At 38.8% G+C, this 115,343-nt stretch carries 119 protein-coding genes, 1 other RNA gene and 1 riboswitch (1 of these 121 running past the window's edge); of the genes, 15 read left to right on the top strand and 105 right to left on the bottom strand.

Going from position 1 to position 115,343, the window contains the following annotated elements; genetic code table 11:
• The 8 genes from ACXYMX_RS07245 to ACXYMX_RS07210 all read right to left on the bottom strand — a co-directional run.
• Nucleotides 1–287, bottom strand: the 5' portion of a protein-coding gene (locus ACXYMX_RS07245) for a DMP19 family protein (protein ID WP_459043574.1). It extends 184 nt beyond the left edge of the window; the window shows 287 of its 471 coding nt (coding positions 1–287); the start codon lies at nt 285–287; its stop codon lies off the left edge, out of view.
• Between the two features lie 174 nt (nt 288–461).
• Nucleotides 462–1,139 (bottom strand): amino acid ABC transporter permease, encoded by a 678-nt coding sequence (locus tag ACXYMX_RS07240; protein WP_459043573.1) that lies wholly within the window; start codon nt 1,137–1,139, stop codon nt 462–464.
• 20 nt (nt 1,140–1,159) lie between these two features.
• Nucleotides 1,160–2,017: a transporter substrate-binding domain-containing protein gene (locus tag ACXYMX_RS07235; protein ID WP_459043572.1), complete on the bottom strand. Its 858-nt coding sequence runs from the start codon at nt 2,015–2,017 to the stop codon at nt 1,160–1,162.
• A gap of 207 nt (nt 2,018–2,224) precedes the next feature.
• Nucleotides 2,225–2,689: a hypothetical protein gene (locus ACXYMX_RS07230; protein ID WP_459043571.1), complete on the bottom strand. Its 465-nt coding sequence runs from the start codon at nt 2,687–2,689 to the stop codon at nt 2,225–2,227.
• Nucleotides 2,690–2,818: 129 nt separating this feature from the next.
• Nucleotides 2,819–3,511, bottom strand: a complete 693-nt coding sequence (locus ACXYMX_RS07225) for an LrgB family protein (RefSeq protein ID WP_459043570.1) — start codon at nt 3,509–3,511, stop codon at nt 2,819–2,821.
• On the bottom strand, nt 3,496–3,885 hold the full coding sequence (locus ACXYMX_RS07220; RefSeq protein ID WP_459043569.1) for a CidA/LrgA family protein: 390 nt from the start codon (nt 3,883–3,885) through the stop codon (nt 3,496–3,498). The genes ACXYMX_RS07225 and ACXYMX_RS07220 overlap by 16 nt, the downstream gene beginning before the upstream one ends.
• 154 nt (nt 3,886–4,039) lie before the next feature.
• On the bottom strand, nt 4,040–4,951 hold the full coding sequence (locus ACXYMX_RS07215) for a M23 family metallopeptidase (protein WP_459043568.1): 912 nt from the start codon (nt 4,949–4,951) through the stop codon (nt 4,040–4,042).
• A 217-nt stretch (nt 4,952–5,168) separates the two neighbouring features.
• Nucleotides 5,169–5,333, bottom strand: coding sequence for a hypothetical protein (locus ACXYMX_RS07210; RefSeq protein ID WP_459043567.1), 165 nt, complete (start codon nt 5,331–5,333; stop codon nt 5,169–5,171).
• Between the two features lie 142 nt (nt 5,334–5,475).
• Between ACXYMX_RS07210 and ACXYMX_RS07205 the strand changes: the two genes are divergently transcribed.
• Entirely contained in the window at nt 5,476–6,078 is a 603-nt protein-coding gene (locus ACXYMX_RS07205) for a dienelactone hydrolase family protein (protein WP_459043566.1), read from the top strand.
• On the opposite strand, the gene ACXYMX_RS07200 is transcribed toward ACXYMX_RS07205, so the two are convergent.
• Nucleotides 6,053–6,661, bottom strand: a complete 609-nt coding sequence (locus ACXYMX_RS07200; RefSeq protein ID WP_459043565.1) for an endonuclease V — start codon at nt 6,659–6,661, stop codon at nt 6,053–6,055. The genes ACXYMX_RS07205 and ACXYMX_RS07200 overlap by 26 nt on opposite strands.
• Nucleotides 6,662–7,059: 398 nt before the next feature.
• Between ACXYMX_RS07200 and ACXYMX_RS07195 the strand changes: the two genes are divergently transcribed.
• The gene (locus ACXYMX_RS07195; RefSeq protein WP_459043564.1) at nt 7,060–8,379 is read left to right on the top strand and encodes a sigma 54-interacting transcriptional regulator; all 1,320 of its coding nucleotides are present in this window, start codon (nt 7,060–7,062) and stop codon (nt 8,377–8,379) included.
• Nucleotides 8,380–8,451: 72 nt separating this feature from the next.
• Nucleotides 8,452–9,819 carry a YjiH family protein gene (locus ACXYMX_RS07190; protein ID WP_459043563.1) on the top strand — a complete coding sequence of 456 codons (1,368 nt, stop codon included), beginning with the start codon at nt 8,452–8,454 and terminating at the stop codon, nt 9,817–9,819.
• A gap of 69 nt (nt 9,820–9,888) precedes the next feature.
• On the opposite strand, the gene ACXYMX_RS07185 is transcribed toward ACXYMX_RS07190, so the two are convergent.
• From ACXYMX_RS07185 to ACXYMX_RS07175, 3 genes are all read right to left on the bottom strand, one after another.
• Nucleotides 9,889–11,139, bottom strand: coding sequence for a quaternary amine ABC transporter ATP-binding protein (locus tag ACXYMX_RS07185; protein WP_459043562.1), 1,251 nt, complete (start codon nt 11,137–11,139; stop codon nt 9,889–9,891).
• Nucleotides 11,136–12,023, bottom strand: a complete 888-nt coding sequence (locus ACXYMX_RS07180; RefSeq protein ID WP_459043561.1) for an ABC transporter permease — start codon at nt 12,021–12,023, stop codon at nt 11,136–11,138. The genes ACXYMX_RS07185 and ACXYMX_RS07180 overlap by 4 nt, the downstream gene beginning before the upstream one ends.
• 87 nt (nt 12,024–12,110) lie before the next feature.
• A complete protein-coding gene (locus ACXYMX_RS07175) occupies nt 12,111–13,109 on the bottom strand; it encodes an ABC transporter substrate-binding protein (protein ID WP_459043560.1) in 999 nt (332 codons plus the stop codon).
• A gap of 374 nt (nt 13,110–13,483) precedes the next feature.
• On the opposite strand from ACXYMX_RS07175, the gene ACXYMX_RS07170 reads away from it, so the two are divergent.
• Complete coding sequence (locus ACXYMX_RS07170; protein WP_459043559.1) at nt 13,484–14,857, top strand: amidase; 1,374 nt, start codon at nt 13,484–13,486, stop codon at nt 14,855–14,857.
• A gap of 59 nt (nt 14,858–14,916) precedes the next feature.
• Here the strand turns inward: ACXYMX_RS07170 and ACXYMX_RS07165 are convergent, their stop codons facing one another.
• Nucleotides 14,917–15,546: an HD domain-containing protein gene (locus ACXYMX_RS07165; RefSeq protein WP_459043558.1), complete on the bottom strand. Its 630-nt coding sequence runs from the start codon at nt 15,544–15,546 to the stop codon at nt 14,917–14,919.
• Between the two features lie 142 nt (nt 15,547–15,688).
• Between ACXYMX_RS07165 and ACXYMX_RS07160 the strand changes: the two genes are divergently transcribed.
• Nucleotides 15,689–15,898, top strand: a complete 210-nt coding sequence (locus ACXYMX_RS07160; protein ID WP_459043557.1) for a cold-shock protein — start codon at nt 15,689–15,691, stop codon at nt 15,896–15,898.
• Between the two features lie 215 nt (nt 15,899–16,113).
• Nucleotides 16,114–16,500 carry a reverse transcriptase-like protein gene (locus ACXYMX_RS07155; RefSeq protein ID WP_459043556.1) on the top strand — a complete coding sequence of 129 codons (387 nt, stop codon included), beginning with the start codon at nt 16,114–16,116 and terminating at the stop codon, nt 16,498–16,500.
• Between the two features lie 35 nt (nt 16,501–16,535).
• Here the strand turns inward: ACXYMX_RS07155 and ACXYMX_RS07150 are convergent, their stop codons facing one another.
• The 3 genes from ACXYMX_RS07150 to ACXYMX_RS07140 are packed head-to-tail and all read right to left on the bottom strand — an operon-like array spanning nt 16,536 to nt 21,587.
• Nucleotides 16,536–17,141: a metallophosphoesterase family protein gene (locus ACXYMX_RS07150; protein ID WP_459043555.1), complete on the bottom strand. Its 606-nt coding sequence runs from the start codon at nt 17,139–17,141 to the stop codon at nt 16,536–16,538.
• Nucleotides 17,142–17,159: 18 nt separating this feature from the next.
• On the bottom strand, nt 17,160–17,981 hold the full coding sequence (locus ACXYMX_RS07145; protein WP_459043554.1) for a sulfurtransferase: 822 nt from the start codon (nt 17,979–17,981) through the stop codon (nt 17,160–17,162).
• Nucleotides 17,982–21,587, bottom strand: coding sequence for a dynamin family protein (locus ACXYMX_RS07140; protein WP_459043553.1), 3,606 nt, complete (start codon nt 21,585–21,587; stop codon nt 17,982–17,984). It lies immediately after the preceding gene.
• A gap of 156 nt (nt 21,588–21,743) precedes the next feature.
• Between ACXYMX_RS07140 and ACXYMX_RS07135 the strand changes: the two genes are divergently transcribed.
• On the top strand, nt 21,744–22,199 hold the full coding sequence (locus ACXYMX_RS07135) for a chemotaxis protein CheX (protein WP_459043552.1): 456 nt from the start codon (nt 21,744–21,746) through the stop codon (nt 22,197–22,199).
• A gap of 77 nt (nt 22,200–22,276) precedes the next feature.
• Here the strand turns inward: ACXYMX_RS07135 and ACXYMX_RS07130 are convergent, their stop codons facing one another.
• The 8 genes from ACXYMX_RS07130 to ACXYMX_RS07095 all read right to left on the bottom strand — a co-directional run bounded on the left by ACXYMX_RS07130 (nt 22,277) and on the right by ACXYMX_RS07095 (nt 32,219).
• Nucleotides 22,277–23,491: an AI-2E family transporter gene (locus tag ACXYMX_RS07130; protein ID WP_459043551.1), complete on the bottom strand. Its 1,215-nt coding sequence runs from the start codon at nt 23,489–23,491 to the stop codon at nt 22,277–22,279.
• Between the two features lie 289 nt (nt 23,492–23,780).
• Nucleotides 23,781–25,691: an ATP-dependent DNA helicase gene (locus ACXYMX_RS07125; RefSeq protein ID WP_459043550.1), complete on the bottom strand. Its 1,911-nt coding sequence runs from the start codon at nt 25,689–25,691 to the stop codon at nt 23,781–23,783.
• A 547-nt stretch (nt 25,692–26,238) separates the two neighbouring features.
• Nucleotides 26,239–27,366, bottom strand: a complete 1,128-nt coding sequence (locus tag ACXYMX_RS07120; RefSeq protein WP_459043549.1) for a THUMP domain-containing class I SAM-dependent RNA methyltransferase — start codon at nt 27,364–27,366, stop codon at nt 26,239–26,241.
• Between the two features lie 136 nt (nt 27,367–27,502).
• Nucleotides 27,503–27,894, bottom strand: an RNA gene (gene rnpB, locus ACXYMX_RS07115) — RNase P RNA component class B.
• Nucleotides 27,895–27,939: 45 nt separating this feature from the next.
• On the bottom strand, nt 27,940–28,236 hold the full coding sequence (gene gpsB / locus ACXYMX_RS07110; RefSeq protein WP_459043548.1) for a cell division regulator GpsB: 297 nt from the start codon (nt 28,234–28,236) through the stop codon (nt 27,940–27,942).
• A 105-nt stretch (nt 28,237–28,341) separates the two neighbouring features.
• The gene (locus tag ACXYMX_RS07105) at nt 28,342–29,589 is read right to left on the bottom strand and encodes a ribonuclease H-like domain-containing protein (RefSeq protein ID WP_459043547.1); all 1,248 of its coding nucleotides are present in this window, start codon (nt 29,587–29,589) and stop codon (nt 28,342–28,344) included.
• On the bottom strand, nt 29,579–31,861 hold the full coding sequence (locus ACXYMX_RS07100; RefSeq protein ID WP_459043546.1) for a DEAD/DEAH box helicase: 2,283 nt from the start codon (nt 31,859–31,861) through the stop codon (nt 29,579–29,581). Before ACXYMX_RS07100 ends, ACXYMX_RS07105 begins: the two co-directional genes overlap by 11 nt.
• A complete protein-coding gene (locus ACXYMX_RS07095; protein WP_459043545.1) occupies nt 31,851–32,219 on the bottom strand; it encodes a YppE family protein in 369 nt (122 codons plus the stop codon). Before ACXYMX_RS07095 ends, ACXYMX_RS07100 begins: the two co-directional genes overlap by 11 nt.
• A 172-nt stretch (nt 32,220–32,391) precedes the next feature.
• On the opposite strand from ACXYMX_RS07095, the gene recU reads away from it, so the two are divergent.
• Nucleotides 32,392–33,015, top strand: coding sequence for a Holliday junction resolvase RecU (recU, locus tag ACXYMX_RS07090; RefSeq protein ID WP_459043544.1), 624 nt, complete (start codon nt 32,392–32,394; stop codon nt 33,013–33,015).
• Nucleotides 33,016–33,023: 8 nt separating this feature from the next.
• Complete coding sequence (locus tag ACXYMX_RS07085) at nt 33,024–35,585, top strand: transglycosylase domain-containing protein (RefSeq protein WP_459043543.1); 2,562 nt, start codon at nt 33,024–33,026, stop codon at nt 35,583–35,585.
• A gap of 47 nt (nt 35,586–35,632) precedes the next feature.
• Here the strand turns inward: ACXYMX_RS07085 and ACXYMX_RS07080 are convergent, their stop codons facing one another.
• From ACXYMX_RS07080 to ACXYMX_RS07025, 12 genes are all read right to left on the bottom strand, one after another.
• Nucleotides 35,633–35,977, bottom strand: a complete 345-nt coding sequence (locus tag ACXYMX_RS07080) for a YpoC family protein (protein ID WP_459043542.1) — start codon at nt 35,975–35,977, stop codon at nt 35,633–35,635.
• A 1-nt stretch (nt 35,978) separates the two neighbouring features.
• Nucleotides 35,979–36,632 carry an endonuclease III gene (gene nth, locus ACXYMX_RS07075; RefSeq protein WP_459043541.1) on the bottom strand — a complete coding sequence of 218 codons (654 nt, stop codon included), beginning with the start codon at nt 36,630–36,632 and terminating at the stop codon, nt 35,979–35,981.
• Between the two features lie 12 nt (nt 36,633–36,644).
• Entirely contained in the window at nt 36,645–37,358 is a 714-nt protein-coding gene (locus tag ACXYMX_RS07070; RefSeq protein ID WP_459043540.1) for a DnaD domain-containing protein, read from the bottom strand.
• Between the two features lie 20 nt (nt 37,359–37,378).
• Nucleotides 37,379–38,674 carry an asparagine--tRNA ligase gene (gene asnS, locus ACXYMX_RS07065; protein WP_459043539.1) on the bottom strand — a complete coding sequence of 432 codons (1,296 nt, stop codon included), beginning with the start codon at nt 38,672–38,674 and terminating at the stop codon, nt 37,379–37,381.
• Between the two features lie 48 nt (nt 38,675–38,722).
• Nucleotides 38,723–39,916, bottom strand: coding sequence for a pyridoxal phosphate-dependent aminotransferase (locus ACXYMX_RS07060; protein WP_459043538.1), 1,194 nt, complete (start codon nt 39,914–39,916; stop codon nt 38,723–38,725).
• Nucleotides 39,917–39,968: 52 nt separating this feature from the next.
• The gene (locus ACXYMX_RS07055; RefSeq protein ID WP_459043537.1) at nt 39,969–40,442 is read right to left on the bottom strand and encodes a DUF5590 domain-containing protein; all 474 of its coding nucleotides are present in this window, start codon (nt 40,440–40,442) and stop codon (nt 39,969–39,971) included.
• 21 nt (nt 40,443–40,463) lie between these two features.
• Nucleotides 40,464–43,247 carry an ATP-dependent DNA helicase DinG gene (gene dinG / locus ACXYMX_RS07050; RefSeq protein WP_459043536.1) on the bottom strand — a complete coding sequence of 928 codons (2,784 nt, stop codon included), beginning with the start codon at nt 43,245–43,247 and terminating at the stop codon, nt 40,464–40,466.
• 222 nt (nt 43,248–43,469) lie between these two features.
• Nucleotides 43,470–44,450: a biotin--[acetyl-CoA-carboxylase] ligase gene (locus ACXYMX_RS07045; protein ID WP_459043535.1), complete on the bottom strand. Its 981-nt coding sequence runs from the start codon at nt 44,448–44,450 to the stop codon at nt 43,470–43,472.
• Nucleotides 44,428–45,618: a CCA tRNA nucleotidyltransferase gene (locus tag ACXYMX_RS07040; protein WP_459043534.1), complete on the bottom strand. Its 1,191-nt coding sequence runs from the start codon at nt 45,616–45,618 to the stop codon at nt 44,428–44,430. Before ACXYMX_RS07040 ends, ACXYMX_RS07045 begins: the two co-directional genes overlap by 23 nt.
• Entirely contained in the window at nt 45,615–46,745 is a 1,131-nt protein-coding gene (bshA, locus tag ACXYMX_RS07035) for an N-acetyl-alpha-D-glucosaminyl L-malate synthase BshA (protein WP_459043533.1), read from the bottom strand. The genes ACXYMX_RS07040 and bshA overlap by 4 nt, the downstream gene beginning before the upstream one ends.
• A gap of 38 nt (nt 46,746–46,783) precedes the next feature.
• The gene (gene dapB, locus ACXYMX_RS07030; RefSeq protein WP_459043532.1) at nt 46,784–47,584 is read right to left on the bottom strand and encodes a 4-hydroxy-tetrahydrodipicolinate reductase; all 801 of its coding nucleotides are present in this window, start codon (nt 47,582–47,584) and stop codon (nt 46,784–46,786) included.
• Nucleotides 47,584–47,901, bottom strand: coding sequence for a nucleotide pyrophosphohydrolase (locus ACXYMX_RS07025; protein ID WP_459043585.1), 318 nt, complete (start codon nt 47,899–47,901; stop codon nt 47,584–47,586). The genes dapB and ACXYMX_RS07025 overlap by 1 nt, the downstream gene beginning before the upstream one ends.
• A 127-nt stretch (nt 47,902–48,028) precedes the next feature.
• Between ACXYMX_RS07025 and ACXYMX_RS07020 the strand changes: the two genes are divergently transcribed.
• Entirely contained in the window at nt 48,029–48,901 is an 873-nt protein-coding gene (locus ACXYMX_RS07020; protein ID WP_459043531.1) for a YitT family protein, read from the top strand.
• 126 nt (nt 48,902–49,027) lie between these two features.
• Here ACXYMX_RS07020 and ACXYMX_RS07015 read toward each other — a convergent pair whose 3' ends face one another.
• The 43 genes from ACXYMX_RS07015 to ACXYMX_RS06805 form a co-directional block, all read right to left on the bottom strand.
• A complete protein-coding gene (locus tag ACXYMX_RS07015; RefSeq protein ID WP_459043530.1) occupies nt 49,028–49,699 on the bottom strand; it encodes a zinc metallopeptidase in 672 nt (223 codons plus the stop codon).
• A gap of 132 nt (nt 49,700–49,831) precedes the next feature.
• Entirely contained in the window at nt 49,832–50,443 is a 612-nt protein-coding gene (gene lhaT, locus ACXYMX_RS07010; RefSeq protein ID WP_459043529.1) for a lipoprotein heptaprenylglyceryl N-acetyltransferase LhaT, read from the bottom strand.
• A 58-nt stretch (nt 50,444–50,501) separates the two neighbouring features.
• Nucleotides 50,502–51,272 (bottom strand): c-type cytochrome, encoded by a 771-nt coding sequence (locus tag ACXYMX_RS07005; protein ID WP_459043528.1) that lies wholly within the window; start codon nt 51,270–51,272, stop codon nt 50,502–50,504.
• 38 nt (nt 51,273–51,310) lie between these two features.
• Nucleotides 51,311–51,985, bottom strand: a complete 675-nt coding sequence (qcrB, locus tag ACXYMX_RS07000) for a menaquinol-cytochrome c reductase cytochrome b subunit (RefSeq protein ID WP_459043527.1) — start codon at nt 51,983–51,985, stop codon at nt 51,311–51,313.
• Between the two features lie 23 nt (nt 51,986–52,008).
• Entirely contained in the window at nt 52,009–52,515 is a 507-nt protein-coding gene (locus ACXYMX_RS06995) for a QcrA and Rieske domain-containing protein (RefSeq protein ID WP_459043526.1), read from the bottom strand.
• Between the two features lie 201 nt (nt 52,516–52,716).
• Complete coding sequence (locus ACXYMX_RS06990) at nt 52,717–53,166, bottom strand: DUF2487 family protein (RefSeq protein WP_459043525.1); 450 nt, start codon at nt 53,164–53,166, stop codon at nt 52,717–52,719.
• Nucleotides 53,167–53,227: 61 nt separating this feature from the next.
• The gene (locus ACXYMX_RS06985; protein WP_459043524.1) at nt 53,228–53,779 is read right to left on the bottom strand and encodes a ReoY family proteolytic degradation factor; all 552 of its coding nucleotides are present in this window, start codon (nt 53,777–53,779) and stop codon (nt 53,228–53,230) included.
• A 1-nt stretch (nt 53,780) separates the two neighbouring features.
• Entirely contained in the window at nt 53,781–55,046 is a 1,266-nt protein-coding gene (locus ACXYMX_RS06980) for a tetratricopeptide repeat protein (RefSeq protein ID WP_459043523.1), read from the bottom strand.
• A gap of 41 nt (nt 55,047–55,087) precedes the next feature.
• The gene (gene aroA / locus ACXYMX_RS06975; protein WP_459043522.1) at nt 55,088–56,386 is read right to left on the bottom strand and encodes a 3-phosphoshikimate 1-carboxyvinyltransferase; all 1,299 of its coding nucleotides are present in this window, start codon (nt 56,384–56,386) and stop codon (nt 55,088–55,090) included.
• Between the two features lie 21 nt (nt 56,387–56,407).
• Complete coding sequence (locus ACXYMX_RS06970; protein ID WP_459043521.1) at nt 56,408–57,508, bottom strand: prephenate dehydrogenase; 1,101 nt, start codon at nt 57,506–57,508, stop codon at nt 56,408–56,410.
• Nucleotides 57,505–58,608: a histidinol-phosphate transaminase gene (gene hisC / locus ACXYMX_RS06965; protein WP_459043520.1), complete on the bottom strand. Its 1,104-nt coding sequence runs from the start codon at nt 58,606–58,608 to the stop codon at nt 57,505–57,507. Before hisC ends, ACXYMX_RS06970 begins: the two co-directional genes overlap by 4 nt.
• A gap of 15 nt (nt 58,609–58,623) precedes the next feature.
• Nucleotides 58,624–58,992, bottom strand: a complete 369-nt coding sequence (gene aroH / locus ACXYMX_RS06960; RefSeq protein WP_459043519.1) for a chorismate mutase — start codon at nt 58,990–58,992, stop codon at nt 58,624–58,626.
• Nucleotides 58,989–60,089: a 3-dehydroquinate synthase gene (gene aroB / locus ACXYMX_RS06955; RefSeq protein ID WP_459043518.1), complete on the bottom strand. Its 1,101-nt coding sequence runs from the start codon at nt 60,087–60,089 to the stop codon at nt 58,989–58,991. Before aroB ends, aroH begins: the two co-directional genes overlap by 4 nt.
• 1 nt (nt 60,090) lies before the next feature.
• Nucleotides 60,091–61,272, bottom strand: coding sequence for a chorismate synthase (aroC, locus tag ACXYMX_RS06950; RefSeq protein ID WP_459043517.1), 1,182 nt, complete (start codon nt 61,270–61,272; stop codon nt 60,091–60,093).
• Between the two features lie 159 nt (nt 61,273–61,431).
• The gene (locus ACXYMX_RS06945; RefSeq protein WP_459043516.1) at nt 61,432–62,202 is read right to left on the bottom strand and encodes a CheR family methyltransferase; all 771 of its coding nucleotides are present in this window, start codon (nt 62,200–62,202) and stop codon (nt 61,432–61,434) included.
• Between the two features lie 123 nt (nt 62,203–62,325).
• Nucleotides 62,326–62,772 carry a nucleoside-diphosphate kinase gene (gene ndk / locus ACXYMX_RS06940; protein WP_459043515.1) on the bottom strand — a complete coding sequence of 149 codons (447 nt, stop codon included), beginning with the start codon at nt 62,770–62,772 and terminating at the stop codon, nt 62,326–62,328.
• Nucleotides 62,773–62,920: 148 nt separating this feature from the next.
• Entirely contained in the window at nt 62,921–63,895 is a 975-nt protein-coding gene (locus tag ACXYMX_RS06935; protein ID WP_459043514.1) for a polyprenyl synthetase family protein, read from the bottom strand.
• A 37-nt stretch (nt 63,896–63,932) separates the two neighbouring features.
• Nucleotides 63,933–64,628 (bottom strand): demethylmenaquinone methyltransferase, encoded by a 696-nt coding sequence (locus ACXYMX_RS06930; RefSeq protein WP_459043513.1) that lies wholly within the window; start codon nt 64,626–64,628, stop codon nt 63,933–63,935.
• A gap of 30 nt (nt 64,629–64,658) precedes the next feature.
• Nucleotides 64,659–65,402 carry a heptaprenyl diphosphate synthase component 1 gene (locus tag ACXYMX_RS06925; protein ID WP_459043512.1) on the bottom strand — a complete coding sequence of 248 codons (744 nt, stop codon included), beginning with the start codon at nt 65,400–65,402 and terminating at the stop codon, nt 64,659–64,661.
• Nucleotides 65,403–65,454: 52 nt separating this feature from the next.
• Nucleotides 65,455–65,679, bottom strand: coding sequence for a trp RNA-binding attenuation protein MtrB (gene mtrB, locus ACXYMX_RS06920; RefSeq protein ID WP_459043511.1), 225 nt, complete (start codon nt 65,677–65,679; stop codon nt 65,455–65,457).
• Between the two features lie 65 nt (nt 65,680–65,744).
• Nucleotides 65,745–66,314, bottom strand: a complete 570-nt coding sequence (folE, locus tag ACXYMX_RS06915; protein ID WP_459043510.1) for a GTP cyclohydrolase I FolE — start codon at nt 66,312–66,314, stop codon at nt 65,745–65,747.
• Nucleotides 66,315–66,529: 215 nt separating this feature from the next.
• Nucleotides 66,530–66,802, bottom strand: a complete 273-nt coding sequence (locus ACXYMX_RS06910) for an HU family DNA-binding protein (protein ID WP_459043509.1) — start codon at nt 66,800–66,802, stop codon at nt 66,530–66,532.
• A 158-nt stretch (nt 66,803–66,960) separates the two neighbouring features.
• The gene (gene spoIVA, locus ACXYMX_RS06905) at nt 66,961–68,439 is read right to left on the bottom strand and encodes a stage IV sporulation protein A (RefSeq protein ID WP_459043508.1); all 1,479 of its coding nucleotides are present in this window, start codon (nt 68,437–68,439) and stop codon (nt 66,961–66,963) included.
• 84 nt (nt 68,440–68,523) lie between these two features.
• The gene (locus ACXYMX_RS06900; RefSeq protein WP_459043584.1) at nt 68,524–69,234 is read right to left on the bottom strand and encodes a hypothetical protein; all 711 of its coding nucleotides are present in this window, start codon (nt 69,232–69,234) and stop codon (nt 68,524–68,526) included.
• Complete coding sequence (locus tag ACXYMX_RS06895) at nt 69,234–69,440, bottom strand: DUF2768 domain-containing protein (protein WP_459043507.1); 207 nt, start codon at nt 69,438–69,440, stop codon at nt 69,234–69,236. The genes ACXYMX_RS06900 and ACXYMX_RS06895 overlap by 1 nt, the downstream gene beginning before the upstream one ends.
• A 75-nt stretch (nt 69,441–69,515) precedes the next feature.
• Complete coding sequence (locus tag ACXYMX_RS06890) at nt 69,516–70,538, bottom strand: NAD(P)H-dependent glycerol-3-phosphate dehydrogenase (RefSeq protein ID WP_459043506.1); 1,023 nt, start codon at nt 70,536–70,538, stop codon at nt 69,516–69,518.
• A 4-nt stretch (nt 70,539–70,542) separates the two neighbouring features.
• The gene (gene der / locus ACXYMX_RS06885) at nt 70,543–71,853 is read right to left on the bottom strand and encodes a ribosome biogenesis GTPase Der (protein ID WP_459043505.1); all 1,311 of its coding nucleotides are present in this window, start codon (nt 71,851–71,853) and stop codon (nt 70,543–70,545) included.
• A 231-nt stretch (nt 71,854–72,084) separates the two neighbouring features.
• A complete protein-coding gene (locus ACXYMX_RS06880; RefSeq protein ID WP_459043504.1) occupies nt 72,085–72,414 on the bottom strand; it encodes a YolD-like family protein in 330 nt (109 codons plus the stop codon).
• A gap of 10 nt (nt 72,415–72,424) precedes the next feature.
• The gene (locus ACXYMX_RS06875) at nt 72,425–73,636 is read right to left on the bottom strand and encodes a Y-family DNA polymerase (protein ID WP_459043583.1); all 1,212 of its coding nucleotides are present in this window, start codon (nt 73,634–73,636) and stop codon (nt 72,425–72,427) included.
• 82 nt (nt 73,637–73,718) lie between these two features.
• Nucleotides 73,719–74,111, bottom strand: coding sequence for a hypothetical protein (locus ACXYMX_RS06870; protein ID WP_459043503.1), 393 nt, complete (start codon nt 74,109–74,111; stop codon nt 73,719–73,721).
• A 2-nt stretch (nt 74,112–74,113) separates the two neighbouring features.
• Nucleotides 74,114–74,335 (bottom strand): transcriptional regulator, encoded by a 222-nt coding sequence (locus ACXYMX_RS06865; protein ID WP_459043502.1) that lies wholly within the window; start codon nt 74,333–74,335, stop codon nt 74,114–74,116.
• 190 nt (nt 74,336–74,525) lie between these two features.
• Nucleotides 74,526–75,671, bottom strand: coding sequence for a 30S ribosomal protein S1 (gene rpsA / locus ACXYMX_RS06860; RefSeq protein ID WP_459043501.1), 1,146 nt, complete (start codon nt 75,669–75,671; stop codon nt 74,526–74,528).
• An 82-nt stretch (nt 75,672–75,753) separates the two neighbouring features.
• Entirely contained in the window at nt 75,754–76,335 is a 582-nt protein-coding gene (locus tag ACXYMX_RS06855; RefSeq protein WP_459043500.1) for a lysophospholipid acyltransferase family protein, read from the bottom strand.
• A complete protein-coding gene (gene cmk, locus ACXYMX_RS06850; protein WP_459043499.1) occupies nt 76,332–77,009 on the bottom strand; it encodes a (d)CMP kinase in 678 nt (225 codons plus the stop codon). The genes ACXYMX_RS06855 and cmk overlap by 4 nt, the downstream gene beginning before the upstream one ends.
• Nucleotides 77,010–77,167: 158 nt before the next feature.
• Nucleotides 77,168–77,809 (bottom strand): flagellar brake protein, encoded by a 642-nt coding sequence (locus ACXYMX_RS06845; RefSeq protein WP_459043498.1) that lies wholly within the window; start codon nt 77,807–77,809, stop codon nt 77,168–77,170.
• 80 nt (nt 77,810–77,889) lie between these two features.
• On the bottom strand, nt 77,890–79,179 hold the full coding sequence (locus ACXYMX_RS06840) for a PepSY1/2 domain-containing protein (protein WP_459043497.1): 1,290 nt from the start codon (nt 79,177–79,179) through the stop codon (nt 77,890–77,892).
• Nucleotides 79,180–79,251: 72 nt separating this feature from the next.
• Nucleotides 79,252–80,016, bottom strand: coding sequence for a spore cortex-lytic enzyme (sleB, locus tag ACXYMX_RS06835; protein WP_459043582.1), 765 nt, complete (start codon nt 80,014–80,016; stop codon nt 79,252–79,254).
• A 179-nt stretch (nt 80,017–80,195) separates the two neighbouring features.
• A complete protein-coding gene (prsW, locus tag ACXYMX_RS06830) occupies nt 80,196–80,888 on the bottom strand; it encodes a glutamic-type intramembrane protease PrsW (protein ID WP_459043496.1) in 693 nt (230 codons plus the stop codon).
• Nucleotides 80,889–80,979: 91 nt separating this feature from the next.
• Nucleotides 80,980–81,951, bottom strand: a complete 972-nt coding sequence (locus tag ACXYMX_RS06825) for a YpdA family putative bacillithiol disulfide reductase (RefSeq protein WP_459043495.1) — start codon at nt 81,949–81,951, stop codon at nt 80,980–80,982.
• A 156-nt stretch (nt 81,952–82,107) separates the two neighbouring features.
• Entirely contained in the window at nt 82,108–82,788 is a 681-nt protein-coding gene (locus tag ACXYMX_RS06820) for a metallophosphoesterase (protein WP_459043494.1), read from the bottom strand.
• Between the two features lie 121 nt (nt 82,789–82,909).
• Nucleotides 82,910–83,572, bottom strand: a complete 663-nt coding sequence (locus ACXYMX_RS06815; RefSeq protein ID WP_459043493.1) for a LysM peptidoglycan-binding domain-containing protein — start codon at nt 83,570–83,572, stop codon at nt 82,910–82,912.
• A 131-nt stretch (nt 83,573–83,703) separates the two neighbouring features.
• A complete protein-coding gene (locus tag ACXYMX_RS06810; RefSeq protein ID WP_459043492.1) occupies nt 83,704–85,140 on the bottom strand; it encodes a RecQ family ATP-dependent DNA helicase in 1,437 nt (478 codons plus the stop codon).
• Complete coding sequence (locus ACXYMX_RS06805; protein WP_459043491.1) at nt 85,137–86,180, bottom strand: YpbB family protein; 1,044 nt, start codon at nt 86,178–86,180, stop codon at nt 85,137–85,139. The genes ACXYMX_RS06810 and ACXYMX_RS06805 overlap by 4 nt, the downstream gene beginning before the upstream one ends.
• A 116-nt stretch (nt 86,181–86,296) precedes the next feature.
• On the opposite strand from ACXYMX_RS06805, the gene ACXYMX_RS06800 reads away from it, so the two are divergent.
• Entirely contained in the window at nt 86,297–86,548 is a 252-nt protein-coding gene (locus ACXYMX_RS06800; RefSeq protein ID WP_459043490.1) for a ferredoxin, read from the top strand.
• A gap of 147 nt (nt 86,549–86,695) precedes the next feature.
• On the opposite strand, the gene ACXYMX_RS06795 is transcribed toward ACXYMX_RS06800, so the two are convergent.
• From ACXYMX_RS06795 to ACXYMX_RS06740, 12 genes are all read right to left on the bottom strand, one after another.
• Nucleotides 86,696–87,274: an ECF transporter S component gene (locus tag ACXYMX_RS06795; protein ID WP_459043489.1), complete on the bottom strand. Its 579-nt coding sequence runs from the start codon at nt 87,272–87,274 to the stop codon at nt 86,696–86,698.
• Nucleotides 87,275–87,428: 154 nt separating this feature from the next.
• Nucleotides 87,429–87,560: riboswitch (FMN riboswitch) on the bottom strand.
• A gap of 81 nt (nt 87,561–87,641) precedes the next feature.
• Nucleotides 87,642–88,880 carry a hypothetical protein gene (locus tag ACXYMX_RS06790; protein WP_459043488.1) on the bottom strand — a complete coding sequence of 413 codons (1,239 nt, stop codon included), beginning with the start codon at nt 88,878–88,880 and terminating at the stop codon, nt 87,642–87,644.
• Nucleotides 88,867–89,409: an RNA polymerase sigma factor SigX gene (gene sigX / locus ACXYMX_RS06785; protein ID WP_459043487.1), complete on the bottom strand. Its 543-nt coding sequence runs from the start codon at nt 89,407–89,409 to the stop codon at nt 88,867–88,869. Before sigX ends, ACXYMX_RS06790 begins: the two co-directional genes overlap by 14 nt.
• A gap of 45 nt (nt 89,410–89,454) precedes the next feature.
• Nucleotides 89,455–91,233, bottom strand: coding sequence for an ATP-binding protein (locus ACXYMX_RS06780; protein WP_459043486.1), 1,779 nt, complete (start codon nt 91,231–91,233; stop codon nt 89,455–89,457).
• Nucleotides 91,226–91,945, bottom strand: coding sequence for a response regulator transcription factor (locus tag ACXYMX_RS06775; RefSeq protein ID WP_459043485.1), 720 nt, complete (start codon nt 91,943–91,945; stop codon nt 91,226–91,228). The genes ACXYMX_RS06780 and ACXYMX_RS06775 overlap by 8 nt, the downstream gene beginning before the upstream one ends.
• 261 nt (nt 91,946–92,206) lie before the next feature.
• Nucleotides 92,207–93,391 (bottom strand): c-type cytochrome biogenesis protein CcsB, encoded by a 1,185-nt coding sequence (gene ccsB, locus ACXYMX_RS06770; protein WP_459043484.1) that lies wholly within the window; start codon nt 93,389–93,391, stop codon nt 92,207–92,209.
• The gene (resB, locus tag ACXYMX_RS06765; protein ID WP_459043483.1) at nt 93,391–95,043 is read right to left on the bottom strand and encodes a cytochrome c biogenesis protein ResB; all 1,653 of its coding nucleotides are present in this window, start codon (nt 95,041–95,043) and stop codon (nt 93,391–93,393) included. Before resB ends, ccsB begins: the two co-directional genes overlap by 1 nt.
• 15 nt (nt 95,044–95,058) lie before the next feature.
• Nucleotides 95,059–95,583 (bottom strand): thiol-disulfide oxidoreductase ResA, encoded by a 525-nt coding sequence (gene resA, locus ACXYMX_RS06760; RefSeq protein WP_459043581.1) that lies wholly within the window; start codon nt 95,581–95,583, stop codon nt 95,059–95,061.
• 165 nt (nt 95,584–95,748) lie between these two features.
• Nucleotides 95,749–96,480: a pseudouridine synthase gene (locus tag ACXYMX_RS06755; RefSeq protein ID WP_459043482.1), complete on the bottom strand. Its 732-nt coding sequence runs from the start codon at nt 96,478–96,480 to the stop codon at nt 95,749–95,751.
• A gap of 134 nt (nt 96,481–96,614) precedes the next feature.
• Nucleotides 96,615–97,616, bottom strand: coding sequence for a D-alanyl-D-alanine carboxypeptidase family protein (locus tag ACXYMX_RS06750; protein WP_459043481.1), 1,002 nt, complete (start codon nt 97,614–97,616; stop codon nt 96,615–96,617).
• A gap of 60 nt (nt 97,617–97,676) precedes the next feature.
• Nucleotides 97,677–98,270, bottom strand: coding sequence for an SMC-Scp complex subunit ScpB (gene scpB, locus ACXYMX_RS06745; protein ID WP_459043480.1), 594 nt, complete (start codon nt 98,268–98,270; stop codon nt 97,677–97,679).
• The gene (locus ACXYMX_RS06740; protein WP_459043580.1) at nt 98,257–99,021 is read right to left on the bottom strand and encodes a segregation/condensation protein A; all 765 of its coding nucleotides are present in this window, start codon (nt 99,019–99,021) and stop codon (nt 98,257–98,259) included. Before ACXYMX_RS06740 ends, scpB begins: the two co-directional genes overlap by 14 nt.
• 47 nt (nt 99,022–99,068) lie before the next feature.
• Between ACXYMX_RS06740 and ACXYMX_RS06735 the strand changes: the two genes are divergently transcribed.
• Nucleotides 99,069–99,611 carry a DUF309 domain-containing protein gene (locus ACXYMX_RS06735; protein ID WP_459043479.1) on the top strand — a complete coding sequence of 181 codons (543 nt, stop codon included), beginning with the start codon at nt 99,069–99,071 and terminating at the stop codon, nt 99,609–99,611.
• A 54-nt stretch (nt 99,612–99,665) separates the two neighbouring features.
• Here ACXYMX_RS06735 and ACXYMX_RS06730 read toward each other — a convergent pair whose 3' ends face one another.
• The 12 genes from ACXYMX_RS06730 to ACXYMX_RS06675 all read right to left on the bottom strand — a co-directional run bounded on the left by ACXYMX_RS06730 (nt 99,666) and on the right by ACXYMX_RS06675 (nt 110,089).
• Nucleotides 99,666–100,031, bottom strand: a complete 366-nt coding sequence (locus ACXYMX_RS06730; RefSeq protein ID WP_459043478.1) for a GNAT family N-acetyltransferase — start codon at nt 100,029–100,031, stop codon at nt 99,666–99,668.
• 176 nt (nt 100,032–100,207) lie between these two features.
• Nucleotides 100,208–101,536, bottom strand: a complete 1,329-nt coding sequence (lysA, locus tag ACXYMX_RS06725) for a diaminopimelate decarboxylase (RefSeq protein WP_459043477.1) — start codon at nt 101,534–101,536, stop codon at nt 100,208–100,210.
• Between the two features lie 94 nt (nt 101,537–101,630).
• Nucleotides 101,631–103,070, bottom strand: a complete 1,440-nt coding sequence (locus tag ACXYMX_RS06720) for a spore germination protein (protein WP_459043476.1) — start codon at nt 103,068–103,070, stop codon at nt 101,631–101,633.
• A gap of 4 nt (nt 103,071–103,074) precedes the next feature.
• A complete protein-coding gene (locus tag ACXYMX_RS06715) occupies nt 103,075–103,863 on the bottom strand; it encodes a SigF/SigG family RNA polymerase sporulation sigma factor (protein ID WP_459043475.1) in 789 nt (262 codons plus the stop codon).
• A gap of 3 nt (nt 103,864–103,866) precedes the next feature.
• A complete protein-coding gene (gene spoIIAB, locus ACXYMX_RS06710) occupies nt 103,867–104,313 on the bottom strand; it encodes an anti-sigma F factor (RefSeq protein WP_459043474.1) in 447 nt (148 codons plus the stop codon).
• Nucleotides 104,303–104,656, bottom strand: a complete 354-nt coding sequence (locus tag ACXYMX_RS06705) for an anti-sigma factor antagonist (protein ID WP_459043473.1) — start codon at nt 104,654–104,656, stop codon at nt 104,303–104,305. The genes spoIIAB and ACXYMX_RS06705 overlap by 11 nt, the downstream gene beginning before the upstream one ends.
• A gap of 225 nt (nt 104,657–104,881) precedes the next feature.
• Entirely contained in the window at nt 104,882–106,186 is a 1,305-nt protein-coding gene (locus ACXYMX_RS06700; protein WP_459043472.1) for a pyrimidine-nucleoside phosphorylase, read from the bottom strand.
• Nucleotides 106,187–106,194: 8 nt separating this feature from the next.
• The gene (gene deoB / locus ACXYMX_RS06695) at nt 106,195–107,388 is read right to left on the bottom strand and encodes a phosphopentomutase (RefSeq protein WP_459043471.1); all 1,194 of its coding nucleotides are present in this window, start codon (nt 107,386–107,388) and stop codon (nt 106,195–106,197) included.
• 20 nt (nt 107,389–107,408) lie between these two features.
• A complete protein-coding gene (xerD, locus tag ACXYMX_RS06690; protein ID WP_459043470.1) occupies nt 107,409–108,308 on the bottom strand; it encodes a site-specific tyrosine recombinase XerD in 900 nt (299 codons plus the stop codon).
• Between the two features lie 131 nt (nt 108,309–108,439).
• On the bottom strand, nt 108,440–108,889 hold the full coding sequence (gene fur / locus ACXYMX_RS06685; RefSeq protein WP_459043469.1) for a ferric iron uptake transcriptional regulator: 450 nt from the start codon (nt 108,887–108,889) through the stop codon (nt 108,440–108,442).
• Nucleotides 108,890–108,973: 84 nt separating this feature from the next.
• Nucleotides 108,974–109,489, bottom strand: coding sequence for a hypothetical protein (locus ACXYMX_RS06680; RefSeq protein WP_459043468.1), 516 nt, complete (start codon nt 109,487–109,489; stop codon nt 108,974–108,976).
• 54 nt (nt 109,490–109,543) lie between these two features.
• Nucleotides 109,544–110,089 (bottom strand): NUDIX domain-containing protein, encoded by a 546-nt coding sequence (locus ACXYMX_RS06675; protein ID WP_459043467.1) that lies wholly within the window; start codon nt 110,087–110,089, stop codon nt 109,544–109,546.
• Between the two features lie 102 nt (nt 110,090–110,191).
• Between ACXYMX_RS06675 and ACXYMX_RS06670 the strand changes: the two genes are divergently transcribed.
• Complete coding sequence (locus tag ACXYMX_RS06670; protein WP_459043466.1) at nt 110,192–111,094, top strand: aldo/keto reductase; 903 nt, start codon at nt 110,192–110,194, stop codon at nt 111,092–111,094.
• A gap of 215 nt (nt 111,095–111,309) precedes the next feature.
• Complete coding sequence (locus tag ACXYMX_RS06665) at nt 111,310–112,602, top strand: M48 family metallopeptidase (protein WP_459043465.1); 1,293 nt, start codon at nt 111,310–111,312, stop codon at nt 112,600–112,602.
• A 56-nt stretch (nt 112,603–112,658) separates the two neighbouring features.
• Here the strand turns inward: ACXYMX_RS06665 and ACXYMX_RS06660 are convergent, their stop codons facing one another.
• Nucleotides 112,659–113,378: a glycerophosphodiester phosphodiesterase gene (locus ACXYMX_RS06660; protein WP_459043464.1), complete on the bottom strand. Its 720-nt coding sequence runs from the start codon at nt 113,376–113,378 to the stop codon at nt 112,659–112,661.
• Nucleotides 113,379–113,583: 205 nt separating this feature from the next.
• On the opposite strand from ACXYMX_RS06660, the gene ACXYMX_RS06655 reads away from it, so the two are divergent.
• The gene (locus ACXYMX_RS06655; protein WP_459043463.1) at nt 113,584–113,781 is read left to right on the top strand and encodes a hypothetical protein; all 198 of its coding nucleotides are present in this window, start codon (nt 113,584–113,586) and stop codon (nt 113,779–113,781) included.
• Nucleotides 113,782–113,839: 58 nt separating this feature from the next.
• On the opposite strand, the gene ACXYMX_RS06650 is transcribed toward ACXYMX_RS06655, so the two are convergent.
• Nucleotides 113,840–114,574 (bottom strand): DUF2161 domain-containing phosphodiesterase, encoded by a 735-nt coding sequence (locus ACXYMX_RS06650; protein WP_459043462.1) that lies wholly within the window; start codon nt 114,572–114,574, stop codon nt 113,840–113,842.
• Nucleotides 114,575–115,343 lie beyond the last annotated feature (769 nt).

Genomic DNA, 115,343 nt, shown 5'->3' with positions numbered 1-115,343 from the left:
TACTTCTTCACAATATATGCATACTCTTGAGCACCTATTTTCTCAAGGATAGCTATTAGTTCTGCTAAATAACTATCTATACCAACCTCGTCAATATACGATTCCATCCACGTTAGTAAACTTTCGTGACCGCCACTCTCAAGCTCCGAATAATATTGAACTACAATAAATGCTTCTTTTAAAACTTGATCTTTTGTTGATGGATCACATTCACTTGCGACTGTTAATACGGCGTTCCATATATCGTTCTTCTCTACTAATTCATTTCTAGTCATTTTGGGTTTCATCGTATTCCTCCGATTTACATTCAATTTGATTTTACTTCAAATTCCAATTAAAGCGAATTCAGGTTTTTAATATAACATTTCTCCGGAAAAAAAAGCACTGCCAAGGCAGTGCTGAACAATTTATTATCTATTTGTATACCTTTATAAAAAACAGTAACTTAGAGCAATTATATGTCATTTACCATAAGAAAAACGTTTTTCTAAATAGCTTTGCCACAACTCTACGACTATGCATATTGCCCAATAGATAACTGCAACTAGTAAATACATCGTCATATAGTCAAACTCTCGTCCACCTACAACTTTTGCCCGATGAAATAAATCTGGAACCGTAATCATAGCGGCTAGTGACGAAGCTTTTATCAAATCTAGCAAAACGTTCGATAAAGGTGGGATTGCAATTCTCGTTGCTTGGGGCAATATAACCGAAAGCATCGTTTGAGTATTTGAAAGGCCAAGTGACTTAGCTGCTTCCCATTGTCCCTCATTAACTGAACCTAGAGCCGACCGAATAATTTCTGCCATATATGCTGATGAATGCAAACTAAATCCGATTAATGCAGCAACCAAAGCAGAAAACTGTATCCCAACTACTGGTAATCCAAAATATAAAATAAATAAAAAGACAAGCATAGGTATTCCACGCATGAACGATATATAAACACGTGCCGGCCACCTAATGAAAAACCACTTAGACCGCCGACAAAGTGCTAATAGAAAACCTAGCAAAAGCCCTATTCCCATACCTGCAAATGAAATTAGTAATGTATTGCCAATTCCTTTTATAATATAAGGAAAGGATTCGACGGCAAGCGGAAAGTCAAAAAGATACTGCCATTCTATTGTCCCCACAAAACACGCCGCCTTTCAAATTACTCAAAATCAAAATCTTGTTGAATTGAAACGTCTGCTCCACCAAAAAACTGCTTGGATAGTTCAGAAATAACGCCTTCTTCATGTAATTCATCTAAAACCGTATTTACTTTCTCAAGTAATTCAGTATTGTCTTTTTTCATAATAATTGCTTGATCATTCGGATGGTACTTAATATCCGGGTGAATCATAATATTGAATTCTGGAAACGCTTCAAGTGCAAGAAGCTGTAAATAATAGTCATTTAAAATTACATCTGTACGCGCAATATCCACATCACGTAAGTACACATCGTTTGTTACGTTATCATAAATTACTTCTTCAACACCGTAGTCACGTCCCACTTGCATATAAACAGAAGTTGCAGCACCCGCCGCTTTCTTTCCTTTTAAATCTTCTAGTTTTTCAATTCCGGAATGATCCGACTTTCGAACAATTGCCGTTCCGAAAGAGTATTTATATGGCTCAGAAAATGCGAATTTCTCTTTTCGTTCTTCAGTAATTTCAATATCATTCACTGCCAAATCTACTTGTCCACTGTTTAAAGAAGTTAGCATTCCATCTAGACCCATTTCAGAAAATGTCAATTTCAAATCTAAACGTTTTGCGACTTCCTTCATAATTTCTACTTCATATCCAGTTAATTCTTCATCTTTACCGTGATAGGAGGCTGGATATAATGTTCCCGATGTAGCAACAACCAGTTCACCTTTTTCAACAATCTCATCCCAACCAGATTGAGTTGTTTTTTCATCCTTTTTATTAGCGTCATCGCTACCACATGCAACTAGTATTGTTGTCGCAAGGATTGTTAATACGAATAAAACAAAACGTCTAATTGTAAACACTTTTCCCATTCTTATTCCCCTTTTTAGTTCTCTGTATTTTATAAATAATGCATTTACGACATTTTTCATTATACATCATAAATCTACAATCTTCAATAAAATTACTATTCAAAATAAATAAATTACGAATTGGTTATGTAGGAACATTTAATGAACTATTCAATGAACTATTCATATAAAAAAGTATGCCCAGAATCGGACATACTTTTTGCGAAACTAGTTTTCAGGTTGTATTTGGCTCTTAGACTGAACTGTATTATTACGAAGTGTAGAAATCCCAAAATGATTTTCTCCTTTTTCATCTTTTGAAAATTTCACTTCCTTTACAAATTCTTCATCCTTTTCTATTTCTACTTTAAATCCCATATCCTCTAGTTCGGATATGTAATGTTCAAGTTGTGTGTCCATATCGCCTTCAAAAGAAAACTCTGCATTCCAAAGATCGATCGTATCGTTGCCTATTCTTTTCTTTTCTAATTGAATCTCCGTCCAACCACTTAATATTGGTAAATGGTATGCAACATCTTGTGGTTCTTTTGATTCTTCTAGTTCCTGTGACTCTTCCGATTCCGGAGAGATTTGTTCATTCCCAGTTTGTTTCGAATTATTATCTGATGAACCACAGGCGCCTAAAATAAGAGCAATCATTAAAGTGCTAGTAAAAATTAAATTGTTTTTCATCACAGTTTACTCCTTCACTTCTATTAGCAATCATACAAATTCAATCAGATTACATATATAGTCTAGCAATAGAACGTTAAGTTAAGGTTAAGATTCTATCCTTTACTTTTCACTATTTTTCTTATGTATTTATATTTGAAACAACCAAGCAATCAAAGGCCCCAAAATCGAACCGACTATAGCTGAGAGCGTCATCGCTACTGAGCTCATAGATGCCTCCTTTTCACCATATTCAAGTGCTTTTGATGTGCCAATTCCATGGGAACCTGCCCCCAATCCAATTCCACGTCCGATTGGTGTATTTATGCCTAATTTCTTAAACACATATGGCCCTAGAATTACACCTGTAAATCCTGCAATCATAACAAAGATAGCAGTTAAAGAAGGAATACCACCTAAAACCGAAGTTATTTGCATCGCAATTGGTGTAGTAATGGATTTCGGGAGAATTGTTAGGGTAAGTTCCGTGGAAAAACCCATCATTTTTGCGAATAAAACCCCTGTAACCATACCTACAACAACTCCAACTATGATTCCGGAAATGACTGGAATTAAGTTTTGCTTGAGCATAATTCTTTGTTTATAGAGTGGCACAGCTAACGCAACAATGGCTGGTCCTAATAATAATTCAATCCATTTGGCCCCAATCATATATGTTCCATAAGGGATACGAAACACGATTAATAGTGTAATAATAATGACTGTCGAGGTTAATAAGGGTAGTAAGAGAGTATGATTATATTTAACATAAAGTATATTCATAGCTAAATATGTACCTATCGTGCCAATGATGATAACTAATGCAACTATTTCTGTTTGCAAACCAAGCGCTCCTTTCTTTTACTAGAGCGACTAGCCATTATTTGACTGGTCCAACCCGAAATGAACATCGTTAAAAGCGTACTAATAATCGTGATAATAATTAGTAAGAACCCCTTACCTACAAAAACATGTCCGTAATCCATGACTGCAATCATGGAAGGGATAAAATATAAAGGTAAATATGCCAAAATAAAATAAGAACCTTTCTCAATCCAACGTAAAGGAAGAATTTTAATCGATAAGGCAATCCATAATAATAGTAAACCTATGATACTTCCAGGAAGTGGGATAAGGAGGATATCGCGTAACCAACTACCTACGAGAAAAAAACCATATAATATAGAAATTTGCAATACACCTTGTAAATATTTCATATCTAACAGCATTCTCCTTTTACCACCAACTTAGGAGTAATGTATCTCTTCCCTTAAAAAAATAGCCGCACCCTCTAATCGGGGTGACGGCATTTCAGGGTTTGCATTCACTCACTTCAATTCATTATACAGATAATTCAGGTTAGAACCATTATTATTTCCCTTTGTTTTTATCACGTTGTTCCCAAATCTTTAAATACGGGTAGGGATCAAACGCCCATTCTGTTCGACCGTTATATTTATACATTCCAAAATGTAAATGAGGCGGGAATCGACCTGACGTACCCGGTTTTCCATATCCCGAGCTTCCAACCCAGCCTAGTATTGTTCCCGGCTCAACTACATCTCCCTCTTTAACCTCTTTGTTGAAGCCCGATAAGTGTGCATAGTAAATATACGTGTTATGAACGTCGCGAATTCCAACTCGCCATCCCCCGTATTCATTCCACCCCATAACTTCTACAACCCCGTAAGTTACCGCTCTAACTGGCACTCCATACGAAGCAAACAAATCTGTACCTTCATGAGTTCGCCGACCTCCCCATCCTCTTCCGGCGCCCCATGTACTGCGGTAACTATAATTTTGATTAACGGGAAGCGGAAATACTCTTTCATCTAAATGTAGTGTTTGAAAATGTTTATAAATCTTTGCAATCGTCAAGATTTGCATGAGCGATTCATCCCGTTTATAATACATCTTTATAGTATCTTCGACATTCTTTTCCGAATGGCCATTTTCACTTAATAATGTAGCCATAGTATAAAGGACATCCTCATTGTCATCTAAATTAGCCACACCATCCTGGTTGCCATCCTTTCCAATCCCACCAAAAAAAGCGATTGAAAGTGGTGACTTATCTTCAGGATTAGGATTAAGTGCTCCAAACCAATCTTCCTTTTCAAAATGGATAGCAATAGCTCCCTCTTTCCTTGGGATATCGCTGCGCACCTGTTGAATATTGCGTTCAAACTGATCTACAGCTGCTAAATAATACCAAGGTAAAGTGAGACTTGAAAAACGCATATAGTACTCCATTCGCTCTTCTAATATTTGTTCTCTTGTCATTGGTACCTCGGCAGAAACTTGCGTTGATAAAATTAGGAAGAATAAAGTGACTACGAATAGATTTTTTAATTTGTTCAGAATTACCACACCACCCTTTTACCAATTCATCAATTAGCTTCCCCCATCTCTCTCTTTTCATGAATTAAATAGTAAAAACCGACAGATGCTACTTAGCATCTGTCGGCCAGTTATGATTCATCCAAATTCGAATCATATGTTATTTACGATTAGTTCGTTCATTTCTTTGATTGTTTTCCTGATTTACTTGAATTTCAGTTCCAAACTCAGTTCGCATTGTATCCTGGTTCTGATTGTTGTTGTTCTTGTCCTTTTTGTTTTTGTTCTTTTTTTGATTGGTATTTTTGTTATTGTTATTCGTCATGGGCATTCACCTCCGTCCATGTTACTATGTGCATGAAATAAGTTTTTAATCATTGGTAATTTTTACGTAACGATATGGGATCGTAAAACTTACGATATATTTCGAATTCCTTTAGAGGTCAACAATAAAAAGGAGGATTTTAATGACTTTCAAAGAAATAGGATCCAATACAGCTATTGTTGTTGTGCATGAAATATATGGTGTAAACCAGCATATAATCGATTACTCAGAATTACTTCGCGGTTATAATTTGGATGTCTATTGCCCCAATTTACTTAAACAAGACTTGGTTTTCGATTATTCCGAAGAAAAAGCAGCCTATACACATTTCAAAAATAATGTTGGTTTTAGTGAAAGTGTGAAACAGGTAACTCAATTGATAATGAACATAAAAAAGAATTATGAAAAAGTAATTCTAATCGGATTTAGTGTAGGTGCTACGATTGCATGGTTATGTAGCAAAAATAACTATGTTCATGGTGTTGTAGCATATTATGGTTCCCGTATTCGCGACTATATCGATTTAATACCTGATTGTCCTACTTTACTTTTCTTTCCGAAAGAAGAAAATAATTTTAATGTAAATAAATTAATTGACTCTTTATATCAAAAAAATATAACATCCTATCAATTCCAATCCATGCACGGTTTTAGTGATTCTTTTTCCAAACATTATAATGAATTATCTGCAAAAAAAACATACGAACTTACAATTGCATTTATTTCGGAAAATTCGTCTGGATGAAATGATTTCTAAGTCGTCTCGTTTCAATATCCGCTAATCTTACAGGTATCGGTACCCGACTCTCACCACTCAATAAACTTAAAGTGATATTGGTCATAGATTCCAAATCGATATAGTTTCCAAATGAAATATATATGGGCTTCACATTCTTCCGACTTCTTAGAACCCTTCCAACTATGGTTTCGTTGAGTAGGATATCTGTGTAAGATCCAACCTTATTTTCAGGAATTGTAAAACTTGCCTTATCCATATGAAAATACTTTTTTGCCACACCAATTGTTGGTTTATTTAAAAAGAATGCAGCATGCGTTGCAATACCCATATTACGAGGATGCAAATAGCCGTTTCCATCAAACATAAATAAATCAGGCAAGCATACTAGTTTTTTGGCTGCGTTAATGAATAGTGGCAACTCTCTAAAAGCTAAATAGCCGGGTACATAAGGTTCATACACTCTCCCCACGCTATAAACTTTTTCAGTAGCTTTTTTTGTCAAACAATCGATTACGATAATACTGCAAACTCCCCACTCACTTCCAGCATGTTGCCAATAGGCAACATCTTCTCCGGCAAAGAGCCTCATTCCATTTTAACCAATTCTAATTTATAGGCTATTTTGAGCTGATAAAAAACTTTGGAATGCATTAAAACAGTTGACTTCAAAGGGTAAAGGATGGATTTCATTAATTTTCATACCGATTCCTTCTTAATTAAGAAGTTGTACTTTTTAGCATGCTCTATATAGTAATTGCTATTAATTCATTTATGAATAATGTTAGATCAACCGTTGCATCATTATTCATGTTCGTGTATTATAATTTAAGTGGTGCTACTTTGTTCCAATATACTCGTTTCTCACCTAGTAAATTTATATGAATAGTTAAAAAACATATTGCATTGTTCAGTTTTTTGTATTATAGTTTATTCAATTCAGAATAATTATTCATTAATAACTACTTCTATTTCGAGAAAGGTGATTGTATGTCCAGCTTATATTTACACCCAAATACCGAAGAAGAAGTTATTGACACTTATGAGGAAGATATAATCGTAACCAGTCGAGACGGTATTATTCTAAAAGCTACACAAATTAGCGGCCAACATTACGGGCTCCTTGCTGAAGATCTATTAGGTAAATCTGTTTATGACTTAGAAGAACAAGGTATTTTCTCACCTGCGATTACACCTCTTGTGATTAAACAGAAAAAAAAAGTCGTAATTGTTCAAACAACTCCATCAGGCAAAAAAGTTCTGATCACCGGTATGCCTTTTTTTGATGAAGTTGGAGAAGTTAGTTTTGTAATTAGTTACTCGTATGAAGTGTCGGAACTTCTTGTGATTCAAGAATATTTAAATGAGTTAGAACAAGAAATGTTGCTTGCAAAAGAAGAACTCTTATTTTTACGTAAGGAAATACTGTTAACTGGTGGACTTGTAATAGAAAGTCGCTCGACGGTTCGAGCGTATGAAACTGCACAGACAGTTGCACCTCTTGACGTTTCAGTTGTCCTTTACGGTGAACACGGAACCGGAAGGACTACCTTAGCAAAAACAATCCATAAAAATAGTTCAAGAAAGAATCATTCTTTTATTGAAGTGGATTGTGAGGTTATTCCAGAGGCATTATTTGAAGAGCAACTTTTCGGGGAAGTTCAAAAGCCAGGCTTACTTTCACTAGCATCTGAAGGTACTTTGTATTTAAAAAACATTGATAAGCTATCAGAACTTCAACAATCAAAGCTTAGCACTATTTTAAGAGAGCAAAGATATACTCCCATTGATTCTGAATCGACCCATTCTTTTGATGTCAGAATCATTTCTTCATCCGAACACACGCTTTCAAGGGACTTGTATTACCTTCTTCACATAATCCCGATTCAATTGGAACCTTTCTCCAAAAGAAAAGAAGATGTAATTGAATTGATTTCTGCACACATGAATGAGTTCAGAAAAAAATACGTTTCCAATAAAGAACTTTCGAGTGAACTTTTCAACTATCTATTAGGCATTGATTGGAAAGGAAATCATTTTGAATTGAAACATGTGATTGAGCGACTTTATACACAAAGTTCGAATACAATTGTATCCATTGACGATTTGCCTATGGAATATAGAATTGAATCCGATGACAGTTTAACGCGTTTTGGACTAGAAGGACGCACACTGCCAAACATTTTGGAAAGTGTTGAAAGAAAAGTATTAATGAATGCACAAGAAAGATATCGGACAACGACTGAAATGGCAAAACATCTTGGAATTAGCCAACCGTCAGTTGTAAGGAAATTAAAGAAATATACTTAGATCTAATGCAGAAAGTTCATGATTCTACTCAATTGTTTAATTGTCATCAGGAAAAAAAAGGGGGATTTATTTATGACTAGTTTGTCCAAAGCAGAAACGAATAAGACAAATCATGTAGCTTGGAAATTTATTGTACCCTCTTTAATCGGGGTTTTACTTTTTCTAGTGCCGATTAAAGTTAATGATCAGATTACTATCGGTGTTGGTATACTCGCCTCTTCTCTATCCGATGTATTTGGGGAACAAATCCCAATGTTTATTTTACTAATGTTAGGCTTCACAATGATACTTACTTTAGTGACCGTTGCATTTAAACCAAACTTCATTTTACAAAGACCATTTTTAAAGTCCGTATTTTTAACAGGTCCATTCGGTGTTATTATGAGGGTCATTGGGTTTTCCGTTGGTTTCATGGCATACTTTAAAGTTGGTCCAGAATTTATTTCTTCAAGAGTTACAGGTGGAGTTGTTCTTTACGATTTAGCCCCTGTTCTTCTTACATGGTTCCTATTCGCAGGTATTTTACTTCCACTTCTTGTTGAATTTGGACTAATGGAATTTGTCGGTTCTCTTCTTCAAAAGGTAATGCGACCATTATTCACATTACCAGGTCGCTCTTCCATAGACACAATGGCGTCATGGATGGGTGCTGGGACAGTTGGAGTACTTGTTACAATGAAGCAGTATGATCAAGGTTTTTACACGAAACGTGAAGCAGCAGTAATTGCGACCACATTCTCCATAGCTTCGGTTGCCTTTTCATTGATCGTTGCACAAGTTGTAGGCATTGGGCACTTATTCATCCCTTTTTACTTAACAGTAACAGTGGCAAGTATTATTGCAGCTATCATTATGCCACGTATACCACCACTTTCCCGTAAAGCGGATACGTATTACGAACCTGTTGGTCAACAAATTTCAGAAACAGCTCCAGAAGGAATTTCTCCAATTCAATGGGGTTGGAAGCAAGCACTTGAAAAAGCGAATACATCAAAAAGTCCAAAAAGACTAATTCAGGATGGCGTTGAAACAGTTCTAGATATATGGCTTGGACTTATTCCACTTGTAATGAGTCTTGGAGCAATTGCACTTATTCTTGCCGAATTCACACCTGTTTTCAATATTATATCGGCACCACTTGTTCCTATACTTGAATTTATGAGAATTCCTGAAGCTTCTAGCGCAGCCCCTACTATGCTTGTAGGTTTTGCAGATATGTTCCTTCCAGCAGTTATTGGAAGCGGATTTGAAAGCGAGCTTACGAAGTTTGTTGTTGCCGCACTTTCTTTAACACAATTGGTTTATATGTCAGAGATTGGAATTCTAATTTTACGTTCCAATATCCCAGTAACTTTACTAGACTTATTCATAATCTTCCTACAACGTACAATTATTACATTACCGATTATCGTTCTAATCGCACATTTCATCGTATTTTAATTAAATTATTTATCCATATACAAAGAAAACCGGTTGCTTCTTGTACTTCTACAAGAGCAACCGGTTTTTTCATTCTACATTTTCGACGATAGTTTCTTCTGCATCTAAAGTGCCTTCAACTACTTCAGAATCATTATCCCCATTATCCCCAACTAAACTTGCAAGTACATGGACGCGTAAAATGATTCCTTGAACAACATTGTTATCATTTACAACAACAACTGGAAATTTAGTTTCTAGCACCATTGGAATAATGCTATCAACGTATTCATCTGGTTTTACAATGTTAACATCAGTTTGCAATACATCTTCTATTTTAAGCTTGTTCTTAATACCTTCTACTGCTTGATCTATCGTTACATAACCTTTAAACTGACGGTTTCTATCCGTAACGAATACACTTGATAAACCATTTTCACGCATAACCTTAATTGCCATATTAAGTCCGTCTTTCATTGAAACCAAACCATGTGGACGAATCATAATATGCTCAGCTTGCAACACTTTTGAACGATCGATATCTCGAATAAATTCAGATATATATTCATTCGCTGGTTGCTCTAGAATCTCCTCTGGAGTACCAACCTGCTCTACTTTTCCATCTTTCATAACTGCAACTCGGTCACCAATTTTGAATGCCTCGTTTACATCGTGTGTAATGAAGATAATTGTTTTCTGAAGTCGATTTTGAATATCAATCAATTCTAATTGCATTTCTCTTCGAATTAATGGGTCAAGTGCACTAAAAGGTTCATCCATAAGTAGAATATCAGGATCATTTGCAAGTGCGCGAGCAATACCGACACGTTGCTGCATTCCTCCCGATAGCTCATCCGGATACTTGTCTTCATAGCCTTTTAATCCTACTAGTTCAAGATTACGCTGTGCAATCTCTCTTCTCTCTTCTTTTGGAAGTTTTTTAATTTCCAAACCATATTCTATATTCCCAAGTATAGTTCGGTGACTAAACAAGCCGAAATGTTGGAATACCATTGCTATCTTCTTCTGTCTATATTCTTTTAATTGTTTAGGATTGTATTTTACAATGTCTTCTCCATCCACATAAATCGAACCTGATGATGGACGGTTAAGCATATTCAAGCAGCGAATTAGTGTTGATTTACCACTACCAGAAAGACCCATTATTACGAAGGTTTCACCTTCTAGGATTTCCATCGATGCATTATATACACCAACAGTATGACCTGTTTTCTTTAATATTTCTGATTTAGACTCTCCAGCCTCAACCATTTTCACAATTCTTTTTGGGCGTGGACCGAAGATTTTAGATATATTTTCAACTTTCATTTTTACTGTCATGATTCCGTCCTCCTTTGCTTCTGAAGACGTTCTGCAATTCCACCTGTGATACGGTCAATAATGATTGCTAAGAACACAATACTAATTCCGGCTTCAAATCCAACAGCAATATCAATTCGGTTAATTGCAAAGAGTACTCGTTCTCCGAGACCTTGTGCACCAACCATAGATCCGATAACTGCCATAGATAGAGCCATCATTGTTGTCTGGTTAACTCCCGCCATTATAGTTGGAAGCGCTTGTGGAAGCTGAACTTTTGTTAGCATTTGTCCTGTTGATGAACCGAATGATTGCGCAGATTCAACTACTTCTTTATCAACATTACGTATTGCAAGTTCAGTTAAACGCATTACTGGAGGTAATGCATAGATAACTGTTGCAATAACGGCTGGTACGTTACCTAATGGGAAAAAGAAGATAACTGGAATTAAATAAACAAAACTAGGCATTGTCTGCATTGCATCTAGTATTGGCCTTGTAATTACGGAAAATGTTTTATTAAATGCCATCAAAATCCCCAACGGAATACCTATTATTAAAGATAGAAGTACGGAGATTAAAACGATGGCAACAGTAATCATCGTTTCTGCCCATAAATCAAATGAGCCTATTAAAAATAGAAACGCTCCAAAAAGTATTCCTCCTGGTAAATTGGTAAAATACCATCCTAATAGAAAGATAAGAACAATGAATAGCCACCATGGAATTGCAAGTAAACCAGCTTCTAAACCTTTAATTGAAGCAGAAGCTATTACAAAAATAAAGTCAAAAAATGCATCGAAATTTGCTGCCAAGAACTCAACAAAACTTTGTACACTATCACCTATTGGAAATCGTATATCCGGAAATTCAAACATAAGCATCGGACTGTATAAAACAGTCACCTTCACACCCTTTATAATAAAGAGTTGGAGATATAAGTACAGTATATACTGAGCTTTTATCCCCAACAGTTTATTTAATTTATTATTTTACTTATTTAATGAAGCAAGTACTTTTTCAGCTATATCTTCTGGAACCCATGAAGTCCATAGATCTTCATGTTCTTTCATCCACCATGCAGCAGTTTCATCTGCATCTGTTTCATTTGCTTCCATATAATTTAACGCCTCTTCTGTTAACTTATTACTAGTTTCATAGTTTTCTAAAAATGCAGTTACATCTTCAGCCTGTGTTACGAAATCTTTGTGAACAGCTACAGTGACAAGGTCAGGGGCAAATTCTGTCCCACGGTTTTCATCCCAAGTTTCTTTGTCATAAGGATTATCAGCTAACATTGTTAAATCATATTTTGCAGTTACCCAAGTTGGAGACCAGTAGTAACCAACCCATGCTTCACCTTTTGTGTAAGCAGTAGCTAAAGAAGCTACAATTGCTGAATCTGATCCTGGAGCTAGATAATTGTAGTGCTCATCTAAACCATAAGTTTCAACTTTAATTCCTAAGTGTTCACTAACTGCCCAACTAGAAGGTGCTCCAACAATTCGTCCCATACTTCTTTCTTCAGGGTCTGGGAATAAATGAGCATACTTCTCTAAATCTTGAACTGTTTTCAGATCAGGAGCGATTGGTTCAATCCCTCTTTCTTTATCACCTTCAATTACATAAGTTGGTACAAAAAGTCCTTGTGCATTATCATCAAAGTTTGTCGATAAACTGATAACTGATCCATCTTCTACAGCATCGTAATATGGATCCCCTATTGTTTCCGTCCATGCTTCCATGTAGACGTTAATATCACCTTTTGCTAATCCTTGAAATGTTACCGGTGTAGAACCAGGCACTACTTCTGTTTCATAACCGTATCCTTCTTCAATAATCCGTTGTGCGATACTATTGTGTACTCGGATACTATCCCATCCAGCATCAGCAAATTTAATCACTTTAATGCTGTCTTTACTTGCCTCACTACTACATGCTGATAATACAATTAATAAAAAAGCTGCTACTACCATTGTCATCTTACGCATAAAAATCAATACCCCTTTTTTTCCATTAATAGTTATTGTCTTTAAAAAGAACAGTTTAACTACTATCCCCCTCGTGAATGAACTTTGTCAGACGAACAAAATTTTACATTCGATTGTTTTTATCATAACAAACTATAAACAGCAGAACAAATATTTTTCAGAGAACAAAAATTCGCATTATCCCGCTAAACCCAGTGATATCAGTCACTGACAGCAGATTTCCTTTTTTCAGTAAAGGGTACTTTATACCTAAAACATTTCACCTAATTACAAGAATTATCTTTACATTCCAGAATATCAGAATGAATCAAAAAATAGAAGCGCTTTCATATGTTATACTTAGTGAATAGATATTTATTTCAAGGAGGATAAACATGCAAAATTTATCGATTAAAGAGATTAAAAGCAAATTCTCAAACAAAGAATTATCACCGGTTGAATTAACTAAAGATCATCTACAGCGAATTGAAAATGCACAGGAATTGAATGCCTTTATTTCCGTAACCGCGGAGCTAGCTATTCAACAAGCAACAATTGCTGAGAAAAAGTATTTGTCAAACGATATTACGGGAATTTTAGAGGGTATCCCCATAAGCTATAAAGATAATTTATATACAAAAGGGATTCTTACAACAAGTGGGTCTAAAATCGATGAAGGATTCATTCCAACCGTAGATGCGGGTATTATACGTAGACTTCGTAAGGAAGGCGCCGTTTGCTTAGGAAAGGTTAATATGCATGAGTATGCATTTGGCATAACTTCAAATAACCCTTTTCATGGTGACGTTAAAAATCCTTGGAATACCATGTACACACCTGGTGGTTCAAGTGGTGGATCAGGCGTAGCAGTAGCGGCATCCCTTGGACTTGCATCTGTAGGTACAGATACTGCTGGCTCTATCCGTATACCAGCAGCTTCTACCGGAATCGTTGGGTTGAAGCCTACTCATGGGTTGATTGATGATTCAAATGTAAAACATATTTCTTGGACGCTTGATCATATTGGTCCACTTACTAAAAACATGGAAGATTTAGGGATGATGATGGATGCAATGACAGGAAGAAATTATTCTGGTGTACTTAGAGAGGACATTCGTGGTCTTCGTATCGGAGTTCCTAGCAATTATTTTAATGAGTTAATTAATAATGAAACTACAAAACTATATGAGCAAGCACTTCAAAACTTTGAACAAATGGGTGCTATACTCGTTCAAGTTGAAGTTCCGTTCTCTTCCGAAGACTTGGCATTGTCATTCAGTATTGGTATCGCTGAAGCGGGTTTCGTTCATGAACAATCCATTCTTTCCAACTTGGATTCATTTGGTTCTGACGTAAAAGCTTCACTTGAAGTTAGTCATTCGATTACCGCTTTGGATTATATTAAAGCTTTAAAAAGGAAAAATGAACTTTTTAATCAGTTTGAAACGTTATTTGAAACTATTGATGTGCTTGCCACACCAACTATGCCAGATACTGCCCAGCAGATCGGAAAAGAACAAATGACAATTAACGGAATTACGGATAGTACATTTAATTCAATGATTCGGATTCCAGCCGTCTTCAACTTAACGGGTCAACCTGCACTTTCTATTCCCTGCGGTATTGCTTCAAATGGATTACCCGTCGGACTTCAGCTTGCAAGTGCAGCAATGAATGAAGAAGTATTACTTCGAGCAGGATTTGCTTATGAACAAGGATTTCTTGGATCCTTTTATAAGGAACGAGAGAATAAAATGAATTTTATATAAGAACCAAAATAAAATCCTTCCCATAAACTAGGGAAGGATTTATTTTATAACATAATGAATTAAAGTCCTATTTCCTTTTCTAACTGTTTTAGAAAACCTACCATAAACACATGTCGTTCCTCTGCCAACCTTTTCCCTTCATTTGTTACCATTAATTCTTTTAATAATAATAACTTCTCGTGAAAATGAGTGACCGATGCCGTACCACGTGCACGATACTCTTCCTCACTCATTTTTGTACGTATTAATTCCTTTTCATCGTATAATTTTCTACCTTTGGCCCCACCAAACGCAAATGCTCGAGCAACTCCTATTGCTCCAATAGCATCTAACCGATCCGCGTCACGTAGGATTGCACCTTCAATAGATGTAAGTTGCTGCTCATTACCTCCACTGAATGAAACACTTTCAATGCAACGAACTACTTTATTTATTAGCATGTTAGAAGCACCAATTGACTTTAAAATCTCTACTACAGATGGAGTGTCTTTTGATTTGTATTTCGCATCTTCTACATCATGCAATAGGACAGCTAATCGAATCACATCTTCATCATACGTAAGTTCAGTTTTCATAATATCTTCTGCATTTTTCATTACTCGTTCGATATGAGCGAAATCATGACTAGCGTCGTAATTCGCATATATTTTATAGACTAAGCCTGTACACTCTTCAATAATTGACTTCACTTTATCACTTTCTTTCTTATTAGTAGTTTAGACATATCAGAAGATTCCGGCGAATCGTTGACGTTACATGTCGAATCATGTATAGTATAAAGTATCCACGTAAAGATGTGGGTGACATTGATTCTCTGAGGAGGAACAGACTATGTATCAAGGAAAAGTGAAATGGTTCAGCAACGAAAAAGGCTATGGTTTTATTGAAGCCGATGATGGTGAAGACATATTTGTTCACTTTACCGGTGTTGTAGGTGAAGGATTTAAGACACTTGATGAAGGTGAGTCCGTATCCTTTGAAATCATTGAAGGGAATCGTGGTCCTCAGGCGGCCAATGTCGTAAAAATTGAAATTGAATGATAATCAATTAATCCCGTGAGCATTATTGCCAACGGGATATTTTTTCGCTTTTTTTGACGCGCTGTTTTTTTAATAAAACAACCTTTAATCTCATAAATTACTAATGACCATTCCATAATATTCTCGCACAAAACATGAGCGTTGTATTCTTTTATAAGTAAGATTATACTCTAAGTAACAATAAAAGATATTGGTCAGATGGGGTGAACATATACATGATTGAATTATATGTAGATGGTGCAAGTGCAGGAAACCCAGGTAAAAGCGGGATTGGTATTTTTATTAAAGGTGAAGGGAATCATCTGAAAATTTCAGAACCCATTCAACCTACAAATAATCACACTGCCGAATTTATATCCTTATTACGAGGTCTTGAAGAAGTTGCTAAATTAACAACTGGTATCGTATCTGCACGTTCTGATTCACAAATTGTCGTTATGGCTGTAGAAAAGGAATATGTTAAAAGTGAAGATCAAAAAGAACTTCTTACAGAAATAATTAATATCATTCATACATTTGATTACTTTTTCATCAAATGGATTCCAACTTCGGAGAACCGTGCTGCAGATGCACTTGCAAAAGCAGCCCTCCATCAAAAGTAAACATTATTTGATAAACCATTCCCCTACCAACTTCTTCACGTGTCCGTTGCAGCTTTCATAAAAGTGACCGTGTTAGCCAAGCTATCATAGAGTACCCATTCCCTATCACTAATCACCGCACCAACATTTACGTAAGCTTGTCCGTCTTCTAGTAGATAAGGGACTCCAAATTCAATGTCCTGCTGAATAGTATTAATGCGTAACTCCGAACGATGACTATGTCCATAAAAAATTAATGGATCGTCTTCTACTCCAGTATCGATCAGAGACCAAGGGGTACCTTCCCACTTCCACTGATGTCCATGAATAACTTTCGCGTTCCCTATCTTCAATATTTCCGGTAACATTGCTATTTGGGAACGAAGAGCATCATTGCTCCTTGTAATGGAAACAATTCGTTCTTCCTGATTCCCTCTTATCGAAGAAAAATCTAACATTTCTAGAAAACCTTCAGGAATGATCATAACATCTTGAAGCTTTTCATATTTATAGTCTGTAATTTTCTTTTTACTTATCGTGCACTCGAATAAATCCCCTGTGCCAATGTGAACGGCAGTAGGAGATTTTTCATTAATGTGAGCAAGAACCTTTTCTAAGTCCTCTTTTGCAGAATGAATGTCGCCAAATAATGCATACTGCATTCTTGAAACCTCCTGGGGTTAGTCTTTTTCTACGATGGCACCTTCTTCTGAAATCCAGTCACTATAGCTCCCAACGTAAAGATGGAGATTTGAATAACCATAATGAGCAAGCATTGCATAAAGCGGTGCTGCTGTAACGCCGCTCCCACAATATACAGTTATCTCTTGAGAAGGATCTACTGTTTCTCCTAATTTCTCTTGAAAAGCTTCCCCCATTATAAATTGACCATCTTCTTTCAATTGTTCCCAATCAAAGTTTAATGCTCCTGGAATTCTACCTGCAATTGGATCAAGTGGTTCAACTTCTCCCCTATATCTTTCAGCTGCACGAGCATCAAGTAATAGACTCGATGTTTCATTTGCAACAGTCTTCTCAACAAATGATCGATCCACATAAATAGCTTCATCCCAAACTGGAGAAACAGATGTCCGTTCAGAGTTCGACACCTCAGAATCTACTGGTATGCCAGCATTCTTAATAGCTTCAAAACCTTCAAGAGCAATATAGGAATTAGTAAATCCTGCATATTGTAAAATCCACCAAGCCCTTGCAGCAAATGGGCTCCCACCATCGTCATAAACAATAATGTTGTCAGCAAGTGATAGTCCACTTTTTTGAAATAATTCAATTAAAGAATCCTTATCAGGCATAGGATGTCGTCCATTCTTTTTTTGCATATCCGATAAATCACGTTCAAGATGCCAATAGGTTGCTCCACTAACGTGGGCTTCCTCATACTTTTTTAATCCTAAATCTACATTTTGCAACGAAAATCGAGTGTCAATCCATTTATAATCATTTGGAGTAATATCATTTACTGAAACGAATACTTTATTCAATTAAATCAACCCCTCTTCTTGTAATTGAGCATAAATTGTTCGCCATTCTTCGATACTATCGTTATTACTTAGTAATGTTCTCTCGGTATCCAACTGGTTTAGACATTCATTTAAGAAATGTTGTCTAAGTCCCTCTGCTTCTTTATCAATCCAAAGATTCGCCCAATGCTCCAAACGCTCTTTTTGTTGGCCTAGATAAATTGCTGTATCTTCTTTTAGTCGTTCTTCTAGTCGATCTCTTAATAAGTCACGTTCACCTTTTTCAAAAAAGGATCGTTGATTTTTAAATAACTTATTTACGCTACTATATACTTGTGGGTTCGTAAATGGTGCATCAAAAGACAACATATCCGCATCTAAAGGTTCGTAGGGGGAAGGAGCTAATGAGCCGTCTTTTTCTTTCAAAGCAATCTGTTCTGACTTTTGACGTTCAACTAATTGTTTTTTCATGTAATTAAGCATTCGTAAATTCGTTACTTTTAATTCTTGAGTGACATCAAAACCAAGCATCCCAACTGCTTCGTCAAGTGCGTTTTTTAATGCCCGATCAGCAGATTGATTTAAAAACACGGATGGATTATATGACTCCTTGAAAAAGTCGCCAAATCGTAAAAATACTCTTTGCAGAATGTAATATACCAATTCGCTTACTTCATCGGACGCACCTTTTGTTAGCACTTCCGCAAAACTATATTCGTACTTCGTTCTAAGTTCAGCTTCAAGTTTCGTTAATTCCTCAAGTCTTTCACTTTTCCGTAATAAATTGGCTTCCGTCCTTGAAATTAATGAAGCTAAACGATCTGTCGCTTTTGTTGTTTCTTCCTCTAGGACTTGAACGGCCAATCCTTTTAAGTCATGTTCGAGGAAATGATGAAACTCTTCTTCAAATTTACTCATTAAAGGATCTTGTCGCCCCTCAACTTTTGAATGAAGTGCCTCCAAACTAGAAATTCCGTGTACTCTAGGGTACCTTATGCCAAATTTTTGTAACTCCTCGGCAACGAATGATTTGACAGCCTCTGCTTCCTCATCATTTGAAGCTAAATCAATCGCATTGACGATGAAAAACATTTTATCTAGCTCAAATGCATCCTTAACGCGTCCGAGTTGCACAAGAAACTCTCTATCTGCTCTCGCAAATGCGTGGTTATAGTACGTAACAAAAAGTATCGCATCAGCATTGCGGATGTAATCGAAGGCTACATCTGTATGACGCGCATTTATTGAATCAGCCCCTGGTGTATCTACTAACGTAATCCCTTTGCGCGTTAACTCGCAATCATAGAAAAAGTCAATGGATTCAACAAAGCAACTACGATTTTCTTCAGCTACAAATTTTATAAATTCTTCCCGTTCTACAGTAATAATAGTTCCTAGACTTTCTTTGTAAACGGGATACCCTTGTTGAAATGCACTAATGAAAGCTTTATGAATATGTAAGGATTCATCAACTAATTCTTGATTTAACGCTTCGCTGACCTTTGAATAGGCAAGTTCTAGCGAATCTAATGAAAAACCAAGTGCATTAAAAGAGCGAAGAACATCCTCCGTCATCCTTTCATGTGTTTTCAACAACACATCTGCGGTTCCACTTTGCTTTTCCTCTGAAACAGGACGGATTCTATTGATCGTCGCAGTTGTAGGATTCGGTGAAACCGGAAGTATGTTCTCACCAATTAATGCATTAGAAAATGAAGATTTACCAGCACTAAATGCTCCAAACAATGCAACAGTAAATTCTTGACCGTCCAATCTATCTCCTTTATTCTTTAAATATTCAGCAGTTTGAATAAATCCCGGAACATCTTGAATTATTTCCGCAACTCGAGCTGCCTTACCAGAAGTCTGAATCGTATCGTATACTACTGTTTCATTTTTTTCATTTTGATTTTCCAACTTTAAAATCGGAATTTCTTCAATCTCTTGCTCCGCATTATACTCCGTAATCTGAAGTGTATCTCTTTTCTTCCAGCTCGCAATTAATACGTCACGTCTTTCTAACTCTACTGAGGAAAGTGGATTGCTATTGCTTCTTAATGCATCTAAACGTTTTTCCACACTTTCTACTTGTGTAATCGCGTCAATTTTTTTATTTAGATTAGTTGTTTTACGTTCCAATAATTCATGATTTTCGGTCCCTGAATTAGTAGCAACTAGTGCCATCTCGTTTTTCCAGTCTTCAGTCAAACGGCGAAATGAAGTCTGAATAACTGTTTTTAATCGATCCGCTTGATTTAATATAGCATCTCCTGTTAATACGTCTGTTGCACTGAATTCTTTTTCTAAGGATTCGGTTGAAATGGAAAGATCCAGTGAATCGATTGCTAATGATCGTTCATCGGTTAAAATTCCAGCTTGTTTTAAAGCGTTTTTCATTAGTATTTTTAAATGCACTTCAATTTGAGCATGAACAAGTTCACTTAAATTATCAAAAAAGGCATCTTTTCTTCTACTTTTTTCTTCACTTGTTTTTTTAGCCCCAAAAATCAAACCAACTTTAAATCGAGAAGACAAGGATTCCAAATATAACTTTAATAACTCTCGTGTTTCATAAGGTGTTATTGCAGCATTTCTAAGTAGCTCATTTCTCTTTTCATCAAAATTATTAGCAAAACCATCACCATTTATAAGAGTGTGTAATTTTTTCAACTCTGAGACTTCTTTAATGAACTCGTTCTTCTTATTCCATTCATCATCTAAAACTATGTCATTTGCACTTTGTTTTCTTTCCTCTATTTCATCAGATAAGAACTTTTCGTGTTCGTCACGAAGTTTTCCGAGTGTTTGCTCAGCATTTTCTATAAAATGCTCCTGCCAATGCTCTATTGACCCGTCAACAATTGTCTTCACTTTTTCAAAGTCATTATTTGGCATGTCCAGTTCTCTTAACGACGTATAGAAAATACCTCGTGGTTCAACTCCCCACATTCGGAATGAATCTTCCACTGATTTTTTAAATGCGGTAAATGGCAGTTCGCTTTCTCTATGCTTGTCAATTTGATTAATGATTAAGTATACGTTTTGGTTATATCGCAATAATTCTTTTGTAAATCGAAAGTTCAATTCAGATTGAACATGATTGTAATCCATTGTATAGAAAACAAGATCTGCTAAGTGAAGTGCAGACTCTGTGGAAACTCGGTGGGCATCATCAGTTGAATCGACACCAGGTGTATCCATAACCGTTATTCCATCCGGAAGTGTAGATTCTTTATGTCCAATTTCTACTAATGAAACGGCAGCCCCATCCTTACTAAAGGACTTCACCGCAGCTGACAAACCCTGACCACCATACTTTACAGCAGTACCGTCAGTAGAATGAATAACACAATAATCTGTTTCACTTTTCCTAACTTTAACGATGTTTGCACTTGTTGGTATTGGACTCGAAGGCAATAAATCTCCACCTGTAAGGGCATTGATCATCGAAGATTTCCCAGCAGAGAAATGACCTGCGTAGCCTATCATATATTCTTCTGTAATTATTTTCTCTGCAAACAATTCTATTTTCTTATATCGTTCCTCATCACCATTTTCTTTGAAAACCTGTCCTAATGACGCTGTTTCTTCTAATAAATATGTAAGTTTGTTCGTAAACTCTGACATGAATAATTCTATCCCTTCATCAATTAAACTACTTCTATCATACCATTGTTCTTTAAAGTAAAGATTCACTAATTTGATTTTGTCGAAATTTGTTTCTTCGTGTCGCAATTCATGATATTATTGACCTATTATCTAAATTAAGGAGAGTTAGACTTTATGAGCACATCTAAACATATACAAATGATCTTAAATGGAACAATCACTTCACTAACGACTGTCATCCCAGTAAAACTAGATGTGCTTCCCCCTACCTTAACGTCTCAACCATATGAACAGACTGAGCTAAGTGTACTTATTGGACTCGTCGGTGGTATTAAAGGAAGACTAATTATCGATACAACAATTGACGTTATTGATACCATTGGACAAGCAATGTTTGGAATGGCCATTGAAGGCGAAATGATAGAATCTTTTACAGGTGAACTAGGTAATATGATCGCAGGTAATCTTTGTACTGTATTGGAAAAAAACAATCTTATTCTTGATATTTCTCCACCAACAGTTCTGTCTGGAAAGACCAAATTTTATGGGTTTAAGCAAGCATTTAAACTGCCAGTTCAACTAGAAGATGGTGGACAGTTAACTGTACTATTAACAATTGACGAAAACTAAGGACAGTTCCTCATCTTGGGGGCTGTCCTTAGTTTTTATATTTCCGATTTTGACTATTCGATTCAACCTTTGACTATTTATTTTTTAAACCTACTTTTTCTTTCTTTAACCCCAATCGGCTCATTTGGTTTAGGTGCTGGATTATAGCCATCCACATACAGCCCAGAATACGTTTGATACCAATTAAAAACATGCACAATAATCACTTTCAGCACTGCATAGGCTGGTATACCAAGAATTACTCCGGGTATGCCAAATAATTTTCCGCTTGTCAATAATACAACTATAATAGTTACTGGGTGTATGTTCAAATTACTTCCCAAAATTAACGGTTGAATTAATCGACCTTCAAGAAGTTGTTCAATCGCAAATACAATGATTACCTTAACGAGCATAGCAGGTGATGCAACCAATGCGATGATTAATATTGGAATAATCGCCAAAAAAGAACCTAAATATGGAACCAAATTTAGAACTCCAGCCAATACCGCTAGTAAGACAGCATATTCAAGACCAATTATTGCAAAACCAATCCAAAACATTAGCCCAACAAAAAATGCTACCAATAATTGACCACGTATATATTGACTTATTTGTGAATTGATTTCTTTTAATAAGTTATATGTACTTAAGCGCATCTTTGTCGGAATGAATTTCATGAAATGATACGGTAACTTCCGTCCATCTTTTAATAAAAAGAATAAAAGTATCGGCATCGTCACAACTGCTATGACTACATTTGTAACTGTTCCTACGACACTACCTATACCATTGAAAGTTGAATTCAGAACATTCTTCGCTTGCTCAGATATTGATTTTAAAATACTTTGATTGATATCAGTTAATTGATTTTGCAATTGAGAAAAGACATTACTTCGTAACATATTGTCAAATTGTGTAATGACCTTATCCCAATACGTTGGCCAATTTGCAATTAGTCTCAATGTTTCTTCACGTACGATTGGAATCAAAATAATTATTCCCCATACAACGAGCCCAATAATAATTAGAAAAACAATTGTTATTCCTCCAACCCGAGGAACTTTCCTTCTTTCCATCCAATCAATTAAAGGATTTACTAAATAATATAAGATACCGGCCATTACTACAGGTAAACCAATCACGCTAAAAAACTCTTTAATAGGATTAAATATAAATGTAATCTTTGAAAAAAAGTATAAATTCAATAACATTAACAATGAAATTAATAAAATGCTGACCACTTTATTATTCAAAAACCATTTCCAGAACCAAGTAGCAATATTTTTCACAGTTATTTTTTCCTGCTCCATATTCTGCGCCTCATTCCTATTTGATAAACAATCCATGGATATCCCAAACCGGAATTGAATCCAATACGTTAGTTTATCTTACATACTTATTATATATTAAGACTTAATTGTTGAACAATTTTTACTACGTTCACACTCCAACAGCATTGCATCTATGATTCTGAAATATAAACAGGTATAAGAAAAGCACTGCCGAAGCAGTGCCAAGAGATATTCATTCTAAACGATATTGCCTATATCCATATCTATCGGTAAAGATTAAACCTGTCAGAAAGAGTTCAATGATGCATCAAACTGTAATTTTCATTTTAACTGGGAAAATAGATTCGATTTCTGGCTTCATCGCTTGTTCTTCCTTATCCAACAACAGGTGAACTGATCCAGAATCAGCTGACGTTCGAATTAGTCTTCCAGCACCTTGTCTAAGACGCAATAACATGAACGGTAAATCCACTTCACGAAACGCATCAGTTGCATGCTCACGTTTCGCTTCAAATAAAGGATCTTTTGGAGGAAATGGCAAGTCGTGTATAATAACACGTGTTAATGCATCTTGCGGAATATCCAAACCTTCCCACAAATGATATGAACAAAGTACTTGAACATTTTTCTCTTGAAAATCCCGAACGATTGAAGATAATTCTCGTTCGCCTTCAAATGCAATCTTATCTCTCCAACTATCCGGAATTTGATTTTTGAATGTTTTCATAGCATATTCTGATTTAAAGAGGATAAGTGTCTGATCCCCTTCCTCTATCAGTTCTATCGCGCGTTTTGTTTTCATACTTGCGTCTAAATCATGGGCATAGACTTCCATCACTTCTTCATAATCAAAAGGAGACTCTACCGAGAATGATAGATAGTCCTGAATGCCCAATCCATCTGCTAAGTAACTAAAATCTTCTTGAACAGATAAAGTCGCTGAAGAAAAAACAATCGGCATTTTAGATGAAAATAGCTTTTCTCTCAAAATATCCGTTACCAATCGAGGCATAATAACTAACGTGGACTCGCCTTCTCTTTCTTCTAACCAGTCAACAGCATCAGTTTCGGAAACAAACAATTCCATTGAAAAAATATATTGATCCAAATATTCTTCTACCATTTTCAAATCATATTCGGGTATTGTGTAAAGTTCACCTTCAAAAACAAATTCATCGAGTAAAGCTGTTGAAATTTGTATCGCTTCTTTACCCAGGTCAAAGAGAACTTCAGATTTCTCAATCGCTTTACGCTCATTCACCGATTCTTCCGTTGATGCTTTAAGTAATTGAAAGAATGCTTCGTGAGTGTCGATAAGCAATTCCATTAGTTGTAATGTTTCTTCTCGAACATCATCTACCATTACGCGTTCAAGTAAATTTAATAATGTACTATTTTGCACTTCATAGGTTAATGCACGTTGCGCAGAGTATTCTAGCAAGTGACCTTCATCAAAAACGATCATTGAAGTTTCGGGCAGTAACGGTAATTGCCCTTGCCGAACACGTGATTCATTCGTCCAAATATGTTCCATGTAAAAATCATGTGAACATATAATTATTTCGAGTGATTCTCTATAATGATTCCGGTGAATGGTTTGACCACAACGGTTTCTTAGATCACAAGCAGCACATTGCTGGATTGGTTGATAATTAACGGTTTTCCATTGTTCATCACTTAACTCCGGATAATCTGATCGTTCTCCGTAAGGTACAATCGATTGCAGTGAACCACTCCCATAAACAAAATCAGGAATTCGGTCTTCAATCTCCTCAATATACTCTTCATTTGAACGATTTCCTGTTTCCTCTAGTTGCTTCAAACAAAGGTATTGGCTCCTAGCCTTGGCAAGCCGGACATCTATATTTAAACCTAGTGCCTCACTAATTTTCTTTATATCTCCGTCTTCTTTCACTAATTGGTCGATTAGTGTTTCATCCGCACATGAAATTAGGGCTGGTTTACCTGTATATCTTGCATAGGCAATTGCTGGGAGTAGGTAGGCGATTGTTTTCCCAGTACCAACTCCTGCTTCTGCAAACAATACCTGTTTTTCTTTAAGAGCTTTCTCAATTTGGAACGCCATATAAATTTGTTCATCTCGGCATTCAAAACCTTTTTCGGTTAAATCATCGTATAACGTATCACCGATCCAGTCGTTCAGTGAGTCGTAAAATGATTTATCTTTCGACAAAGGGAATGGCATCTTTCTATTCATATGAAACCCCTTCCTAATTTACATGGAAAAGGAAGAGGGAGTCCTCTTCCTTCCTTCTTCTAGTGTCTAGTCTTCAGCACCCAGCTCTCTGCAGAAAAGATGAAATCCCCAAAAGTCAAAAAGCGACTTCTGTGGATTCCCCTATTTCTTTCGCGAGCTACACGGGTGCTTGCGCTTTTCTTTAGTGTCTAGTCTTGAGCACCCAGCTCTCTGCAGAAAAGATGAAATCCCCAAAAGTCAAAGTGCGACTTCTGTGGATTCCCCTATTTCTTTCGCGAGCTACTCGGGTGCTCGCGCTTTTCTTTAGTGTCTAGTCTTCAGCACCCAGCTCACTGCAGAAAAGATGAAATCCCCAAAAGTCAAAAAGCGACTTCTGTGGATTCCCCTATTTCTTTCGCGAGCTACTCGGGTGCTTGCGCTTTTCTTTAGTGTCTAGTCTTCAGCACCCAGCCCACTGCAGAAAAGATGAAATCCCCAAAAGTCAAAGTGCGACTTCTGTGGATTCCCCTATTTCTTTCGCGAGCTACACGGGTGCTTGCGCTTTTCTTTAGTGTCTTTTACCCCAGTACTGATAAAGGTCAGTGCGAATAAACCCATTAAATAATTTCCTCTTTTTCGTTGCACGTTTTCCATACATCGTTTCAAAATTTTCTAAGGATGAAAGCATGTAGACTGACCAAGATGGATGATCTTTCATCACATCTCCAAGAATCCTTGTTAGATCCTCAGCTTCCTCAGTTTCGCCCAATCTCTCTCCATATGGAGGATTCCCAAGCATTACACCATTTAATCCATTAACTGTAATATCCTTAACATCTGATTGGTACCAGTTTATTATGTCATTAAAACCTGCCTCTGCGGCATTACCTTCAGCAATTCTTATTAATTTAGAATCAATATCAGAACCAGAAATATCAAGTGGCTGATCGTATTTTGCAAGATCTTCAGCTTCTTCTCTTACTTGTTCCCAAACTTCCTTATTAATCCATGGCCACTCTTCACTTAAAAAGTCGCGATTGTAACCCGGTGCAATATTTTGCCCAATCATCGCTGCTTCAATTGCAATTGTTCCTGATCCACAAAAAGGGTCGTGGAATGGACGATCTGGATTCCAGCGAGTTAATTTAACTAACGCTGCTGCCATTGTTTCTTTTAGTGGGGCATCCCCTTGTCCTAATCTATATCCGCGTTTATGAAGACCCGTTCCACTTGTATCGATTGTTAATGTTACTTTATCTTTCAGGATGGAAACTTCTAGTTTATAAAGCGGACCTGTTTCATCAAGAAATCCTACTTTATTATATGCAATTTTCAAGCGTTCTACGATTGCTTTCTTAACTATCGCTTGGCAGTCTGGAACACTATACAATGTCGATTTGACGGATTTTCCCGCTACAGGAAATGCAGCATCGACCGATAAAAATTGTTCCCATGGAATCGCCTTTGTCTGTTCAAATAAATCATCAAAAGTGGTTGCATGGAATTCTCCTGCAATTATTCGAACACGGTCTGCTACACGAAGCCACATATTCGCTTTAGCGATTGCAGCACCATCACCTTGAAAATATATTTTTCCATTTTCCGTAGTTGTCTTAAATCCTAGCGCCTTCACTTCATCTGCTACAATCGATTCAAGACCCATCGCTGTCGTTGCAACTAATTTAAAGTCAGTCAACGATTCATCACTCCTTTACGTTTCTGTATTAATTTTTATGTAAATTCAACTTCACTTTTATATATACACCAAAAGAAAAACTCTCCAACATTTCGGAGAGCATTTGCTTGTTTAATAAAGATAAAACCATAGGAAATTCGATAAGCCATGTTTTGTTCCCGTGTACTCAAACGGCCAAAGCCTCGTACTAGGGTGGTAATCATCTATCTACAGGCTAAACCTGTCCCTTCTTCAGTTCAATTCCTTCAGAAGAGTGCCCCTACCATAATTTGGGTTTCTCACTCGTGGGGTTTACCGCGTTCCATCCAACCCGTTTCCGAGTTGGCTACGTTTCTGTGGCACTTTTCAGGTAGCCTAATCCGTATCCAAAAATACATTCAGACGTAGGACTTACTACCGCCGTCAACACGCAAAGCGCGAAGCCACGGCTTATTTTTTCGCCGAGCACGAACACTACAGTCATCTCAGAACTGTGTGAGCATGGACTTTCCTCTACAACGTCTAGCGTTGCAGCGATTACCTAAATTTGCACTATGGTTTTGTTAGTATACAACAATTGAATTGCATAAGCAATTATTCTTGTTCGTACATTTTGCTACCGAACACGTGTCGTTCTAGATTGGAAATACGTTTCAATAAATCAAAGTTCGTTGTTCCTACACTCCCTGCAGCAGGGCGTTTCTGAGCAGCAGTCAACTCTTCTTGAATACGTGCATTTTCATTTTTTAATTCAATAATCGCTTTATTAAAAGTTTGGTAGTCTTGAATGATATCATCAAGAAATAAATCAACTTCTTCTTGATTATAGCCGCGAATCCCTGTCTTGAATTCTTTTTCAAGTATCGTTTTCGAGTCTAATTTAGTGTCCATGAAAATCGCCCTTCCATCTATGTTTACATATTTCATATTGTAACATAAATCTTTATAAATTGTCTTTTTATAACAGCATTAATTTTACTTTGTCGATTCATGCGCTTACCCGGGAAATAATTTACGGAATAATCTCATTTCCCGATGCAGGAAATCTTTTTCTTTACGTATTTTAAATCGACTTGTTAGTTCATCTTCATTCTCAAGTATCTTAAGCGCCATCTTAGTATGTTCAAGTGCTTTAGGTAACTCTTTTAGCTTATGTTCGTACAACATGGCCAATGCCTCCAAGGAGAGTAATTGTTCGCGCCCAGTCAAATTCCTTGCGGCTACTGAAAATGAGGATATTGCTTCTGAATTCTTCCCTTCTCGCTTCATTATATTCGCGAAGTGGAAGTGAGTGATTGGATGATCCAGTCCGTAATCTTCTATGACCTTTTCAAATATAAGTTTGCTCCGATCATATGATTTTAAATCAGAAAACCATTTCCCTATATTTGTTTGTGTCACTGCTGTCACAGATTTATCTATACCAAGTACGATATCCGTAGCATGTATATAGAGAGCAACAAGTGAAAGGATGTCCCATTCATTATGCGTTAGAACCTTCATCAACATTTCTGCCCGGCCATTTTTTACAGCATCCTGATAAATAATTGGAGCCATATGACCGGGAATATCTCCATCTCTGAAAAACTCAAGTTTTTCTTCCTCAATCACACTTAAACGAAATCTACTTACTTCTTCTTTCCAAATGCGTCTAGAACTGTGTAATAAATCTATATGGTCGTGGGAAAGTAAAGCAGGTAATACTTTCCGATTCATCGTCCAACGTGTTTCAAGTTGGGGCACATCAAAACTTTTCCCGTTATATGTAACAAGTGTGAATTTCTCTTCCCAAAGTCTTGAAGCGTATAAAAATGCTGCTTCATGGTCGGGGCCTGGAAGTACATATTGAGTAAGCATAAATGAAGATCCTACTTGCTCAATAAAGCCTAATAGGAAAATTAGTGTTCCTACTCCTTTTAAACCTGTCGTTTCTGTATCAAAAAATACGAGTTTATTCATATTAACCGGCGTTAAGGGATGTGTTTCATCGGATTCAATCCACTTCTCTATTGACCGTCCTAATTCTGATAACACTACAGTTCCGTGCATATATTCCTTGTCATAAATTACGGTACGCTTATAAACAATGCCATGTTCATTTACTTCTTTTTCAAGTCCCGCTTCTAGCCATACTTTTTCGTAAAATGGACTTGTTTTAGCTTTCTTAACTGGTTCAATGCTTTTCTTTTTATCTGGTTTCTTCAATAATTTCTTCATCGCCATTAATTTTTGTTCATAGGACATTGGAATTCCCTCCAGCTAATATATGGAGAAGATTATTTACATCTTTTTTCATACCTACACCAACTTCTTGCGCCCCAATACAAACTGGACAGCCTTCAGTACAGCTACATGAGGATACATGTAGTGCAGCTTCTTTTAATAATGTGTCCCATCGACTATGAATTTTTTCACTTAATCCAATACCACCTGGATAACTGTCGTAGATAAAGATTGTTGGTCGTTCGGTATGTACCGCTTTCACTTGTGGTACAACATGAATATCCGATCTATCACACCTAACAAATAACGGGATAAATGACTGGATGGCATAAGCTACACCTGTCATTGCATCTGTCAAACTAGCCTCTGTCCATCCTATTGGTACATTAAATGAAAACCATGTTGAGGATGTATGTAGTTCAACAGTCGGTAATGTAATTACTCCCGAACCTATATTATCGTGCGTTTGAAATCGAATTTTTTTAAAGATAGTAGCCATTGCCATGACCGCTATATCGCCGTATGTTGCTTCATTTTGCCCAAAGGTATTTTTGTCGTCTTCGTTCATTACTTTAAGTTCAACTGCTAAGTTTGCATCTGTAAAGTAATCAACGTCTACTTCCGTTACATAGGCTTTCTTTTCTTCCCAATCTAGAATTTCGACCTGGAACTGAGTCCCTTGGTGTATATAAATAGCTTCTTCATGTAAAAGCGTAAGAGCACTGAAGCGGTCCATTTCACCAATTACCCGTGTTTCTTTGGGAATTGTTTTGTCAATTATAACAACATTTTCCTGCGCAGCAGACCGAAGACTCACTTCACTAGCCGGAAAACTATCTGTCATCCAGTGCCATTTCTCTGTCGTGCGAATAAGTATTCCTTCACTCTCAAGAAACGCTAGTAACTCTTGCACTTCAAATTCACCGTACATTTCAGACAATGTAAATGGCAATTCAAATGAGGCGCACTTCAAATGATCCATTAATATGAACATATTATCCGGATGTATTTGTGCTTCTTCTGGAGATTGCCCCAATAAATAATCTGGATGTTGAATAATGTATTGGTCAAGCGCTACTGACTGAGCAACGTAAATAACGAGCGACTCCTCTTGTCTTCTACCTGCTCGTCCCGCTTGTTGAAAAGCACTTGCGATGTTACCTGGGTATCCTGTCATTATACAAGCTTGTAGTTGCCCAATATCTATTCCAAGTTCTAACGCATTCGTACTCACAACTGTACGGATTTGACCATCACGAAGGCCTTTTTCAATCTTTCTACGCTCAGATGGTAAATAACCGCCACGGTAACCCATCACGCTATCATCGAATAACTTTTTCTTTGTCAGTTCTTTCAAATAGGTCACAAGCATTTCAACGCGTACTCGACTTTTTGCAAAGATAATTGTTTGTATGCCTTTACGATAGAGTAAAGATGCAATGTCTCGAACTTCTAGAACCGCACTCCTTCTAATTCCAAACGTTGGATGAATGACTGGCGGATTATAAAAAATAAAATGTTTCTTTCCGGCCGGTGCTCCATTATTTGAAATCAGCCTCATTTCTGTGTTCGTTAATGCCTTGGCAAGCTCTTGAGGATTCGCAATTGTGGCAGACGTACAGATAAAGACTGGATCACTTCCGTAATAATTACAAATCCGCTTCAATCTACGAAGAACATGCGCTACATGACTTCCAAAAACACCTTTGTAAGTATGAAGCTCATCTATTATGATATATTTCAAGTTTTCAAATAACGAAACCCACTTTGTGTGATGAGGAAGAATGCCAGAATGCAACATATCAGGATTCGTCAAAACAATATGCCCAGATTTACGAACTTTAGTTCTTATTCCGGGTGCAGTATCGCCATCATACGTAGCGCTAAGAATAGTTTCTCCACTCGCTTCGATTAATTCGTGCAGATCTGCCAATTGATCTTGAGCTAATGCTTTTGTTGGGAATAAATAAATTGCCCTAGACGATTCGTTTTCCAAAATGCTTTGCAACACAGGCAAATGATAGCAAAGCGATTTTCCCGATGCTGTTGGCGTAACAGCTGTGAATGATTCCCCTCCATAAGCAGAGTTAAATGCTTCTTTTTGATGACTATATAGTTGTTCAATTCCTTTTAGTTTTAGAGCCTTAATAATAGAAGGATGAAGGTTTTCCGGAAAATCTGCATAAACTGCGGACTTCCCTTCAATCGTTCGAGTATGAATCACGTTCTTCGATAAACCAGAGTTTGTTGTTAATTCATGAACAACCTCTAAAATCGAAGCCTTATTTCTCATTCCGTTCCGCCTCCTCCAATGCATCCAAAAAGGTTTTCAATGTGTATTCTGCGGAACGAATCGAAAGTACAAATCGTTTCAATCCCGTTTTCTTATAAAACGATTGAACAATAAACTGTTTCATTGCATCCGTTAGTGCGTCAACTTGTACAGGATGCACGTATTTCGGTTTCGCTTCTTTAATCCACTCGTAGGATTCACTTGCCCATTCATCGAGCATGGTATGGTATTTATCTGCGTATGGTTTTACTTCTATAAAAAAGTCAGGATCCCGATCAAGTTCCCGCATCTTTGTGTGTCTATTTAGACATTCGTTGCATACAACTAATAATTCTCTACATTTTTCTTCCAAATTCATTCAGAACACCTCTTCCGATACTTACTCATTATTTTATCAGACTTTCGAACATTTCACCATTCACACTCGAACATTCATTCCATATTAGGATTTTCTAATTTATTTACGCAACCTTCCTATGGCTATTCCGTCCAATGTTTATGATATAATAATGTGATGCGAGGTGGAACGTATGACGATTAGATATCCAAATGGGAAAAGGTTTGTTCCCAACCAATTAACGAAACATCAACGAATCAGTGATCGCTCTTTTAGTAATCGTGGGAAGTCATTGGAAGATGAATTAAATGAATCAAATGATTATTATTTAAGCCAAGCTATAGCAGTCATTCACAAAAAACCAGTGCCTGTTCAAATTGTCAACGTTAGTTATCCTGCAAGAAGCGCGGCTCGAATTACTGAAGCCTATTTTCGTGCACCTTCCACAACCGATTATAACGGTGTATGGAATGGAAGATACATTGATTTTGAAGCAAAGGAAACTAAGGTTAAAACTTCATTTCCATTAAGTAATATTCATGAACACCAAGTAGATCATATGGAACAAGTTACACAACAAGGTGGATTCTCTTTTTTAATTATCAAATTTTCAACGTTGGATCGTTATTTCATACTTCCTTATGAATTTTTCAAAATTAAATGGGATCGAATGAAATTAGGTGGAAGAAAATCAATAACGATTGAAGAGTTTGAAAGGCTAGCAACTGAAATACAACCAGGCTATATGCCTAGATTAGATTATATAAGTGCAATTCGTGCATTTGTTGAAAATACAAATGACGAGATTGAAAGGTAGGAAAATCAATGAGTGAACATATGAAATCCCGAACAGAATTACGTAAAAGTAAACAAGCAAGTCAGCAAAAGGCTAAGAAACCCAAAAATACAAAAAGGATTATTAAAAGAATCTTTTTAATTCTTATAGCGATAGGATTCGCTGGGCTCCTTGCTGGTGGTGGATTATTTGCTTATTATGCAAGTTCTGCTCCTAAATTAGATGAAAAACTACTGCGAGACCCCTTATCTTCAGAAATTCTAGATAGAAATAAGGATGTAATCTTAACAACAGGTATCGAAAAAAGAGAATTTGTTCCCTTTAATGAAATACCTTCTTTAATGGAAGATGCAATTCTTGCAACTGAAGATGTTCGTTTTTACTCTCACAACGGAATGGATTTTTATAGACTAGGCGGTGCTGTATTAGCTAACTTCCGCAGCGGGTTTGGGTCCCAAGGAGCTAGTACACTTACACAACAAGTTATCAAAAACTCATTTTTGAAAAATGAAAAAACACTTAAGAGAAAAGCGCAAGAAGCTTGGCTTGCTTTTCAATTGGAACGCAATTATGAAAAAGATGAAATATTTGAGATGTACTTCAACAAAATTTTGATGTCTGGTAACACCTATGGCTTTGGAACAGCAGCCGACTACTTTTACGGAAAAAAGTTAGCTGAACTTGAACTCCACGAGGTTGCCATGCTTGCAGGATTGCCTCAAAGTCCAAATGGACATAATCCTTACAACAACCCAGAACGAGCCGAGAAGAGAAGAAATATCGTTCTTTCATTAATGAATCAGCATAAGAAAATAACGAAAGATGAAATGATTGCTGCACAAGCTATCCCCGTTACTTCAACTCTAGTACCACAAGATAGTAGAAAGGCTTCTACTGAATCGAAGTACGCAGCATTTATTGACTTAGTTATGAACGAACTTGAAGCAGCTGGATTATCCGATGTACTCTCTGAAGGTGTACAAATTCAAACTACGCTCGATCCTGATGCACAGCTTAAGGTTGAACGTATAATCAACAATCCCGAGTATTATTCGAATGAAAATTTACAAGCTGGACTTACTGTTCTTGATACGAAAACTGGCGGTATTGTGGCAGTCGGGGGCGGCCGAAATTATGCTGACCGCTCGTGGAACTTTGCTTCACGTGAATTACGTCAAATCGGTTCTACAATGAAACCAATTATGGATTACGGTCCAGCAATCGAGTACTTGAATTGGTCAACTGGCCAAACGGTTGTTGATGAAGAATATAACTATAAAGGCACATCGATACCCGTACGAAATGTAGACCGTAAACATCGTGGATCCATTACGATGCGCGAAGCACTTTATGATTCACGGAACGTTCCCGCTGTTAAAACCTATGAAGAAGTTGGGCGTTCCAAAGCCGTAGATTTTGCTTCTAAATTAGGCCTACCTTCTTCGAATGACTACCCTTCGAATGCGTTGGGTGGAGGTGACTCTTATTCAACAACTAACTTAGCTGGAGCATATGCAGCATTTGGCAACAACGGTGTTTATACAGAGCCCCATTCGATAACGAAAATTGTATTTCGTGACGGGAAGACAGAGAAAAATTTAGCCCCTGAATCAGTAGTGGCTATGAAAGACTCTACTGCATATATGGTTACAGATATGCTACGTGACGTATTTACAAAAGGTACAGGTAAAATCGCCAATATTTCTGGCTTAGATATTGCTGGCAAGACAGGTACAACAAGTTATTCTTCTGATGAAGGAATTGATGGAGTACCTGATGTGTGGTTTGCTGGCTATTCAACAAATTACACAATTGCTGTATGGACCGGTTATCAAGAACGGAAAACGCCCATGACTGAGAATGAAAAAGAAAAATATGTACCTCGTTATTTATTTAGAGATGTGATGACTGCTATTTCTGAAGGTAAAGAAACATCAAGTTTCAAACAACCCGCTTCTGTAGAACAGGCAACAATCGAGTATAAATCTAATCCTTTAGTTTTGGCAAGTTCAACCACACCAGACAATATGAAACGAACCGAATTATTTGTAAGAGGAACAGTTCCAGTAGAAGTAGCTGAAGTAGTAATTACAGAAATTAATGCACCAACGAATTTATCCGCCGATTACGATATGGAGTCCGAGACAATCACCCTTAATTGGGTACATGAAGCACCTGATCCTGACTTGATTGAAGGAGATGTGGAATTCTCAATTAACGTAAGTGCAGATGGAAGTGCCCCACAAGAAATGACGACAACTAAAGAGACAACCGTAACATTTACCGGCGTAGAACAAGGTAAAACTTATACATTCAACGTTGTTGCAAAAATGAATGAACTCGTAAGTGAACCTGCGTCAATCACCTTATTTATCGAAATGCCGGAAGAAGAGCCCGAAGTTGAAGAAGAGGAAATTCCAGACTTTATTGATCCAGAAGTTCCAGAAGATCCTAATAATGAAGAGAACGATGAACCAGTCGATCCAGGTAACAATCAAACTCCTGGAAATGGAAACAATAACGGGAATAATAGCAATACACCTCCCCCTCCTTCTGATGGCGATGAGCCAAGTGAAGATGAGTCAACTTAATTTGCTATATAAAAAAGCTGAAGTCGATCGCACTAGTGCGATTGACTTCAGCTTTCTTTTTTCATAGTAATATTTAAACGCGCCGCCTTCTTTTTTGATTCCTCATAAAGTGCATCCAATTGAACAAATGAATAATGACTATGAACTCGATCTTTTACAAATTGAAATCGTTCCTCGCCATTTAATGGCATTAGAGCATCTACGAGTTTTTCAGTTCGAGAGTCTATTTGTTTTCCGCCATAAGTGAGAAGTTCCGTATAGTTTTCAATAGCCTCATTCATTAAATCGAATGCTCTCGGGTCCTTCTCATCGTAATACAATTTTATACGATCTTTTACTGATTCCCACTTTTCATAAAAAGGTTGAATGTTTTCTTTTGCAAACAGACTCATATTAGGTAGCCTTCGCTTTCATCCGTTTTTGTCCTTCTCGACAAATAGCTAAAAGTGGACAAATCTCACAACCTGGATTTTGTGCTTTACAATGGTAGCGTCCAAAAAATATGATTTGATGGTGCGTATCCGTCCAGTTATCCTTTGGTGTCCAACGCATGATTTTTTCCTCAACAGCCAAGGGAGAATCTTTCCATCTGTTCATCCCTAAGCGTTTCGCTACGCGTTCAACATGCGTATCAACTGCTAATGCCGGGATTCCAAATGCGTTAGATACAACAACGTTTGCCGTTTTACGACCAACACCAGGAAATGTCATCAACGTATCTCGATTTGCAGGTACTTCACCGTTAAATTCTTCCACAAGCAATTGACTTAACGCTTGTATGTTTTTAGCTTTGTTCCTAAATAAACCAATTGAACGAATATCATTTTGTAATTCTCCATTATCTACTGCAAGGTAATCTTCTGGAGTCTTGTACTTCTTGAAAAGCTCTGCCGTTACCCGGTTCACAAGAACATCCGTACACTGAGCAGAGAGCAATGTTGCAATTAATAATTCGAATGGATTTTCATGCACCAACTCGCAATGAGCATCTGGAAACATTTTTTTAAACTCGTCTAAGCTGTATTCCCAAAGCTTTTTCGTTAACATCGTATCCCTCCTCTAGTCTCTTTCTTCCAACCAGTTATAAAAAGGCACACGTTTTACAGCTACGACATTCTCTTGTGATAAATTCGGACGTTTTCCAATCGAACGAAACTTCTTCGTTTGATTTTCAACTTGAGTCAGCGTTTTAATATTTTTCTTTTTCCACTCAAACAGAATTCTATCGATGTATCTTAAGCTTAATTTTTCTGCAATAACTGCCTCTTTAAGGGCTGCACGAATAATTTCAACAGAATGTCCGTCATCATCAAGCCACATCGAAATCGATTCGCTTTCCATCGGTGATAAAAAACGGCCAAATTCTTGCTCGAATAATTGAAAGATTTCTCCTTCAGCCATTTTTTGATTTACTTCTTCCTTTTCTTCTGAGACAGAAAGAATTTGATCTATAAGACGAGCCCAAAGTGATTGAAGTGTAAACTTTTCATGCAAAACACCTACATCGTCTTTACTTTGTGTAATTTGTAGGAAACCGAATTGCATTAAACGTTGCAACACCATGGAAACTTCATTTTCCGTCATGTTCATTCTCTTTGAAAAATCAGTTGGAGTTGGAAATTCATTTCCATCAGATATAAATGCAGTCATATGCATGATTAACATGGCATCAATATCTTGTATACCTAAACTTTTATAGTTCTTAAAAAAGAGCTGGGAAATGTTAACATTTCCCTGCTCAATCCAAATTCGGAGGCGATCTTCATGTTGCATGTCCGAACTCCTCACTTTCTTTATGGGTATAATCTATTTAACAATCGTGGAAACGGAATTGTTTCTCGAACGTGCTCTGCACCGGATATCCATGCGACTGTTCGCTCTAAACCTAATCCGAAACCAGAGTGTGGAACTGCACCGTATTTACAGAGATCTAAATACCAGGCATACGCTGATTCGTCTAAGTTGTGTTCTTTAATCCGTTGTTTCATTAGTTCATAATCATAAATACGTTCAGATCCGCCAATGATTTCTCCGTACCCTTCTGGAGCAATTAAATCTGCACAAAGGACAACATCGTCACGGTCTGGGTGTGGTTGCATATAAAATGGTTTAATTCCAATTGGGTAATGGGTAATAAACACGGGCATGTCGTAGCTTTCTGCGATAGCAGTTTCATGAGGTGCTCCGAAATCATCGCCCCACTTAATGTCGTCAAATCCATTCTCATTTAGGAACTTTATCGCATCATCGTAAGATATGCGTGGAAACGGTGCTTTAATTTTTTCGATTTTTGAAAGATCACGGCCCAATCTTTCAAGTTCTAGCGTACAGTTTTTAATGACTGACTGAACAATATGGCTAATATATTGCTCTTGAACTTCTAAGCTTTCCTCGAATTGTACAAATGCCATTTCAGGCTCTATCATCCAAAATTCGATTAGGTGGCGACGAGTTTTGGATTTTTCTGCACGAAATGTCGGTCCGAACGAGAATACTTTTCCTAATGCCATCGCGGCTGCTTCCATATAAAGCTGACCTGACTGTGAGAGGAATGCATCTTCGTCAAAATATTTTGTTGAAAATAATTCCGATGTCCCTTCTGGTGAAGAGCCTGTCAAAATTGGCGGGTCAATTTTTGTAAAGCCATTGTCATGGAAATACTCATAAGTTGAACGAATAATCTCGTCTCGTATTTTCATGATTGCATGTTGCTTGCGTGAGCGCAGCCATAAATGACGGTGATCCATTAGGAATTCTGTTCCATGCTCTTTTGGTGTGATTGGATAATCGATTGCATCATGAATAATTTCAACATCTTTAACTTGCAATTCAAATCCGAAAGATGATCGCTCATCTTTCGTTACTTCTGCTGTAATATACAAAGATGATTCCTGATGAATCGCCCGTGCTTTGGCAAATATTTCATCGCCTACAACTTCTTTAACAACTACTCCTTGAACAAATCCTGATCCATCTCTTAATTGTAAAAATGCAATTTTACCACTTGAACGTTTATTTGCAAGCCAACCGCCAATTCGAACTGTTTCGCCCAAATGCTTTGGCATTTCTTGAATCATAATTGTTTTCATAGTGACCTCCGAAATTTAGTAGTTCTAATTTTTTAATTAAATAACGTATTATTTTTTCCAATTCTCTTCTACAAATGCGTGAATGCGTCGAATTGCTTCTTCTAACAATTCGATTGAAGTTGCATATGAAAGGCGTATTGTGTTTGGTGAGCCAAACCCTGATCCTGGAATTACAGCAACATTTGCTTTGGTAAGCAAAGCTTCAGCAAAGTCATCCACATTTGCATAACCCGTTTTTTCTAATGCTTCTGTTACTTCAGGTAGCAAGTAAAATGCACCTTGTGGCTTAATCACTTTGAATCCTGGAATCGCTGCCACTTGAGGATAGACTTTATTTAAGCGAGATTCAAAATCTTTGCGCATAACTTCAACCGTATCTTGCGGTCCGTTATATGCTTCAATTGTAGCATATTGAGACGTTGTTGTAGGGTTTGATGTCGAGTGACTTGCAAGATCCGTCATTGCATTTACAACCATTGCATCCCCCGCGACATAGCCAATTCTCCATCCTGTCATCGAATGTGATTTTGAAACACCATTGATGATTAACGTGCGTTTTTTTGCATCGTCGGATAATTGAGCGATGGAGACATGCTTCTCTCCACCATATATTAGCTTCTCATAGATTTCATCAGAAACAATCCAAATATCATGCTCTTTGCAGACTTCAGCAATAGCCAAAAGTTCTTCTGTTGAATAAATCATGCCTGTTGGGTTTCCTGGTGAATTAATAATTACTGCTTTCGTTTTGCTCGTAATTGCATTTTTAATTTGCTCAGCAGTTACTTTGAACGAAGCTTCTGAAGACGCATCAATATGGACTGGGACTCCTCCTGCAAGCTTCACTTGTTCTGGGTAACTTACCCAGTATGGAGTAGGAATTATGACTTCATCATTCGGATCAAGAATTACTTGAAAAAGAGTGAACAATACATGCTTTGCTCCAATTCCAATCATAATTTCATTTCTTCCATAAGTTAAGTTTTGATCTTTTTTTAATTTATCGATAACCGCATCTTTTAAGGCAGGAAGACCGCCTGATGGTGTGTACTTTGTTTTGCCTTCTAACATTGACTTATATGCAGCATCAAGAATATTCGTAGGCGTGTTATAATCAGGTTCTCCTGCTCCTAAACCGATAATATCAATACCTGACTCTTTCATTTCTTTAGCTTTTGCTGTAATTGCAAGTGTAGTTGAAGGTGTAAGTGTACTCACTCTTGAGGCAAGTTGTTTCGTCAATTGAATCTCTCCCTAAATATAGTTATTTCTAAAGTAATCGCGAAAAGATTTCTTATAAATTCAAAATCCTTTTCCACCAAAGTCCATTTTCAAATAATACATATACGTAATTCAGTTTACCGTTTTCACTTTTGAATGCAACTTCCCAAACTGCCCCGACTTCTTCCATTCCAAGCTTAACATGAAGGATGGTATCAACTGCTAATTCTTCCTTTACAGCTTTCACTGCTGTTTCTGAAGTGATTCCATCAGTAAGTTTCACTTGTTCATACGTATCTTCAGTCGTTTCATTAATAAATAATGCTACTTTTTCACCTTCTGCGTTTTCTCCAAATACAGTAGTTACTGCTTCGATGCCGTTATATGGCTGCGCATACTCAACAATTAATCCTGAATTCGTTGCTTTATCAATTGCAGAAGTCTTTGCCAATGCAACAGGTTTGTTTGCATTGTAAAAAATAGAAACAGTAAGGATTATTGCAAGTGTTAAAAGAAAAACAGTGATAAATTTAATCCAATTTAACAATTAGCATTCATCCTCTTTTAATTAACCTTTATCATTATAACAACTTTCGAGTTCGTTAACCATTACTTCAAGTGAGACTTTTTTTATTGGAATTTCAGGTAAAGATTCTATGAAGCGGCGGCCATATGATTTTGTTTCAACACGTTTATCTAGAATGATGAAATATCCTTTATCTGTAGATGAACGAATGAGTCTCCCAAAACCTTGACGCAGTCGCATCATCGCCTCCGGTAAGGCGTATTCAGTAAACGGGTTCAAGCCCTGTTCGGTTAACTTAGTAGCTCTCGCTTTAAATAAAGGGTCATCTGGTGATGTAAATGGTAAACGAACAACGATTACCGCCGTGAGTGCATCACCTGGGACATCTACGCCCTCCCAAAAACTATTCGTTCCAAACAACACTGAATTGTCATATTGACGAAAAGACTTCAACAGTTTCATTCGACTACCAGAGGTAATTCCTTGGGCGAAAATTGCATATTCATCTAATTGTTCGCTTTCTACAATAAGTTCATGGGTTTTTCTAAGCATATCCAATGATGTAAAAAGTACAAACAGTCTTCCTCCTGTTGCAATTGAAGTTTGAATGACTGCGTCAGCAACCGCTTCGATGTATTCCGTTTGAGAAACTTTTTGAATATCGGGCATGTCTTGTACGATAAACACTTCTGCACCTTCATAAAAATGAGATGGTGCATCGAAAGTTAATAGTGGAATATTTTCAGCTATTCCTAACAGATTAGGAATAAATCTTGAATTGTCTTTTACAGATAATGTACCAGAAGTCCATACAATTCCTGTTTCCTCTTTTTTCACTCTGTCCATAAAACTCTTTACAGCTAGTGATCCGTCTAGCGGACATTTCGTAACAGTTAGGCTTCCTGGTATGCTACGCAAATCTTTTTCAATCCAAACCGTAAAGTTCGTTGAATCTTTGTCGAGAAATAACTCTACCCACTCGCCCGCTTTTATTTTTATTTCTCGAATCCAGTACGCCCATTCTGAAAGAACCGCCTGTTCACTTTGTGCCATTTGTTCTTGATGAACAATTAAACCTTCGGTAACCCGATCAGCTTTATCAATATAAGAGGACATTGCAAAAGCAACTTCTGCAAAATCATTCTCTAAATCGGGTAAATCTTTTAATGCATACACTTTTCGATTCCCTCGTTGCTTACTTTTCATTGGCGCATTATACATGACCATTTTACCAATAGCCTGATCGAATGTATCTGTGAAGTGAGCATATGCGTTATCTAAATTCACTTTTCCTTGTGAACTAGCTGTTCCAAATCGAGAAGCAAGAGCAAATATTTGTTGCAATAATTGCCCTTCAACATCAGATCCGATTTGTCCCATAATGTATTTCCAATTCATATATGAAAACACTGTTTCATCTAATTGGGATCCTACTTGCACTAATTGATGTGCCTCATCAATAACAAGTCCAGCCAGTGAAGTAAATAATACTTCTGAACGTTGCAAATCTGCTAATAGCATTGAATGGTTTGTAATTATTAAGTTCGAATGAGCGCAATTCGACAATAATACACTGTAAAAATCTGCAATTTGCTCGTCAGCCAACATTGTATTTGAGCGTTTACGAATGCGATCAATAAAGAGTTGACCGCCTCCAGATACATTCAGCTCACTTAAGTCACCTGTTGTTGTTTCAGTGAGCCAAATGAGAATCTGCATGATTGTCAATGTTTCATCGTAAGACTCGTCTGCAATGCGTAGGAGTTCTTCTAGTTTACCAAGGGAGATGTACTGGTCTCTTCCTTTAATCAAAGTAACTTTAATATTTAATCCAAGAAGAGCGCGTAAACTTTCTAATTCCTTACCTTGTATCTGTTCAGCTAAATGATTCGTAAACGTACTAATAACAACCGGGTTTCCAGTTGTTACGGATTGAATAGCTGCCGGTACCAAATAAGCAATGGTTTTACCGATTCCGGTCGGGACCTCCACAATAACTTCGGATTTTTGTTGAAACGCTTCCCACACTGTATCCATAAATCTAAATTGCTGTTCTCGTCGCTCAAAGCCTGGAAAATCCTTTTTAAATATAGTCGTTTTCAGAGTATCATCTACAGGATAACTATGTTCAATGCTGCTAACATTATTAAATCTATCTATTTTCCGGTAGGGTATTCCACGAAAAGTTGGAAATTCCGCACTTTGAATTTTCTTCCGCGACGTCTTCAATGCTTCATTAAAAACCGAAGAAAGGTCTGATTTCAATAAAAAGGATCTTCTATGCAATAGATTCAGTGTATCTTCTGGAAGCTGCCTAAGTTTTTGTTCGCATGCGAGAAAAAGATGTGCGGTTGCTTCTGCATCGTCATCAGCCCGGTGTGCGGATGGCAATGCAATCCCTAGTTCCTCTGCTATATCTTGTAAACGATAACTGGGTGACGTTGGAAATATTATTTTTGCGAGTTCAACTGTATCAATTTTTTTCCCCGTCCACTGAGTCACTCCACATCGGGCAAACTCAGCTTGTAGAAATGGTAAATCGAAATCTGTATTATGTGCTACAAATGTTGTCCCTTCAAGAAGGCTTGCTACTTCAGATGCAATCACTTCAAAAGAAGGGGCATCTTTAACTTCTCCATCGGAAATATCCGTCAATTGACGGATAAATGGAGGGATTTTCTGTCCTGGGTTTACAAAACGAGTATACGTTTTTACTATTTCCTTATTTTTCAAGAATACAATTGCAATTTGAATAATCCGATCACCTTTAGCTGAAGAATGACCCGTCGTTTCCAAATCGACAACTGCATATGTCTTCGTATCCATCCAATCAACAACTTCCTGTTAGTAATTCTACAGTAAATTGTATCACATCTTGGGCCATCTAATCTCATAATTACTATGCTTGAACTTATATACCAAGTATAGTATGGAATGAGATACGTTTGAGTAAAATTTTAGCTTTCACACATTTAAAAAACCCACTTATAAATCGGCATTCATCCAATTTTCAAGTGAGTCTTATTCTATATGATAAAACAGGTATGCTTATTGCAGTTCAATATCAGCTGAGTAAATGCCACGAATTGTTCCGTCATCTAGTCGGAGTTCAAGCATTCCTGATTCTGAAATACCAATTGCCATCCCCTCAATCGTCTCATTCAGCATAACTGCTCGAATTCGTTTGCCAGCGGTATTTGAATAGCCTTCCCATAAAAGTTTAATCGGGCCAAAGCCATGTTCTTCATATACCTTTGTATAGCGTTCTAGATGTTCAAGTACTTTTGCAACTAGCTTCGAACGACTTACCTCTTCACCTAACTCCATTTTCAACGAGGTTGCAATATTTTGTAGCTCGTCTGAAAAGTCTTCTGCTTCATGATTTATATTCATCCCAATGCCTAAAATGATTGCATTAACCCGGTCAGGATCTGCTTGCAATTCAGTCAAAATACCGGTGACTTTTTTACCTTTTATCAAAATGTCATTTGGCCATTTAATATCGGGTTGAAGACCGGTAACTTCCTCAATCGCACGAGTAACAGCTACAGCCGCGACTAACGTCATTTGAGGAGCCTGCTGAGGCGTCAAGTTAGGTCGGACAATGATACTCATCCAAATTCCTTTGCTCGCTGAAGAACTCCATGGGCGTGACATTCTTCCTTTCCCTAACGTTTGCCCTTCGGCAATAATAACCGTCCCATCAGGCGCGCCATTTTGTGCTTCATCGTGTGCAATAAACTGAGTGGATTCACAAGTTTCTAGATAATAAATCTTCTTGCCATACTTGGTTGTTGTTAAATACTTATTAATATTTCCCGCATTCACTTTATCTGGTGTTGTTATTAAGTAATATCCTTTTTTACGAATGGTACCAATTTCATAACCATCCTGTTCAAATTCTTTGATATACTTCCAAATCGCAGTTCTTGATACGTTAAACTGATCCGCAATTTCTTGGCCAGATACAGGTTGACCATTCGCTTCAAAAAGTCGTTTTAATAATTCATTTTTCGCAATTGAACTCATATAAGAACCATTCCCTTATTTTCATTGGATCATTTTCGCATGTTTGGTGCAACACAGCAAATTCGATCTTCTTAATCCAGTCACCTGTCCATTTACCAGCTTTACTATTTGACCATTGAATCAGGTCATGCCCACTGACCATTAAATCGGCAATGGATTGAATTGGCAACTCTTCTTTTATTAGTTTAATTTCTTCAGCTTTAATTACCGGGCAGTTCTCATTAAATGCACGAAATAACTTCTCGGTTGCTTGAAGTACAACTAAAGAATTGAAGTAGTAATCCTCCGTAACGAAAGAGCGGATCTTCCTCTTTTCATAAAGCTGCTGAATAGAAGTTATTAGTTTCCCTTCACTTTTTGAGAGCTTATACGATTTTATAAGCTCTCCTGTAGAGAACCCTCCTTCGAGTACAATGTAAGCCCAACCTTCAATTTCTGATGAGAATGGGATTGCTTGAACGAGGTGATCTACTTTATTCGGAAAAACAGGGAGATGATTAGCCAGTCCTGTTTTCTCCATATATTTGAATGCTTGCAGAGGATTGCTTCCCAAAAACAATTTATCCATCTCAATTTTGACCCGTTCAACCGACACATGTTGAATCTGTTCAGCATAGGAACAAATTGCTTGTAGAGTTTTTTCCTCTATTGAAAAATTAAGCACCGATGCAAACCGAATGGCCCTTAGCATCCGAAGCGCATCTTCCTGGAATCGATGCTCCGCGTTCCCTACTGCTCGGATTCGTTTGTTTTCCAAGTCTTCCCTACCGCCATGTGGATCGATAAGTTCACCATCTTTTGTCAACGCGATTGCATTCATTGTAAAGTCACGACGCAGTAAATCGTTACGCAGAGATTTCACATATCGGACTTCATCTGGTCGACGATGATCCGTGTACGTTCCCTCTGTCCGGTATGTTGTCACCTCGATTGGGTGACCTTTATAGACAACGAGTATCGTACCGTGAGCAAGTCCAACGTCTACAGTATTTGAAAATACAGCCTTCACTTCGGTTGGTTCTGCAGAAGTTGCGATATCAATATCCTTTGCAGCTTTATGTAACAATCGATCCCGCACGGCACCGCCAACAAATACAGCTTCGTATCCAGCGTTTTCAAGTTCACATAGTACTTCGAAGCCGGGGCCCTTTGTAAATACATCGGTCATTTTTCTCCCGCCACTTCATAATATAAGTTTTCGTATTGCTCAACAATGGTCGATGAATGAAATTTCTCTTTTGCTATTTGAAGCCCTTTTTGTTTAAATTCTTCATGCAGAACAGGATTTTGAAGGATTTGCAAGCCTCTTTCGGATGCCGCATCCGTATCACCAAGGGGTACAAGATAACCATTGACACCATCTTCGATTACCTCTGGAATCCCTCCAATATTTGTAGCGACAGCTGGTACGCCACAAGATAATGCCTCCAGTAGGACGAGTCCAAATGCTTCTTTTTTAGATAAAAGAAACATGAGATCACTTATAGAGAGTAACTCTGCTAAATCAGCACGCTGACCTAAGAATAGTACATCGTCTTGAATACCCAATTCACTAGCGAGTACTTTCATTTTTTGTTTCTCTGGACCATCACCCACAAGCAACAACTTTACTTTTATTTTTTCGCGTATTTTCTTGAAACTATAAATAATATCAGGAATATTTTTTACATCTCTAAAATTTGAAATATGAATGATAACCTTCTCTTCTTTAATGCCTAAATCACTTTTGAGCGTTCCCGGATCGACTGCGTGATACTTGGTTTCATCAATGAAGTTATAGATGGTCTGAATGTCAACATCCGGGGAAACCAATTCAATTGTCTCCTGTTTAAGCGATTCAGAAACTGCGGTTACAATTGTTGATTTATTAATGCCATATCGTAGTGGCTTGAGAAGTCCGGGGTCCCTTCCCAGTATCGTTACATCGGTCCCGTGGAGCGTTGTAATGATACCTATATCCGAAGATGCCATATCCTTCGCAAGCGCCGCAGACACAGCGTGTGGCACTGCATAGTGAACGTGAAGCAAATCGAGGTCCTCTGACTCTATGACTTGCGCTATGCAATTTGCAAGAGCAATGTCATATGGCGGATATTTAAATACTGCATATCCCTCAATCGTTACTTCATGAAAAAAGATATTCGGGTGTGCTTCATCAAATCTAAAAGGCCTGCTTGAAGTAATATAGTGCATTTCATGTCCTTTATTCGCCATCATAATACCGAGTTCTGTCGCAACAACACCTGATCCCCCAAGAGAAGGGTAACAGATTACGCCAATTTTTAATTTTCTCAAGTCGCCCTTCCTTTCAGAACTACTACCTATTGTCTGTGTTATTCAATAATATTTTCAAGGCCATAGACCAAGCTTTCTCTTTCCATTACCTCACGAATAGAGAGAAGTACTCCTGGCATGAAACATTTACGGTCGAATGAGTCGTGCCGTAGTGTTAGCATCTCTCCTGGACTTCCTAGGAGCACCTGCTGATGTGCTAGGAAGCCAGGAAGCCTGACACTGTGTATTTTCATGCCGTCGATGTCAGCACCTCTTGCACCCGGCTCAAGTTCCTTCTCATCAGGATGTCCTTGTATATGTGCTTCTCGAACATCCATAATCATTTCGGCAGTTTTCATCGCCGTCCCTGAAGGCGCATCTAGTTTTTGATCGTGATGCATTTCGATTATTTCGATGTCCCCTAAATAGCGAGCTGCCATTGCTGAAAATTTCATCATTAATACTGCGCCTATTGAAAAGTTCGGCGCTATAATTCCACCTATTTTCTTATTGTTCGCAAGGTCAGCTAATTCAGCTACATGTTTCATTGATAGTCCTGATGTACCAACAACTGGACGAATCCCATTCGAAAATGAATCGACGATATTTTTGTAAACTGTTTCAGGATTCGTTAACTCAAGAAGAACGTCCGGTTTCAAATCATTCCCGAGCGCATCTAAAGACTCATAAATAGGTACCCCGCGCAACTCGCTATTCACTTCATTTCCATCAAAATACATACCTTCATATTTATAATCCAATATAGCTACTAACTCCATATCTGATGCTTCTTTAATTGCTTGAACTGCGGCTGTTCCCATACGCCCGCGCGCTCCTGCGATTGCTACTTTTATTGTCATTAGAATTGCTCCTTTTTCGTCCAGCGATCGGCGTCGCGATTTTTAAATTTTGTCAATACTGTAGATAGTGCATTTTCTAGACTAATTCCTTGTGAATTTGCAAAACAAACGAGCACAAAAAATAAATCACCGGTTTCTTCTTCTAAAGAACGGATGGCTTCGTCCGGCTTTTTCTTTTTTGTACCATATACATGTTGAACCTCTCTTGATAGTTCACCCAATTCCTCTGTAAGCCTTGCTAAGAGTTCCATTGGAGGAAAATAACCTTCTTCAAAACCATTTATGTATGTGTCAATTTCCTTCTGTAAATCTGCCATTGTTTTATCGCTTTCCAAGAATTTCAACTCCCTCTCTCCTTATCGTATTAATTTACGACACAGTTGTCAAAAATATTATAATACAGGATAATAGAAATACTGCGCTTTATAGAAAGGTGATTACAAGATGTTGAATGGTATTAAATTTAAGAATATCTTTTTTATTCTTATTGGTTCGGCTATTTTCAGTTTCGGACTCGTTCATTTCAATATTCAAAATGAACTTGCCGAAGGCGGATTCACTGGTATTACATTGATTTTATTGTTCGCTTTTAAATGGGACCCTGCCCTTATGAACCTCATCCTCAATATTCCTATGTTTATTATTGGATGGAAGTTACTAGGTAGGCGGGTGTTTATATATACAGTTATCGGAACTGTGGCCGTATCGATATTCATGAAAATCTTTATGATTTATGAAATTGATATTCATTTAAAAGATGATATGTTCCTAGTCGCGCTGTTTGCAGGTATCTTTATCGGTGTTGGATTAGGTATTATTTTTAAATTTGGTGGGACAACCGGTGGTGTTGATATTATCGCACGTCTAGTGAAAAAATACATTGGTTGGAGTATGGGAAAGACGATGTTTCTTTTCGATGCAGTCGTTATATTAATTTCTTGGGCAGTGTATTTAAATCACCGCTCTATGATGTATACGCTTGTCGCCCTATTTGTCAGTGCACGTGTGATTGACTTTGTGCAAGAAGGTGCCTATTCAGCGCGAGGGGCTTTCATAATTTCTAAACACCAAGATGCAATTGCGACAAAAATAACTGAAGAAATGGATCGAGGCGTTACTGTATTTCGTGGATATGGACACTTTACAAAAGAAGATAGCGAAATTCTTTATTGTGTTGTCGGTAAAAATGAAATCAATCGCCTCAAAAACACGATCACATCCGTAGACCCTCACGCATTTGTTTCCCTTACAGAAGTTCATGATGTTATGGGAGAAGGATTCACGCTCGATGACCAAAAAAGACCCATCGAGGACTAACTCGAATTCATATTCATATGAAAAGCCTGCCCTTATAAATAAAGGCAGGCTTTTCTATCTGAATGTATGCAACGGATTCTTTCAAAGATTACTACGAAAAAATAAATCTTTAACCGTTTTATATTGTTAATCTCTGCTATTGAAAATTAGTAGCAAACGTACCAATTCAAGTACGGCCACTGCTGCTGCTGCTGCTACATAAGTCATTGCCGCTGCACTTAACACTTTTTTCGCATGAGGTTCTTCATCATTGCGAATAATGCCAAGTGAAACAATCTGGTTCATCGCTCTGCTTGAAGCATTGAACTCTACTGGTAATGTTACAAGTTGGAATACCACCCCTACTGCAAGTAGTGCAATACCGATACCGAGTAGTGAATTCATGCTTGAGAAAATAATACCAATCATGATGAATACCCATGATGCTTTTGATGTTAAGTTCGCAACTGGAACAAGACGATGACGAAGACGTAATGCTGCATACGCTTCCTTGTCTTGAATTGCATGTCCAACTTCATGTGCTGCAATAGCAGTACCCGCTACAGACGCTTCACGAAAGTTGTGTGGAGATAATGCAACGATTTTAGTAATTGGGTTGTAGTGATCACTCAAAAAGCCTTGTGATTCGACAACTTTAACATCTTGAAGACCGTTTTGGTCGAGAATGAGACGTGCAACTTGAGCACCTGTCATACCTGATGTTGAACGAACTTTTGAATACTTTTTATAGGTACTCTTTACTTTAAACTGGGCATACAGTGGCAACAAAATTATTAGCCCGAGGTATAAAAAAAACATCTTCAATTTCCTCCCCTTTTATCTATACTCCTATATTATATTGCAGGAGATTTCTTCGCAACTATTAGGTATTTTTTTGATTACTGCTAGTAATAGACAAACTCTGCAGCGCAAATAAAGTTCAGAAGGATGTTAATTTTTAGTTGGGACCCTTCCCTTATAAATGAAATACGCAAGCCCGATACAAGCGATTGACAGCCAAAATGTGAAATATCCGATTTCTTGCATATATTTCATAAGATCGCCATATATCGGCATCTGTCCGAAAACATAATCGATTACATCATTATGTAACGTCCATATAGCTGCAAGGACAATGTGAATGATTTTGAAACGATAAAGTCGACTGTACAGTACCGCCTGCAAAGCCATCGCAAAATGCGAACCAATTAGCATCCATCCTACAAGACTGAGTTCCCCTGTCTCAATAAATGTCAACAAATTCATAACGACTGCCCAAAGTCCATATTTAACTAAAGTAATTAATGCAAGTGCTTCAATCAGCTTAAAGTTTCGTCCAATAATCCAACCTATTAGTGCCAATGCAAAAAACAAACTGGCAGTCGGGCTGTCTGGAACGAAAATCCAAAACTTTGGTTCCGTGATTACAAGTTGCCACATATACCAATCGTATCCGTACACGGTGCCAAGTATATTCACAAAAAGTAAAATCCAAAGAAATGATTTATGAAATAAAATTAGTTCAACTTGATTGATTAATGAGCGCACAAAAACCTCTCCCATAGCTATGTATAGATTGATATAGAAAAAAGAGTCAGTTTCCTGACTCTTTTTTTACTACTTATTCATTCAAGCTTTCGATAAACTCTGACATTATTTGTAGTTCTTCATCTGTACCGTCCCATAAGCCTGCAGCCATGCCGCCGCTTTCAGTTCCGTTTACAGCAATATCAGCAATTTCTTCTGCTGAGTATTCAGTTCCGATTAATGGTAAGCCTAGCCCACCCTGGAATGAATCCCCGTGACAAGAAATACAGGAAGATTCAGCATATATCATATAGCCTTCAGATTCCATATCAAATTCAACTTCTTCAACAATAGCTCCTTGTAATGCCGCTGCTTCCCAGTCATGGTTAGCGACTGATTCCCACGTTAAGAAGAATAGTGCTGCGAATGAAAGTAGCATAAATGCTGTTGGAAGTGGACGCTTAAATGGACGGCGCTCTTTTGAAGTGTCCAAAAATGGTATAAGCATCAATGCACCAATTGCAAGTCCTGGCATAACTAGTGCCCCGATAATGTTAAATGGTCCAGAAGCAAATTGATACTTTAATAACTGGTACATAGACAGGAAATACCAGTCAGGTACCGGAATGTACATCGTGTCCGTCGGATCCGCTTGTCGTTCAAGTGGCGACGGATGGGCGACTGTCAATATTAAATAACCGATAAGAAAGATGGAACCAATCATCCATTCCTTCAATAAGAAGTTTGGCCAGAAAGCTTCTGTCTTCCCCGGATATTCTGAGTAGTCTTTTGGGACGTTCGGCATTTTGTTATTAGCCTTAATGCGCGAATCTCCGACAAACTTCATCCCTTTTCCGCGTTGCATACTGTCCCCTCCTTTTCAAAATCATCAATCGCTATATCTTATAGCGGTCCAGAAATACCTTGTCTTCTGATAAATACAAAGTGTGCTGCAAGCAACCCAAGCAAAGCAGCTGGTAGGAAGAACACATGAATCGCGAAGAAGCGAGTCAATGTCTGAGCCCCTAGAATCTCTGTATCTCCTGCAAGAAGAATTTTAATGGATTCACCGATGAACGGAACGGATGCTGCGATCTCGATTCCTACTTTCGTAGCGAACAATGCTTTCATATCCCACGGTAGTAAATAACCTGTGAAACCAAGTCCAAGCATTGTTACAAAGATAAGTACTCCGACAATCCAGTTCAATTCCCTTGGCTTTTTATAAGAACCTGTAAAGAATACACGCAATGTATGTAGGAACATCATTACAATAACGAGTGAAGCTCCCCAATGGTGCATCCCACGCACAATTTCACCGAATGCTACTTCATTTTGAAGATAGTAAACGGATTTCCATGCATTTTCAATATCCGGTGTGTAGTACATTGTAAGGAACATACCGGAAAGAATTTGGATGACAGTCACAAAAAATGTCAGTCCTCCAAAACAATAAATAAATGCAGAAAAGTGATGTGCAGGGTTTACGTGCTCAGGTACTTCATGGTCAGCAATATCGCGCCATATCGGGGTGATATCCAACCGTTCGTCAACCCAATCATAAATTTTATTTAGCACTTCGGTCGTACCCCCTTACAATTTTAAACTAATGTGTTCGATTTAGTTCCACCTAGATAAACATAGCCATCCACTATTTCAACTTCATATTCATCAAGCGGACCGATTGGTGGTGTTCCTTTTACGTTGTCACCGTTCTTCAAATAACGTCCTTGGTGGCATGGGCAGAAAAATTGATCTGGATGACTTTCATCCCCGCCCCAGTTTACTGTACAACCAAGATGCTTACAGACAGGAGAAAGCGCGATGACTGTATCGCCACTCTTATATACCCAAGCTGTATTCGATACGTCGGATTCATACCAGCCATCTTTACGATCCTTAATTGTATAGTCTACACGTACTGGTTCTTCCGTTAAATCAGCTTCTTTCTGCGGAGTGGCAATATAATCTCCACCAGCAGAGTGCTGTAATACCGGATCAATTGCAAAACGTACCATAGGCATCAACATCGCAGAAGCCATAAACCCGCCTGTACCCATTAGTGTGTAACTTAGGAATTGGCGTCTTGACACTCGATTCTTGCTCATCATTTCCCTCCTCTAACTTAAAGGTCAGTCCAACGGACATATTTTTGCTAATAATAATACTAGGACATATCTATGATATATCAATCATAAGGGAAATTCAATCCTGCATTTCATCTAATAGAAATTTTGTGAACAATTATTGAAGTTTTCTCATGAATATCAATAATATGTACTAAAAATGTTGCATAAATGTTCATCGACTTACGCTTCTGCCCACTTTTTCGTAAACCTTGGCAAAACTTGTCTCAACTGGTCTTCAATAATTGATTGTCTAAGTTGCGTATCCATACTCTCCAGCGGAATTGAGGGTAGCCAAATCATCTCCCCTTGCATATCGATGCCTGTCCAAGCCGAATCCGTTGTCAAAAAAAAGACATATTTGAAGGCCATTTCCGAGAAGTCTTTCGACAGGGTCTGACCTAGTATATCCAAGTCTGTTGTCTGAGTATACGAAAACGGTGGTAAAAGCATAATACGACCTTTAAACTGAGTTTCAATAAATGTTGTGAGATGCATGAGAAATTCAGCTGAGGATGAACTATTCTTCATTTGTTCAGGCTTCGTTTCTATTTTTAAAAGTGGAACGATTAATGTGTCTATATATTCTTTTTGTTGCAAATATGTATCCATGTCTTTTGCAATCCAGTTCATTTAGTAATCCTCCTTGAATACTTCGATGAGTAAAGAACCCCATCTTTAGAAGATGGAGTCGTTATTCTTTTCTCACCTTTACATCGTTTAGCATAGCAGATAACAAGATGAAGCGCTCTTTATCATTTGTGTCGAGTGCTTCATCTACACCCTTTAAAAGCATTTCATACGTCATCGAAGCAATGCTTTCTTCAAGTAATTGTTCTGCCAGTTTCCGGTCATTTTCACTAACTTGTAAGTAATTAGGGAGAAATGTATTCTCTTCTCGCACGCTTGCATATTGCGGACAGAGTTGGTGGTTAGGAAAATTAAGTTGAATATACATTTTCTCCTCAGGGTGAAGCCTTAAATCATGAAAGGATTTTTCTGCATCCGCGGTCATTAAATTCCCTTTGTAAAATCGAAATGGAATACTTTCAGATCCAGTCGTGGACATAATCATTGCTCTAGGACAGTAATGGGCTTCGTCAGTAAAGTGAACATTTTGTAGAAGATGCTCATGGCTAAGAAGATAATTCAAGATCCACACACATTCACGGCGCTTCATTTTGTACCGCTTCAAAAACCATCTTACGAAGTCTTTTTTTGCGGTGACAGGAACCATGGCCGTCATGTCACTCCCCCTTATCAATTTGCGCTTCCATAAATTCTCTCCAATGCTGGTCGTCAGGAAAAAGCGTCACAACTCTTTTCACAATTTCAATTGCCTCGCTATGCTTTCCTTCTTCAAGAAGAAAGTTTGCATACCTTGTTAGAAACTCATAATCATCCTTCATCCCACCATATGCCTTCTTATAGGACTCATATGCCTCATTAAAAAGCTCCATTCGTTCGTTTGAATAGGCCTTGAATGCATAGATTAAGGAATTGTCTTCAAGTTCTTCTTTTGCATAGTTAAGAAGTTCATTAAGTTCTTGATCATTTTCTAATTCATTATAAAGTGAGGCTAACGTAATAATTGCTTCACTATATTCAGGATCAAGGACAAGAGCCTCTTTCAAATGGTCTTCAGCTTCGACAGGCAATCCGAGTTTCAACGCCATTTTCCCAGCGGAAAGTTGGAGTTCCTTATCATATTCATCCCTTCGGATGCCATCTTTAAACATATCATACGCTTTTTTATCGTCCCCTGCTAAGGACCAAGCTTGGCCAGCCAACATATAGGCAGAAAAGTAATCAGGATCTATTTCAATAAGCTGATCTAGATGCGTTAGGGCACGTTCGGTATCCCGACATTGGTAGTAAGCAAATGCGGCTCCAAACAATGTGTCTGGCAATATTTTTTCTTTCAACATTTCCTCGTAATAAGGTAGCGCTTCTTCATATGCCGCTCCAGCACTATACGTCTCCGCTAGTCGAGAAACAATAGATACGCCACCAATTTCGACTACCTCTTCTTTTAAATCTAAATACAACCGAGCCGCTTCACCGTATTTCCCTGAATCTAATAACAGTTCTGCATAGGCAAAACGAATAACCGGTTCACCTGGAACAAGTTTGTACGCTTCTTTTATTTTATCAAGCGCTGTTTCAGCTAATCCTGTCATGTGATAATAATCCGCAAGTACCAGAAGTGCTTGTACATATTCATCGTCCTCAGATCCGATATCAGATAGCAATAGCAGCGCGGCATCTTCATCACCGAGTTCCATTAGCGTCGTTGCGCGGTCGATTTTCAGCTGGGCTTCATCAGGTAGGTGCAAAATTAACGTCTCATACAATCGATCTGCTTCCGCCATGAAGCCGTAAGTAGTCAATAATGCTGCAGATTCATATAACAAATCAAAGTCCGTAGATTGAACGAGTCTGTCGATTAGTATAGCAAGCGCATCTACATCACCATCATGAATATACCGTTCAACGTCTTGTAATTGGTCCATTTTATCACCTGTTCTTTCACTATAAATACATTCTTTGTTTCTTAATTATCCCCGACAAGAGATTCTAAATCCTCAAAGAAATTTGGATACGAAATATTGATACATGCTGGGTCTTTAATGTAAATCGCTTCGGATGAGACTAAGGCGGCAATCGCAGGCATCATACCAAGCCGATGATCACCATACGAATCCATTGTTCCTCCTGTGAGAGGTGTCGGTCCGTGGATAATCATCCCATCTTCAGTCGCTTCGATGTTGGCACCCAACTTTTTAAGTTCTGAAGTCACAGCCGCTAGTCGATCCGTTTCTTTCACGCGAAGTTCTTCCGCATCTTTAATAATTGTCGTGCCTTCTGCCTGTGTCGCCATAAGTGCGATTACGGGCAGTTCATCAATGAGCCTTGGAATTAGGTCTCCACCAATTGTTGTACCTTTCAAATGACTGTGTGTGACTCTGACAGTAGCCGTTGGTTCTCCACCTTCATCCGTTACACTTAAAATGTTTACGATTGCGCCCATACTTTCTAGGACGTCAATAATTCCTGTTCGAGTCGGGTTCAATCCGACATTGTTAAACGTAACTGAGCTTCCTTCAACCATTGCAGCAGCAGCCATAAAGAATGCTGCTGATGAAATATCTCCAGGGACATTTACATTCGTACCGAATAAAGTTTGTCCTCCAGTAACGCTCACTTTCTTCTCATGTGAATGAACTGCCGCACCGAAATGTCTTAACATACGTTCGGTATGGTCTCGCGATACAGCATCTTCAGTAATCGTTGTCGTCCCTTCGGCATTTAGCCCCGCAAAAAGAATCGCCGATTTCACCTGTGCACTTGCTACAGGCATTTCATAGTCAATTGCTGTAAGGGGAGTTCCTTTTATCGTCAAGGGAAGTAGATTTGAATCCTTCTCTCCCGTAATCTTAGCACCCATCGTCTTTAAAGGAAGCGTTACACGATTCATAGGACGTACTGAAAGAGAGGCATCTCCAGATAAAACCGTATCTACTGTCGACCCGGCAAGTATACCGAGCATTAAACGTGCAGTAGTACCGGAATTCCCTGAATATAATTCAGTAGAAGGTGTTTGCCAGTTCTGCATACCTGGACTGTCTATTAAAACTTCGGTACCTTTTCTTTCGATCGATACCCCTAGTTGCTTAAACATTTCAATTGTTCGAAGACAGTCTTCCCCGTCTAAAAAACCTGTAACCTGTGTTTGTCCTTCTGCAATTGACCCCAGCATGATCGATCGGTGCGAAATGGATTTATCACCCGGTACAGTCAATTCGCCACTGAGTGTAGGTTTACTGAATTCTACCTTTTTTAATGTTTCCATCAAAATCCCCTCCAAAATCAATTAAACAATCTGCATCCCATAATTTGTTGATTTACTAAGTACTTTCCTTGCCTTCTCTCTATCGTCGGCAGTTTGAAAGCTAATAACTAGAATCCCAAATACATCCGTTCTAGTTTCAACGATACGTATATTCGTCAAACTGATCCGACCATCTGCAAGAATCTTTGTGATTTCTGAAATGACCCCTGGATGGTCAGGAACATCTATATGTAAATCATAGGTCATGTAAAGGGCACCTTGAGAAGTAATCGGCAAACCGTCTCGATATTTCTTTGCTTTATCAAAATAATTGTAAATTTCTTGCGAATCATTATAAACTAGCATTTCGCGAACACTTTGCATCTCGTCAAGCCAACCATCCAATTGCTTGAGCAGTTCCACTCTATTTTGAGTAGTGATATCTCTCCACATAATTGGATCGGCTGAAGCAATCCTGGTAAGATCCCTAAAACCACCTGCAGCCAAATTTTTAACAAAAGGCCTGTCCGCTTCCTGGTCAGATAACATCCCAACGAGAGATGACGCAACCAAGTGAGGAAAATGACTCACAATTGCCGTCATTTTATCATGTTCCTCTGCATGTAACACTACAACTTTTGCCTTTGTCGGTTCCAATAGATAGCGAAGTCGCTCAACGGATGCTTCATCAATCAATGATTCCGGAGTTAATATATAATAGGCATTTTCAAATAAGTGTTCCCTAGCAGCAGATACTCCACTTTTATGGGAACCTGTCATTGGATGTCCGCCTACAAAAGCTATCTCTTTCTTAAACAATTTAGAGGCTGCCTGCATAATCGGACCTTTTGTACTGCCAGTATCCGTTATGATGACACCCCTCTTTAGTGACCATGTTTCCATGTCCTTCAGGATACGGACAGTCGTATTTACAGGCGTTGAAAAAATAATAATATCCGCCTGTTCACACGCTGATTCAAGAGACGTAGGGATTGTGTCAATAATACCTCGGCGGTAGGCTTCATCCATTGTCTCAGGTAATATATCAAAACCTATCACGTGAATATCAGGGTTTCTTTTTATGGCAAGGCCTAAGGAACCACCAATCAATCCCAGGCCGATAATTGTTACATTGATTTTCATCGCGATAAGTCGGCATCAGTAAACAATGTGTCAAATGCCTCAAAGAATCCCGTATTCTGTTCTTCGGTTCCTATTGTCACTCTGACATACCCCGGTGCACCGAGGGCCCCTCCACTTCGAACAATAAAGCCATGTTCCAATAGTTTCTCCGAGACAACATCCGCATCACCAGGTACTTGAATGAGTACGAAGTTTCCTTCTGAAGCATACACATGTAAATTGTTTTTTGCCGCATAGTCATAAAAGCGTACCTTTTGCTTTTGGTTCAATTCTTTACATTCTTGAATAAATGCTTGATCGTCCAGCGCTTTTGTTGCAAGAGCTTGGCTAACTGATCCTGTATTAAAAGGACCTCTCACTTTATTCAAATTCGTAATCACTTCTGGATGACCAATTGCATATCCGACACGGAAAGCGGCCAGGCCGTATGCCTTTGAAAATGTGCGGAGTATGATTGCGTTTGGAAACTCTTGCAATAAGTCAACTGTATCTATATAGCGTGAGTCCGTTATGTATTCGAAATAAGCTTCATCCAATACAATAAGTACATGTTTAGGAACTTGTTGCATGAACGTTTGTAAATCAGCGCCTGGTATAATATTTCCCGTTGGATTGTTCGGGCTACATAACCAAATAACAGCTGTTTCCTCATCAATTGCTTGCAAGAATCCTTCTAAATCATGAGTCCCATCTTCTTTCAACGAGATTTCTCTAATCTCTGCACCTTCAATTTTTGCACCATGTGCATATTGAGGAAAAGTTGGTGTCGCCATCACCGTATTCGTTTCAGGACTAAGTAGTGCTCTCGAAATCATGACAATAATTTCATCTGAACCGCCACCGAATAGAAGCATATTTTGAGCTACACCTAATTTGGCAGCCAGTTTATCACGAAGAACCGTTGCATTTCCATCTGGATACATTTCAGGCTCAAAAGTACCGTTTTCTAAAAGAGCTACTGCAGAAGGAGCAGTGCCATAAGGGTTTTCATTTGAAGCCAACTTTACTACTTCTTTTAAGCCATATTGCGCTTTTACCTCGTCAATCGATCGACCTGGTTTATATGGATTCATTTTTTCTAAAGCTGTTTTCCACTTCATCTTCTCGCCCCCTAGTTATTTGTGTTGTAAATCCGGTCGTAATTTTACGGCTTCGTTTTGATAAATGTGATGAATTTCTTTTTGGGGTGTTTCTGTATTTACGTGCATTAAAATTCGAATACATAAAGGCATTGCGCCTTCTACGTTCATTTCATGCGTACACATGACAGGAACATATTTCCACCCTTCCATTGTTCGGACTGCTTTTGCAGGAAAAACCGATTGAATATCAGGTGTTGTTGAGATAAGTACGGAAACGATGTCTTCCGGTTGAATCTTATTTTCTTCTGCAATTGCGACAGCGAGTGCCTCTGTAGCAGCGAGAACAGCTTGTTCATTATCATTTGTTACAGTTGTTGCACCTCTTAATCCACGCACCGTCATGCTTTTTCCCCCGTTCTTTTCTTTAACTCTAGAAATGCCTTTTCACATTGTTCCCCCGTAACTTCTTGTATATATGGGCTCCCAACGTCTTGCAGTAGTGCATAATTCAGCTTTCCAAAAGAAGCTTTTTTATCTTTCATCATATAGTCCATTAAAGTTTCGAATGAATAAGAATGTACTGGTTCAAACGTATAGCCATTCGATTTCGCAAATTGAATGAACTCGGTTGTTAGTTCTTTATCAATTGCACCGAATTCTTCACTTAAGAGTAAACTATAAGCCATACCTATCATGACAGACTCTCCGTGGCTTAAGCCACCAAATCCGCAGGCCGCTTCAATTGCATGACCAAACGTATGACCAAAGTTTAAAAACTTCCTTGTCGATTGTTCAAATTCATCTTCAGCAACAATCTTTGCCTTCACGCTTATCCCTCGCAGCAATTCCGTTGAAAGCCACTCCGTCGAAGGCGTCGTAAACGATTCATTGTTCATTAATTCGCGTGTCCACTGCTCATCTGAAATAAAAGCGTGTTTCAATAGTTCTGCCATACCGGATCGTATTTCCCGCGGTGGAAGTGAATTAAATAGTGCTGAGTCAAATAACACGCCAACCGGTTGATGGAATGCACCGACCATATTTTTTCCTTCCGGCATATTAATAGCCGTTTTTCCTCCAACTGCACTGTCATGAGCTAGAATCGTCGTTGGACAGTGAATGTATCGAATCCCCCTCATAAATGAAGCAGCAACAAAACCAGTGAGATCGCCACAAGCACCGCCACCAAATGCAATTACTAGTGAATTCCTTGTAAATCCTTTTTGCAATAAAAAAGAAAGACAATCCACATAGACCGCAGATGTTTTACAACTCTCTCCTGAGGGCACAGTTTTAACCGTTATTTCACGGTCTGCAAACCCCAATGCCGACTGCAAATGAGCTAAGTGTAAATTCGCGACATGCTCATCTGCAAGAATAGCAATTCGGTCCGCACTCTTTAAAAGGTCAGCATAGTGTGTTGCGAACAGCTCATATGTGTTGTCACCAATATGAACATCATATTGGTGATTTTTAATATCGACGGTCAGCTTCCCCATATTAAAACTCCTTCACATATTGCCTGTATTCTGAAATTTCCTTTTTCAAGCCATCCATTGTATCTGAACGGAACTCTTCCATAATAGCTTTCGCCATTTCTGTAGCAATTACATGCTCTGCAACGACCGATGCTGCTGGCACTGCACAAGGATCTGAACGTTCAATTGTTGCAACAAATGGTTCTTTCGTGTTTATGTCTACACTTTCAAGCGGCTTGTATAAAGTAGGAATCGGCTTCATAACGCCGCGCACAACGATTGGCATTCCAGAAGTCATTCCGCCTTCAAGTCCTCCTAGACGGTTCGACTTTCGGTAGTATCCGCGTTCTTCGTCCCATGCAATCTCATCATGAACTGCGCTTCCAGGGATTTTCGCCATTTCAAAACCTAAACCTACCTCTACCCCTTTAAAAGCATTTATGCTCATCATAGCGCCAGCTAACTTGCCGTCCATTTTACGATCGAATTGTACATAGCTACCGATTCCAGGTGGGCATCCTTCTACTACTACTTCAACGACGCCGCCAACTGTGTCTCCATTGTTTTTCGCATTATCAATTGCTTCAACCATGAGCTTAGACGCTTCAGCATCTGCACAGTAAACTGGATCTTCTTCAATTATCGCTCTTATTTCATCAACATTTAAACCTGCATATGTATCTGGGTTCGTCGTAATGCCACCAATTTCAGTCACATGAGCGACGGTATGGATATCTAATTCACGTAAAAATTGTTTAGCTACCGCGCCAATTGCTACCCGCATCGTTGTCTCACGTGCTGAAGAGCGCTCTAAGACGTTTCTCAAGTCTCTGTGGCCATATTTCATGCCTCCGACTAAGTCAGCGTGTCCAGGTCGTGGGCGCGTAATTTGACGCTTTACATCTTCTGGGTTCATACCTTCTTCTAATGGTTCCACTCCCATTATATTCGTCCAATGCTTCCAGTCATCATTGACAACCGTAAGCGTTACAGGTGAGCCGATTGTTTTACCATGCCTTACTCCTGAAGAAATAACAACTTGATCCTTTTCAATTTGCATACGTCTACCCCGCCCATGTCCACCTTGGCGTCTCGTTAATTCTCCATTTATCATTTCTGCAGTCAATTCCATTTGTGCGGGTAATCCTTCAATAATTGCTGTTAATTGAGGACCGTGTGATTCTCCAGCTGTAAAATATCTCATTTCTATTCCTCCTCAAATAATCATGTATCCTAGCACTATACCAAATTGTATACTTTTCGACTATTCCAACGTGTTAATTAACCAGAAAAATCAAATATGCCTTGGCGCACGTATGGCATACGCCGAAGGCATTTATTAATAAAATTCCAATTCAACCGCCTATACTTTCCTGTAAAAAAATGTTTCCACAGATTCGAACCCATATTTCGCTGGGTTGAAGATTTGCTCTGTACTTCCTACAAAAAGTATACCTCCAGGTCTTAATGATTTGGCGAAATTCAAATAGATTTTGTCTTTTGCCTCTTCCGTAAAATAAATCATTACGTTTCGACATACGATTAAATCAAAACCTGAATCATAGCGGTCATTCAGTAAATTATGTTGCTTAAACCGGACTCTTTGCTTGATATCATCATTCACTTGATAATAAGATCCTTCGCTATGAAAATGTTTTCTCAATACAGCTGGCGGAACTTCTTTAATTGCCCTTTCAGGATATAAAGCTACCTTTGCTCGATCAATCGCTCCTACGTCTAAATCCGTAGCTAAGATTGATATATCCTTCGACGGAATATGTGAGGACAATACCATCGCAATTGTGTATGGTTCTTCTCCTGTCGAACAAGCCGCACTCCATATCTTCGGTTTGTTATTCGTTTGCAATAGCTTCGGCAAAATCGTTTGATTAAGCACATCCCAGCGCTGCCTATTGCGGTAAAACTCTGAGACGTTGATCGTCATTCTATCAAGAAATTCTTCAAGGAGTTCCTCTTCTTTATGTATAGCCTTATAAAAATCATTGAAGTTGCGAAAACCTTTTTTTTCATATAAAGAAGTTAACCTTCTTTTCATTTGTGCTTCTTTATAGTATGAAAGATCAATGCCTGTCTTCTTTTTTATGTTTCCGATAAATGCGGTATAGTCTGGCAACGTTTAGCCCCCTACTTAACATTTCTTCTTTTATAATGGAATTGCCTTATTTCTATCTAGTTCTCCGTATATTTAGGATAACAAAAACAGCCGTGCGATAAACGCTAGGCTGCTTTATATACTTTAGATAATCCAGCTGTTCATTGACTTGTCATAAGAAACAAGCTCTTCTTCTTTGAAGAAAAGACCAATTTCACGAACTGCTGAGTCTGGTGAGTCTGAACCGTGGATGATATTCTTTCCAACAGTTACAGCGAAGTCGCCACGAATTGTTCCCGGTGCAGATTCAGTCGGGTTCGTTGCTCCAACTAAAAGACGCGCTGTCGAGATAACGTTCTCGCCTTCCCATACCATAGCGAATACAGGTCCTGAAGTGATGAATTCTACAAGCTCGCCAAAAAATGGACGTTCTTTATGCTCACCGTAATGTTGTTCTGCAAGTTCTGGTGATATTTGCATCAACTTTGCACCTGCAAGTTTAAATCCTTTATTCTCAAAACGACCTACAATTTCACCAACTAGATTACGTTGAACACCATCAGGCTTTACCATTAGAAACGTTCTTTCCATTTATAAACACTCCTTCATTTATGTATCGGGATTTCCCCTTTTCGATCGTACCATTTGAGCCTTCTACTTTCAACTATAAAAAGACGAAGTAGTGTTTTATCCTATAGCTTTCCAGACATTTATAGCAAGCGTAGTTCTTCTAGTCATCTTAAAAGTTGCGCTCTCCGATGAATTTCGCGATTTGTGTAAATGCATTTTTAGCGTGTATATCAGGTAAGCCCTCTATCTCCAACAAAGCTTTTTGCAAATACAAATCACTTACTGCCTGTGCCTTCTCTATCGCACCCGAACGGCGTATGTAACTCAACATTTCCTCCCGTTCAGGCTCTGTCAACGTCCCATTAAACGAACGCTCCATATAGGGGCGGAAGGCTGCATCATCTTTAATGTATAGAATCGGTAGTGTTAAATGGCCATTTAACAAGTCACTACCTGCTGGTTTTCCCAGTTCTTTATCTGTTGAAGTTATATCGAGAATATCATCGATAATCTGAAAAGACATTCCCGCAAAATAACCGAAACGGCTCATCTTTTTTACAATAGACGTTTCCGCACCAGAGACAAGTGCACCTAGCTCACAGCTCGTTGATAATAGCAGAGCCGTTTTTCGCTTGATTCGACGAAAATAATCACGTAATGTTTGATCCATTTTTCTTTGATGTTCAATTTGCATTATTTCGCCTCGACAAATTTCTAACATCGTTTCCGAAAGCAAGTTATGTACAGGCGGTATTTCAATTTCCCCAATTGATGCAAGCGCACGAGAAAAAATAAAGTCACCCGTATACATGGCAATGCGATTATCCCATCTTGCTTTTACTGTTTGTAATCCACGGCGCATTTCAGAGTCGTCAATGACATCGTCATGCACCAAGGATGCCATATGAATAAGTTCAAGAGATGTTGCTGCTTTCGCCACATCTTCTAGCGAATACTCCCCAAATTTCGATGCTAAAATAACAAAAATAGGGCGAATTCTTTTCCCTCCCGCTCGAAGAAGGTGAAGTGAGGCTTGCCGTATAATTGGGGAATCTGAATCAACCGATTGCTCAAGCTCTTTTTCGATGAAATTAAGATCCTTCCTGAAATCGGCATAAAGCGTCATTAACTTTAATTTCTCCACGATGATACCCTTCCCCCACGGTTTTTTTGCGGTTTTATTATTTAAATCCTATATGTCCAGCTGCGGCACCACCGCTATATGATTTATATGCAACCTCTGTGAATCCAGCCTCCGTGAAGAGTCGCGCGAGTTCTTTTCTACCCGGAAAATTGTCTGCTGATTCCTGTAGCCATGAATACTCTTTATAGCTTTTCGCGAATAACTTACCAAACAAAGGCATAATAAACTTGAAGTAAAAACGAAATAATTGCTTATACACTGGCAGTTCCGACTGAGATGTTTCTAAACAAGCAATCATCCCACCAGGTTTTAACACACGATGCATTTCTTCAAGTACCGTACTGTAATTAGGAACGTTTCGCAAACCAAAACCGATTGTTACATAATCAAACGTATTATCCGGAAAAGGTAACTCCATCGCATTTCCATGCATTAGAGTGATTTCTGGAATTTGCGCTACTTTCTCTTTACCTACAGCTAACATACTTTCACTAAAATCAAGACCAGTTACCTCTCCTGTTGGCCCCACAGCTTCTGCAAGTGCAATCGTCCAGTCCGCAGTTCCACAGCAGACATCAAGCGCCTGCGATCCTTTTGCAACTGCCATACGTAGCATCATGTCATCACGCCACTTTTTATGTTGGTTAAAACTTATGACTGAATTCATTTTATCGTAATCAGCTGAAACCTTTTCAAATACATCATGTACTCTTTCTTCTTTCGTTATGGCCAATTGATATGCCCCTTTCCTACTCATTTGCAGTTAAATTAATTTCCCTAAAAGGGGCTTCACCATGCTTCGTATTTCTACTTTTACTAAAGGGGTTAAAAAGACTGCTTTTTCCATTGCATTGTCTATGTCTATTTTCAATTCTTGTATCGCTTGTTCTAAATGAAGTTCACTTTGTTCCCATCCCAAAACGTCTTGTAATGGTTTTTTAAATGAGGATTTCCTTACTAAGTCCGTTTCTAAATGGATTAACGGAAGGATTGCTTTCGCAAGTGGAGCATAACGGGAAAAACCAAATGCATATAAAAACTCTGTAATACACCCTGATTCAATCGTTTGAACCGCATCTATAAGCTGTTTAGCGTTTGCCGGTGCACGACCATGAAAAACAGTTTTCACTTCATTGATTCGACCTATCTGTTTTGATAATAATCGAATAAAACTAAAATCCTTTGTGTCAGCAAGCAACTTGTAGTGTATACCACTATAATAATCGCCTGCCAGGACAGTAAGTTGTTGTTTCCTTGATGTTGCACTTGTCATATCTATTGCATCATGTGCGTCAAATGCGATATGAACTGCACCTACAGCAATTGCAGACTGATTCATCTGATCCGTCCACTTCTCCCCGTTTAATAATGGGAGGAGTAAAAAGAAGGCTTTTTCTGCATCCAATTCGAACTGGTCAGTGTCTCTCTTTAGAATTGGATGATGAACTTTTTCATTCAACTGATTTATGTAGTTTTCTATATAACGTTCATTTTTTTGTCTTTCCATCACAAGTTCTCCATTCAAAGACGTCACCATGCAAGGTTCGTCAAGTAAAAGTTTACTCTTTACCCTCACTTGACATGACGCCATATGCGGTATGGACCTCTGCTTTGCCGCGTATTTTCATCGCTGATGTATGTTCTGTAAACTGGGCAATCATAACCTCGCCACGGTCAAGTTTCTCCGTGTGATGAAATTTTGTATCATTCCCGCGAGTCAGACCGATGACATTCACGCCATCTTCCTTCGCTTTTATAACGATATACTCGGTTTGTATTGTCATCTTTACCTCTCCTGTCTGTCTATGTACTCAATCATATCATAGAGAAGGGCATGTGAGCAAAGGCTTCACGTCATCTTTATTAGTGATATGATTTCTGATCGTTTCACACTATCTTCAGCATAAATACCTCGCGCTGCCATGGTCATCGTTTTTGCTCCCGGTTTTCGGATTCCTCGCATCGTCATACACATATGTTCCGCTTCGACGATTACAAACGCTCCTGTCGGGTCTAGCATCTCCATTAAGGTATCGGCTACTGTTGAAGTGATACGTTCCTGCAATTGTGGTCTTCTCGCCGTCGTTTCAACCGCCCGGGCCAGTTTACTTAACCCTGCGACAACACCATTACGCGGTATATAAGCAACGTGTGCATACCCGTAAAATGGAACAAGATGATGTTCACACATTGAATGGAATGGGATATCCTTTACAAGTACGACTTCCTCATGATTTTCATTAAACACTGTTTTAAAGTATTCCCTGGGATCTTTATGCAATCCTTCAAATACTTCTGCGTACATTTTAGCGACTCTCTTCGGCGTTTCTACTAACCCTTCACGTTCCGGATCTTCTCCAATCGCTTCCAAGATCATTGTGACGGCATTTTCTATTTTTTTATAATCAACTTCATGCATCCCAGTAGTCCTCCTTAATTTACTCGCTCATCTTTTATAGTTCCATATCTTTGATTTCTCTACAAAGTTTATTCTACAAGATAGTAGCATACTCCCTCATGTCCGTACAGTCGAACTCACTCGATTCTTGTCGATTCGACCAAATTAAAAGAAGTCCGCCCGCGAAATCTACTTCTAGATTTGACGGATGGACTTCTTATGTAAAAAAAAGATGATTATTTCACTGCGTCTTTAAGCGCTTTTCCTGCTTTAAAAGCTGGAACTTTGCTTGCAGCGATATCGATTTCTTCGCCCGATTGAGGATTACGTCCTTTACGTGCAGCACGCTCACGTACCTCAAACGTACCGAAACCGATTACTTGAACCTTGTCGCCTTTTGCAAGAGTTTCCTGGATTGTTTCAAATACAGCTTCTACAGCTTTTGTACCGTCTTTTTTAGAAAGACCTGCCGCTTCAGCTACAGAGTTAATTAGTTCTGATTTATTCACACCATTCACCTCCTCTCGAAGAGATGTCGATTGCAATACTCTAAAAAGAGTATCATAAGAAAAACCGCTATGCAACAATATTTGCGTCTCTTTACTAAAATAATGCAATTTTAACCAAAAAAACAGAAAAAGATCCGCTTTTTACGGATCTCTCTCTGTTAGACAATAAATGTAATCATCCCTTTATTTCCGTCATTTACCATCTGTTCGATTGTTTCCCGGAGTCTTTTTCGTGCATTTGCCGGAACAGAATCTGTTTTAAAACGAATGCTCTCTTTCATCACTTCATGAAGCGGCGTGCCAAATAGTTGCGTTTGCCATAGCGCTTCTCTGTCGTGTAAATAGGCATTTTTTAACTCCTTCAAGAGATGATGACTATGAAATTCTGAACCTATCAATGGTGAAAATTCGGCTTCCATATCCACTCGAATAATATGGAGTGAAGGTGCGGTCGCTTTCATTCGTACACCAAAAAAATTATTTTGTTTGATTAGCTCTGGTGCAGTGGGATTGAAATCTTCTATTGTCGGTAAAGCGACTCCATATCCATCTTTTCTTGCTGTAGCAATCGCTTCCGAGTATAAATTGTATGATTTCTTTGCCATTGCAGCTTCTTTGACAAATAATAGCCAATCTTTTTTTGTACTAATTTCCTGCCCCATAATTTCTTCACAAATTCCACGGAAAGCCTGTTCATCCATATCGATTTTAATCGACGCCTTACCCTGTCCCGCATCAACTTCAACTACTTCTGCGTGTTTCACGTACTGCTCATTCGTAATTTTCTCTGCAAGTTCTTGCACTTTCCTGATTTTTGAAGCTCCGAGGAAACCTTCACTTATTACTTTATCAATCGAAGAATTCAGCTCGTGTTCGCTTCCCAGGACGTCCATCCAATCCGGTTTTTGCAACTCAATTTCAGAAATCGGAAATTCATACAATGCTTCTTTTAGGATAAGCTGAATTTCTTGTGCGTTTAACTGATCCGCACTGATTGCAATTACAGGCACCCCGTACCTTTCGTGTAACTCCTCCTTCAATGCAACTGTTTTTTCATTTGCAGGCATTTTAGAATTCAATACGATTACAAAAGGCTTGCCAATATCTTTTAGTTTTCCAACGATTTCAGCTTCCGCAACCTCTGCGGCAGCACGTGGAATATTATTCACTGTTCCGTCTGTTGTGACTAAAATTCCGATTGTCGAGTGATCCCTTATAACTTTGTCCGTGCCAATTCTAGCGGCCTCTTCAAATGGTATTGGTTCATTGTGCCAAGGTGTATGAACGTACTTCGGACCGTCCTCATCCTCGTAGCCCTTTACTCCGTCTATGACGTAGCCAACACAATCTGCAAGCCTAATTTGGAATTTTAACTCTCCATCACCAACAGACACCGACGTCCCTTGTGCGGGTACAAATTTGGGTTCTGATGTCATAATAATGGGTCCAGGTGAGCTTTGCGGCAGTTCATCTTGGGCTCGTATCCGGTCAGCCGCATCCGTCATATTGGGAATGACGACTTCTTCCATAACCCTCTTCACAAACGTAGACTTTCCGACACGTACAGGGCCTACGACACCGATGTAAATATCACCATCTGTTCGTCTTGCCAAGTTCTCATATAACTCTTCTTTCATCCATCGTCCTCCTTTTCTACGCATATTAGTTTATGTATAAGAAAAACGTTTCATGCGCGTCGCACGAAACGTTTTGTATTTTACTTATTTAATAAATATGGGTTCCTTGTTTTCATCTACTGTATAAGGCTTTGAATACGCGGGTAATACAGGAAATTCATCCGAAAGAATGTGACGAATATCTTCGCCTGGTTTAACATCTGGTTGCTTTTCCATCAATATCCGGTTTAAATCGATTGAATAATCAATGTAAAAAATACCATCTCCCCCCACGATAAGTGGAAGAGTTGCATCTGAATATGGACTTGGAACCGTCAAAGATTCTTTGAAGCCCATCTTTTCAAAATCAATGCGATAGACCCCTTCTCCGACAGCTTCTTTATAAGGAGTGGAACCATTGATGTTTTTCCTTAAATTCAGTTCCCTTATTCTTTCCGCACCACGTAAATCTACAAGTTTCACCGTTGGATTCGTTTCAACATCCATAAGTACGTACTGAAAAATACCCCCTTTTTCATAAGCATTTGAAGGGATTTTCTCTGTATACGCTGGAACTATTTTAGAGAACTCAATTGGATATTTAATATACATATCTGTTTCCGCATCACGAGTCTTAATCGGCAGAAGTCCGCCATTACTCTCTTTATACTGATCCACGGCTCTTTGAACCGACTCGAGCTGGTCTGCATAGGGAATCTTTTGGCCTCCCTGCTCATCACCAGAATACATACAACCCGTTAATAAAAGGGTTAAAGACAATAAAAATACATACGTCATCTTTTTCTTCAATCTCATCATCCTCCTGATCCTGTAGGTCCATTAAACACTAAATAAACCAAAGCTAAAAAGGATATGATAAGTAAAACATAGGCAACTAGTGCAAATACAAATTTAATGATTCGATTCTTTATTTTATATCTACTCGTATAAATAAGACCCATGGAAATTACCATGAATCCCATCGCGTAGAAGGACAACCACATTTTATCCATCGAGGACACAGAAAGTCCTCCTTTCTTAAATATCAATTTCCCCCAGCGGAATTGCGTCGAGGTGAATACCCCGGTTGAATCAAGTTAACGACTTCCAAATAAATCTTCAACTTCTTGTTTTTTCATACGACTCATGAGTTGGTCTACTGCTTCTTTGGGTGATTCGCCCTCAAAGAGAACCGTGTATAACGCCTCTGTGAGCGGCATGGAGACATCATACTTCTTTGCCAGCTGATGAGCTGCCTTCGTCGTCCTGACGCCTTCTATGACCATTCCCATTCCTGCCACTACATCTTCAAGGCTATCGCCTTTCCCAAGCATGTTGCCCGCCTTCCAGTTCCGTGAATGGACACTTGTGCAAGTTACAATCAAGTCACCTAGGCCTGTTAAACCCGAAAAAGTTAAAGGATGAGCGCCCATTTTTACACCGAGTCTTGATATCTCTGCAAGACCACGCGTAATGAGTGCCGCCTTTGCATTATCCCCGTATCCGAGGCCATCCGTAATTCCAGCTGCAAGCGCAATAACGTTTTTCAGTGCAGCACCGATTTCCACGCCAATAATATCATCATTTGTATAGACTCGGAAATACTTGTTCATGAATAAATCTTGAACTTCTTCCGCTGCCTTTAGATTACTTGATGCGGCCGTTACTGTTGTCGGTTGATGCAATACAACTTCCTCTGCATGGCTCGGTCCAGAAAGTGCTACAACGCCCCTTATGTTGCTCGGAGAAATTTCCTCCGTAATAATTTCCGAAATTCGTTTCAATGAATCCGGTTCAATTCCTTTAGAAACATGAACAATCAACTTGGGTTGTGTAATCGACTTATTTATTTCCGCACAAATGCCTCGAATCCCTTTTGTCGGAACTGCAAGAACAAGTACATCTCCATGTTCAATCGCCACTTCTAAGTCAGATGTGGCTTTGAGATTATCAGGTAGGGTGATATCTGACAAATATGCGTGATTTGTGTGCTCATTTGTTATTTCAGCTGACTGCTCTTCGCGTCTTGCCCAAAGCAAGCAATCGTGTTTATTTTCCGCAAGGACCGAAGCGATGGCCGTTCCCCAACTTCCCGCTCCGATAACGGATACTTTCTTCATTTAATCAGCTCCTAGCTCTAGTTATGAGACGAATCGGAGTTCCTTCAAAGCCGAATGACTCCCGTAAACGATTTTGTAAAAAGCGCTCATAAGAGAAGTGCATTAATTCGGGTTCATTGACAAAGACAACGAACGTTGGTGGCTTAACTGCGACTTGCGTTGCATAGTAGATACGCAATCTCTTTCCTTTATCAGAAGGGGCAGGGTTACGTGCTACTGCATCTTCAACCACTTCGTTTAACACGCTCGACTGTATGCGTAGCGCATGATTTTCACTAACTTGACGAATTCGGTCAAATAGCGTGTTTACGCGCTGGTTTGTTTTCGCAGATACGAAAGCAATCGGCGCATAATTTAAGAATAAAAACTCTGAACGAATTTCATCGATAAATTTATTCATTGTTTTATTATCCTTCTCAACAACATCCCATTTATTGACGACGAACATAACACCTTTACCTGCGTCTTCTGCAAATCCTGCAACTCGCTTATCCATTTCACGAATTCCTTCTTCACCGTTTATAACGATGAGGACAACATCGGATCTGTCAATCGCTTTTAATGCTCGCATTGCACTGTATTTCTCCGTGCTTTCATACACTTTTCCTTTTTTACGCAAGCCAGCAGTGTCAATAATTTTATACTTTTGACCTTCATGGACATACGGTGTATCAATCGCATCGCGTGTCGTTCCCGCTACATCACTTACAATCACGCGTTCTTCACCTAAAAGTGCGTTGACGAGTGATGATTTTCCAACGTTCGGTCTACCAATTAAACAGAAACGAATGACATCTTCCTCGATTATTTCAGCGCTTTCTTCTGGGAAGTTTTCTGCCGCCGCGTCTAAAAGGTCACCTAGGCCAAGTCCGTGAGATCCGGATATTGGAAAAGGTTCACCAAATCCGAGTGAATAGAAATCATAAATCATTTCTCTCATATCTGGATTGTCCACTTTGTTTACCGCAAGAATAACCGGCTTTTTCGTTTTATAAAGTATTCTCGCTACATGTTGGTCCGCATCTGTAACACCTTCGCGTCCGTTTACCAAAAAAATAATAACGTCTGCTTCTTCAATTGCTATTTCTGCTTGTGAACGAATTTGATCAAGAAATGGTGCATCACCTATTTCAATTCCACCTGTGTCAATAATGTTAAATTCATGTGTAAGCCAATCCGCAGAGCTATAGATACGGTCTCTCGTAACACCCGAAATGTCTTCCACTATTGAAATTCGTTCACCAACGATTCGGTTAAATATTGTCGATTTACCGACGTTTGGTCTGCCGACAATCGCTATTGTTGGTTTCGTCATATTAAAACATCCTTCCAGCTTATCTCTGCATATTATACACAAAAATAGCGGTGACGTCTAAATGGGGTGGCTATTTATATAACAGAAATGTGAACATTGTTAATTAGGATCGCTAAATGAAACGAAAATAAACGACCTATCTTTGAATTGATAGATCGTTTCCCTATTTTTTCAGAAGATTTTTGTTCTCAACATCCTTACTTACCACTTTGGATTTTGAATTCCTCACTATCATTCCATTAATGAAACCGCTGTAATTTCTTCAAATTTATATCTTGTCACTGTAAACGGATCATCGAGTACAATTGTTTTACTTAGTAGATCAATTTCAATGACTTTCCCGTAATCATTTGCTAGTTTGCCCTCTCGCCAGTAGGTTAATTGAACACTCAATTTACTTGCATAAGCACGTGTAACCTCATCAGATATCAATTCTAATTCAAATTCGTTCAGTTCTGGTTTCTCCACTTCTTCATTTACCTGTTGCCAATGCCTTAATTTTTTCACATGTTCTGGAAGCATCATCGCTGTCCACTTAATATTCCCACGATCCCAAATCACACAATCCCCCCTATCCTTTATGCCCACCGACGAGCTGGGAGCGTTTGATAGCTGTTCCGTCCTTTGTTAAGGATACACCGCGCAAAATCGCCGTAGAACCATATTTATTACGAATCGCATCCATCGCCACAGCTAACTTTCTTTTCTCCCATTTATCTTGCTCAAATAAATCAAGTTGCATCGATGTTTCACTTTCTAAATTTGTTATAGAGAGTGAAATGTTTCTGACAGGACGATGATCATAAAACTTATCAAAGAGGGCCAAACACACCTGATAAATCGTAAGCGCATCATTCGTAGCCATCTTAAGCGATTTCGAACGACTAAAGCCTCCACCGAGTGCATGCTTACTATATCCAATTCCTAAATGAATCGTGCGGCCTACCTTTTTAGCCAATCTCGTTCGCATCGCAACGTCTTCACACATTTCAAGAATAACCGTTAAGACAGATTTCCGTGAATTGTAATCTTTCATCAAAACTTGACTCTTTCCATAACTAATTTGACCATTAAGAAGCGGTGCCCCCATTTCCGAAAGGTCAATTCCCCATGCATGGTAGTAATATTGATTGCCCATAATACCAAATTTCTTTTCTAATTTTGATAAGTCGCTATTTGCAAGATCACCTATAGAAAATATCCCCATATCATTAAGCGTTTTTTCAGTACGTCGACCAATCCCCCACATTTCCGAAAGCGGACGGATGGGCCAGAGTTTAGTTGCGACATCCGCATAAGTCCACCTAGCATAACTAGACTTCTTAGCCTCAAGGTCTAAAGCGAGCTTCGACATAAGCATGTTAGGTCCTACGCCAACAGCACTCGGCAATTGAAACTGTCTATATAAATCATATTGAATCCTCTCTACTGTCCTTGCTATCGGCCCCCAAAGTTGTTCTGTTCCACTCAGGTCAAAAAAGCACTCATCAACGCTATACACATGAATGGCTTCCATTGGGACATATTGGTTAAGTAGTTTCGGAATTTCCATAGACACTTCAAGATACGTTGCCATTTTCGGCTCAATTAAAAAGATATCTGGATGCTTCGGGATTTCATAGAGGCGCGTTCCAGTTTTCACATTAAAACGTTTCTTCATAGGTGGCGATGCAGCCAAAACAATGCTTCCCCTTTGTTCCAAGTTGCCAACAACCGCGATTGCATCCCGCATAACATCTAAACCCTCCAGGGCCGCTGCACAACTTGCATAAAAGCTTCGCATATCGATACAAGCAATTTGTCTGTCCGGTAACCCCTCATATAAAGAATGCACTTAAATCACCTGCAAAGTACGTATCTCAAAATTAATAACTACGTAAATGCATTGTTCTTTTTTGTCCATCTTTGTTCATCCCTTCCCTCAAGTACTTCTCTAACAATTCTTCCGTATGATTCCGCAAACGTACATTAAAGTAACGACGCCGATCTTCGTATCCCCTATTAATAAAGGCGTACTCAGTGAAGTCTCCGTCTGTTGCTCGTTTAATTAACTTCATATTTTTTTGTCGTAAGTACTGATTTGTATTTTTCAAATCAGCTTGCACTAACTTTATTGCTTGCTCAACCATTTTCAAATATGGACTTTTAAATTTCAATGCACTAATTTCTATTTGCGCTCGATCTCTTTCCATAATTAGAACTAGCATCGGCAAATAGATTGCATTTTCAAAATGCAGTATCGCTTCGTCCGGTATCATAATTAAATAACCACACTTTCTTTTTGTTCGATAGGAACAAGCGCTAGCACATTATCAATTATAAAAGTCCTTTTTGATTTACGAAGATAGCAATATGCTCGAAAAGAGACTTCACCAACTTGCAAGACCTTGATTCTTCGCCTGCTGACTTCCCCACTCTTAGCCATATACATCATATCCAGTATCCCATTCTGTTTAACCGACTTCATCAATTGATTGCGCACACCTGTTCCCTCCTCTTTTTATCATTATACGGAATGTATGTTCTGTTTACAAGCATTAAATTTTTCCATTTGATTCAAAAAGGATTGCTGTCAATTAACACATTCTTTTTTACATCTATAATTTTGAACGTAAAAAAGATGATAGCACCCAATAAGGGCACTACCATCTAGATTATTTATATGCACAGCTTTATCTTTCAGAAAACTTTTTAAGTTGGTCTCCGATAACGTCACTAATTGAAAAGCCTGGTGCTTCTTCAGGCATTACATAGTCACCGTATGAATTGTCATCTTCTTTTTCGATTAGATCTTTAATACTTAACGAAAGACGTTTTTCTATTGGATTCACTTCAAGCACTTTTACTTGAATCTTTTGGCCTTCTTTCAATACTTCTTCTGGCGTTCCAATATGCTGATGTGAAATACGTGAAATATGAACTAAACCTTCGACGCCTGGGAACAGTTCTACGAAAGCTCCATAGGATACAAGTCTTTTTACTGTGCCTTCAAGTGTCGATCCTTTAGGTGCCTTTTCTTCAATTGCTTCCCAAGGTCCAGGTAAAGTTTCTTTAATAGAAAGTGAAATTCTGTCAGCATCACGGTCGATTGACAAGATTTTCACATTTACTTTATCCCCCTCATTCAAAACATCTGATACCTTTTCAATATGTTCATGCGAGAGTTGTGAAATATGAACAAGTCCATCGACTCCACCAATATCAACGAAAGCGCCAAACGAAGCCAAACGTTGAACGGTTCCTTCTAATACTTGCCCAATCTCTAGATCCTCTAATAGTTCACCTTTTTTCGATTCCTTTTCTTCTTGAAGGACTGCACGGTGAGAAAGAATTAAGCGGTTCTTCTCCTTATCCATCTCAACAATTTTAAATGTCATCATACGCCCTTTGTAGTCTTCAAACGACTCAACAAAGTGGTCTTCTACAAGCGATGCCGGTATAAAACCTCGCACGCCAAGATCTACAACCAAACCACCTTTAACGATGTCTTTTACTTCCGTTTCAATCGTTTGTTTGTTGTTGTATTTTTCTTCAAGGGAATCCCACGCATCTTCTGCATCGACTTTCCGCTTGGAAAGAACATAATTCTCCTCTTCAACTTTCAAAATAATAAGTTCAAGCTCATCACCTTCAGCTACTGCATCAGCTGCTTTTTCAATGTGTAAACTGGAAAGTTCGCTAATTGGAATCACACCATCAAACGGTGCACCTGCAATTTCAACAGTTACCGATTTGTCCTCAATTTTTGTAACTTTTCCATTAATACGATCACCTTCATTAAATGTTTGTTCTACTTCTAAATTCATCTCTTCAGACATATGTAGTCCTCCTCTATAATGAATCTTACTTACTATAGTATGCGAATTCACTGATAAAAACAAAAAATTACCCTTGCACCGTTCATTTATTTTCATCAATTAACTTTTGAATTTCACCCATGATGAGTGCCGTAACCTCTTCGGATGAAACTCTTTGTTCACGGTAAGGTGATATATCCATCGGTTTACCATAGATAACCCTCAATTTTTTGAACGGCTTATAAGGTCCAATAATTGCACAAGGCATGACGACCGCATTTCCTTTTAATGCGAAAAAACCAGCGCCCGCAAGTCCTTTACCCAGTTCTCCAGTTGTGCTTCTTGTCCCTTCCGGAAACAATCCCACAACTTCACCAGCCTTAAGGAATTTGAGTGTATTGCGAAATGCTTCCCGGTCACTCATCCCCCGTTTAACAGGATATGCTTGGACAGCCGGTAGAATGCTTTTTAATACCGGCATATTGAATAATTCTTCTTTCGCCATAAAACGGACTGTTCTTGGGCATGTCATTCCAACTACGGGAGGATCTAAATTATCAATATGATTCGTGCATAGAAGAACCCCGCCCTCTTTCGGGAAATTCTCCTTGCCTATCACTTGTACTCTGTATAATGGATAAAGGGCCACGCTTACCAGAAATTTCCCTAACGGATATAAGTTCACTCGCTTAGCCTCACTTCTGCAAGTCTACTAATTTCCTCAGCCACTTCTACAATAGACATAGATGTTGTGTCTAGTAGAATGGCGTCTTCTGCCTGCTTGAGAGGTGAGACTTCACGTTCACTATCTGCACGATCGCGTTCACTTATTTCTTGTTCCAATTGCTCTAACGAAGACTCAATGCCTCGCTTCTTATTTTCGATATGGCGACGGGATGCACGTTCTCCTACAGATGCAGTCATAAAGATTTTTAATTCTGCATGTGGTAATACATGCGTTCCAATATCTCGCCCATCCATAACAACGCCTGCTCCTTCACCCAAGACCCGCTGTTTCTCAACCATTAGCTCACGAACTTCGTTATGTGCAGCGACAGAAGATACTGCCGCAGTAACTAGCTGGGATCTAATGGCCTCCGAAACGTCTTCGCCGTCTACAATTACCGCTTGAACTTTCCCCTTAGGAACAAGCACTATGTCTGTTTCCTGCAATAAATTCTCAAGACTTATACCGTCTTTAATATCTATGCTCATTTGAAGTGCTTTATGCGTAAGTGCTCTGTACATTGCACCTGTGTCTATGTATGTATAACCTAACTTTTCTGCTGTCATTTTTGCTATTGTGCTTTTTCCAGCTGCTGCCGGACCGTCAATTGCAATTTTAATTGTTTTTTCCATTTCATCAACTCCCACATCAATATTGTAACATAAGGAAAGAGGAAAAGTCCCATTCTGGCTGACTCTTCCTCCTATCAAACACACCTAGGCATATTTATTTCTAGTATTGGAATTGTGCTTCTTAATTCAAATTCGAAACAGTCGCCAATGGCTTACATTTAGGATTTATTTCGCATTTCTAATTGCTTTTCAAATGAAAATCGAACGATACGTTGTCGATCTTCCATACTAACGTCCTCAAACTGCAACGAGGCTATCTTACGCCCGGACTTCTCCCAAATACGGACAACCGTTGCATCTACATAAATGTATTTTATTTCTTTGTTCATAAAAGGAAGGACAATAACAAGCGAAAGTGTAGCATTTGTCTCGAAAGGCGGAGATTCAGGAACCCTCAGCGCTATACCACCTGCACTTATATCTTCAGCGATGTATTGGCTTTTTTCTTGTCCATTAAAAACGGCAACATCAATCGCTGTGTCCACTCGAACAAATTCGCGTCGCTGTATTTTGATAAGCTGGTCATCCCCGGGATAAGTTAACTTCAACATGGGAACTTCTTGCATCATTCGCCCAGACACTTCGGAACGGTATGCATAAGACATTTTTCTTTTGTCGGTAAAATTGACGAGCAACTTTGTTCCATCAATAAAGAAAGCTGTCTTTCCAGTTTCCATATGCGTTGGATAATCGATCATTACATGATCATCGGCTATATCAATTACTTTACTTTTATATTTCTCACTTTCGCCGGTAAAGTCTTTGTCAATTATTATAATTGTTCCTATTGTCAAAAGCACAGAGAGCACCTACCATCCTAAAGTCATGCTTCTATTATCTCATGGTAGGAAGAAAAAACCAATGGGGAATCACAAAATGACTATTGTTGTTTTTCGGTCGTTATCACTTCTGAGGTTTCCGTATCAACAACAACTGCGTAGGTTTCTACATCCTGTCCACTTTGTTGCATAGTAACGATTAAATAATGGGCAAGACGTTGCTCTAATCTGTCGTTTTCAACATACACCAATTCTTCTTCAATAACGGTTACGCCCGAATGGAAAAAACGTGCCCAATCTTTCTTAGTGATTTCTTGAGGCTTCGTCGTTTCTTTCCGAATATACTCCATCGCATCAAGCCCTATAATACCTCCATCGTCTTTAGCAACCTTAAGATGGATTGTATCAGAAAAAACTTTAGCTTTATACTCGGGCTCAACTCGAACAAAAACAAAGTGCCACGCTGTATTATTTTCACGAGCTTCCATGAAAACTGTATCTTCGTAACCAGCTTCTTTTAAAAACTTTTCTGCCTTATCCAGGACTTCCTCATGCCTAAGAATATCTTTTCCAAAAGGTCTTTCTGTGAGAAACGAAAGCACATGACCACCTTTTTCAGTAATATCAATATATCCGATTGACTGATTCTCAGCAAAACGAATATGAAAAAAAGGATAAGGTGAACCCGGCTTACTAGGTTCAACAACAACAGTTGAGTTAGAAATCGTAGGAAATAACTCCTTAAATCGTTCAATTGCTTCATCTGAAGTAATTTCATGGTCATCCATTTCGCGTAATTCTTTTTTCTTCAACGAGTCAGACTCACTCGCCGTTAGGGGAAAATCACTTTCTGTATACTGTTTTACAGTTTCAGCCATCCCGGACCAATCATGTCCAACTTCAACAGACTCGAGCTGATTCGCCCAGCTGTTAACAGACATTTTTCCATCTATCAATCCAGCTGTTGCAACCTCCCATTCACTGGCCATCGTATCCAGATTGTTCGAAGCTTCCGCCATTACACGATGATACTCTTCATTGTCCCCAACGCGCTCAGACTCTTTTGCAAAGTTACCAAGCCGCCCCAAATAGTTCATCCATGAATTCGAAAACTGTCGATCCAACGGAAGTGAGGCAACTGAATTTTTAATGTCAGATGACAAACGCCAAATATCTTCACGTGCTTTTGCCGAGCCATCCTGCTCATTAAACAGCAGGGTCTTTTTAACCGCTGTATCCAATTCTTCAAGTTTTGTTGATGCATCCGTCATTTTCTTTGCGTACTGCGCGTTTAACAACAAAGATAGTTGCGTATTCTCCGTTGCTTTTCCATAAGAAAAAACCGAAAGTGCCACAATCATATAAACTAGAACAAATATCGTTTTTTTCATAAGCTAGCAAAAGTGATACCGAAAGCGTCTAGTTCTTCCGGTTTCTTCCGCTTGTCCGCCCCCAGTCATAAGTTAGTTGCAAAATATATGCAAACCAATTTTCTTGATTTGCGGTCTTGACCAGATCCATTTACTCGTAGCCGTAATTGGATTAAAGTAGTAAATTGCATTTTCCGATGGATCCCACCCATTAATCGCATCAAGAACTGCTTCTGTAGCACGTTGGTTTGGTTCAAGCCATATTTGCCCATCATCTACAGCTGTAAATGCACCTGGTTGGAAAATAACCGCCCCTACTGTATCTGGAAAATCCGAATGTTCGACCCGATTCAAAATAACAGCTGCAACTGCAACTTGTCCCTCATACGGCTCACCTCTAGCTTCACCATAAACCGCATTCGATAGCAGCTTTAAGTCCTGCTCAGAGTACTTTGCTGGCAACTGGACGTCTTTTCCTGCACCAGTACCTTTCCCCACTTGTGAATCAAGCGGTTTCCCTCCATAATGCGTGAATTTAGTACCTTTCTTTATATTATCCTTAACAAACTTTTCATCGTATTTTGAAACATCGGCAAGTTTCTTTTTCGTCTTTGAACCCGCAATTCCATCTACAGGCAGGCCATACTTTTCTTGAAAATTCCGAAGCGCCCAGTATGTTCCGTAACCAAATTGTCCGTCAATCTTTCCATTATAAAAGCCAATGTATTGAAGTCTTGCTTGCAATTCAATGACATCGTCACCAAAAGCACCACGAGCGACTTGTTGCGTACTAAATGCACCTGTATGTACAGGAGATATGGCATACGCACTTCCAAGAAGAAGCACAACAATAACCATGCGGATGACAATCTGCTTCAAATTTATTCCTCCTTTTCTTTCAGTTTGTCCAATATGTCCGATTTTATTTAATAAATTGCGTTTTCATATATTTTTTTAAGGAGAAAGACTTTCAAGGAGAACGGATGTAAATAATTCACTACTAGAAATTGAACAACAAAAAAGATCCAGCATAAGTGTTAGCTGGATCTTCCCGAATTTATTTTCACTTTTTTTCTATATTGTTGCATTGCAAATGTATGTGCATATTTAACTTTAGTTAATCCAAACCACCATAGAAACAACATAAATGGAATAATTAAATACAGAAACAAATCATCAATTAGAAAAATACTGTTATAAACGAAATGCAAAACATACGCTGCCAGAAAAGCTGTAAATAATAGCAGTTTCTTATTCGATTTCTCAGCGAATTTAGCGCGCCCGATATAATAGCCCATAACAACCCCAAACAACGCATGACTTGAAACAGGAAGCAATGCGCGAATAAATGCGATGTCGGTGCCGAAAGTAAATAGATACAAAATGTTTTCAACAGTTGCGAATCCCAACGACACACTTGCACCATATAAAATACCATCGTATGCATCTTCGAATTCCACGTGATGATAAATAACCAAAAGTAAAATTAACCACTTGAAAAACTCTTCCAGACCACTTGTAAACACGACATCACGAAAGAATATGGAACTGAATACATTTTCCTCTTCGAATACATGTTGAATAAACATAATTGGGAATGTCATAATCGAACCGTATATAAACGTGTGGAATAACGTACGAGACGGTTCTTTTGCTATGTCTTTTCTTAAATAAAAATAACTAAAGAGCGCCAATCCAGGCGCAATCGCTACAGTGAGCAATATGAACATTAGACGGCCCTCCTACTCTTAATCATTATAACACTATTATAAAAAAGCTACTCCTAAAACCTATTCAAAACTAGGTATTAGAAGTAGCTTTTCAAATTCGAACTGATTTTCTATCAATTGCTTCAGCAATCGCAACGCCATGAAATCGACCATTTTCAATAAAAATATTATTTGCATCATTACCTGCAGCAATAACACCGGCGATAAATAGACCTGGGACGTTCGTTTCCATCGTTTCATCGTCAAAATTGGGACGACCATTTTCTTCGAAAATTTCAATACCTATTTTTTTAAGGAATGTGTGATCTGGATGATACCCCGTCATAGCAAAAACATAATCAGTAGGTATGTTAAATAGTTCGCCGTCTTTTTTAAAAGTGACATTAGATTCTGCTATCTTTATCACTTCTGACTCAAAATGCATAGCAATATCACCTGTTCGCACCAAACTATCAAATCCTGGTAAAATCCAAGGCTTTACACTCGGCGAATAATCGCTTCCTCGGTAGATTACCGTAACAGCTGCCCCTGCTCGCTCTAATTCAAGAGCCGCATCGACAGCGGAGTTTTTCCCGCCAATAACGACTACATTCTTCTGAAAGTAGGGATGAGCTTCTTTAAAATAGTGGTAGACGTTCGGTAAATCTTCTCCCTCAATGTCCATCATATTCGGATTATCATAGTAGCCTGTTGCTACAACCACTTGGTTCGCAGTATATTCATTTTTGTTTGTGGTAATTTTAAAAACATCGTTTTCTTTTTTAACGTCTTCCACCTTTTCAAAACTATGAACGTCAATATTTTTCATTTTAACAACTTCACGATAATAAACGAGTGCGTCATTCCTAACGGGTCGATCTTTCGCAGTAATGAATGGAATATCGCCAATGGATAATTTTAAACTCGTACTGAAAAACGTTTGATGGGTTGGATAATTATAGATGGAATTGACAACATTCCCTTTTTCAATAACAAGAACATCATGCCCCTTTTTTTGTAATTCAATAGCAGCCGAAAGTCCACATGGACCGCCACCTATAACAACTATATCTTTTTGTAGCATCTTACCGCTCCTTATCAATCACGCCTCGGCGTGATTGCGTCCAGATTTTGAATTGAGCATGCTCAATTAACACCTTTCAAAATCTGGGACATCCGCCGGAGGCTTTATCTTCATTCAGCAGGAGTTTGAACGCCTGCTGAATGAAGATAAATTTTCCTAATATCTAATTTGGATAATATGGCATTCAGGCATGGCACCTAGTCTTAAAGGTAATGTCGAAGTTCCGAATCCATTACTAACTAGTTGAGCCCGATTCCCCTTCATTTTGAATGAACCTATTTCTAACAACCCGAACTTACCTATTCGTATTTGACCTCCATGTGTATGTCCAGCCAACATGATATCCGGGTGATAGATACGTTCTACTTTACCAAAAAGTGCGGGCGTGTGTGTTACAAGGATTGTTTTCTTATAATTTTCAATCCCTTTGAGGGTAGCCGGAATATCTACATTCCTACTTGAAGGATCATCCGTTCCTAAAATTCCCCACGAAGGGTGTCCAGGTATCGGAGCATTTTCATTATCAAGAATGACGCCTCCACACATGTTAATCACATTTCTAATTTCAATCTCTCCAGCTTCCCGGTCATTGTTTCCCCAAATGAAATAGATTGGTCCTAAACGAGATAATTTACGTATATTTTCAGAGATTCGGGAAATCGGTACACCCTTTTCTGCCAAATCTCCACCTATAATAACAAGATCAATAGTAACATTTCCAATTTTCGATAAAAGCTTGTCATCAATTTTGCGCCGATGAATATCAGAAATAAAAAACACATTTAGCTCGACAGATTGCCTGGCATCTACACAGATATCCACTTTATGGGTAATCACGTTCTTTTTCTTCGCATTTATAAACATAAACACAAAGAGACTAGACGCGGTGCACATCAAGAAATATATATACTTTATTAACGTAATGACGCGCCACCTTTCAATCTTTGATCAGTTACTCTTAAGGGATAATCAGCTGTTGGCCCACGTAAATACTATTTGAAGATAAACCGTTTGCCTTTTTAATTTTTTCAACACCAGCATCTGATTGATAATAATTTATCGAAATCCGATACAATGTTTCATTTGCAGCAACAGTATGTGTTCTGGAAGCTGGTTTCTCCACTGGTTTTTCTACCGGCTTCTCCACTGGCTTCTCTACTGGCTTCTCCACTGGCTTCTCCACTGGCTTCTCCACTGGCTTCTCCACTGGTTTCTCTACTGGCTTCTCTACTGGCTTCTCTACTGGCTTCTCTACCGGCTTTTCTACCGGCTTTTCCACCGGTTTTTCGACTGGGACAACAATTTCATTACCACCACTAGATTGGTTCCCAGAAACATTATTATTCACTTCATATCCAGGCGTTGAATTTCCTGCACTTACAGTCTGATTACTTTTTGGATTGTAAAAATCGGTAAAGACATAAATTAATATGCCCACAGGTATTAACGTAAATAGAACTAATATCGTATTTATCATTGCATTACTTGATTTCTTTTTAGGTTTCCGAGTTGTACCGTGTAATTCTGAACGTGATGGAAGGCTATCGGAACTACCATCCTCCATCAAATTAACTTCTTTTCTGTGTTCTTCTACTTCACTTTTATAATCATTATTTTTCATAATAAACTTCTCCTATCGCATCGTACTTATGTTTAGCTCTTGTATTCATTATGACGAATTTTGTCGGAAAAGTAAATGACACATGCTTGAATAAACGGGCTTTAGCTCGATTGTGTCTAGATTTTGAAAAATTAGCCAAGCAGCTTCTCAAGTCGTAGTTGCCAATCCATCGGTTGCCTTACCAAATTCTTTGTTTCATTGTTCAAAAGCCAGTCAATAGAATCTAAACCGCAAATTGAACAGCAAAAAGTTGGATGCACCTCTAGTTCCTCATCAAAAAAAGACAATACTTCTTTACGTATACATATGTTCGAATGAATAATTTGCAGCATTTTTCTAACTTGCATTTCTTTTTCTCGACTGACTTCTGCTAGTCGAAAAACCGTATCATCTATAGACAAACTTTCTAAATAATAATCTATCACCCGTTTACCTGTTTCACTCAGCCCCGCCATTGTCGCTGCTTCATCGCTAGGAACAGAACTAGTAAGTAGACCTTGGTAGTGGCGAACTTCTTCCTCAATAGGCAAATCATCTTGAACGATAAAGCGAGTCTTCCCTTCATCTTCTGGTGCATATAGTAACGTTGCCGCTGATAACTCACCATCGCGTCCAGCACGCCCAACTTCTTGTATGTAACCCGCAATCGTAGCAGGAAGATGTTCGTGAATGACTTGTCGTACATCGTCTTTATGTATTCCCATTCCAAAGGCGTTCGTCGCGCAGATCCAGTCTATTTCTCCACTTATAAATTGTTCTTGAATAAAAGCACGATCTACTTTTTCCATACCCGCGTGATAGGAGGCTATAGAGGTACCTTCGCTTAATAAGTATGAAGCAAGTTCATCTGCCCGTTTTCTTGACGAAACATAAATAATTCCAGGACCTCGTGTTCCTTGTAAACGTTCTTTAATCCACTCCGTTTTATCCTGATTCGTTTCCAACTTCTGAATGGAATAGGAGATATTCCGACGATCTAACGAAGATTTATGAATCGCAGGCACATCCAAGTGTAAATACTGTACGATATCCTTCAGTATTTTATGATCCGCAGTTGCAGTCAGAGCAAGAATATTAGGCCTTTGAGCTAATTCTAGAAAATGACTTAAACGTAAATAATCAGGTCTAAAATCAAAACCCCACTGCGAAATACAATGAGCCTCATCCACTACAATTAATGATAATTCAATCTGCTTTAACCTCGTATTAATGGCGGGTTGTAGCAACATTTCTGGAGATATAAAAACAAATTTATAAGCAGCAATTTCTTCTATAATTCGACTTTTTTCTTTGTATGACAAAAATGAATTAAGTGCTACGACTCGCTTTTCACCGTTTCTTTTCATAATCGCAACCTGATCTTCCATTAATGAAACAAGAGGAGAGATAATCAGGACTGTTCCAGGCAATGCATAGGCAGGTAATTGATAGCAAAGAGACTTCCCAACACCAGTTGGTAAGATGGCCAACGTATCCTTACCTGCTAGAACATCCTTAATAACTTCTTCCTGCCCCGTTCTAAACCGTTCAAAGCCAAATCGATCTTTTAGGATTGCATGGATATTCATCCAATCTCCCCTTTCGCCTTACGCCCTAAAATAAGGCGTAATTGAAAATAGCTTAGATGTTCAAAGTCATCTTTTAATAGCCGCAATCTTTTCGTTTCCAATTCCTCTACTTTATTAGTAACTTCTTTTATATCAGTTGATGATACAAATTGGTCCAGCGGAAAATCGATTTCATTAAAGGACATCTCCACAAAGTGATCTTCGATTGTACTCATTTTTAACCGCCGAAAACGAGCAATGTCTTCCATCGACATTCCTTTGTTAAATAGATATTTTGTTTGTGACGCTGAAGTTGTTAAATATGAAGCTACTTTCACTTCATCGGTCATTTTTTTAAGTAGCGAAATATTGTCTTCCTGTTCAACTGCACTTAGCAACATGTGAAGACTTTCTACAAATAATAGACGAACGCCCGTAACACTAAGTTTCAAACGTTCTGCTAGCTGATTCCATGTCCAACCGGTTAATCCAAAACCACCCAAACGATGGGTTACAATCAGCTTCTGCTCTTCTGACATGTTACTCGTTATGATGCAAGTACGAAGCTCTTCAAATAGTTTCCTAGACAGTTCCGGAGTAGTAATTGATTGACTTCGAAATAGAGCCTTTACAAAAACTTGGACATCATGATCTTTCTCAATTGGAATAAACAACTTCTCCCCAGCTTTTATATTTGAAACAGTTTGCACAAAAAGAGATAATCTTGAGAAGAAAATCATTTCATTTCCCCTATAATCCCAACCATTAAAGTGATAAGTGGGAAGTGCAGAAGCTAAAGCCCTTCCTTTGTCAGTTAAGCGCACAATTTTTTCTTCCGTAATAAACAAACTATCAGAATCCTTGAGCTCTCGAAACGCTTCGTCATACAATTCAATGTTTAGTTTCGGATATATACCAAAGAAGTTCCTTAAATTAAAATATTCAATGTCTTGCAATGTTTGTCCTGAGCGTTTGCCTCGTAATAAATGCAGCCCCGAATAAATCGAACGTTCCCCATCCATTCGACAAATTATTGACAAGATGATGGCAGATAGATTCACTTAGGTGCCCCTCCGTTCAAAAAAAGTGGTTTTTTGTTGAAAACTATGAGAAACATCATTAGAATGGAAAAGTAGACAAAAAGGTTTTTGATCGGAGAAAAGAGGAGAGACTGAACATGCCTAAATATACAATCGTTGATCAGGATACATGCATCGCTTGCGGAGCATGCGGAGCCGCTGCGCCTGACATTTACGATTACGACGATGATGGAATTGCTTTCGTTATCCTTGATGATAACACGGGTACGGTACAAGTTCCAGAAGAACTCTCGGAAGATTTAGAAGACGCTTTCGATGGTTGTCCAACGGATTCGATAAAAGTCGCTGACGAATCATTTGACGGCGACCCTTTAAAATATGAAGACTAAGAATAGCGCAAGCGCCTCGTTAGCTCACGAAGGAAATAGGAAAACTCCCGGAAGTCGCTCTTTGACTTTTGGGAGTTTTATCTTTACCACTGTAAGCTAGGCAAAAAAAAGATCGCTCTGAGATATCTCAGAACGATCTTTTTTATATTAAATAAATTGAGCTTGTTGCTTCGCAATCCATTGCTTCATGCTCTTGAATAGAAGCAAAGAAACAACCGTTATCATAATTCCTTTTATTAAGTTAAATGGCAAGATACCAAGGACAATCATTGTGTAAAGTGCTTCACCTGAAGTTGGTGGCATGTTTAAGAAATACGTGTACATTGGTAAAAATACAGCATAATTCAGTACACTCATACCAATGGCCATTGAAATGGTCCCAACGATGAGCCCAGTAGCAAGTCCTTTCGTATTACGGAACTTATTAAAAATAAAGTAAATCGGTAAGATGAATAAAACCCCTGTCGCAAAGTTCGCGATTTCACCTACAGGAACCCCAGTTGGACTTCCCGTTAAGAACCAATGTAAAAGGTTTTTAATGACCTCCACAATAATCCCTGCAACCGGTCCAAGCGTTAAAACTGCTATAACCGCGGGTACTTCTCCAAAATCGATTTTCAAAAATGGAGGTAATGCTGGCAACGGGAAATTGAATTGCATTAAAATTGTACCAATACTCCCGAGCATTGCGATGATAAGCATCTTTCGTAATTTGTTGTTGTTCATTTGTTCCTCTCTCCTTTTGCGATTCACTTCAAAAGAGGAAAGAGCGATCTTCAATCCATGTCGACAAAAAATCCCCAAAGCTAATAGCTCCAGGGAGTAGAAAGGCACACTTAAGTAAGCATCCTTTTTGAAGACAACAAAAAGAAGACTGCACCTTCACCTTCTCCCATCCAGACTTTACTGTCGGCTCTGGAATCTCACCAGAATCAGCTGTTAAGCTCGCGGGCTCGGAAAATCACTTTCCATTACCGCCGGTCGGGAATTACACCCTGCCCCGAAGATGAATCAATATTATGTTACAAATCAATCATATAATAAAAAAAGTGTTCTGTAAACTCAATTGTTTACAAAACACTTTTATTAGTATTTAATTCGAGAGATATAAAGGATTTACAGCTACTGGCTCTGGTAAATTCGATGTTAAATCATATTTACCAAACTGTTCTTGTAAAACGTTTTCGAGTCTGACAAGCGTGTGAAAGTTTTGAGCTGTTAGCATAAAACCTTCAATCATGGCATTTAGATCGTCTGTATTTATTTTTGAACTATCAAGTTGTTCTTTAAACGTAATTACCGCAACTCCCCCACCATCAATAACTTGAACATCAAAGTCAATCGATCCTGGAATAAGCGACTCCACAAGATCATTAGGAGCTTCCTTCATTGCCAAAAGAGCATCTTCAACCGAATCGAAGGACGATCCGCCGTCTGGTATTAAATAAGACTCCCCTGAACTCTTGACGTACTTATAATACGGTAGTGGACGCTTCCCCTTAGGCAAGCTTTTTATTTCTGTTAATCCAATATAATCAAATTCTGCAAAATCTCCATTCCCATCAACAGTTTTAAACTTATCAAAATCGTAAAATGTCTCGTCAATCGTCCCGTAATAAACACCTAAGGACGCGGCAGATCGATCATAATTATGCCCTTTAGAAACTTCATGCACAATTACATCGTTTTCCACTGACAAGTTACCGCTATACGGATGATATTCGTCAAAGCCTAACTCTTCTTCTGGAATTTCAGCTGCATATTTAGAATATAATTCGATGCTATTTGGTTCTCCGTCAGGAAAGTCTGATGTGAATCGATCCTCTGGAATAAGAAATGTCACCGGAATAATATTTGCTGCGTGCGTTAGCCCTACTCGAAATGTTCGTGTTCTGTCCAGTTCCTCTGGAGTTAGAACATAACTACGTGCCGAATCGCCATAAGTAATAATTTGTTCACTTGCAGCAGCGTCTTCAACTACCTCCGAAGTTTCAGCTTCCTCGGTCCTTTCACTCGACTTCATCAAACTTTCTGATTCAGACGAACTGTCGTCGCCATCTGCTAGATCCATGGAAGACTCCATTGCTGGTTTTATCGAGTCTTCATTTCCAGGCAACATGGATGGTATTAAAATACTTAAAAGGAGTAATGCTGCAACCGCAACTGCTCCCGGTATCCACCTAGAAGCACTTTTTTTCTTTTTCATATTTTGCAACCGATCATCTTGTTTAAGCTGTGATAGTATTTCTGATTTAGAACGATAATCTATAATATTGGGTGTTTGCTTTAATAACTTTTCAATCTTCTGATCGTCCCAATTATGGTCGGGCATTCAGTTTCCCTCCTTCTTCCGGAAGAACATTCATTTTCTTCTGCAAAGATTTTATGGCTCTATGCTGGGTTGTCTTAACTTTACCTTCTGTCCAACCAAGGACTTCAGCTGTTTCGGCTATTGATAAGTCTTGGAAATAACGCATAACAATAACCATTTTTTGATCCCCAGTACATTGATCAAGCTCTTTCAATAAAGCTTGCATTTCTTCACTCATCAGAAGCATTTCCTCGGGTAAAATACCTGTTGAAACAAGTTCACTTTTTTCCCAATCAAACTTATCGAATAAGTGCTTTCTTCGAACTGCATTTTTCCTGAAATGATCAATAGCGACATTTTTCGCAATTGAAAAAAGCCATGTCTTTTCAGAACTCTTCCCTTCGAAACCGGCATATGCTTTCAGTACCCTCACATAAACTTCATGGGAAAGATCTTCCGCATGGTCTCTATTTCTTGTCAAATAGATAAGAAACTTAAAGACGTCTTGGTGATACTGTTCATATAACCGATGAAAAACGGAGTCGTCCATGAAATCCCCCCGTTCATTAAGTTAGTCGTCTACCAACCATAAAAGTTACACATTTTTTAAAGGAAGTGTACAAGTGAAAATAGTTCCCTTGTCCGTGCCTCTTTCTGCTGAAATAACGCCGTTATGTGCATCTATTATATTCTTTGCAATCGCAAGCCCTAGACCCGTGCCGCCCTTGCCTCTTGTTCTGGCTTTATCAGCCTTATAAAAACGTTCAAATATAAAGGGCAAATCTTCTTCAGGAATGCCATAACCTGTATCCGAAACTGCTATTACACACACGTCTGTATATCTTTCGACAGATAAGGTTACTTTTCCTCCATCGGGCGTATGGCGAATTGCGTTATCAATCAGATTTGTAAATACTTGTTCAAGGCGATCTTCATCCGCATGTAAAGTCATACCATCACCTTCTGGGAAAGTGAAGCCCAATTCAACATGCGCATCGCGTGCAACTTGCGTGAATTTATTCAGAATACGATTCAGAAAAGGAACAACTGGAATGTCGGCTTTATAAAGCTTCATATGCCCTGATTCCATTCTCGCAAGATCAAGTAAATCCGTCACAAGTCTACCCATTCTCATGGATTCATCGTGAATGATTTGTACCATTTCATTTCGCTCTTCCTCATTAGCAGGAACGCCGTCCATAATCGCTTCACTGTAGCCTTGAAGCATGGAAATAGGTGTGCGAAGCTCATGGGATACGTTTGCGATGAAATCAGATCGTAGTTTATCCAACTGGTGTTGTGCAGTCATATCTCTAAGTACGGCTACTGCTCCGCGAATGCTGTTGCCACTATACAAGGGACTGATGGAAATATTATAAAACTTACCACCCAGTTCAAGTTCTGCTTCAACTTCTTCTGAAAAGGATAAAACGTGTTCAAGCATATGAATAAGTTCTGGTGGTATTGCATCGGCTTTTTCATTGTTCTTAAAATACCAATTCTGAAGTAAACGTTCTGCTTGGGGGTTGCTTCGAGTAATTGTAACATCGCGGTTAAAACTAATTACAGCATCCGTCATTGACGTTAAAATACTCGAAAGTTGCTCCTTCTCCTGACTAATTAACTCGACATTATATTTTAGTTGTCTGCCCATTTGATTAAAGGCTGTTGCAAGTTGACCAATTTCGTCATTCGTCAAAGCAGGCAATTTTGTGTCAAAATTCCCCTTTGATAATTCAAATGCAGCTTGTCTCATTTGTCTTAATGGAGACGTAATTCGTGTCGAAAGGAAAAACGCAAAAATCGTTGTTAAAATAAAAGCAATGAATGCAGAAATAAATACGATAGATGTCGTCTTCTTAGTCGTTCGATGAATCGACTCCATACTTTGATAGATAAATACAGTTCCCTTAACTCCTGCTTCTCTTTCAAACGGCTCCGCCAAAACAATGTATTTTCCCATCACACCTTCTTCAGAAAGAGAAGGTAACATCATTTCTTTAAAGATCGGTTTGTCTGTTGATGCGATTGTTAAAAATGCAGGTTCTGTAAGTATTTTCTTTTCAATTTCATCTTTTTCTAAACCACTATGGAATGAATATGTAATGTCTCCGATTTCATTAACGATTAGTGCATTTGTCTCTTCGTCAAGAATGTCCTGAATAATCGGTTCCAGAGAGGATTCAGCGTTATGTTGCCAAACAATTTTCGAAATCGTAAAAGCTTCTCTTTCCAATGAGTTTTCGGCTTGCTCTGTATGGAAATTGTCAAGAAACTCCAGTAAGAGAGCCGTTACAACAAACAATATAAAAGTAACGAGAAGCAATATGGTTGCCCATAGCTTCCCGACGATTGAATTCCATATTCTATTCATTATGGGCCTCGAATTTGTATCCGACACCCCAGACTGTAACGATCATTTTCGCTGCACTTTCAGAGACACGATTTAGTTTTTCACGAAGTCGTTTCACATGCGTATCCACTGTTCGTAGGTCACCAAAAAATTCATAATGCCAAACCTCTTTTAACAACTGTTCTCTATCAAAAACTTTATCAGGTGACTTCGCTAGGAAATGTAAAAGTTCGTATTCTTTTGGCGTTAAATTCACTTCTTGTCCTTCTGCTGTTACACGATGCGCATCATGGTCAATTGTTAATTGTTGAAACACCACTAAATCTTTAGAGGCTGCTGAAGGTACGTTGCTTGCAAATGACACAGACCTTCTTAGAATAGCTTTTACCCGTAAAACAACTTCTCTTGGACTAAAGGGTTTCACTATATAATCATCGGCACCCGCTTCAAAACCAGAAACTCTATCCGATTCCTCACCTTTTGCAGTTAACATTATAACTGGCGTCATTATTTTTTGTTCTCTTAACTCTTCTAGCACTTCAAGACCATCTTTTTCAGGCATCATTAAATCGAGCAAGATACAATCATAATTCGTAACAAGTGCTTTTTCCAGCGCATCTGCACCGTCTACAGCTTCTTCTACCTCATAGCCCTCACGCGTAAGGTACATATTTAACAGACGACGAATTCTCTCCTCATCATCCACAACAAGTAAAGTTAACTTCTCTTCCATGTTTAATTTCCCCTCTCAAATAGGCTCTACTACTATTGTACAATTGGACCGTCTAAATTGAAATAAATTGCGTCGTCTAGCGTCCTCTTTTTTATTGATAGAACACTCAGACAACTAACCGAAATAGAAAAAAGACTGCACGGACTATGATTAACATCCATGCAGTCTATCATTTAGGCCAACACCAGGTAGATCATACCGATGAAGGAGTAAAATTCACCCTTCATATTTGCGACACAATCTCCTTAACCACGTTTATTTTTAAGCGTAAGAATGCAAACCTGCAATAATTAAGTTAACTGCAATTAGGTTAAACATAATAATGATAAACCCAATTACTGCGAGCCAAGCAGATTTCTTACCTTCCCATCCTTTGGATAGTCGCAAGTGAAGGAATGCTGCGTAAAAGAGCCATGTTATAAGTGCCCATACTTCTTTTGGATCCCAACCCCAGAACCTTGACCATGCTTCATGCGCCCAGATCATTGCGAAAATGAGTGCTCCAAGAGTGAAGACTGGAAATCCAATCAGAACGGATCGGTAACCAATTTCATCCATTAACTGCGTATTCGCCTTTTTAGCAAGCGGTTGGAAGAGAGCTGCAATCGGCCTACGAAGAATTAGCCTCATTAATAAGTAAAGAACGATTCCTGTTGTTACAGACCAAACAAATGTCGTTAACGTCTTCGCGTTGACGATTGGTGGCATCTCTACCCATGGCGTCATACGATCCGGCGTGACAGCAACCGATTCATTCATACCAAATAGTGGCGGATAATGATAAACCATTTTGGCTGGTTGTTCATTCTTATCTGTAAATGTGAATTCTGCTTCATAACCTGACAATGCAAATGCAGAAGATGAAACGATAAATCCAATTACTAATACTAAAGTGAACATAACGGATTCTAGCCAAAAACGTTCCTTGGATTTCTTCGTCATGTCAACATTTTTTAGAAGGAGGATAAGTCCTGCAACCGCACTAATTGCTAAAATAGCCTCACCTAGCGCCGCAGTACTTACGTGAACCCATAGCCAATAACTTTGTAGTGCTGGAATAAGCGGCGTAATTTCAGTTGGAAACATACTTGCGTAACCGATGATGATAATTGCAATCGGCAATGCAAACAGACCAAGTGATGGCGTTTTATATAAGTAAAACAAAAGTATAAAAGCACCCACTAGCATCATCGCAAAAGCGGTCGTAAATTCAAACATATTACTTAACGGTGCATGTCCAGATGCTATCCAACGGGTAAAGAAATAACCTAAATGGGTAAGGAATCCGATAATCGTAATAACGATAGCTATTTTTCCCCATCTATTATTTTTATAAGTCGCTACTGACTTTGCGCCTTTTACCGCCCCACCAAAAAACAGTGTTGCGACAAGATAGGCGATAAAAGAAACGAGCAATAGATTTGAACTTAATGTCGCTAATTCCATTAGTTAAACTCTCCTTCCTGATCGTCCAATTTCAAATCTGTATCTTCTCGATCTGCATAATTTGGCAAATTAGCAAATTCTTTTACTTCGTTCAGTTCCTTTTTCAAATAGAACCAGTTTTTGTTCGTATGACTAGCAACAAGCATTTCATTACCTTCACCTTTTTGAATCCAAATACGTCTATGGTTCCAGTAAGACCCCATGGATACGCCGACCATAAAGATAACCCCACCGAATAATAAGATGAAAAGCGTCTTATCTTTTCGGATGGTTAGTCCTGTAATGTCCCGCATTTCGGCACTCACAAAAGCAACCTTATTGGTGTTTTCTTCTGTTTCAAATGTATTTTGAATTTCAACAAAACTCATTTCACCTTCAGGTTTTGAAGGGGTAACCATTTTAAAGATAAATGCTGGATTGTTCGGGATTGGCGTTTTAGAGTGTGGCTCGCCATCTTGAAACCCATCATAATCTGGATAAAACCCTTTTAATTCGACAGATGCACCGTCTTCAAATTCATATAACTTTTCAGGATTTGTCAAATCAACTGTAAAAGCACCATACGATTTTTCCGTTTCTTTCTCTATGAGTTGAAACGTCATCGATTTCAATTCGTTTAACCGATAATCCATTTGGAAAACAGAATAGCCGTCAAATGTCAGCGGTTTATTTACAACGATTGAATAATCTTTTTCAAATACCATTTTTTCTTCTTGACCCGGAATTCCGTCTTGTTCCGTTTTATACAACGAGACGTCTGTCTGGAAATTCTTCGCAACAGAGCCTACGCGGTCCAGAGCTGTTCCAAACACCTCATCGGCTTCGTCTTTCGTATAAAACTCAACGATAAATTCTTTATTCTCTAAAAAGTAACCACTTGCACCTGGAATTGCGCGTGTATCACCTTCGCGCAACCACATCGTTTCATCGACATAAAAACCAGGGACACCACGGAGTAAAACACCTAAAAGAAAGATGATTAGACCCGTATGATTAACATAAGGACCCCATCTTGAAAAACGATTTTTTTCGGCAAGTATTGCTCCGTCTTCAATCTTCACATTATACTTAAGTTCTTTTAGTTTTTCTTCTGCTTTCAAAAGTGATTTATCTGCATCTTCAACTTTACCTATTCCATACACTCTTTGTCTTTTCATAAAGGATGAATGGCGTTTTGTTCGCTGAAGCTTGAGAGATTTGTAAAGTGGGATTACTCGGTCCACACTCGCGATAATAATAGACGTACCGAGCATTCCAATAAGAATTATGAACCACCAGCTGTTATACATGTCATGAAAACCTAATTTATAATAAATAACGCCTGGAATGCCGTACAACCTCTCATAGTATGCGGCAATATCCGCTTCAACTTTAAATGGGACATAGAGCTTTTGTGGAAATATCGTACCGATTGCTGATGTTGTAAGAACAGCTATGATGATACTGATTCCAATTTTTACGCTTGAAAAGAAGTTCCATACTTTATCGACGATCGTCCGTTTATAGGTTTGCGATCTTCGAGCTGAACCTTCGTAACGCATATCTACAACGTCGCTTTTTTTAGCTTCTTCGGTTTGTGGACGTCCACATTTTTCACAAAGCACTGTACCAAACGGGTTTTCATGACCACATTGACATTTGATTTTGCTCACTTTAATTACTCCTTACTAGGGCTGAATACTCGTCATATAGGATCTAATTTCATCCTTTGTCATTCCCTGTGATATGATTTTCTCGATTTTACCATCCTTATTAATAAGGAATGTTGTTGGCAACGGGATAAACTTATACGCTTCTTTTACAGCTTCTGTCGTATCTCGCGCAATTGGAAAAGTTAGCTTGTTATCATTCTGGAAATTTTTAACACTCAAGGCTGTATCTTTAAGACTGATTGTAATTGTACGAACCCCTTTTTCTTCAAACTCTTCATAAAGTTCTTCGATATAAGGCATTTCTTCTTTACAGGGAGGACACCATGTTCCCCAGAAATTCAGAAAAACACCCTCTCCACGATAATCTGAAAGACGATGCGTGACACCATCAAGATCCGTAAGTTCAAAATCAGGAGCAGAGTCGCCAACTGCTAGAGCTTTTGAGTTATCTTTCGTAAATATTGTATAAATAACAGCTGAAACAAGAAGAAGTAAAACAATCGTTCGAACGACAAGACGTTTTTGTCGTTTCTTTATCATTGCTCGTTCCTTTTCGTTCGCTTTAGTCAAATCAATTACCTCCTAAAACAATAATCTCCTTTGAGTATAACAAAATGAAGTCCAATAACTGTTGTCATATTTGAAAGGTCTGTGAACGATTGGATATTCTTCCTAATTCTCACCCAATCGTTCCGGAAAATTACATTAGCCGATTTTCCCGGTTTCGGCGAGTACCCGAAGTTGTTTAACTTCATGTAACGTTAATTCACGAGCTTCTCCGGCATTAAGACCATGAGTCGTTAACATTGCGAATGATTCTCTACGCAACTTTTCAACAGGATGCCCAATTGCTTCAAACATCCGGCGAACTTGACGATTTTTTCCTTCATGAATTGTAATTTCAATAAGTGCAGTTTTTGACTTATTATCAACTGTCCGGATTTTAACATGGGCAGGTGCAGTTTTACCGTCTTCTAAATCAATTCCTTTTTCTAGCTTCTTCAATGCTTCACGATGTGGAATGCCTTTTACTTTTGCCACATACTTTTTAGGTATTTCAAACTTTGGGTGAGTCATTAAATAAGAGAAATCTCCATCGTTCGTCATAATAATGACACCTGATGTATCGTAGTCGAGTCTTCCGACTGGGAATATTCTTTTATCTACATTAGGAAATAAATCAAGTACCGTCTTTCTTCCTTTTTCATCATGCGCAGTAGAAATTATACTTCTTGGCTTGTACAAAAGAAAATAGACAGGCTCTTCTTTAACAATTTGTACACCTTCAACTTCGACAGCATCTGAACTTGAAACACGCGTACCAAGTTCAGTTACGACAACACCATTTACCTTTACTTTTCCATCTAATATAAGAGTTTCTGATTTTCGCCTAGATGCGACACCCGCTTGTGCCATTACTTTTTGTAGTCTTTCCATTATAGTCACTCCGTCCTTAGGTTCTCTGAAAAATTATGTCACACTTTACGCCAAATTAAAAGAAGACTGTCCCGATTAAAGGAAGTCTTCTTGAATTAGACACAATTCCATTTTTTTATTTAAAACGCAGTTGCCTACTTTTTTATGAGTATAGGTGCGGAAACTAAATTTTCATTGTCGAACGAAACGGTCCAAACTCCCGTAGTCATCGAGTCGTCTCCTTGCGGGATACGAACAACATGACCCACTTCCTTCTTTTCGCCCTTTTTCAGTAATAGTCGAATTGGCGCTTCCAATTCTCCTTTAATTCCCGGAAGTATCGCGTACGTTCCCTTTTTTGCAACTGTCACCATTTTGTATGTGGAAAACGTCTGATCCGCAAAACTACGGTGTGCCTGCCAGTCATTTCCATCATTTAACGTAACTACAATTATTCTTTTGTCGTCCTTTTCAAAGTACGTTACAAGCGTTCGTCCAGCAGCTTTTGTGAATCCGGTTTTTCCCGCAATCGCAGTTGGGACAGAACGAACGAGTCGATGTTTATTGCTCCAGTTATACGTTCTTTCCCCGATTTGATAAACATAGTTTTGTGTCGAAGCGATTTCACTAAACTTTTCATTTCGCATGGCATGGTAAAACATTCGTGCGGTATCATAGGCAGTTGATAAATGCGCATCACCGTGCAACCCTGATGGATTTGTAAATACGGTGTCTTTTAGACCGTAAAGAAGTGCTTTTTCATTCATCAAATCAACAAAGCCTTCAAAAGATCCCCCTGCATGTTCTGCCAATGCATAAGCAGCGTCATTCCCTGAACGCAACATTAATCCATAAAGAAGACCTTCAACATCGGCCACTTCGTTTTGTTGTAAGTATATAGACGACCCTTCCGCAGAAGCAGCTTCTGGAGAAATATGAACTTCCCCGTTTGTTGCTCCACTTTCCAAAACGGTAAACGCAGTCCAAACTTTTGTTAAACTAGCAATCGGAAGTCTAACATGTTCATTCGACCCCATCAATAATCTTCCCGTATCCGCATCAATCACAGCCCACGCCTGGCGAGCTGACGCTTCTTTCGTACCCGCAATGAGAAACAATGAAAAAAATAGGACAATGACTAGTGTCCGTTTCAACAACGTATGCCTCCTTAAAGGTGAGTTAAAGTTCTATCTATTTTAGTGGAAGGATAACCTTCCTTATTCATTCTCTAACGTAAATACTTCTTGGAACTGCGTCATAAACAAATCGGTGTCCTCTGCAACATTTTCTTCCTCCAATAAAAGTGGAGGTAAACCGTCAAGTGATTCAAGACCAAAACGGTCGAGGAACAAATCCGTCGTACCGTATAAGATTGCACGTCCTGTCCCTTCAGATCGCCCCTTCTCCATGATAAATCCTCTTGAGATGAGCGTTTGAATCGGTCCATCTGATTTCACGCCCCGCAAGTCATCGATTTCAACACGAGTGACTGGTTGCTTGTAGGCAATGATTGCAAGTACTTCAAGTGAAGCCTTCGTGATTGCTTGGGGAGAAGGATTTTCAAGCAAACGTTTAATGTCATCCGCGTATTCCGCCTTCGTAACAAGTCGATAAGCCCCGCCAAATTGCTTCAATGTAATGCCGCTCGTATTCCTGTGCTCATAGCTTAATAGAAGTTGTTCAAGCGCCTGATGAACTTCACCTTCTTTCCGTTCGGTTAACACCAGCAATTGATTACTAGTCAACCCTTCATCTCCGGCGATGAATAAAAAACTTTCAATCATTGCTACCAGACGGTCATGTATTTCCATTCAGATTTGCCTCCCCATTAAATGAAACTGTTAGCCTATCAAAGTTGTTTCCTTGTTCAACATGAATGTCCTGTCGTAACATTAATTCAAGCAACGATAAGAAGGTAACTACGAGAGCCGACGTATCTTCCTCGTCAAATAAGGAATAGAAGTCACATGTTCCTCCATTTCGTTGCAATCGTTCCATAATATCGTCCATTTTATCTCCAACGGAATGTTCTGTTTTCGTTATACTTGCACTTAATGGTGCTTTTAATCGTTTACGCGAGAGCATTTTTTGAAAAGCGCCTATTAAATCAAATACATTTAAGTTCTCTTCCGTTCCAACCGCAACAACTTCTCCAAATTGTGATAAATCCTCGGGTATTTTCGTGAAATAATCCGACCTTACATCCGCAGACTCTTTCAGACTAATCGCTGCTTCTTTATATTTCCTGTACTCTATTAGTCGCGCTACGAGTTCGTCACGGGGATCTTCTTCCATATCAAAATCTAGATCATCATCAAACTCTTCACCTTCATGAATTGGAAGAAGCATTTTGCTTTTAATTTCCAGCAAAGTTGCTGCGAGCACTAAGTATTCACTCAGTTCATCCAGCTTTAATACACGCATAGCATGAAGATGTTCTATGTATTGTTGCGTCAACTCTGCCATTGGGATATCATAGATGTCTATTTCAAGCCGATTAATTAAATGTAATAATAGATCTAATGGACCTTCAAAAGCATCAAGCTTCACTTTATATAACATCATACGCCACCCGCCTATCATTCTATAGTTTAGAAAGGATTGATTGAATGCAACCGCTCCAGCATCCACTATTTGCTCAGTTTATTGTTTATTTCAATGAAAATCAAGATTATTTTGAGTGTCATGAAGTTCTTGAAGAATATTGGAAGTCCATTCCAAACTCCACAAAAGAACATCCACTCACTACGTTCATCCTATTAGCCACTGGATTGTACCATTTTCGAAGAGGCAATACGAAAGGTGCACTTCGAACCCTTCAAAAAGCATATGCAAAAATGACGCACCCTTCAAGTGGTTTTTCGGAATTTACTAAAGGGATTGACGGTAAGCAACTGATGAAAAACCTTGGTCAAACAATCCAACGATTGGAGAGTAACGAATCATTTGAACCTTTTCTAATTAGTATTTCATCATCTAAACTAACATTGCTTGTATACGAAGTTAGACCAACTATGACACTTCTGCCTTTCGGAAGTGACATAGTTCTTCATAAACATATGCTTCGGGACCGATCAGATATACTACTTGCACGCGAAAAGGCAAAATCGGAAGGAACCGCTCGATACAGGCAGTCACTAGGAGAAAACTAGTCAGCGGCTACTAAGGAATACGTTTAGGCGAAAAAAAGAGAGGAAGTGCAGAGTTTAATCTTCTGCTTCTTCCTCTTTTAGCGTGCATTTTTCTAAAAAAGATTCAGTGTATTCAGTTCCGATACATTTTTTATTCGGATAGAGAGCATTTAACTTGGACACCATTTCCCTACCAATTCCTTCGCCTCTAAAAGATGGGTTAACTGAAATATGGAGCAATGTATAGCTATCCTCAGCCATCTCTAGACCAATCAATCCGATGAAATCTTCACCTGATTTTAAGAGATACAACTGCCACTCGGCTACTGTTTCGTATTTGTGTATCGTTTCCTGCAGTTTTTTCACATTTTTTTCGTCAGGCATATAAGAAAGTAAACCCATCGCAATTTTCTCATAAGACTTTTTATATCGTAAAAGCATTTTTCAAACCCCTTCTTTTCTGAAAATCATTCGTTTATCCTATACCAACGAAGCTATTTTTTCAATTATAAGTGGTTATCGTGGATCAATAATCGGTACGACAAAATACCAGTATATCGCACCCCAACCAAGGGCAGCAACAAGGATTACTATGAGTAAGGTAATATTACGTTTCCTCAATTTGTCCCCCCTCTTTTCCGATTTCGTAAAGGGATGTCAAGTCGAGTGAGATCCTCGTAAGTTTCTCTACGTATAGCTAACTGATGTTCGCCGTCTTCCACAAAAACTACTGCAGGTTTTGGAAGGCGATTATAGTTACTAGCCATCGAATAACCATATGCTCCTGTGCAAAAAATTGCGACAGTATCACCTTCAACAGGTTTAGACAGGTACGCTTCCTCTATTAACTTATCTCCAGACTCACAACACTTACCTGCTATCGTTACTTTATCCGAATGAGGTTCGTTCATTCGATTTGCAGTTACAGCAGTGTATTTGGCTCCGTAAAGTGCAGGTCGGATATTATCAGACATGCCCCCGTCAACTGCGACATATGTACGAACTCCTGGAACCTCTTTGGAACTCCCTACTGTATAAAGACTTGTTCCAGCGTCTCCAACAAGCGATCTACCTGGTTCGATCCATATTTCTGGAATCGGATACTTATTTTCTTCTGTCATCGCCAATACAATTGTAGCCATCTCTTTAACATACTCAGATGGATGAAGGGGCTTGTCCTCTTCTGTATAGCGAATACCGAAGCCGCCGCCGAGATTTAATACCTTACAAGTAAAATCGTATTTCTCTCTCCAAGCAATCATCTTATCCATAAGTACTTCTGCTGCGAAACGAAATGCATCGGTTTCAAATATTTGAGAGCCAATATGGCAATGCATACCAAGTAAATTGACATATTCATGATTGTACAACTGTAGAAAAGCTTCATCCGTTTGCCCATTTTTCAAATCAAAACCGAATTTAGAATCTTCTTGACCCGTTGTAATATAGTCGTGTGTATGTGCTTCCACTCCTGGAGTTACACGGATTAAGACATTCATTTTTTCTTTGCGAGATTCAGCAATTTCCTTAATTAAAGTGATTTCAGAAAAGTTATCGATAACAATGCAACCGATTTTTTCATCGAACGCATAGTTTAACTCAGAAATACTTTTATTGTTCCCATGGAAATGAATTTTCTCACGTGGGAAATCAGCTTGTATTGCCGTAAATAGCTCTCCGCCCGACACAACGTCAAGTGAAAGTCCTTCTTCTTCAGCAATTTCATAAATTGCTATCGATGAGAACGCCTTACTCGCGTATGCAACTTGAGCGCGGATACCTAAATCTCGAAATGTTTCTTTAAAAGCATTCGCTCGTTCCCTAAACAATGCAATATCATAAACAACAAGTGGAGTTTCATATGTCTGAACTAATTCTATTGTATCGACACCGCCAATTGTTAAATGGCCTTTGTCACTCCGCGATTGCGTACCGTACAGATGCATAAAGCATCCTCCTTCCGAAGATAACTCTCTAAAACTTTATCATAGTCGGATGGAAGGATGCAATCAACTAATGAGGATAGCTTGAAAAATATACTTATACACGATCTCTTTTTGGTGAATTTGTAATGAATGGACGAGGCACGTCAGCAGTTACAGGAAAGCGAATCAACATCCTCAAAAAACCACGTGGGAAGAACGGAACGACAGGCCAAAGATACGGTACTCCCATCGGTCGTAGCGTGCATAAGTAGAAGAATAAGCCGGTTATTGCTAAGAAAAATCCAGGAGCCCCTAATAATCCTGTAGCTAACAAAATACCAATTCGAAATACCTTTGTTGTAATGCTTAATTCATAGGAAGGGATTGCAAAGGTCAATATTGCACTAACCGCAACGTACAATACAACTTCCGGTGTAAATAAACCTACATCAATGGCAACTTGTCCAATGACAATCGCCGCAACTAAACCCATGGCGGTCGACATTGGTGTAGGCGTATGGATGGCGGCCATTCTTAACACTTCAATTCCAACATCAGCAATTAATAATTGAATGATTAACGGGACTTCCCCGAGATCCTTCGGTCCAATATAGCTCAGAGCGTCTGGTAAGTAGTGTTGTTGCGTAGCAAGTAAAAACCAAAACGGAAGTAGTACCAAACTCATTGCGGCTCCAATAAATCGAGTGATTCTAACAAACGTTCCGATTAGAGGAGCCTGTCTATATTCTTCTGCATGCTGCAAATGGTGAAACAACGTTGTAGGCACGATGATAACGGAAGGTGATGTGTCTACAATGATTGCAATATGACCTTCTAATAAATGTGCCGCACATATGTCCGGACGCTCTGTAAATCGAACGAAAGGCATAGGATGAAATCGTTGCTTGAAAAGAAACTCTTCAAGCGACTTATCCGTCATCGTCAATCCATCATGGTGAATTTCATCGAGCCTTTCACGAATATACGTAAGATGCCCTTCATTTGCAGCCCCATCCATAAAGGCAATGACAATATCCGTCTTTCCATTCACAGTCGTTTTATGCATCTCGTAACGTAGTTTTTCAGTGCGCAATCTTCTGCGTATAAGTGCTGTATTTTGAAGTATATTTTCTGTGAAACCATCTCTTGAACCTCGAATGACTTTCTCATTATCCGGTTCCTCCGGTTGCCTACCTGGGTAAGAACGTGCGTCAATTGTAAAGGCATACCCTTGTGGGGTGATAAATGCCGATTGGCCACTCAAAATTGATGTTAATAACTCGTCGATGTCTTTTACAGGTGAGACGGATTGATATGGAAAAAATGATAGAAAACGCTCCTCATCACTCGCTTCGTCCATGTCGGTTCCAGCTTGCATTTCTGTCAGTAGGGTTGTTAGTATATTTCCATCTACTAATCCATTCATATACAACAGCAATGTAGGCATATTCCACAAATGGACAACTCTCGCAGTAGCGTCAAATGTTTTTTCGGTATCAAAACAGTTGTTAAACCATGCCTCTCCTTCTTTTAGTGACCCAAACAATTTATTCATCGCATTATTCCATCCTCGCGTTTAAAATACTTTCTTCTGCACTCGCACCCATCCATAGCTTTAATTGGGCCAGGATTTTCTTCTCTAATCGAGAAACTTGTACTTGTGATATGCCAATACGTTCAGCAATATCACTTTGCGTGCAATCCAAATAGTAGCGCATATAAATTATCGTTTGATCCCTTTTATTCAATTTCGAAATAACATCTCTAAGAGGTATATGATCAAACACTCTTTCCGAACGGTCGTCTCTAAGTTGATCCATTAACGTAAGACTGTCGCCTTCATTCTCATACAATTGTTCGTGTAAGGACGCCGGATCTCTAAGCGCATCCGAAGCAAGAATGACATCATCTAGTGTCACCTCCAAAATTTTAGCTACTTCGGAAAGTGTCGGGGATTTCCCGGTGTCTTTGATGTAATTATCCGTTGCGTGGCGAATTTTAAAACTTAATTCCCGAATGGATCTGCTTACTTTCACCATTCCATCGTCTCTTAGAAAACGCTGAATTTCTCCAACAATCATCGGAACCGCATAAGTTGAAAACTTCACTTCATAAGATAAATCGAACTTATCGATTGATTTCATAAGACCTATACAGCCAATCTGAAACAAATCTTCCGGATCGGCTCCGCGCGAAGCAAATCGTTGAACGATGGACCAAACCAATCGAGTATTTCCTTCGACCATCATTCGCCTTGCCTCTTTATCTCCTGCCTGTGACACTTTAATTAGTTCCCTCATCTTCTCCTGGGACAATAAAGCATGCTGTTTTTCAACGGACGTTTCCATAAGTCACCTCATTCTACTCGTTTCCGTTACCGGGGAAAACATTTTCTCAAATTTGACTACCGTCCCTTTTCCAACGAACGATTCAACAGATAATTTGTCGGAAAAGCTTTCCATAATCGTAAATCCCATCCCCGATCTCTCCATATACGGTCGCGTTGTAAACATCGGCTCCATTGCCTGCTCAAGGTTCTCTATGCCTGCCCCCTCGTCACTAATAGTCATTGTCACTTTCTGATCGTCAATCGTCGCGTGGAGCGTTACAAGGCTTCTCCCGTCGCATTCATAACCGTGTAGTATCGCATTTGTTACCGCTTCTGACACAATCGTCTTAAATTCAGAAATCTCCTCGAGTGTTGGATCGAGCGGAGTAATGAAGCAGGTCATCGCGATTCTGGCAAGCGCTTCATTCTCCTCGATTGCAACGAAAGATAGCGTCATTTCATTGTTCATGTACAAGCCCTCCAATTTCCCCGATTGCTGTTTCAACCGTGCAATGTCTAATATTTGACCCTAGACCAGAAAAGTTGAATATTTTTTCCATTGTCGATGTAGGATTCAAAATAAGTGTTTCACCATCTAATGGAGCTAAATCCCTCATTCTCCCTAAAATAAGACCTATACCTGCGCTATCCATAAAGCCAAGCCCTTCAAGATTCCAAATCACAGCGCGAACTTGCCCCGTGAAAATTGATGAAGAGATGTGCGCACGGATGCGATTTGCCTCATGATTGTCAAGTTCCCCACGTAATGTTGCAACTAAGATTCGATCGTCTGTAATTTCAATGTCAGCCATGCTGAACCCCCTCCTTCATGCCCACTCATTCAACATCCAAGGAGATGATTCCTTTGACATGACAGAACTAGTTAAATGTAGACGAAACCTCTTATAATTCGACATTGGCCCTCTCCGATGAAAGTATGTACTTCCTTCAAGCGATTTACACATCAATCTGTTAATTTCATAGCAACAAAAAAAGAGCTACTCAATGAAAATGAGTAACTCTTCCGATTTATAGTATTAATCTGTAATAATTTTTCCGATTAGTTGAGGACGTTCAACTGCAATTTCATCTATAAAAATATGTTTTTGCAATAGAGCTGTGGATTGTTCGACATCTTCCGTGTTCGAATGAATCACAGCAATCGGTTCACCTTTTTGAACTGCATCTCCAACTTTCTTTTTCAAAACGATGCCGACCGCCAAATCGATTTCATCCTCTTTCGTTGCTCTTCCAGCCCCGAGCAACATTGCTGCTACACCAATATCATCCGCTTCCATCTTAGTAACGAAACCAGATTTTTCGGCGCATACTTCAATTTGATAGTTTGCAGTAGGAAGGAGAGCTGGATTGTGAATCAGTTCAGGATTCCCACCCTGAGCTCCGATTAAGCGACCAAACAACTCAAGTGCAGATCCATCTGCAATCACAGCCTTTAATAGCTCACGGGCTTCCTCAAGCGTTTCTGCCATGCCTCCGACAACAACCATTTGACTGCCAAGAACTAAACAAAGCTCCGTTAAATCTTCAGGACCTTCCCCTTTTAACGTATCGATCGCTTCTTTCACTTCAAGCGCATTCCCAATCGCATTTCCTAGTGGCTGGCTCATATCTGAAATAATTGCCATCGTATTTCTTCCAACACGGTTACCAATTGCGACCATTGAATGTGCAAGAGCAACCGCGTCTTCTTCAGTTTTCATAAATGCGCCGTCACCCGTTTTAACATCGAGGACGATCGCTCCAGCTCCTGCTGCAATTTTTTTACTCATAATTGAACTGGCAATAAGCGGAATGCTATCAACCGTTGCGGTTACATCACGTAACGCATAGAGTTTTTTATCCGCAGGTGTTAAATTTCCACTTTGTCCAATGACCGCCAGTTTAAGATCATTCACTTGTTTCACAAATTCTTCTTCCGTTAATTCGATATGGAAGCCTTCAATCGCTTCAAGTTTATCGAGCGTTCCACCTGTATGTCCGAGGCCGCGTCCACTCATTTTAGCTACAGGAACACCACATGCAGCAACGAGTGGCACTAATATTAACGTCGTCGTATCGCCTACACCACCAGTTGAGTGTTTATCGACTTTGATGCCTTCAATTGCAGACAAATCGATTTGATCGCCCGATTCTACCATCGCCATTGTCAAATAAGCTTGTTCTTCTTCGTTCATCCCTTTAAAATAAATCGTCATTAGAAAAGCACTTGCTTGATAATCTGGAATCGTCTCGTTCGTATATCCATCAACAAAGAAACGGATTTCTTGTTCTGTTAACACTTCACCATTACGTTTCTTTTCAATAATGTCTACCATTCTCATCGTCTAATTCACACCTTCTCAGTTAATAAAGAAAGAAAACTCTTCCCATACTCAGGAAGTTTCACGTTAAAATTGTCTGCGATTGTAGCTCCGATATCAGAAAACGTCTCATTTTGCGGAAGTTCACCACCACTTTTAAATGACGGAGAATACGCAAGTAACGGAACGTATTCGCGTGTATGGTCGGTTCCAGCATGGACAGGATCATTCCCGTGGTCTGCAGTAAGGATTAGTAAATCGTCTTCGCGAAGTGCATCCATGACTTCTTTAAGCCTCACATCGAACTCTTCAAGCGCCTCACCGTAGCCTATCGGATCTCTACGATGCCCAAACAACGCATCAAAGTCAACCAAGTTTGTAAAACTAATCCCCGTAAAATCTTTTTTCATCACAGTAAGTAATTTGTCCACACCATCCATATTACTAATCGTTCGTACAGATTCGGTAATTCCTTCACCTGTATAAATATCGGAAATTTTTCCGATTGCAATAACATCATAATTCGAGTCTTTCAGTTCGTTCATTACTGTACGGTCAAACGGTTTTAACGCATAGTCATGACGGTTTGTCGTACGAGTAAAACTTCCTGGTTCTCCGATAAAAGGACGAGCAATAATTCGCCCAACCAAAAACTCTGGATTTAAAGTCAACTCACGAGCTATTTCACAAATTTTGTATTGTTCTTCAATCGAAATAATCTCTTCATGTGCTGCAATTTGCAAAACAGGATCTGCAGATGTATAAACAATAATTGCGCCTGTTTCCATATGCTCTTGTCCAAGTTCTTCAATAATCGCAGTTCCACTCGCAGGTTTATTTCCAATAACTTTTCGACCCGTACGTTCTTCAAGTTGTTTGATTAATTCTTCAGGAAAGCCATCAGGATATACTTTAAATGGTTTGTCAATATTCAAACCCATGATTTCCCAGTGGCCAGTCATCGTATCTTTTCCAACAGAAGCTTCTTGCATTTTTCCATAACAAGCCATTGGATTCGTTGCTACAGGGACACCTTCGATTTCACGAATATTTGACAAGCCCAATTTCGCTAGGTTCGGCATATGTAACCCGTTCATTTCTTCGGCTATATGACCTAATGTGTCTGCACCAACATCCCCAAATAGATGGGCATCAGGCGATTCTCCGATGCCTACAGAATCTAGTACGACTAAATGAACTCTTTTAAATTGCTGTTTTTCCATACTAACAACCTCCTATTTTTTCAAGCTCGCGGATGAAATTTCACATAAACTTCTTTCAAACGTGAACGACTCACATGTGTGTAAATTTGTGTTGTTGAAATATCTGCGTGTCCAAGCATTTCTTGAACGGCTCTTAGGTCAGCCCCATTTTCAATAAGATGGGTAGCAAATGAATGACGTAAAATATGGGGTGTCAACTCGTTTTTGATCCCCGAAGATAACGCATGCGCCTTTAAAAGTTTCCAACAACCTTGTCTAGATAGACGGTTTCCCCTCATATTAACGAACAAGGCATCTGCACCTCGCTGTTTAGCAACGAATACAGGTCTGGCCTCTTCTACATACCGTTTGCATGCTTGTATTGCTTGGCCACCGAGGGGAATAATCCGTTCTTTCCCGCCTTTACCAAACACTCGAACAAACCCCATTGAAAGATGAATATCATCCAAGTCGAGTCCGATTAATTCGCTTACACGCATGCCTGTTCCATACAATATTTCCAAGAGTGCGCGATCTCTAATTCCTTGGGGCTTAGTACAATCCGGACTTTTGATAAGCAGATCGACTTCTTCCATAGATAAGACTCTAGGTAACTTCTGATCAATCTTAGGTAATTCCAAATGGACTGTTGGGTCTGTTGTAGTTACTTTTTCCCTAAGGAGAAATTGATGAAAGGAACGAACGGAAGAAATGTGTCTTGAAATTGTTCGTGCCGACTTCCCTTCCCCTTGGAGCTTCTGTAAATAGGTAAGCAAGTCTGCCCGATCAATCGCCTCAATAGATGAAAACCCTGATTTTTTCATAAACGCTAGATAATCTTCCAAATCACGTCGGTAAGAAATAATCGTATTGTCCGCTAATTGGCGTTCAACCTTCAAAAAATGCATATAATCTTCGAGTCCAAAATAAGCATCTTTCATTTTCTACAGGAAGCCATCCAACCCGATCCTGCATTTTGCAGATTTAACAACTCCCACACCTCACTTTATAAAGAACCATACTGTTAGATTAATAACAAAAAGGACAGCGTTATGCTATCCCTGTCTAATTGTTATTTTTCTTCATTCGATTTACATCGTTTACAAATCCCGTGGAATGTCAGCCAATGGTCTTTAATTGCAAAATCCCAGCGACTTTCCACAATTTTTTCAACATCCCCGAGAAGATCTTCTTTTATTTCATCTACCACACCACATTCGATACAAATTAGGTGGTGGTGAAAATGTCCAGCTCCCTCTTGGCGTAAATCAAACCTTGAAACACCATCACCAAAATTAATTTTATCTACAACTTTTAAATCTGTCAGCAATTCAAGCGTACGATATACAGTAGCAAGTCCAATTTCTGGTGATTTTTCTTTTACAAGTAAAAATACATCTTCTGCACTTAGATGGTCATCCTCGTGCTCAAGGAGGACCAAAACCGTCGCTTCACGCTGAGGCGTCAACTTATAGCTAGCGCCATGCAATTGCTTTTTTATACGCTCAATCCGGCTTTCCATTTAACGCCCCCCTCAAACTGTATTCATTATAACAAATGAGGTTTCGCTATGACAACATAAAGGGAGCTTTATCAAAATGATTGGCTATTTTAATAAATAATAGAACACGAGCATTTCACTTATTGTCACAAAAATCGTCAGCGCAATTACAAATAGTAATGCCCTGTCGTTACGCTTGTCACGTGTTGTTCTTCCTAGAAAAAATGGCGGATTCAAAATTGCGCAGTAGGCTAAAAATAAGAGTGAGGACATGAATTGAAATGGGAACCACCAAATCGAGTAGTCTAAGATTTTCATACCTTTATCAAGTAAATAAGCTGAACATAACCCAAACACAGCAGCTTTCAAAGCCCCAAAAATCAGAACAGCAAACCGAAGCTGTCTTACCAACGAGAACAGAAAAGCAACAATAAAAAATAATAGGGTCGTAAGGATAGGCCTAATTGCACCTACGTCATGACCGTAGACGACACGTCCATCAAAAATAACAATTAGCTTTTCCATCGCATCTATCGTCATTTCTCTATATAACAACGTGCCCCCAATATAACCAACTGCAAGGACGACAAACAAGTGGATAAAAGATAAAGAACGGACCATAGATTGCACCTCCGCATGATTTATACAACATATGCTTGTCCGTTCTAAATTAGGTCATCTTCTCGAAAGATTTTTTACATAAAGAACTGCAAATGCGGTTTTGGCATCATAGATTTGACCGTTCGCTACCATTACCTCTGCTTCTTCAATCGAAACTTCTAAAACATCAATGAATTCATCTTCGTCCCCCGCAGCAGGTTCTTCAACTTTGACTAACGATTCAGCCACATATAAATGAATGATTTCATCCGCAAACCCGGGAGAGGTTGCAAAGGATTGAAGATAGGTAAATTCGGTAGCTGCATAACCCGTTTCTTCTTCCAATTCCCTTTTCGCAGTTCGTTCAGGCTCCTCGCCAAAATCGATCTTTCCGGCAGGTATTTCAATCAGTTCTCTTTCGAGGGCTTTTCTATATTGCCTTACAAGAATTAGTTTCCCTTCGCTAGTAATTGGGATAATCGCAACCGCACCCGGATGTTTCACGAGTTCACGTTTCGCTAATTTCCCATCAGGTAACTCAACGTCATCCACTCGCAAATCTATAATTTTACCTTGATAAATCATTTCACTCTTGATTGTTTTTTCTTCATATTTTGACACTCTGACTCCCTACTTTCTAATCCCTTTTCTCGTTCTAATTAAGCGATCAACTTTCACTTTTCACGCATTCATTGTAACATGGAACAAAATGGAGGTGCACGGATGAAAAAAAGAGAGTTAGGTAAAAGTGAACTATACATTTCGGAAATTGGGCTCGGTTGCATGTCTTTCGGCGACGACGTTACTGAAGCAAAAAACATTATTGACGCAGCACTTCATGCAGGAATAAATTACGTGGATACCGCCGACTTATATGCGGCCGGTAAAAACGAGGAACTTGTCGGACAAGCCATTAAAGGAAGACGTCAGGAAATTGTTCTTGCAACAAAAGTTGGCAACAAAATGAATCCGGATGGGAAGAGCTGGACATGGGATCCTTCTAGGACTCATATTGAAAAGGCTATTAAAGAAAGTTTACATCGATTAGGAACGGACTATATTGACGTCTACCAACTTCACGGAGGAACGATGGAAGACACGGTCGATGAAACAATCGATACGTTTGAAGCTTTAAAAAAAGATGGGCTGATTCGCCAATATGGAATCTCATCGATTCGTCCAACTGTTATTCAGCGGTTTCTTGAAAAAGGGACGCCCGTTTCTGTCATGATGCAATATAATTTACTCGATAGAAAACCCGAAGAATGGTTTCCGATGATTTACAATGCAGCTGCTTCCGTAATCTCACGAGGAACAATTGCTAAAGGTTACTTGACTGCCGAAGGACTCGAACGCGCTTCGTCCTCAAAAGGATTCGTCGATTATGATAATGTTGAGTTGAAGAAAACGGTAGCGGAACTACACGAGGCTTCAGAAGACCTACATGCTGCTGCCATTGCATTCGTCTTACAAGAGCAAACGATTGCTTCGGCACTTGTTGGAGCACGATCAGTGGAACAACTATTGGATTCTGTACTTGCGTATGAAAAAGGATGTTCGCATGAAGAACTGGAACGACTGAAAGAAATTGCGATTGTTCATCAGTATAAAGAGCATAGACTGTAAACACCTTCTTAAATTAAAGTAGACACCTAAAGAATAAAGATGCATAGCCTTTCATGAAGTAAACCATGCTGTGAAACTATGCATTTATTCTACAGGTGCATTGTCTTATAAAGACTTGTTTTTTCATGCATTAATCCCTATTGACTATATCTATTCAAATCTTTAGTATTTAACTTTGAATGGTAAAATATTACTTAATCAAAGGAGAATATCTATTGAACTCGCAAGCATTAACCTCTAGTAAAGAAACACCTTATTTCATTTTTAGCGTCATTATTAGTATCTTTATTTATATTATTGCTGCAATCAGTCTTATCGGGATTGGGATTGTACTCGTTTTATTGGGATTGCTCTTATTTTCAAACGCCATTATGCTTGGTAACATACGTGGTAACGGGGTTCGAGTGAATGAAAGGCAATTTCCAGACGTATATGAACGGGTCGTTGATTTATCAAAAAAGATGAATTTGAATAGTGTACCAGATGTGTTTGTTATTCATTCGGAAGGTGCCTTTAATGCATTTGCCACACGTTTTCTCGGACGAAACATGGTCGTCATTTATTCAGAAGTGTTTGAATTAGCCCGACAACAAGGCGAGAAGGAACTCGATTTTATCATTGCCCATGAGTTGGCACACGTTAAACGCAGACATGTTTGGAAAAGCATTCTCGTGCTACCTGCCAATTTTGTTCCTTTTCTTTCTCAAGCATACAGCCGAGCATGTGAATATACATGTGACCGGAAAGCAGCGTATTACATACAAGACGGCGCAGCCTCAAAACGTGCACTCACAATTTTAAGTATTGGAAAAAAGCTTTACAAAGAAATAGATGAAGTTGCTTATCTAGAACAAATCAATAGTGAATCAAATGCCGTCGTTTGGTTTGCGGAATTATTATCTACCCATCCTTTATTGCCAAAAAGGATTCAAGCAGTCGGTCAATTTATGCAAGTCGAAGGAACGCCAAATTTCCAACCCAACACAAGAAAAATAGCAATAGGTGCAACGATTTTCGGAGGCATTGTGACTGTTGCTTATATTGGATCGATTGTCGCTTTAACATTAAGTATCGGATTCTTTTCAGCTGTTTTTGCTGACTGGGACGACGCCAATGAAATGGAATTCTTTACAACAAATACAACACCCCTGATGGATGCCGCAATGGATAACGAACTAACTTTAGTTCAAAAGCTGGTAGATGAAGGCGCAAATATTCACGCTAAAGATGATGACTCCACGACTGCGCTTCATTATGCCGTGTACTATGGGGATTTTGAAATCACAAAGTTTTTATTAGAAAACGGAGCTAATCCGAATGATTCAGACGATTATTCCACGACACTAACTGCTGCATTATCCAATGAAACATATGATATTGCTGACCTTTTATATGCATTTGGTGCAGATCCAACAATTGAAGATCCAGAAGGTGATAGTCCATTGGCTTATTTGGACGTGAATAGCATAGAGGATTTCGAACTTATGTTAAATGAATTAAATGGATAACAGAAAAATGGAGCCAGGCCCTTTTGGGTATATGGCTCCATTTTTCATTTAACTTATCATTTAGTTAGGTACGCTTGCATTTTCTCAGGATAATCTGTAAAGATTGCGTGGATACCGGCTTGTAAAAGTAAATCCGCATACTTTTCTTCGTTTACGGTAAAGACGCGAACGGGAATCCCTTCCTCAATGGCTTCCTTTGCGGATTTTCGTAAAGCTGCCGGCAAGCATAAGTGCAGTGCATTTGCGGGTATTTTACGAATGTACGCCGTAGGAGAAACCAGTACTTCCATAAATAACGCTCCCGTTTCGATATTAGGTGCAAGTTGTTTCACAAGTTGAACCGTTTCATGATCAAATGAGGAAATAACAACTCGGTCTTGTAATCCGTGCGTATAAACAAGATCAACTACTTTTTTCGCCATTCCTTCATACGGAAATATATCCGATTTTAATTCAATATTTAGATGATGGTTGGTAGAGGCAAATACAGCAAATACCTCTTCGAGTGTAGGAATCATTTCTCCTTCAAAGTCAGATGAAAACCACTTACCATAATCAAATTTTCTTAACTCTGCAAAGGTCATGTCTTTCACATACCCTTTGCCATTTGACGTTCGATTAATCGACTCATCGTGAATAATTACCAGTTCGCCGTCTTTTGTCATATGTACATCAAATTCTACCCCGTACACAGGCAATCGAGCTGCTTCTTTAAATGCGGCAAGTGTATTTTCAGGATGCGTTCCCGAAGATCCTCGGTGTGCGTATATATCCATTCCTCAAACCCCTTCCCATTCAGTACATAGATTTTTCTACACCTTAAATATACCAGTTATTACCCTATTCCACCAAATTATTAGTAACTACATCCTGCCTTCCCCTTTATTAATTCATTTGAACTACTCCGCATATACTAAACTATAGGAACGATACCCACTAGGTTTTGTATCGTTCTTAATAATAGGAATGGAGATAACTTCTATGAAAATTACGTATGGCTTTTGGTTAGGATGGTTTGCAATTCTAATGATGGCGATTGGACTTTTTCAGGCTCCTTACTGGTTCGGGAGCATCTCACTAATTTTAGGCCTACTCTGCTTAAGAACTCCCCATAAAATACTAGCTTCGAGCGCAATTGCACTTGCCACTTTAATCCTACTCATCGAACTACTTCAATAAAATTGATTTGCGTTAAAAAGGCATTTTCCGGAGTCCAAGCCGGTATGCCTTTTTAAAATTAATCTTTTACTTCTTTAATTAAATTGGAATAATGCGCTACCAAGTCGGGGTAATTTAGTAAATCTTCCTTACCTTTGTCACTCAACATATATAAACCCCTCGCTACTCGTTCAAACCATTCATAGTGATTTTCATAGAGAATACGTGTTGTTCTCTCACCAGTATTCATTTCACGAAGATCCTTTGGTGTTAAAGGGCCAAATTGGGCAAGACAACAAGCTACATGTATACATGTTTCTTTATAAGCGGACATAATCTTCGTTTGGCTACTTCCCCCAATATTAAAATCACCGGTTCTCCCTTTAATCTCCTTCAGCATCGCTTCCCGTTTTTTCTTACTCAGCATCATGCTTTTATCTCGGTCAAAAGGTGCTGGTTCTTGGATGATTTCGATTTTCGTTTCCTCTTTGATAGAAGATACAACGATTAAACCCAATTCTAATCTTCTAAAAATATAACAAAGGTCCTTCCATTTCATCGACCGCCGACTGAATTTCGGCTTAGGTATTGCTACATACACAAGATTTGTTAAACGTTGCCTCACTGCCGCCTGAATAAGTAATTCCATATTCGCTCTGAGTTTAAGTTCCACAATGACCAGCTCGTCTTCTTTTAAAGCGACGAGGTCACAGTGATTTACTTCACCATAGACATCATATCCTAGATTTGAAAAATGTTGTTTCACTGGCTCATATAGGTCTGTTTCATAAAGCCTTTTGTCATTCTTACTCAATTTCCATCACCTACTTTTTAATGAATTATATAGGGAGAGTGCGTGATAAATGGTGTTGCGGGATTTCACTCGATATGGGAGCAACGGGCGGCGTTATGGGAATAAACTCGCTGTTGCGGGAGCAAACTACATCGTTACGGGAATAAAACAGGGATTACCACCGATACGGGAACAACGGGCGGCGTTACGGGAATAAAAATGCCGTTGCGGGAGCAAACCATATCGTTACGGGAATAAAACGGGATTACCGCCGATACGGGAACAACGAGCGGCGTTACGAGAATAAACTCGCCGTTGCGGGAGCAAACCACATCGTTACGGGAATGAAACAGGGATTACCACCGATACGGGAACAACGAGCGGCGTTACGGGAATAAACTCGCTGTTGCGGGAGCAAACCACATCGTTACGGGAATAAAAAAGGGATTAAACCCGATACGGGAATAAACTCGCCGTTGCGGGAGCAAACCACATCGTTACGGGAATAAAAAAGGGATTAAACCCGATACGGGAATAAACTCGCCGTTGCGGGAGCAAACCACATCGTTACGGGAATAAACCCAGCGTTACGGGAGCAAGCTACACCTTTACATGAATAAATAAAAAAGAGTAAACTCAATAAACGGTTGTACAATTTATGACGTTGGTGAAAGAAAATCCCCTTCTCTAATAAAAGAGAAAGGGATGGAATTTCACTAACGTCATTTTTTATAAATATATTGGATAAATCCTATTAACCGCTGATTTCCGTTCCGAGCGGACGCGTTCC

Source organism: Sporosarcina sp. CAU 1771, from assembly GCF_054482775.1.
Note: the sequence above shows the minus strand (reverse complement) of the source record. Positions and strands in the feature narration are given on the sequence as shown.

Excerpts from the sequence above, each read along its gene's own strand:
- ACXYMX_RS06815 (WP_459043493.1), bottom strand. The coding sequence starts at position 83,572 with ATGAAAAATAATGATTATAAAAGTGAAGTAGAAGAACACAGAAAAGAA.
- ACXYMX_RS07140 (WP_459043553.1), bottom strand. The coding sequence starts at position 21,587 with ATGTCAGAGTTTACGAACAAACTTACATATTTATTAGAAGAAACAGCG.
- xerD (WP_459043470.1), bottom strand. The coding sequence starts at position 108,308 with ATGAAAGATGCTTATTTTGGACTCGAAGATTATATGCATTTTTTGAAG.
- cmk (WP_459043499.1), bottom strand. The coding sequence starts at position 77,009 with ATGGAAAAAACAATTAAAATTGCAATTGACGGTCCGGCAGCAGCTGGA.
- ACXYMX_RS06980 (WP_459043523.1), bottom strand. The coding sequence starts at position 55,046 with ATGGACCAATTACAAGACGTTGAACGGTATATTCATGATGGTGATGTA.
- ACXYMX_RS07210 (WP_459043567.1), bottom strand. The coding sequence starts at position 5,333 with ATGACGAATAACAATAACAAAAATACCAATCAAAAAAAGAACAAAAAC.
- ACXYMX_RS06660 (WP_459043464.1), bottom strand. The coding sequence starts at position 113,378 with ATGGATATATACGCACACCGAGGATCTTCGGGAACGCATCCTGAAAAT.
- ACXYMX_RS07195 (WP_459043564.1), top strand. The coding sequence starts at position 7,060 with ATGTCCAGCTTATATTTACACCCAAATACCGAAGAAGAAGTTATTGAC.
- gpsB (WP_459043548.1), bottom strand. The coding sequence starts at position 28,236 with ATGGACACTAAATTAGACTCGAAAACGATACTTGAAAAAGAATTCAAG.
- ACXYMX_RS06995 (WP_459043526.1), bottom strand. The coding sequence starts at position 52,515 with ATGAGCAAGAATCGAGTGTCAAGACGCCAATTCCTAAGTTACACACTA.
- asnS (WP_459043539.1), bottom strand. The coding sequence starts at position 38,674 with ATGAAAACAATTATGATTCAAGAAATGCCAAAGCATTTGGGCGAAACA.
- lhaT (WP_459043529.1), bottom strand. The coding sequence starts at position 50,443 with ATGGGAGAGGTTTTTGTGCGCTCATTAATCAATCAAGTTGAACTAATT.
- ACXYMX_RS07205 (WP_459043566.1), top strand. The coding sequence starts at position 5,476 with ATGACTTTCAAAGAAATAGGATCCAATACAGCTATTGTTGTTGTGCAT.
- scpB (WP_459043480.1), bottom strand. The coding sequence starts at position 98,270 with ATGGAAATACATGACCGTCTGGTAGCAATGATTGAAAGTTTTTTATTC.
- ACXYMX_RS07125 (WP_459043550.1), bottom strand. The coding sequence starts at position 25,691 with ATGAATAGAAAGATGCCATTCCCTTTGTCGAAAGATAAATCATTTTAC.
- ACXYMX_RS07160 (WP_459043557.1), top strand. The coding sequence starts at position 15,689 with ATGTATCAAGGAAAAGTGAAATGGTTCAGCAACGAAAAAGGCTATGGT.
- ACXYMX_RS06755 (WP_459043482.1), bottom strand. The coding sequence starts at position 96,480 with ATGGAAAGACTACAAAAAGTAATGGCACAAGCGGGTGTCGCATCTAGG.
- ACXYMX_RS07015 (WP_459043530.1), bottom strand. The coding sequence starts at position 49,699 with ATGTTTTTTTTATACCTCGGGCTAATAATTTTGTTGCCACTGTATGCC.
- aroA (WP_459043522.1), bottom strand. The coding sequence starts at position 56,386 with ATGGAAACATTAAAAAAGGTAGAATTCAGTAAACCTACACTCAGTGGC.
- ACXYMX_RS07100 (WP_459043546.1), bottom strand. The coding sequence starts at position 31,861 with ATGAGAAATAAGGCTTCGATTTTAGAGGTTGTTCATGAATTAACAACA.
- ACXYMX_RS06990 (WP_459043525.1), bottom strand. The coding sequence starts at position 53,166 with ATGAACTGGATTGCAAAAGACATGGATACATATTTGCAACAAAAAGAA.
- nth (WP_459043541.1), bottom strand. The coding sequence starts at position 36,632 with ATGTTAACGAAAAAGCTTTGGGAATACAGCTTAGACGAGTTTAAAAAA.
- ACXYMX_RS07215 (WP_459043568.1), bottom strand. The coding sequence starts at position 4,951 with ATGACAAGAGAACAAATATTAGAAGAGCGAATGGAGTACTATATGCGT.
- ACXYMX_RS07200 (WP_459043565.1), bottom strand. The coding sequence starts at position 6,661 with ATGAGGCTCTTTGCCGGAGAAGATGTTGCCTATTGGCAACATGCTGGA.
- ACXYMX_RS06655 (WP_459043463.1), top strand. The coding sequence starts at position 113,584 with ATGAAAATTACGTATGGCTTTTGGTTAGGATGGTTTGCAATTCTAATG.
- ACXYMX_RS06740 (WP_459043580.1), bottom strand. The coding sequence starts at position 99,021 with ATGTTATATAAAGTGAAGCTTGATGCTTTTGAAGGTCCATTAGATCTA.
- ndk (WP_459043515.1), bottom strand. The coding sequence starts at position 62,772 with ATGGAAAGAACGTTTCTAATGGTAAAGCCTGATGGTGTTCAACGTAAT.
- ACXYMX_RS06985 (WP_459043524.1), bottom strand. The coding sequence starts at position 53,779 with ATGACGGCCATGGTTCCTGTCACCGCAAAAAAAGACTTCGTAAGATGG.
- dinG (WP_459043536.1), bottom strand. The coding sequence starts at position 43,247 with ATGGATACGAAGACATATGCAGTTGTCGATTTGGAAACGACGGGTCAT.
- ACXYMX_RS07190 (WP_459043563.1), top strand. The coding sequence starts at position 8,452 with ATGACTAGTTTGTCCAAAGCAGAAACGAATAAGACAAATCATGTAGCT.
- prsW (WP_459043496.1), bottom strand. The coding sequence starts at position 80,888 with ATGTTCATATTGCTCACTGTAGCGATTGCGCCTGGATTGGCGCTCTTT.
- ACXYMX_RS07150 (WP_459043555.1), bottom strand. The coding sequence starts at position 17,141 with ATGCAGTATGCATTATTTGGCGACATTCATTCTGCAAAAGAGGACTTA.
- fur (WP_459043469.1), bottom strand. The coding sequence starts at position 108,889 with ATGGAAAGCCGGATTGAGCGTATAAAAAAGCAATTGCATGGCGCTAGC.
- ACXYMX_RS07070 (WP_459043540.1), bottom strand. The coding sequence starts at position 37,358 with ATGCAACATGAAGATCGCCTCCGAATTTGGATTGAGCAGGGAAATGTT.
- aroB (WP_459043518.1), bottom strand. The coding sequence starts at position 60,089 with ATGGGGAAGCTGACCGTCGATATTAAAAATCACCAATATGATGTTCAT.
- ACXYMX_RS07130 (WP_459043551.1), bottom strand. The coding sequence starts at position 23,491 with ATGGAGCAGGAAAAAATAACTGTGAAAAATATTGCTACTTGGTTCTGG.
- spoIVA (WP_459043508.1), bottom strand. The coding sequence starts at position 68,439 with ATGAAAGAAGAGTTATATGAGAACTTGGCAAGACGAACAGATGGTGAT.
- deoB (WP_459043471.1), bottom strand. The coding sequence starts at position 107,388 with ATGGAAAAACAGCAATTTAAAAGAGTTCATTTAGTCGTACTAGATTCT.
- ACXYMX_RS06890 (WP_459043506.1), bottom strand. The coding sequence starts at position 70,538 with ATGAAGAAAGTATCCGTTATCGGAGCGGGAAGTTGGGGAACGGCCATC.
- ACXYMX_RS06720 (WP_459043476.1), bottom strand. The coding sequence starts at position 103,070 with ATGAATAAATTGTTTGGGTCACTAAAAGAAGGAGAGGCATGGTTTAAC.
- ACXYMX_RS06970 (WP_459043521.1), bottom strand. The coding sequence starts at position 57,508 with ATGAAAATCAATGTAACAATTATCGGCCTGGGATTGATTGGTGGTTCC.
- ACXYMX_RS06700 (WP_459043472.1), bottom strand. The coding sequence starts at position 106,186 with ATGAGAATGGTAGACATTATTGAAAAGAAACGTAATGGTGAAGTGTTA.
- ACXYMX_RS06840 (WP_459043497.1), bottom strand. The coding sequence starts at position 79,179 with ATGAAAAAAACGATATTTGTTCTAGTTTATATGATTGTGGCACTTTCG.
- ACXYMX_RS06795 (WP_459043489.1), bottom strand. The coding sequence starts at position 87,274 with ATGAACAACAACAAATTACGAAAGATGCTTATCATCGCAATGCTCGGG.
- ACXYMX_RS06775 (WP_459043485.1), bottom strand. The coding sequence starts at position 91,945 with ATGGAAGAGAAGTTAACTTTACTTGTTGTGGATGATGAGGAGAGAATT.
- ACXYMX_RS06680 (WP_459043468.1), bottom strand. The coding sequence starts at position 109,489 with ATGGTCCGTTCTTTATCTTTTATCCACTTGTTTGTCGTCCTTGCAGTT.
- ACXYMX_RS06790 (WP_459043488.1), bottom strand. The coding sequence starts at position 88,880 with ATGCCCGACCATAATTGGGACGATCAGAAGATTGAAAAGTTATTAAAG.
- ACXYMX_RS06825 (WP_459043495.1), bottom strand. The coding sequence starts at position 81,951 with ATGCTACAAAAAGATATAGTTGTTATAGGTGGCGGTCCATGTGGACTT.
- ACXYMX_RS07105 (WP_459043547.1), bottom strand. The coding sequence starts at position 29,589 with ATGTCCTATGAACAAAAATTAATGGCGATGAAGAAATTATTGAAGAAA.
- mtrB (WP_459043511.1), bottom strand. The coding sequence starts at position 65,679 with ATGACAATACAAACCGAGTATATCGTTATAAAAGCGAAGGAAGATGGC.
- resA (WP_459043581.1), bottom strand. The coding sequence starts at position 95,583 with ATGATAAAGAAACGACAAAAACGTCTTGTCGTTCGAACGATTGTTTTA.
- ACXYMX_RS07095 (WP_459043545.1), bottom strand. The coding sequence starts at position 32,219 with ATGAATTTGGAAGAAAAATGTAGAGAATTATTAGTTGTATGCAACGAA.
- ACXYMX_RS06715 (WP_459043475.1), bottom strand. The coding sequence starts at position 103,863 with ATGGAAACGTCCGTTGAAAAACAGCATGCTTTATTGTCCCAGGAGAAG.
- recU (WP_459043544.1), top strand. The coding sequence starts at position 32,392 with ATGACGATTAGATATCCAAATGGGAAAAGGTTTGTTCCCAACCAATTA.
- ACXYMX_RS07230 (WP_459043571.1), bottom strand. The coding sequence starts at position 2,689 with ATGAAAAACAATTTAATTTTTACTAGCACTTTAATGATTGCTCTTATT.
- ACXYMX_RS06735 (WP_459043479.1), top strand. The coding sequence starts at position 99,069 with ATGCAACCGCTCCAGCATCCACTATTTGCTCAGTTTATTGTTTATTTC.
- ACXYMX_RS06670 (WP_459043466.1), top strand. The coding sequence starts at position 110,192 with ATGAAAAAAAGAGAGTTAGGTAAAAGTGAACTATACATTTCGGAAATT.
- ccsB (WP_459043484.1), bottom strand. The coding sequence starts at position 93,391 with ATGGAATTAGCGACATTAAGTTCAAATCTATTGCTCGTTTCTTTTATC.
- sleB (WP_459043582.1), bottom strand. The coding sequence starts at position 80,016 with ATGGTTATTGTTGTGCTTCTTCTTGGAAGTGCGTATGCCATATCTCCT.
- ACXYMX_RS07080 (WP_459043542.1), bottom strand. The coding sequence starts at position 35,977 with ATGAGTCTGTTTGCAAAAGAAAACATTCAACCTTTTTATGAAAAGTGG.
- der (WP_459043505.1), bottom strand. The coding sequence starts at position 71,853 with ATGACGAAACCAACAATAGCGATTGTCGGCAGACCAAACGTCGGTAAA.
- spoIIAB (WP_459043474.1), bottom strand. The coding sequence starts at position 104,313 with ATGAACAATGAAATGACGCTATCTTTCGTTGCAATCGAGGAGAATGAA.
- ACXYMX_RS07175 (WP_459043560.1), bottom strand. The coding sequence starts at position 13,109 with ATGCGTAAGATGACAATGGTAGTAGCAGCTTTTTTATTAATTGTATTA.
- hisC (WP_459043520.1), bottom strand. The coding sequence starts at position 58,608 with ATGAAGTGGAAAACAGCTTTAGAAAAAATGAATCCATATAAACCAGGT.
- ACXYMX_RS07085 (WP_459043543.1), top strand. The coding sequence starts at position 33,024 with ATGAGTGAACATATGAAATCCCGAACAGAATTACGTAAAAGTAAACAA.
- ACXYMX_RS06800 (WP_459043490.1), top strand. The coding sequence starts at position 86,297 with ATGCCTAAATATACAATCGTTGATCAGGATACATGCATCGCTTGCGGA.
- ACXYMX_RS07005 (WP_459043528.1), bottom strand. The coding sequence starts at position 51,272 with ATGCAACGCGGAAAAGGGATGAAGTTTGTCGGAGATTCGCGCATTAAG.
- ACXYMX_RS07135 (WP_459043552.1), top strand. The coding sequence starts at position 21,744 with ATGAGCACATCTAAACATATACAAATGATCTTAAATGGAACAATCACT.
- ACXYMX_RS07170 (WP_459043559.1), top strand. The coding sequence starts at position 13,484 with ATGCAAAATTTATCGATTAAAGAGATTAAAAGCAAATTCTCAAACAAA.
- aroH (WP_459043519.1), bottom strand. The coding sequence starts at position 58,992 with ATGACGGTGCGTGGATTAAGAGGTGCAACAACTGTAACAAATGATAAT.
- folE (WP_459043510.1), bottom strand. The coding sequence starts at position 66,314 with ATGCATGAAGTTGATTATAAAAAAATAGAAAATGCCGTCACAATGATC.
- dapB (WP_459043532.1), bottom strand. The coding sequence starts at position 47,584 with ATGACAATAAAAGTAGCAATCGCAGGAGCGCGCGGGCGTATGGGAACA.
- ACXYMX_RS06875 (WP_459043583.1), bottom strand. The coding sequence starts at position 73,636 with ATGCGAAGCTTTTATGCAAGTTGTGCAGCGGCCCTGGAGGGTTTAGAT.
- ACXYMX_RS06900 (WP_459043584.1), bottom strand. The coding sequence starts at position 69,234 with ATGAGATTGAAGAAAAAGATGACGTATGTATTTTTATTGTCTTTAACC.
- ACXYMX_RS07155 (WP_459043556.1), top strand. The coding sequence starts at position 16,114 with ATGATTGAATTATATGTAGATGGTGCAAGTGCAGGAAACCCAGGTAAA.
- ACXYMX_RS07235 (WP_459043572.1), bottom strand. The coding sequence starts at position 2,017 with ATGGGAAAAGTGTTTACAATTAGACGTTTTGTTTTATTCGTATTAACA.
- ACXYMX_RS06810 (WP_459043492.1), bottom strand. The coding sequence starts at position 85,140 with ATGAATATCCATGCAATCCTAAAAGATCGATTTGGCTTTGAACGGTTT.
- ACXYMX_RS06730 (WP_459043478.1), bottom strand. The coding sequence starts at position 100,031 with ATGCTTTTACGATATAAAAAGTCTTATGAGAAAATTGCGATGGGTTTA.
- ACXYMX_RS07040 (WP_459043534.1), bottom strand. The coding sequence starts at position 45,618 with ATGACCGATGTATTTACAAAGGGCCCCGGCTTCGAAGTACTATGTGAA.
- ACXYMX_RS06780 (WP_459043486.1), bottom strand. The coding sequence starts at position 91,233 with ATGAATAGAATATGGAATTCAATCGTCGGGAAGCTATGGGCAACCATA.
- ACXYMX_RS06870 (WP_459043503.1), bottom strand. The coding sequence starts at position 74,111 with ATGATACCGGACGAAGCGATACTGCATTTTGAAAATGCAATCTATTTG.
- rpsA (WP_459043501.1), bottom strand. The coding sequence starts at position 75,671 with ATGTCTGAAGAGATGAATTTAGAAGTAGAACAAACATTTAATGAAGGT.
- ACXYMX_RS06705 (WP_459043473.1), bottom strand. The coding sequence starts at position 104,656 with ATGGCTGACATTGAAATTACAGACGATCGAATCTTAGTTGCAACATTA.
- ACXYMX_RS07185 (WP_459043562.1), bottom strand. The coding sequence starts at position 11,139 with ATGACAGTAAAAATGAAAGTTGAAAATATATCTAAAATCTTCGGTCCA.
- lysA (WP_459043477.1), bottom strand. The coding sequence starts at position 101,536 with ATGCATCTGTACGGTACGCAATCGCGGAGTGACAAAGGCCATTTAACA.
- aroC (WP_459043517.1), bottom strand. The coding sequence starts at position 61,272 with ATGAGATATTTTACAGCTGGAGAATCACACGGTCCTCAATTAACAGCA.
- ACXYMX_RS07045 (WP_459043535.1), bottom strand. The coding sequence starts at position 44,450 with ATGAGTTCAATTGCGAAAAATGAATTATTAAAACGACTTTTTGAAGCG.
- sigX (WP_459043487.1), bottom strand. The coding sequence starts at position 89,409 with ATGGACGACTCCGTTTTTCATCGGTTATATGAACAGTATCACCAAGAC.
- ACXYMX_RS07220 (WP_459043569.1), bottom strand. The coding sequence starts at position 3,885 with ATGAAATATTTACAAGGTGTATTGCAAATTTCTATATTATATGGTTTT.
- ACXYMX_RS07025 (WP_459043585.1), bottom strand. The coding sequence starts at position 47,901 with ATGGCAGATTTACAGAAGGAAATTGACACATACATAAATGGTTTTGAA.
- ACXYMX_RS07020 (WP_459043531.1), top strand. The coding sequence starts at position 48,029 with ATGTTGAATGGTATTAAATTTAAGAATATCTTTTTTATTCTTATTGGT.
- ACXYMX_RS06925 (WP_459043512.1), bottom strand. The coding sequence starts at position 65,402 with ATGGAAAGACAAAAAAATGAACGTTATATAGAAAACTACATAAATCAG.